At 68.9% G+C, this 115,343-nt stretch carries 89 protein-coding genes and 1 tRNA gene (2 of these 90 only partly in view); 42 read left to right on the forward strand and 48 right to left on the reverse strand.

Features of this window, described 5'->3' with window-relative positions; translation table 11 throughout:
• Positions 1-307, reverse strand: partial view of an AraC family transcriptional regulator gene (locus tag OU994_RS14900; protein ID WP_131146217.1) — the 5' portion only. It extends 638 nt beyond the left edge of the window; 307 of the gene's 945 nt are visible here — the first part of the coding sequence; the start codon lies at positions 305-307; its stop codon lies beyond the left edge, outside the window.
• A gap of 223 nt (positions 308-530) precedes the next feature.
• On the opposite strand from OU994_RS14900, the gene OU994_RS14905 reads away from it, so the two are divergent.
• A complete protein-coding gene (locus OU994_RS14905; protein ID WP_281611395.1) occupies positions 531-1,208 on the forward strand; it encodes an SDR family oxidoreductase in 678 nt (225 codons plus the stop codon).
• Positions 1,209-1,247: 39 nt separating this feature from the next.
• Here OU994_RS14905 and OU994_RS14910 read toward each other — a convergent pair whose 3' ends face one another.
• The 3 genes from OU994_RS14910 to OU994_RS14920 are packed head-to-tail and all read right to left on the reverse strand — an operon-like array spanning position 1,248 to position 5,084.
• Positions 1,248-2,522 carry a TCR/Tet family MFS transporter gene (locus OU994_RS14910; protein ID WP_281611396.1) on the reverse strand — a complete coding sequence of 425 codons (1,275 nt, stop codon included), beginning with the start codon at positions 2,520-2,522 and terminating at the stop codon, positions 1,248-1,250.
• Complete coding sequence (locus tag OU994_RS14915; protein ID WP_281611397.1) at positions 2,519-4,420, reverse strand: DUF3857 domain-containing transglutaminase family protein; 1,902 nt, start codon at positions 4,418-4,420, stop codon at positions 2,519-2,521. Before OU994_RS14915 ends, OU994_RS14910 begins: the two co-directional genes overlap by 4 nt.
• A gap of 4 nt (positions 4,421-4,424) precedes the next feature.
• Positions 4,425-5,084 carry an HD domain-containing protein gene (locus tag OU994_RS14920; protein WP_281611398.1) on the reverse strand — a complete coding sequence of 220 codons (660 nt, stop codon included), beginning with the start codon at positions 5,082-5,084 and terminating at the stop codon, positions 4,425-4,427.
• 182 nt (positions 5,085-5,266) lie between these two features.
• Between OU994_RS14920 and OU994_RS14925 the strand changes: the two genes are divergently transcribed.
• The gene (locus tag OU994_RS14925; RefSeq protein WP_281611399.1) at positions 5,267-5,743 is read left to right on the forward strand and encodes a chemotaxis protein CheW; all 477 of its coding nucleotides are present in this window, start codon (positions 5,267-5,269) and stop codon (positions 5,741-5,743) included.
• 11 nt (positions 5,744-5,754) lie between these two features.
• Positions 5,755-7,407 carry a methyl-accepting chemotaxis protein gene (locus tag OU994_RS14930; protein ID WP_281611400.1) on the forward strand — a complete coding sequence of 551 codons (1,653 nt, stop codon included), beginning with the start codon at positions 5,755-5,757 and terminating at the stop codon, positions 7,405-7,407.
• A 4-nt stretch (positions 7,408-7,411) separates the two neighbouring features.
• Here the strand turns inward: OU994_RS14930 and OU994_RS14935 are convergent, their stop codons facing one another.
• Positions 7,412-7,897 (reverse strand): reverse transcriptase-like protein, encoded by a 486-nt coding sequence (locus OU994_RS14935; protein WP_281611401.1) that lies wholly within the window; start codon positions 7,895-7,897, stop codon positions 7,412-7,414.
• 87 nt (positions 7,898-7,984) lie between these two features.
• On the reverse strand, positions 7,985-8,608 hold the full coding sequence (locus OU994_RS14940; RefSeq protein WP_281611402.1) for a hypothetical protein: 624 nt from the start codon (positions 8,606-8,608) through the stop codon (positions 7,985-7,987).
• Between the two features lie 212 nt (positions 8,609-8,820).
• On the opposite strand from OU994_RS14940, the gene OU994_RS14945 reads away from it, so the two are divergent.
• From OU994_RS14945 to OU994_RS14995, 11 genes are all read left to right on the forward strand, one after another.
• Positions 8,821-11,937, forward strand: a complete 3,117-nt coding sequence (locus OU994_RS14945) for a penicillin-binding transpeptidase domain-containing protein (RefSeq protein WP_281611403.1) — start codon at positions 8,821-8,823, stop codon at positions 11,935-11,937.
• An 83-nt stretch (positions 11,938-12,020) separates the two neighbouring features.
• Complete coding sequence (locus tag OU994_RS14950) at positions 12,021-12,149, forward strand: hypothetical protein (RefSeq protein WP_281611404.1); 129 nt, start codon at positions 12,021-12,023, stop codon at positions 12,147-12,149.
• 3 nt (positions 12,150-12,152) lie between these two features.
• Positions 12,153-13,253 carry a hypothetical protein gene (locus tag OU994_RS14955; RefSeq protein ID WP_281611405.1) on the forward strand — a complete coding sequence of 367 codons (1,101 nt, stop codon included), beginning with the start codon at positions 12,153-12,155 and terminating at the stop codon, positions 13,251-13,253.
• Positions 13,243-13,779, forward strand: coding sequence for a hypothetical protein (locus OU994_RS14960; RefSeq protein WP_281611406.1), 537 nt, complete (start codon positions 13,243-13,245; stop codon positions 13,777-13,779). The genes OU994_RS14955 and OU994_RS14960 overlap by 11 nt, the downstream gene beginning before the upstream one ends.
• Positions 13,776-14,858: a hypothetical protein gene (locus tag OU994_RS14965; RefSeq protein WP_281611407.1), complete on the forward strand. Its 1,083-nt coding sequence runs from the start codon at positions 13,776-13,778 to the stop codon at positions 14,856-14,858. The genes OU994_RS14960 and OU994_RS14965 overlap by 4 nt, the downstream gene beginning before the upstream one ends.
• Entirely contained in the window at positions 14,855-15,904 is a 1,050-nt protein-coding gene (locus OU994_RS14970) for a hypothetical protein (RefSeq protein ID WP_281611408.1), read from the forward strand. Before OU994_RS14965 ends, OU994_RS14970 begins: the two co-directional genes overlap by 4 nt.
• Positions 15,905-15,992: 88 nt before the next feature.
• The gene (locus OU994_RS14975; protein ID WP_281611409.1) at positions 15,993-18,275 is read left to right on the forward strand and encodes a hypothetical protein; all 2,283 of its coding nucleotides are present in this window, start codon (positions 15,993-15,995) and stop codon (positions 18,273-18,275) included.
• Between the two features lie 18 nt (positions 18,276-18,293).
• Complete coding sequence (locus OU994_RS14980; protein WP_281611410.1) at positions 18,294-20,636, forward strand: SUMF1/EgtB/PvdO family nonheme iron enzyme; 2,343 nt, start codon at positions 18,294-18,296, stop codon at positions 20,634-20,636.
• Between the two features lie 182 nt (positions 20,637-20,818).
• Positions 20,819-21,223 (forward strand): OsmC family protein, encoded by a 405-nt coding sequence (locus OU994_RS14985; RefSeq protein WP_281611411.1) that lies wholly within the window; start codon positions 20,819-20,821, stop codon positions 21,221-21,223.
• On the forward strand, positions 21,220-22,113 hold the full coding sequence (locus OU994_RS14990) for a pirin family protein (protein ID WP_281611412.1): 894 nt from the start codon (positions 21,220-21,222) through the stop codon (positions 22,111-22,113). Before OU994_RS14985 ends, OU994_RS14990 begins: the two co-directional genes overlap by 4 nt.
• Before the next feature lie 70 nt (positions 22,114-22,183).
• Complete coding sequence (locus OU994_RS14995; RefSeq protein ID WP_281611413.1) at positions 22,184-22,501, forward strand: YdhR family protein; 318 nt, start codon at positions 22,184-22,186, stop codon at positions 22,499-22,501.
• 63 nt (positions 22,502-22,564) lie between these two features.
• Here OU994_RS14995 and OU994_RS15000 read toward each other — a convergent pair whose 3' ends face one another.
• From OU994_RS15000 to OU994_RS15030, 7 genes are all read right to left on the reverse strand, one after another.
• Positions 22,565-24,229, reverse strand: coding sequence for an FHA domain-containing protein (locus OU994_RS15000; RefSeq protein ID WP_281611414.1), 1,665 nt, complete (start codon positions 24,227-24,229; stop codon positions 22,565-22,567).
• A 171-nt stretch (positions 24,230-24,400) separates the two neighbouring features.
• Complete coding sequence (locus OU994_RS15005; protein WP_281611415.1) at positions 24,401-24,808, reverse strand: SH3 domain-containing protein; 408 nt, start codon at positions 24,806-24,808, stop codon at positions 24,401-24,403.
• An 80-nt stretch (positions 24,809-24,888) separates the two neighbouring features.
• The gene (locus tag OU994_RS15010) at positions 24,889-26,403 is read right to left on the reverse strand and encodes a hypothetical protein (RefSeq protein ID WP_281611416.1); all 1,515 of its coding nucleotides are present in this window, start codon (positions 26,401-26,403) and stop codon (positions 24,889-24,891) included.
• 3 nt (positions 26,404-26,406) lie between these two features.
• Positions 26,407-28,758, reverse strand: coding sequence for an FtsW/RodA/SpoVE family cell cycle protein (locus OU994_RS15015; RefSeq protein ID WP_281611417.1), 2,352 nt, complete (start codon positions 28,756-28,758; stop codon positions 26,407-26,409).
• The gene (locus OU994_RS15020; RefSeq protein WP_281611418.1) at positions 28,755-29,747 is read right to left on the reverse strand and encodes a protein kinase; all 993 of its coding nucleotides are present in this window, start codon (positions 29,745-29,747) and stop codon (positions 28,755-28,757) included. The genes OU994_RS15015 and OU994_RS15020 overlap by 4 nt, the downstream gene beginning before the upstream one ends.
• A 125-nt stretch (positions 29,748-29,872) precedes the next feature.
• Positions 29,873-30,295 carry a glycine zipper 2TM domain-containing protein gene (locus tag OU994_RS15025; RefSeq protein WP_281611419.1) on the reverse strand — a complete coding sequence of 141 codons (423 nt, stop codon included), beginning with the start codon at positions 30,293-30,295 and terminating at the stop codon, positions 29,873-29,875.
• A 139-nt stretch (positions 30,296-30,434) separates the two neighbouring features.
• Complete coding sequence (locus OU994_RS15030) at positions 30,435-30,986, reverse strand: GNAT family N-acetyltransferase (protein WP_281611420.1); 552 nt, start codon at positions 30,984-30,986, stop codon at positions 30,435-30,437.
• A gap of 143 nt (positions 30,987-31,129) precedes the next feature.
• On the opposite strand from OU994_RS15030, the gene OU994_RS15035 reads away from it, so the two are divergent.
• Together OU994_RS15035 and trbK are read left to right on the forward strand one after the other, a co-directional pair.
• Complete coding sequence (locus tag OU994_RS15035; RefSeq protein ID WP_281611421.1) at positions 31,130-32,572, forward strand: M20/M25/M40 family metallo-hydrolase; 1,443 nt, start codon at positions 31,130-31,132, stop codon at positions 32,570-32,572.
• Positions 32,573-32,604: 32 nt separating this feature from the next.
• Entirely contained in the window at positions 32,605-32,865 is a 261-nt protein-coding gene (gene trbK / locus OU994_RS15040; protein WP_281611422.1) for an entry exclusion lipoprotein TrbK, read from the forward strand.
• Here the strand turns inward: trbK and OU994_RS15045 are convergent, their stop codons facing one another.
• Positions 32,866-33,735, reverse strand: coding sequence for an EamA family transporter (locus tag OU994_RS15045; RefSeq protein WP_307731911.1), 870 nt, complete (start codon positions 33,733-33,735; stop codon positions 32,866-32,868).
• 102 nt (positions 33,736-33,837) lie between these two features.
• On the opposite strand from OU994_RS15045, the gene OU994_RS15050 reads away from it, so the two are divergent.
• The 4 genes from OU994_RS15050 to OU994_RS15065 all read left to right on the forward strand — a co-directional run bounded on the left by OU994_RS15050 (position 33,838) and on the right by OU994_RS15065 (position 38,747).
• On the forward strand, positions 33,838-34,257 hold the full coding sequence (locus OU994_RS15050; RefSeq protein ID WP_281611423.1) for a hypothetical protein: 420 nt from the start codon (positions 33,838-33,840) through the stop codon (positions 34,255-34,257).
• 87 nt (positions 34,258-34,344) lie between these two features.
• The gene (locus OU994_RS15055; RefSeq protein ID WP_281611424.1) at positions 34,345-35,832 is read left to right on the forward strand and encodes a TolC family protein; all 1,488 of its coding nucleotides are present in this window, start codon (positions 34,345-34,347) and stop codon (positions 35,830-35,832) included.
• Complete coding sequence (locus OU994_RS15060) at positions 35,829-37,217, forward strand: multicopper oxidase family protein (protein WP_281611425.1); 1,389 nt, start codon at positions 35,829-35,831, stop codon at positions 37,215-37,217. Before OU994_RS15055 ends, OU994_RS15060 begins: the two co-directional genes overlap by 4 nt.
• A 255-nt stretch (positions 37,218-37,472) precedes the next feature.
• On the forward strand, positions 37,473-38,747 hold the full coding sequence (locus OU994_RS15065; protein WP_281611426.1) for a voltage-gated chloride channel family protein: 1,275 nt from the start codon (positions 37,473-37,475) through the stop codon (positions 38,745-38,747).
• Here the strand turns inward: OU994_RS15065 and OU994_RS15070 are convergent.
• Both OU994_RS15070 and OU994_RS15075 read right to left on the reverse strand, forming a co-directional pair.
• Positions 38,707-39,669: a DUF72 domain-containing protein gene (locus OU994_RS15070; RefSeq protein ID WP_281611427.1), complete on the reverse strand. Its 963-nt coding sequence runs from the start codon at positions 39,667-39,669 to the stop codon at positions 38,707-38,709. The genes OU994_RS15065 and OU994_RS15070 overlap by 41 nt on opposite strands.
• Positions 39,666-41,483, reverse strand: coding sequence for a GGDEF and EAL domain-containing protein (locus OU994_RS15075; protein WP_281611428.1), 1,818 nt, complete (start codon positions 41,481-41,483; stop codon positions 39,666-39,668). Before OU994_RS15075 ends, OU994_RS15070 begins: the two co-directional genes overlap by 4 nt.
• Before the next feature lie 264 nt (positions 41,484-41,747).
• Between OU994_RS15075 and OU994_RS15080 the strand changes: the two genes are divergently transcribed.
• On the forward strand, positions 41,748-42,314 hold the full coding sequence (locus OU994_RS15080; RefSeq protein WP_281611429.1) for a TMEM175 family protein: 567 nt from the start codon (positions 41,748-41,750) through the stop codon (positions 42,312-42,314).
• Between the two features lie 156 nt (positions 42,315-42,470).
• Here the strand turns inward: OU994_RS15080 and OU994_RS15085 are convergent, their stop codons facing one another.
• From OU994_RS15085 to OU994_RS15095, 3 genes are all read right to left on the reverse strand, one after another.
• Positions 42,471-43,163 (reverse strand): YoaK family protein, encoded by a 693-nt coding sequence (locus OU994_RS15085; protein WP_281611430.1) that lies wholly within the window; start codon positions 43,161-43,163, stop codon positions 42,471-42,473.
• Complete coding sequence (locus OU994_RS15090; RefSeq protein ID WP_373922619.1) at positions 43,163-43,984, reverse strand: alpha/beta fold hydrolase; 822 nt, start codon at positions 43,982-43,984, stop codon at positions 43,163-43,165. The genes OU994_RS15085 and OU994_RS15090 overlap by 1 nt, the downstream gene beginning before the upstream one ends.
• Before the next feature lie 175 nt (positions 43,985-44,159).
• On the reverse strand, positions 44,160-45,167 hold the full coding sequence (locus tag OU994_RS15095; protein ID WP_281611432.1) for a cation diffusion facilitator family transporter: 1,008 nt from the start codon (positions 45,165-45,167) through the stop codon (positions 44,160-44,162).
• A gap of 225 nt (positions 45,168-45,392) precedes the next feature.
• Between OU994_RS15095 and OU994_RS15100 the strand changes: the two genes are divergently transcribed.
• Positions 45,393-45,821, forward strand: coding sequence for a hypothetical protein (locus OU994_RS15100; protein ID WP_281611433.1), 429 nt, complete (start codon positions 45,393-45,395; stop codon positions 45,819-45,821).
• 57 nt (positions 45,822-45,878) lie between these two features.
• Here the strand turns inward: OU994_RS15100 and OU994_RS15105 are convergent, their stop codons facing one another.
• The 8 genes from OU994_RS15105 to fdnG all read right to left on the reverse strand — a co-directional run bounded on the left by OU994_RS15105 (position 45,879) and on the right by fdnG (position 57,210).
• On the reverse strand, positions 45,879-47,636 hold the full coding sequence (locus OU994_RS15105; RefSeq protein WP_281611434.1) for a von Willebrand factor type A domain-containing protein: 1,758 nt from the start codon (positions 47,634-47,636) through the stop codon (positions 45,879-45,881).
• Between the two features lie 168 nt (positions 47,637-47,804).
• Positions 47,805-47,900: transfer RNA gene (locus OU994_RS15110), tRNA-Sec, on the reverse strand.
• Positions 47,901-47,940: 40 nt separating this feature from the next.
• Positions 47,941-49,842: a selenocysteine-specific translation elongation factor gene (gene selB / locus OU994_RS15115; RefSeq protein WP_281611435.1), complete on the reverse strand. Its 1,902-nt coding sequence runs from the start codon at positions 49,840-49,842 to the stop codon at positions 47,941-47,943.
• Complete coding sequence (gene selA, locus OU994_RS15120) at positions 49,839-51,311, reverse strand: L-seryl-tRNA(Sec) selenium transferase (protein WP_281611436.1); 1,473 nt, start codon at positions 51,309-51,311, stop codon at positions 49,839-49,841. Before selA ends, selB begins: the two co-directional genes overlap by 4 nt.
• Positions 51,308-52,336, reverse strand: coding sequence for a formate dehydrogenase accessory protein FdhE (gene fdhE, locus OU994_RS15125; protein ID WP_281611437.1), 1,029 nt, complete (start codon positions 52,334-52,336; stop codon positions 51,308-51,310). The genes selA and fdhE overlap by 4 nt, the downstream gene beginning before the upstream one ends.
• Before the next feature lie 213 nt (positions 52,337-52,549).
• Positions 52,550-53,209 carry a formate dehydrogenase subunit gamma gene (locus OU994_RS15130; protein ID WP_281611438.1) on the reverse strand — a complete coding sequence of 220 codons (660 nt, stop codon included), beginning with the start codon at positions 53,207-53,209 and terminating at the stop codon, positions 52,550-52,552.
• The gene (fdxH, locus tag OU994_RS15135; RefSeq protein ID WP_281611439.1) at positions 53,196-54,119 is read right to left on the reverse strand and encodes a formate dehydrogenase subunit beta; all 924 of its coding nucleotides are present in this window, start codon (positions 54,117-54,119) and stop codon (positions 53,196-53,198) included. Before fdxH ends, OU994_RS15130 begins: the two co-directional genes overlap by 14 nt.
• Before the next feature lie 19 nt (positions 54,120-54,138).
• Positions 54,139-57,210 carry a formate dehydrogenase-N subunit alpha gene (fdnG, locus tag OU994_RS15140; protein WP_281611440.1) on the reverse strand — a complete coding sequence of 1,024 codons (3,072 nt, stop codon included), beginning with the start codon at positions 57,208-57,210 and terminating at the stop codon, positions 54,139-54,141.
• Between the two features lie 425 nt (positions 57,211-57,635).
• Between fdnG and fdhD the strand changes: the two genes are divergently transcribed.
• Positions 57,636-58,484 (forward strand): formate dehydrogenase accessory sulfurtransferase FdhD, encoded by an 849-nt coding sequence (fdhD, locus tag OU994_RS15145; protein ID WP_281611441.1) that lies wholly within the window; start codon positions 57,636-57,638, stop codon positions 58,482-58,484.
• Between the two features lie 199 nt (positions 58,485-58,683).
• Entirely contained in the window at positions 58,684-58,935 is a 252-nt protein-coding gene (locus tag OU994_RS15150) for a hypothetical protein (RefSeq protein WP_131146168.1), read from the forward strand.
• A gap of 122 nt (positions 58,936-59,057) precedes the next feature.
• On the opposite strand, the gene OU994_RS15155 is transcribed toward OU994_RS15150, so the two are convergent.
• Positions 59,058-59,186 carry a hypothetical protein gene (locus tag OU994_RS15155; RefSeq protein ID WP_281611442.1) on the reverse strand — a complete coding sequence of 43 codons (129 nt, stop codon included), beginning with the start codon at positions 59,184-59,186 and terminating at the stop codon, positions 59,058-59,060.
• A gap of 68 nt (positions 59,187-59,254) precedes the next feature.
• On the opposite strand from OU994_RS15155, the gene OU994_RS15160 reads away from it, so the two are divergent.
• Positions 59,255-61,705, forward strand: coding sequence for an ABC transporter permease (locus OU994_RS15160; RefSeq protein ID WP_281611443.1), 2,451 nt, complete (start codon positions 59,255-59,257; stop codon positions 61,703-61,705).
• Between the two features lie 44 nt (positions 61,706-61,749).
• On the opposite strand, the gene OU994_RS15165 is transcribed toward OU994_RS15160, so the two are convergent.
• The 3 genes from OU994_RS15165 to OU994_RS15175 all read right to left on the reverse strand — a co-directional run bounded on the left by OU994_RS15165 (position 61,750) and on the right by OU994_RS15175 (position 64,407).
• On the reverse strand, positions 61,750-62,112 hold the full coding sequence (locus tag OU994_RS15165) for a hypothetical protein (protein ID WP_281611444.1): 363 nt from the start codon (positions 62,110-62,112) through the stop codon (positions 61,750-61,752).
• Between the two features lie 212 nt (positions 62,113-62,324).
• Positions 62,325-63,278: an IS1595 family transposase gene (locus tag OU994_RS15170; protein WP_281611445.1), complete on the reverse strand. Its 954-nt coding sequence runs from the start codon at positions 63,276-63,278 to the stop codon at positions 62,325-62,327.
• A gap of 175 nt (positions 63,279-63,453) precedes the next feature.
• Positions 63,454-64,407, reverse strand: coding sequence for an IS1595 family transposase (locus tag OU994_RS15175; protein ID WP_281611445.1), 954 nt, complete (start codon positions 64,405-64,407; stop codon positions 63,454-63,456).
• 221 nt (positions 64,408-64,628) lie between these two features.
• Here OU994_RS15175 and OU994_RS15180 point away from each other — a divergent pair, with 221 nt between their 5' ends.
• Complete coding sequence (locus OU994_RS15180; RefSeq protein WP_281611446.1) at positions 64,629-65,642, forward strand: serine hydrolase; 1,014 nt, start codon at positions 64,629-64,631, stop codon at positions 65,640-65,642.
• A gap of 22 nt (positions 65,643-65,664) precedes the next feature.
• Here OU994_RS15180 and OU994_RS15185 read toward each other — a convergent pair whose 3' ends face one another.
• The 5 genes from OU994_RS15185 to OU994_RS15205 form a co-directional block, all read right to left on the reverse strand.
• Complete coding sequence (locus OU994_RS15185) at positions 65,665-66,162, reverse strand: GNAT family N-acetyltransferase (protein ID WP_281611447.1); 498 nt, start codon at positions 66,160-66,162, stop codon at positions 65,665-65,667.
• A 111-nt stretch (positions 66,163-66,273) separates the two neighbouring features.
• On the reverse strand, positions 66,274-66,774 hold the full coding sequence (locus OU994_RS15190; protein ID WP_281611448.1) for a GNAT family N-acetyltransferase: 501 nt from the start codon (positions 66,772-66,774) through the stop codon (positions 66,274-66,276).
• Positions 66,775-66,903: 129 nt separating this feature from the next.
• On the reverse strand, positions 66,904-68,859 hold the full coding sequence (locus tag OU994_RS15195; RefSeq protein ID WP_281611449.1) for an MHYT domain-containing protein: 1,956 nt from the start codon (positions 68,857-68,859) through the stop codon (positions 66,904-66,906).
• A 135-nt stretch (positions 68,860-68,994) separates the two neighbouring features.
• The gene (locus OU994_RS15200; RefSeq protein ID WP_281611450.1) at positions 68,995-70,656 is read right to left on the reverse strand and encodes a glycoside hydrolase family 43 protein; all 1,662 of its coding nucleotides are present in this window, start codon (positions 70,654-70,656) and stop codon (positions 68,995-68,997) included.
• Positions 70,653-71,927, reverse strand: coding sequence for an MFS transporter (locus OU994_RS15205; protein ID WP_131146162.1), 1,275 nt, complete (start codon positions 71,925-71,927; stop codon positions 70,653-70,655). The genes OU994_RS15200 and OU994_RS15205 overlap by 4 nt, the downstream gene beginning before the upstream one ends.
• A gap of 175 nt (positions 71,928-72,102) precedes the next feature.
• Between OU994_RS15205 and OU994_RS15210 the strand changes: the two genes are divergently transcribed.
• Entirely contained in the window at positions 72,103-72,792 is a 690-nt protein-coding gene (locus tag OU994_RS15210) for an SOS response-associated peptidase (protein WP_281611451.1), read from the forward strand.
• Between the two features lie 181 nt (positions 72,793-72,973).
• Here the strand turns inward: OU994_RS15210 and OU994_RS15215 are convergent, their stop codons facing one another.
• Positions 72,974-75,763 (reverse strand): bifunctional diguanylate cyclase/phosphodiesterase, encoded by a 2,790-nt coding sequence (locus OU994_RS15215; protein ID WP_281611452.1) that lies wholly within the window; start codon positions 75,761-75,763, stop codon positions 72,974-72,976.
• A 2-nt stretch (positions 75,764-75,765) separates the two neighbouring features.
• The gene (locus OU994_RS15220) at positions 75,766-76,626 is read right to left on the reverse strand and encodes a phosphate/phosphite/phosphonate ABC transporter substrate-binding protein (protein ID WP_281611453.1); all 861 of its coding nucleotides are present in this window, start codon (positions 76,624-76,626) and stop codon (positions 75,766-75,768) included.
• A gap of 291 nt (positions 76,627-76,917) precedes the next feature.
• Between OU994_RS15220 and OU994_RS15225 the strand changes: the two genes are divergently transcribed.
• Together OU994_RS15225 and OU994_RS15230 are read left to right on the forward strand one after the other, a co-directional pair.
• Complete coding sequence (locus tag OU994_RS15225; protein ID WP_281611454.1) at positions 76,918-77,259, forward strand: hypothetical protein; 342 nt, start codon at positions 76,918-76,920, stop codon at positions 77,257-77,259.
• 191 nt (positions 77,260-77,450) lie between these two features.
• Positions 77,451-78,404, forward strand: a complete 954-nt coding sequence (locus tag OU994_RS15230; protein WP_281611455.1) for a LysR family transcriptional regulator — start codon at positions 77,451-77,453, stop codon at positions 78,402-78,404.
• A gap of 66 nt (positions 78,405-78,470) precedes the next feature.
• Here OU994_RS15230 and OU994_RS15235 read toward each other — a convergent pair whose 3' ends face one another.
• Positions 78,471-79,760, reverse strand: a complete 1,290-nt coding sequence (locus tag OU994_RS15235; protein ID WP_281611456.1) for a YbfB/YjiJ family MFS transporter — start codon at positions 79,758-79,760, stop codon at positions 78,471-78,473.
• A 146-nt stretch (positions 79,761-79,906) separates the two neighbouring features.
• On the opposite strand from OU994_RS15235, the gene OU994_RS15240 reads away from it, so the two are divergent.
• Positions 79,907-80,611 carry a GntR family transcriptional regulator gene (locus OU994_RS15240; RefSeq protein WP_281611457.1) on the forward strand — a complete coding sequence of 235 codons (705 nt, stop codon included), beginning with the start codon at positions 79,907-79,909 and terminating at the stop codon, positions 80,609-80,611.
• Positions 80,612-80,613: 2 nt separating this feature from the next.
• Here OU994_RS15240 and OU994_RS15245 read toward each other — a convergent pair whose 3' ends face one another.
• Both OU994_RS15245 and OU994_RS31750 read right to left on the reverse strand, forming a co-directional pair.
• Positions 80,614-83,256 carry an ATP-binding protein gene (locus OU994_RS15245; protein WP_373922620.1) on the reverse strand — a complete coding sequence of 881 codons (2,643 nt, stop codon included), beginning with the start codon at positions 83,254-83,256 and terminating at the stop codon, positions 80,614-80,616.
• Positions 83,163-84,542: an MASE1 domain-containing protein gene (locus OU994_RS31750; RefSeq protein WP_373922598.1), complete on the reverse strand. Its 1,380-nt coding sequence runs from the start codon at positions 84,540-84,542 to the stop codon at positions 83,163-83,165. The genes OU994_RS15245 and OU994_RS31750 overlap by 94 nt, the downstream gene beginning before the upstream one ends.
• A 272-nt stretch (positions 84,543-84,814) precedes the next feature.
• Here OU994_RS31750 and OU994_RS15255 point away from each other — a divergent pair, with 272 nt between their 5' ends.
• The 3 genes from OU994_RS15255 (at position 84,815) to OU994_RS15265 (ending at position 89,749) form a co-directional block, all read left to right on the forward strand.
• Positions 84,815-86,482: a sensor domain-containing diguanylate cyclase gene (locus OU994_RS15255; protein WP_281611459.1), complete on the forward strand. Its 1,668-nt coding sequence runs from the start codon at positions 84,815-84,817 to the stop codon at positions 86,480-86,482.
• Between the two features lie 86 nt (positions 86,483-86,568).
• Positions 86,569-86,955 carry a DUF4406 domain-containing protein gene (locus tag OU994_RS15260; RefSeq protein ID WP_281611460.1) on the forward strand — a complete coding sequence of 129 codons (387 nt, stop codon included), beginning with the start codon at positions 86,569-86,571 and terminating at the stop codon, positions 86,953-86,955.
• Between the two features lie 100 nt (positions 86,956-87,055).
• A complete protein-coding gene (locus OU994_RS15265; protein ID WP_281611461.1) occupies positions 87,056-89,749 on the forward strand; it encodes a glycoside hydrolase family 3 C-terminal domain-containing protein in 2,694 nt (897 codons plus the stop codon).
• 36 nt (positions 89,750-89,785) lie between these two features.
• Here OU994_RS15265 and OU994_RS15270 read toward each other — a convergent pair whose 3' ends face one another.
• A complete protein-coding gene (locus tag OU994_RS15270) occupies positions 89,786-93,208 on the reverse strand; it encodes a sugar-binding domain-containing protein (protein WP_281611462.1) in 3,423 nt (1,140 codons plus the stop codon).
• Positions 93,209-93,520: 312 nt separating this feature from the next.
• Between OU994_RS15270 and OU994_RS15275 the strand changes: the two genes are divergently transcribed.
• The 4 genes from OU994_RS15275 to OU994_RS15290 are packed head-to-tail and all read left to right on the forward strand — an operon-like array spanning position 93,521 to position 98,575.
• On the forward strand, positions 93,521-95,512 hold the full coding sequence (locus tag OU994_RS15275) for a TonB-dependent siderophore receptor (protein ID WP_281611463.1): 1,992 nt from the start codon (positions 93,521-93,523) through the stop codon (positions 95,510-95,512).
• Positions 95,502-95,990: a YfiR family protein gene (locus tag OU994_RS15280; RefSeq protein ID WP_281611464.1), complete on the forward strand. Its 489-nt coding sequence runs from the start codon at positions 95,502-95,504 to the stop codon at positions 95,988-95,990. The genes OU994_RS15275 and OU994_RS15280 overlap by 11 nt, the downstream gene beginning before the upstream one ends.
• The gene (locus OU994_RS15285) at positions 95,987-97,873 is read left to right on the forward strand and encodes a bifunctional diguanylate cyclase/phosphodiesterase (RefSeq protein ID WP_281611465.1); all 1,887 of its coding nucleotides are present in this window, start codon (positions 95,987-95,989) and stop codon (positions 97,871-97,873) included. Before OU994_RS15280 ends, OU994_RS15285 begins: the two co-directional genes overlap by 4 nt.
• A gap of 48 nt (positions 97,874-97,921) precedes the next feature.
• Positions 97,922-98,575, forward strand: a complete 654-nt coding sequence (locus OU994_RS15290; RefSeq protein ID WP_281611466.1) for a MarR family winged helix-turn-helix transcriptional regulator — start codon at positions 97,922-97,924, stop codon at positions 98,573-98,575.
• Positions 98,576-98,708: 133 nt separating this feature from the next.
• Here the strand turns inward: OU994_RS15290 and OU994_RS15295 are convergent, their stop codons facing one another.
• On the reverse strand, positions 98,709-100,313 hold the full coding sequence (locus tag OU994_RS15295; protein ID WP_281611467.1) for a methyl-accepting chemotaxis protein: 1,605 nt from the start codon (positions 100,311-100,313) through the stop codon (positions 98,709-98,711).
• A 208-nt stretch (positions 100,314-100,521) separates the two neighbouring features.
• Here OU994_RS15295 and OU994_RS15300 point away from each other — a divergent pair, with 208 nt between their 5' ends.
• Complete coding sequence (locus OU994_RS15300; protein WP_281611468.1) at positions 100,522-101,463, forward strand: sugar kinase; 942 nt, start codon at positions 100,522-100,524, stop codon at positions 101,461-101,463.
• A 386-nt stretch (positions 101,464-101,849) separates the two neighbouring features.
• Here OU994_RS15300 and OU994_RS15305 read toward each other — a convergent pair whose 3' ends face one another.
• Positions 101,850-103,037 (reverse strand): diguanylate cyclase, encoded by a 1,188-nt coding sequence (locus tag OU994_RS15305; RefSeq protein WP_131146144.1) that lies wholly within the window; start codon positions 103,035-103,037, stop codon positions 101,850-101,852.
• A gap of 301 nt (positions 103,038-103,338) precedes the next feature.
• On the opposite strand from OU994_RS15305, the gene OU994_RS15310 reads away from it, so the two are divergent.
• A complete protein-coding gene (locus OU994_RS15310) occupies positions 103,339-103,983 on the forward strand; it encodes a hypothetical protein (protein ID WP_281611469.1) in 645 nt (214 codons plus the stop codon).
• Positions 103,984-104,219: 236 nt separating this feature from the next.
• On the opposite strand, the gene OU994_RS15315 is transcribed toward OU994_RS15310, so the two are convergent.
• Positions 104,220-107,246, reverse strand: a complete 3,027-nt coding sequence (locus tag OU994_RS15315; RefSeq protein WP_281611470.1) for a TonB-dependent receptor — start codon at positions 107,244-107,246, stop codon at positions 104,220-104,222.
• A gap of 198 nt (positions 107,247-107,444) precedes the next feature.
• Positions 107,445-107,675, reverse strand: coding sequence for a hypothetical protein (locus OU994_RS15320; protein WP_281611471.1), 231 nt, complete (start codon positions 107,673-107,675; stop codon positions 107,445-107,447).
• Positions 107,676-107,859: 184 nt separating this feature from the next.
• On the opposite strand from OU994_RS15320, the gene OU994_RS15325 reads away from it, so the two are divergent.
• Both OU994_RS15325 and yghU read left to right on the forward strand, forming a co-directional pair.
• Positions 107,860-109,086: an ROK family transcriptional regulator gene (locus tag OU994_RS15325; RefSeq protein ID WP_281611472.1), complete on the forward strand. Its 1,227-nt coding sequence runs from the start codon at positions 107,860-107,862 to the stop codon at positions 109,084-109,086.
• Between the two features lie 258 nt (positions 109,087-109,344).
• A complete protein-coding gene (gene yghU / locus OU994_RS15330; RefSeq protein WP_281611473.1) occupies positions 109,345-110,181 on the forward strand; it encodes a glutathione-dependent disulfide-bond oxidoreductase in 837 nt (278 codons plus the stop codon).
• Between the two features lie 78 nt (positions 110,182-110,259).
• Here yghU and OU994_RS15335 read toward each other — a convergent pair whose 3' ends face one another.
• Together OU994_RS15335 and OU994_RS15340 are read right to left on the reverse strand one after the other, a co-directional pair.
• On the reverse strand, positions 110,260-110,970 hold the full coding sequence (locus tag OU994_RS15335) for a PEP-CTERM sorting domain-containing protein (protein ID WP_281611474.1): 711 nt from the start codon (positions 110,968-110,970) through the stop codon (positions 110,260-110,262).
• A 90-nt stretch (positions 110,971-111,060) separates the two neighbouring features.
• Positions 111,061-114,771, reverse strand: a complete 3,711-nt coding sequence (locus OU994_RS15340) for an SdrD B-like domain-containing protein (protein ID WP_281611475.1) — start codon at positions 114,769-114,771, stop codon at positions 111,061-111,063.
• Positions 114,772-115,127: 356 nt separating this feature from the next.
• Between OU994_RS15340 and OU994_RS15345 the strand changes: the two genes are divergently transcribed.
• Positions 115,128-115,343 carry the start of a hypothetical protein gene (locus tag OU994_RS15345; protein ID WP_281611476.1) on the forward strand. 342 nt of this gene lie beyond the right edge of the window, so the window shows 216 of its 558 coding nt (coding positions 1-216); its start codon is at positions 115,128-115,130; its stop codon lies off the right edge, out of view.

A 115,343-nucleotide genomic window follows, 5' to 3' on the forward strand; every position in this document is an offset into this window, starting at 1 on the left:
GGATCGAGATCGCCAGCAGCGGTTCGGCGACGGTGGCATGCACCGTCTCGCCCTCGAATGGCAGCGGCACCGACAGCACCAGGAACTGCTGGGCGTGGTAGTCGAACGCTTCGCCGCCCAGGTAGCCGCGCTTGTGGCCCTGGCAGACGATGACGATGCATGGTTCGTACAGCGCCTTGCCGCGCGGGCGCACCGAGTTCGCGCGCATGAATTTCACGCCCGGCAGGCCGCACAGCGTGTAGCCCTCGTCCGGCGCGAGCACGCCCATCAGTTCCACCATCCGCGCCTGCCGTTCCGACACCATCATCGCCACCTCCGGTTGTTTTCGGCATCCATATTGTTTTCGGCATCCACATAGTTTTCAGCATCCATTATGCCGCTGGCGCGTGCGAAAAACAGCCCGGCTGGAGGATCAGGCAATGATTTGAAACCTTCGCGCAACCCGGCGCGGGCCCGCGCCCGTAGACTTCACACTGTTCCGGGTACTGTCCCTGGATACCATCGCAATCGACCATTGAAGGAGCGCAGGCATGGCCGAACACCATTTCATCCCCGTCACCACTGACCGCACCGGGGCGCCCACGCCGGACACGGAGGCCGCGCGGCAGGTCGTGCTGGTCACCGGCGCCACCGGCCGCATCGGCGCCGCCACCGCGCGCGAGCTGGCCGCGCAGGGCCACCATGTGGTGCTGGGCGCGCGGCGCATCGAGCGGCTGGTGCTGCTGGCCGCGGAGATCCGCGCCGCCGGCGGCAGCGTCGAGTGCCACGTGCTCGACGTCACCGACGCCGACGATGCGCAGACCTTCGCGCTGGCGGCATTCCACCGCCACGGCCGTGTCGACGCGCTGGTCAACGCCGCTGGCGTGGCGGCACCGTCGCGGCTGGACGCGCTGAAACTGCTGGAGTGGGACCGCATGCTCGACGTGAACGTGCGCGGCGCGCTGTACGCGATCGCGGCGGTGCTGCCGCTGATGCAGCGGGCCGGTGGCGGCCATGTCGTCAGCCTGGCATCCGGCGCCGGCATCGGCCCCGCGCAGGCCGTGCAGGGCGCGTCGGCGCGGGCGCTGCTGGCGATCGCCGAGGCGCTGCGGCAGGAAGAGCGCGATATCGAGGTGTCCGTCATCGCGCCGGACATGCCGGGCGGCGCGCAGGCCGTGGCCGAAGCCATCGGCACCGTGCTGGCGGGCGAGGCGCACGCCTGCGCGTAGGGAAAAATCAGCGCTTCGATAGCGCAGGGAAGCAGCCCGCTACAAAGTCTTGTGGTGGTCGCGGAACCAGCGCCACGCCACCACGATCGCCGCCAGCTGCATCGCCGCGCTGACGAAGAACGTCACGCCGATACGCCAGTCGGAAGGCGGCAGGTGGCTCACCTTGGCCAGCAGGAAGCCGCCGATCAGCGGCATGATGACGATGCCGACGCTGTTGATCGCGTGCAGTGATCCCATCAGTTCTCCCTGTTCCGTGGCGGGTGTCGCCTTCGAGATGATGCCCTGCAGCGCCGGCCCGGCGGCGAATGCCAGCAGGTTGCACAGGATCAGCACATACATCATCCAGCCCTGCGTGGCCAGGCCGTACAGCAGGTACGTCACGGCGCCGGAACCGAGCCCCAGCAGCGAAAGCCGCACTTCGCCGAAGCGCTTCATGAACACGCCCAGCAGGCCGGCCTGCACGATCACGGACGCCACGCCCACGCAGAACAGCGCGATGCCGTTCTGCGTGGTCGACCAGCCATAGCGGAACGTGGTGTACAGCACCCACGTCGTGTGCAGCATGGTTTGCGCCAGCGCCACCAGCGCGAACACGGTCACCAGCCCCCGCGTGGCGGGGCGTTGCCACAGCCTGGCCAGGCCACCCAGCGGGTTGAGCTTGTGCAAGGGGAACGGGCCGCGCCGTTCGGGCGGCAGCGATTCGGGCAGGAAGAACCAGCCATAGACGAAGTTCGCCGCCGACATGCCGGCCGCCACGTAGAACGGCAGGTGCAGGTCGATGCCGCCCAGGATGCCGCCCAGCATCGGCCCGGCAATGAAGCCCATGCCGAACGCGGCGCCGATCTTGCCGAAACTCCTGGCCCGGTTGTCCGGCGTCGACACGTCCGACGCGTAGGCCGAGGCGACCGACATGCTGGCGGCGGACATGCCGCCGATCACGCGCCCGGCCAGCAGCCAGCCCAGGCTGGGCGCCAGCGCCGTGACCAGGAAATTGAGCGACATGCCCACCATCGAATACAGCAGCACGGGGCGGCGGCCCACCTTGTCGCTGAACGCGCCCAGCATCGGCATGAACAGGAACTGCATCAGGCCGAACGTGGCGCCCATCACGCCGTACCACAGCGACTGCTGCTCGCGCGCGCCGACGAACTCGCCCACCAGCACGGGCAGCACGGGAATGATCAGGCCCACGCCCAGCATGTCGATGAAGACGCACAGCAGCGCGAAGTTGAGGTTCACCGGCTTGCCCGGCGCCGCGCCGGCCGCCGCGGAATCGGCCGCGGGCCCCGCGGCTGGCGTGGTGTCGTCCTTCATGGCGCCACCGTGGCCGCGGCCACGTCGGTATCGTTCAGCACGAACACCAGCCGGCCGTGCATGGCGCGGCTGATGCGGTTCATGGCCGGGCGCAGCGCCTGGTATTCCTGCGGCGTGCACCAGCCGCGCTGGTTGCCGGCCACCACGCGGCGCGCCAGGTGGTAGCGCATGCCGTCGCGCGAATAGGTGGCCTGGTAATCCAGGCCATCCTGGCGGATCGACAGGTTCTTCGGCACGTACAGCACCTGCATGGCGGCCGGCAGTTCGATGGTCATGCTGTCCTCCACGGCGAACGGTTCGCAGCGCGCGTCGTACCGGCGTTCGCGGTCGGTGAAGCGGCCGGCGAAACCGGCCAGCGGCACCGGGCCGTTCATCCCCGGCAGGAACGACAGCACGCCCGCTTCCGGCTGGCTGACATAGTTGCGGATCCGTTCCGTATAGCGCACGCCCAGCATGTCCGGGTGCGCCTGCGCCAGCGTCTCCACGCTGCCGTCGCCTTCGTAGCCGTTCGACGCCATCGTGCGCCGCACCCAGTCGGCCGTGCCGGCGGCGGCCACGCCGTCGATGAACTCGCGCACCGCCACCGCGCTGCGGCCATGCCCGACGATTTCTGTGACGCGCTCGGCCGAACCGTCCAGCGCCACCTTCAGCGCGACCTTGCGCTCGACCCGGAAGCTGTGCGGGTCCGGCAGCGGCGTGCGGCGCAACGCCGGCGCCAGCCGCGTGGCCAGTACCGGCTTGCCCGCGTCGTTGTCGGGCAGCAGGCCGAACGGCATGGCGTCGTCGGTGGCATCCATGAACAGGTCCAGCGCGGGCAGGTAGCTGATGGCGTGGTCGAACCACATCACGGGAATCTCCGGCAGCGTGAAGTTCTCGCCGTCGGCGCGCAGCAGCACGGGCGACGCGGCGATGCCCCGTGCCGCCAGCAGGGCCTCGAGCAGGGCTACGTGATCCTTGCAGTCGCCATAGCGGCGCTGCAGCACGGTGCCGGCGTCGTTGGGCACCCAGCCGCCGTCGCCGACATAGCTGGCCACGTAGCGCACGTTGGCGCGCACCCAGTCGTACAGCAGACGCGCCGCCTCGCGCTGGCCGGCGGCGCGGCCGGCCACGTCCTCGGCCAGCGCGCGGATCGCCGGCGTCACGGCCGATTTCGGCGCTGCGCCCCGTTCATAGGCGGCGGCGATGGCCTGCCAGTCGGCGAAGGTGGACAGCATCAGGTGCGGCGTGCGGCGCCAGCCGTTGGCGGCGTTCGGTTCCGGCGTGCCGGTGTCCATGCTGTGGTAGCGCCAGCGCAGCACACTGTCGGTGCTGGCCGCGGCGGCCGGCTGCTGCGCCAGGCCGTACTGGGCCACCTTCAGCGGCAGCGAGCTTGGATAGCGCACGGTGATCTCGCTGTCGTCGCGGATCACGTCGTCCTGCAGGAACATCACGTGCGACATGCCGCCCGGCAGTTCGGGCACCTTCTGCACCAGCCGGTAGCGCAGGCGGATGGCGTCGCCGGCGGCCAGCCGGGGGAACGTCACCTGCAGCAGGCGCTTGTCGGGAAACGATACGCCGCCCAGGATGCCGTCCTGTACCTGGATCGCGGAAGGATCGACCGGGATCGGTGCGCCGCTGGCGGGGATCGTTTCGGCAGCCAGCAGTTCCAGCGTCTGGCGGCGCGCATCCCAGTTCACGTATTGCTGGCCCAGCGAACCGGCGCCGGTGGCATCGACGGCACGCCAGGTGTAGTCGACCGTCTGTTCCATCGTGTGGTCGGCCCGGATCACGATGTCGGTGCGTTCGCGCAGCGCCCGCACGTGGCCTTCGCCATCGGCGTGCGCCGCCTGCGCGGCCAGGCAGAGCAGGGCGGCCAGGCCGGCCCGGACAGCCGCGGGGCGAAGGAGGGAAAAGATCATCGGATCAGGCCGGCGCCGACCATTCGGCGACGAAGTCGTCGCGAAACGCCGTCAGCGCGCGCAGCCGTTCCTCGCCGAGCCGGCGGCCGGCCGCCGTCTGCATCGTGCCGGGCAGCGTGGCCAGCTTGACGGCGATGTGGTCGAGCGAATAGGCCTTGTCGTCGAGCGCGCGGTGACCGGCGCCCGGGTCGGTGGGGTGCGCCAGCGCGGAGCCCATGCGGCCGGCGGTGTAGAACATGCGCGCCAGCCCGACGGCGCCCAGCGCGTCGAGCCGGTCGGCATCCTGCACGATCTTCGCTTCGATCGTGGTGGGCACCAGGCTGGCGGAAAAACTGTGCGTTTCAACCGCGTGCGCCACGCCCGGCAGCAGCCCGGCCGGAAAGTCCGCCGCGGCCAGCAGGCGCACCGCTTCCCTTGCCGCCTGGCGCGACGCCAGGTGCCGCTCCGGGTGGTTCTTCGGCAGGTTGACGATATCGTGCAGGTAGCACGCCGCCATCACCACCAGCGCATCGGCTTCGGGGTGATCGGGCAGCAGCAGGGTGGCGTTGCGCCAGACGCGGTGCAGGTGGCTGGTGTCGTGGGCGCCATCGTCTCCGGGGATGGCGGCCGCGAGCGCGGCCAGTTTCGGGTGCCAGCTGGCCAGCGGCGAAATCGTTGTTGTCATGTTCAGGTCAATGCGGCGGTCGCCACATTGTGCCACGAATGAAACGCTTTTACTGCAATTTGAACAATTTTCCGGGCGGTTCTGCGTTGTCGCACGGAATTTTTAATGCGTCAAATCTTGGCTTGCGGTAACATTTCGCATCGTTAGCCGTCGCCAATCAACAGGAAAAAACAGGAAAAACAATGACCGATACCGCCACCGCCACCAATCCTGCCGAATACCTCGCCTTCACCCTGGGCAGGGAAGAATACGGCATCGACATCCAGAAAGTCAGCGAGATCCGCAACTATGAAAACCCGACGCGGCTCGCCAGCGCACCGGACTTCGTCAAGGGCGTGATCAACCTGCGCGGCACCATCGTGCCGATCGTCGACATGCGCATCCGCTTTGCGCTGGGCACGCCGGAGTACGGCCCGTTCACCGTCGTCATCATCCTGAACATCGGCAACCGCACGGTCGGCATGGTGGTCGACGCGGTGTCCGACGTGACGACGCTGGCACCGGAGCAGATCAAGCCGGCGCCGGACCTGGGCTCCACGCTGAACACCGAGCATATCGTCGGCCTCGGTACCGTGGATGACCGGATGCTGATCCTCGTGGACATCGACCGCATGATGTCGAGCGAGGAAATGGGCCTCGTCGAACGCATGGCTGCCTGAGCGGAGAGGCCATGAATATCCTGCGCAACCTTCCCATCGGTAAACGCCTCGGACTGGGCTTTGCCGTCACGATCGCCCTGGCGATCGTCATCGCCGCCATCGCGCTGTGGCGGCTCAACGACGTGGCCCGCGCCACGCACGAGATGATGGCTTCGCCGCTGGCGAAGGAGCGCATGATCAGCGACTGGTACAGCAATATCGACAGTGCCATCCGCCGCACGTCGGCGATCGCCAAGTCCACCGACACGTCGCTGGCCGCCTACTTTGCCGACGAGAGCAAGCGTTCGTCGGCATCGTCGTCGGAGCTGCAGAAGAATATCGAGGTGCTGCTCGTCACGGACGAGGAAAAGGCGCTGTTCGCGAAGATCATGGCGCAGCGCAAGATCTACCTCAGCTCGCGCGACGAGGTCGCCAAACTGAAGGCGGCCGGGCAAGTGGACGAGGCGGCGCGCGTGTTCGATTCGGTGTTCGTGCCGGGCGCCGCCACCTACCAGCAACTGGTGAAGGACCTGCTCAAGCTCGAGCGCATCCGCATCGACCAGACGGCGGCCGATATCGCCGGCATCAATGAACGCAGCCGCACGCTGGTGATCGCCCTGGCGCTGGCCGCGCTGGCATTCGGTTCCGCCAGCGCCTGGTGGCTCACGGTGGGCATCACGCGCCCGCTGCGCCAGGCGGTCGACGCGGCGACACGGGTTGCTTCCGGCGACCTGACGGGCCGCATCGACGCCACCGGTAGCGACGAAACGGGCACGCTGCTGCGCGCGCTGGCCGACATGAACCAGTCGCTGTTCAACATCGTCACCGAGGTACGTGGCGGCACCGAGAACATCAAGGTCGCTTCCGCCGAGATCGCCACCGGCAACCACGACCTGTCGGCCCGCACCGAGCAGCAGGCGGGCGCGCTGGAAGAGACCGCGTCGACGATGGAACAACTGACGTCCACGGTGCGCACCAACGCCGACAACGCTCGCCAGGCCAACAGCATGGCCGCGGCCGCGGCCAGCGCCGCGGCCAAGGGCGGCGACGTGGTGCAGCAGGTGGTGGGGCGGATGAATTCGATCGATGCGTCGTCGAAGAAGATCGTCGACATCATCGGCACGATCGACGGGATCGCCTTCCAGACCAATATCCTGGCCCTGAACGCGGCGGTGGAGGCGGCCCGCGCGGGCGAACAGGGGCGCGGCTTCGCGGTGGTGGCCGGCGAGGTGCGCAACCTGGCGCAGCGCAGCGCCACGGCCGCGCGCGAAATCAAGGAACTGATCGGCGCCTCGGTCGCCGAAGTGGCGGAAGGCAGCCGGCTCGTCGCGCAGGCCGGCACCACGATGGACGAGATCACGGCCAGCGTGCGGCGCGTGTCCGACGTGATCGGCGAGATCGCCGCCGCCGGGGTCGAGCAGAGCACCGGCATCGAGGAAGTCAATGGTGCGATCGTGCAGATGGATGCGGTGACGCAGCAGAACGCCGCGCTCGTCGAGGAATCGGCCGCCGCCGCGGAATCGATGCAGCGGCAGGCCAGCGCGCTTGCCGAGGTGGTCGGCGTGTTCCGGACCGGCCAGGCGCCAGCCGTGGCGGCGCAGCCGAAGGCGGTCGCCCGGCCGGCACTGGCCGCGCGCAAGCCGGCGCCGGCGAAGACGTCCGGCAGCGACTGGGAAGAGTTCTAGGCCGTCAGCCGCCGGCCGCCGCGCGCTGCGACAGCGCGTCGGCGGCGCCATTGCGGTGGCGCGGCACCCAGCGCAGCGCCATTCCCTCCAGCCTTGCCATCAGCGCGACGGCGCGGGCGCGGTGTTCTTCCAGGCCCTTGGCGCCCGGCATCCCGCTCATCAGCACATCCTGCACCACCACCTGGCTGTCGCCATACACGGCCAGCTCGCATGCTCCCGCCGCCACGGCCGCTTCCAGCAGCGCGATCAGCGCCAGGTATTCGGCATCGCCGCTGGTCCCGGTGCCGGCCGGCCGGCTGATCTCGATCCGTTCGCCGGCTGGCCCCAGCAACAGTGCGCCGATGCCGATCCGGCCGGGGTTGGGCGTGGCCGAGCCGTCGAACCAGCCGCGCCATGCGGACGGGGAGGACGGCACCGGCCGGCGCGCCAGCCTTTCGGCGGCAGCGCGGGCCTGGGCCAGGGCGCGGGGAGTGGACGGCGTGGTGGTCATCGGCTTGCGGGAAAAAGCGGCGATTCTACCGTGGCGGGAGCGCCGGATAAAAAAATGCCATCCGGACGGATGGCATTTTTGTATTGATCAACGGCGATACGGATTTTCCGGCCGGTGATCGTAGCGGTTCGGCACGCCGTCGCCATCGCGGTCGCGGTCGTGGCGGTTCGGGATGCCATCGCGGTCCTGGTCGCGGCGCGTCGCGTGGCCGTAATAGGCCTGGCCGTGGCGATGGTCGCGGTCATGGCCGCGGTGGTAATCCCGATCGTAGCCGCGGTCCCGGTAGCCACGGTTGTAGTGATTGGGATCGCGGTCCGCCCAGTTCGGCTTGCCGTCGCCGTCGCGGTCGCGGTCGAAGCGGTTCGCCACGCCGTCGCGATCGAGGTCGCCGCGCGGGCCGTGGCGGTTCCAGCGCGCCTGCTCGTAGCGCCAGCCGCCGCCGTATTCCACCCAGCGCGGCGCCGCATACGCGTAGCCGGGGCGTTCCGCCAGCCACTGGCCGCTCACCCACACGTGGCGATGGCCATTCCAGTCCCAGTAGCCGGGCGCCCAGACATGACCGTGGCGCGGCGGCGGCTGCGCTTCCCAGCGCAGCGGCGGAGGCGCCGAGCCGATGACGATGCTGACCCCCTGCGCCATGGCCTGGGTCGGCGCGAACGCGGCGGCGCCGATGGCGATGGCGGCTGCTGCGATGAATGAAGTCTTGATCATGGTATTTCTCCGCGTGGTATTGGTGGTCTTTCCGGCGGAAGCGCCTGGCGCCCCGTTGAAAACACTATAGCGCGCGCGCTTTCCGCCACGAAAAGCGATTTCAGTTTCTTACAAATGGCGCAGGGTTTGCTACCGCATGTTTCGCCCATGTATCAGCGGTGTAACGGCGGGTGTCGCAGAGGTGTTTCCGCTTCCCTCCGCTAGCGGCAGGCATGGCCCAACTGTTAACCGAATTCGTCGAACGACGCCACCGTGCCTGGCGGCGCGGCAGGAACCTGGCCGGGCCGCGCACGGTGCCGTGGGTGCCGCTCGCCGCGGCGGCCTGCGTGCTGCTGGGGGGAGCGCTGCTGGGCGCGAATGTGCTGCGCCTGCGAGACGCCGCGCCGGCTGCCGCGGCCGATACCGATGCGCTGCGTGCGGCCCGGCTGCAGCCGGTCGTGCCGGGCGCCCGGTTCACCGTGGACGACACGCCGGGCGTGGCCATGCTGCCGCAGCCCGGCGGCGCCATCGCCGTGGCCAGCCGGATGCGGTCATCGACGCCGCAACGGATCGACCTGTGCCGCCAGATGGCCGACGCGGCAGGCCACTTGCTCCCGCTGCGGCTGGGCCAGCGCTTCGCCGATGTCGAAGCGGCGGTGCGCGGTGCCGGGGGCACGGCCGGGATGCGCGGTGCGCTGCTGGTGGCGGACGCGTCGCACGCGACGGCCGCGATGCCGCGGCTGCGCCTCGCCGGCCAGGCCGGCCTGCCGCTGCAGCTGACATGGAGCGGCGCGGCGGCGCGCTGGCTGGGCAACGGCGGCGAAGGCATCGTGCGCGGCGCGGCGGGCCGGGTAACATTGCGCGACGAAGGCTGGCTGGCATGGGAAGGCGGCGCCCTGCACCTGGTGCGCCGCCCGGCCGCCGCCTGCCCGCGGGCCGGTGAACTGGTGGCGCGCCTGTACCGGCCCGACGCCGCGCAGCGTGGCAGGGCCCAGGTCACCGCGTTCGCGGCGGGTGGCGCCAGTGCGACGGCATGGCTGGCGCCAGGCGAGCATGTGCTGGCCACGGCCGCGGCGCCCGCGCTGGAAGACGAAACCCTGTTCGCGGCCTTGCAGGAACGCGGCCTGGTGCGGCTGGCGGACGATGGCGCCATCGTGCTGGCACCGCGGGATTTGGCGGCATGGCGCGCCGCGCCGGCCCACCAGCGCGCGGCCGACCTGGGCGCCTGGCGCCACGTCCACGTCGACGACGCCGCCGCCGCACTGCTGCGCCGCCTGTACCGCCAGGCCGACGGCAGCTACGTGCGCCAGCAGGTGGCGCTGTACAACAGCGAGCGCGCGCTGCTGGCGTGGCGCGTACGGAGCGGCGATGCCTCGCGCTGGCATGCCGACGGCCCGGTGACGGCGGCCATGGCGCCGCAGGCGGCACGGCTGTTCGCCATGCTGCCGCAGGGCTGGCAACCCTGGACCCGCCTCGCGGCGCTGTCATCGACTGCCCCGGTTGGCCGCCTGTCGCTCGACCTGCCGCGTCCCGCCACGGGCGGCGAACCGCTGGCGCTGCTGCTGGCCGGGCGCGTGCTGCGGGTCGACGGCGCGACAATGGCCTCGCGCGCCGCGTGCGACGGGCGCGCCTGCACCGCGCCGGACGATGTCAGCCGGCTGGACCTGCGCGCGTTGCCCGGTGCGCGCCGCATCGTGCTGACCGTGGCGCCGCTCGATGCCCGCGCGCTGGAGCGGCCGGGCGAGCGCCAGTACCGGCACCTGCGCGTGGTGGCGAACCGGATCGTCTGGCAGCCCCTGGCTGCGCCGGCGACGCATGCGCTGTCCGGCCAGGGCGGCGGCCATGCCGCCGGTCCGGTACTGCTGGCGGACCGCAACGGCACGCCGCTATGGGCCGATGGCGCGGCCACGGCCGCCGCCGGCGGGGCCGGGCTGGCACCGCTGCTGGGCCTCGCACCCGAACACGATGCCGGCATCGCAGGCATGCTGGCGCGGCCCGATGCGGGCGGCACCCGTGCGCGCCTGTCGATCGACCTGCCGCTGCAGGCGCTGGCGCAGCGCGTGCTCGACTGCGTGGCGCTGCGGCGCGGCCGCTGGACGGGCGAGCGCTGCACCGGTGCCACCGCGCCGCCGCCGCAACGCCGGGCCGGTTTCGTCGTGCTCGATGCCGAGAATGGCGACATCCTGGCCGCGGCCGGCGCCGGCCAGCCTTCCGTGGATGCCGGCAACTGGCTCGAAGCGCGCGCGCTGGACCGCGCCAATCCGGCCGGCAGCCCGCTGCGCCTGCCGGCGCTGCAGCACGATGGCGGCGCCCACCACAGTCCCGGCTCCACCTTCAAGGTCATCAGCGCGCTGGGCCTGGAACTGGCCGCGCGCCGCGCAGGCGGGGAGGCGCGCCAGCTGGACGCGTTGCTGAGCGGGCTGCCATTGCCGGCCATCAACGCCCTGGCGCGCGAACGGGGCTTCGACTTCGCCACCGGCGCGCCCGCCTATCCGGCCAGCGCGCGCGGCGCCCACGTGACCAATTACCGCGAGCAGGGCATCGACGGCCGCGCGCGCGAAGGGCGGCTCGGCCTGGCGCAGGCATTGACGTACAGCCTGAATACCTGGTTCGCCTGGGCCGGCGAACTGTCCGACCGCACGCTGGGTGGCCGTGCCGAGGGCGGCATGCCCGATGCGCAGCCGCTCGAAGCGGGCGCGCTCGATGGCGCCCGCCCGATCCTGGCCGCGGCGCGCCGGCTCGGCTTCGACCGCCCGCTGCGGCTCGACGGCGGGCTGCTGCCGCCCGCGTTCCGGTGGAACGACTACGATGCGCTGCAAGCCACGCCCGCGCGCATCGATCCCGTGCACACCCGCCACGAGCTGCGCCAGATGAGCATCGGCCTGCGCATGCAGGCCACGCCGCTGCAGATGGCGCTGGCCGCCGCGGCGATCGGGCAGGGTGCCACCGTTGCGCCGCGCCTGCTGCTGGAACTCGATGGCCGGCCGGCCGCGAACCCCGCGCCGGAAAAACTGGACGTGCGCCTCGACCGCATCCGCGCCGGCATGAAAGGCGTGATCGATGCCGGCACGGCGGCGGGCGCGTTCCATGCCCTGCCGCGCGGCGTGCGGGCCGGCCTGCATGGCAAGACCGGCACCGCGCCGACCAGCGATAGCGGCGCCACCGTCTGGTTTACCGGCTGGCTGGAGCCGGGCAGCCTGCCGGGCCAGCGCCACCGGCTGGCGTTTGCCGTCCACGCCAGCCATTCGGAGGGCACCGGCGGCGACCATGCGGCGCCCGCCGTGGCGGCAGTGCTGGCCGCGCTGGCCGGCCAGGGGCGCGGCAATAACACTGAACAACAGGGTAAATGACGCGCACCACGCGCGAATGGGCGGCACCCGGCCATGGCATGATGCGGGCTGTCTTTACCATTTCCTTTCCTATTTCTAATCTCATGAGGCTGCCAGGAACGCGCTACCAGGAACCCGGCTGGGAAGCGGTGAGGAAGCTGCTCGGCCAGGTATCGCTCGCCGCCTACCGGCAGTGCGACCTGGCGCAACTGGCCGATCCGGCGCGGCAGTAGGCCATGCTGGACTGGTACACGGACGCCGTGGCGGCCGGCCTGCGCAGCGCCAGCCGGTCGCCGCGCGGCACCGTACCCGGCAACAGCTATGGCGACAGCGCCGGCGACCTGGCGCTGGCCCTGCTGTTCGAACTGCAGGCGCAGCCCGCGTACTTCGCCGCTTTTGCGACCGCGCTTGCCGCGGCCATCCCCGCCGGGCAGGCCGATGATGCGCCGGCGTGGCAGCACGCGGCCGGCGAGGGACTGTTGCGCAAGAAGGTCAACGACATGTTCGCCACGCTGCGCGACAAGGTCGACGCCGACCAATACCAGGCCGCCACCGGCCAGCCCTGCACGCCGAACCGCATCTACACGTACCGCATGCTGGACATGGCGTATGCGGCGATCGCCCAGGTGTTCGCCGGCTGGCCCGGCACCGCGCAGCAGGTGGCGGCGATCCTCGGACGGGAGGCGGAAGGCATGCCGATCGAGGTGCGGCGCATGAAGTCGATCGCGCAGTGCCAGGCGGCGTGGGTCATCAACTGGAGCGCGACCCTGGAACGCTTCACCGGCGCGCCCGGTCCCTTGCACACGAAGTCGAAGCGTTTCGCCAGCCTGCGCAACAGCGCGGACAAGATCGGCGCCATGCTGGCCGAGATCGGCGACTACGAGGAACTGTCCGCCAACCGCGACGACGATGGCTGGCGCCGGGACGGCGACGATGCCGCCGCCTGGCTGGACGAGCTCGATCGGGTCGCCGCCGCGGCCTGCCCGCACGGCGAGGCCGACCGCATCCTGGCGCCGATGGATGCGGACGACAATTCCGGGGACGAACAGGCGGCCGTTTCCACTGCCCCCGGCTATGATGGCATGCCTGGCCACGCGGCCGCGCTGGCGGCATTGAACGACGAAGCCATGCCGGTGCGGCTGGCGGTCTACCTGAAACTGCTGGGGCCCGCGGACGACAGCTATCCCGACGACTGGCGCGATGCCGGCACGGGCGAACTGCCGACACTGCAGCGGCTGGCGCTGCAGGGCGGCATGTCCGTGCCCACGCTGCGCAAGCGGCGCAACGCGGTACTCGAACGCCTCACCGGCCTGACTGGAGAACACCATGAACCTTGATGCCCGGCTGCGCGAGCGGCTGCTGCTGGCCCGCGCGGTCCCCGGCGACCGCCTGCTGCTGGCCGACGCCACGCTGCTGGCGGCGCTGGACGGCACGCGGCCCCTCAGCCCCGGCGAACTGGCCGCGCTGAACGGCTCGCCGGCTACCTTGCGCCGCTTCCGCCACCTGGCGCTGGCACGGCGGCGCGGCGCCTGGCAATCGTCCACCGGCATGCTGCGCGCGGCCGACAGCGGCGGCCCGACGGCGCTGGCGACCGACGACGGCCTGTGGACCCTGCACTTCCTCGACGGGGAGAGTGGCTGGCGGATCGTGCTGGTGCTCGACGCGGCGGCGCCGGTGGCCGCCGGCCTGCTGCGCGAGCGCACCTTGCTGCGCGTGAGCGACGGCGCCGGCGCGACCCTGCTGCAGGGCCGACTCGACGCCGATGGCGAATGCGAACAGGCCTGGCCCTTCGCCGCGCCGCCGGGCGAGCACCTGCAGCGCCATGGCGCCACGTTCGCCGTGACGGCACTGGCCGCGCCATGAACGAACGCCGCGAACCGTCGCTGGATGGGTACCCTGGCGACGATCGGGCCGAAGATCACGGCGCCGGCACGACGGTCGCGGCGCGTTGCGATACCTTGCCGGCGCCGCCAGGCGCGACCATCGTCGTGTTCGGCGCGGATGGCCAGGCGCGCCGGCCGGCGCCCTCCGCGGGCAAGGCGCCCCTTGCCGGCAAGGGGGAAATCGCATGGTGGTTCGTGGCCGGCCCCCACGGCGTGGCGCTGGTGCCGTTCGCCGCCGCGCCCGAACTGGGCCTGCGGCTGGCCTTCGTCATCGACACCGCCGACCCCCGGCTGGCGCGCCAGCGCTTCGACCTGTTCCTGTCCAGCGAAGTGGCGGGGCAGGCCGGCAGCCTGTCGCTGGTCGATCTCGCCGGACGCCTCGAAGCGGCGCTGCGTGCCGCGCTGGCGGGCGGTACGCTCGACCTGCCTCCCTGCACGTCGCTGGAGGAATGGCAGGCGTTTCGCGCCGGCCTGGACGAGCTGCTGTACATGCGGTTCGGGGTCACCGTCGACGATTGCGTGCCCGTCGAGCTGGACGACGTGGATTTCGCCGGGGTGCTGCGCCGCCGTGCCGCCGCGCTGGCGCCGACACCGGTCGAGGCGGCACCCTCCGCGGCTGTGGCGGCGTCCGCGGCGGAGCCGGCTGCGCCGGTGGCCGGTCCGGACGACGCCGCCGCGCTGCGCCGCCTGTTCCTGGAGCTGCCCGAAGCGTCGCGCGTGCTGCGGCTGCTGCCGGCGCCGGCGTTCGCGGCGCGGCAGGCGCAGCTCCAGCGGCTCGCGCTGGCCGCACTGGACGTGAACACGATGCCGGCGCTGGCGTGGGCGGCACCGGGCCGGCGCCGCGCCTTCGATGAGCAGCGCAACCTGGCCGCCGCGAGTGCGCAGGCCGTGCGCGCGCTCGATGAGCTGTGGAGTGCGCTGGCGCAGATGAAGGTGGCGGGAGGCGGCGACGATGAGCTGGACCGCATCCTCGCGAACTGCGAATGCCACCTGGCCGTGCGCCGCGGTAATGCCGGCGGCGCATCCATTCACACCGATTCCGCGAGCCCCCATCCATGATCCAGCCGGCATCGAACTCCCCCGCCATCTGCCGCACCATGCTGCGCGACGGCCGCGTGCTGTCGGTGGCCGCCACCGTGCGCCCGCGCGCCAACCGGGCCGATGTCAAGTGCGTGGCGCCGGGAGCGCCCGCGCTGGGCGAGCGGATCGCCGAAGTGGTGCGCCTGGCGCGCCTCACCGAAGCGCGCCTGGACAGCCGGCTGCAGCTGGTGCTCGGCTTCGACGCCGCCCCGCAGGACGGCGAGCGCAATTGGGAACTGGCGGCCGTGCTGGCGGACCGGATGGCGCGCGGCGCGTGGCAGCCGCCGCACGGCACGGCGGACCTGATCGCGCTCGGCTGGTCGGATGCCTGGCAGCTGGGCCGCGTCGATGGCTACGACGCGCCACCCGCGCTGCCGGAGGCGCATTCGGCCGGCACCGAACTGCTGCTCGGCGGTGCCGGCCTGCCGCACCTGGGCGCCTTGACCGGGCACGCCGACCCGGGCGCATCGGTGTCGTCGGTCCGCACCTGGTTCCCGCTGCACAGCGGCGGCATCAACGACACGCTGGCGTGGGTGGAAGTCAGCGTCAGCCCGCTGGCCGCTGCGGACGTCGATGCCGCTGGCGAGGAAGAGGACACGATCGCCGTGCCGGGTGTCGATGCCGCGGCGCAGCTGGCAGTGCGCCAGGCGCTGGCGGGAGCCCGCCATGGCGACGCCCGCGGCCTGGGGCGCTGGCGCACGGTCGTGCGGTTCAGCGAGCCGCGCTTCACCGGCACCTCGTACCAGTTCGCGCTGGTGATGGCCGACCGTCTGGCGCGGGGCCGCGAATTCGTGCCGCGCGGCCGGCTGATCGCCACCGGTACCTCGGCGGCCTGGCATGCCGGGCTGGTGGACACGGTGGCCGGTGGCGAAGCGAAACTGGCGCTGATCCTGGCCGAGGCGGCGGCCGGCGACCGGGTGCTGCTGCCGGGTGCGTGGCGCGATGCCATGCCGCCGGGTTGGCGCGAGGCGCTGCGGGCCAAGGGCGCGTCGTGCGCCTGCGTCGACCGTATCGGGATGATCTGATTGGGTTGACGAGGGCCATGGGAATCGACAATGGTGGCGTGCCTGTTAAAATCGGCGGGGGCGCATGGTGAAACTGGGAGGGACTGACATGTTCAAGATGTTCGGTATCGGCGGTGTCAAATGCCCGCGCTGTGGACAACGCAACGGGGCGGCCGGCTATTGCGAGGCATGCGGCCTGTCGCAGGGCGCGCCGCGCAGCGAGCCGGTGCTGCTGGATAACCGCTGGGTACCCGCCGCCGACGAACTGGCGGTGTACTTCGGCGTGCGCGAACTGTCGGGCATCTTCACGAAGACGCTGCGCGTGCCCCCCACCACCCGCGCCTACATCCTGCAGGGCACGACGGCCACCGAGGTGCCGCAGGGCGAACACGAGCTGGAAGGCTTTTTCCAGCGCCTCAACAACCTGCTGCGCGACCAGCACGCCGAAATCCTCATCACCCGCACGCTGCCGCTGCCGGTGACATTCGACCTGGCCGACCTGGAAACCGCCGAGCACCTGAAGGTCAGCGCCAGTTTCACTGTGGGTATCAAGGTGGAGCACGTGGCCGCGTTCGCCCAGCATTTCATGACGGCGCCGGGCACCGTCACGACGAAACACCTGCGCGAGCTGCTGCAGCAATCCGTGTGGCAGATCGCCGCCGAATTCATCGGCGCGCGGTCCATCCGCGAAATGCACGCCAACCCCGACCTGCGCCAGCAGCTCGACGAGCGGCTGCAATCGGCACTGAAGCTGCGCCTCGCGGAGTTCGGACTGGCCGCCGTTCAGGTGGAAACGCTGCAGCTGCGCCACGATAAATACGATGCCAACCGCGAACGCGTCGGCAGCCTGTGGCTGGTGGCCGACGAGCGCCACGTGCAGCTGGAACACGCCCGGCACCTCGACGAACTGTATGGCGAGGAAGAATGGCTGGCACTGGCGCGCGTGGAACAGCAGGCCCGCAACGATTACCGCCGCGCCGAGCTGCAGCAGGACGCGGCGATCGACAAGGCCGAGCTGTCGCTGCGCGAGAACGAGCGGATGCAGGCGATCCGGGCGCGCGAGATCGACCTGTATGCGCGCATCGTCGAATCGCGCACGCGCAAGGCGGCGGTCGAGCGGGGCGCCGGTGCCACGGCGGCCGAGCTGGAACATGAGCTAGCGAAGCTGGCAAGCCAGCAGGCGGGTGCCGCGGCGGACTGGGAACATGTGCGGCAGCTGGCGCAGTTCCGCATGCGTACCGAACTCGAGGTGGCCCAGCAGGAAGCGGTGGAACAGCGCGCGCTGGCCCGGCAGCGCTTCGCGCACCAGCTGCACGTGCAGCAGATCCGCAATCGCATGGACCAGGCGCTGGCGATCGAGGACGAAGCGGCGCGCCGCGCCGAGTCGCAGCGGCTGCAGCAGGCGCACCTGGCGGCCCAGCGCCGCGAAGCCGAGATCGAGGCGGAACACCACCGGGGCCGGCTGCAGGCGGCGGAGCTGGCCAACCTGGCGCGCCGGCGCGAGGCCGAGCGCATCCGCGACTGGGAAGAGGAGCTGCACGTGGCGAAGCGCCGCGACCTGTCGCGCGGCGAGGCCGTGAAGGACGCATCGTCGCAGGTGGAAGTAGCGGGCATCACGGCGCGGCTCGACGAGCTGCGGCGCAGCGGCGCCAGCGCCGAGTCGCTGGCCCAGCATGAGAGGCTGCTGCGCACCATCGAGGCGGACGGCATCGCCCAGCGCCAGGCCAGCGCCATCGCGCACGAAGCGGAAGAAAACCGCCTGGCCCTGAAGCTGCGCGAGCATGAGGCGCAGTGGCAGCAGGAGCTGCGCCGCATGGAACTGGAGCGCGAGGAACGCTACGCGCGGGCCCGCAGCGCCTATGAAACGCTGGTGGCGCAGCAAAACCATGCCGCCGAGCTGGCGCGCATCGAGATCGAGCGCATCGGCACGATCGGCAACCTGTCGGACACGGGCAAGGTGGCGCTGGCGCCGACCGCCAATGCGCAGGCGCTGGCCCAGCTGCTGAAAGTGCGCACCCAGTCGGAAATGGGGGCCGACCAGCTGCAGGCGCTGGCGCTGGTGGTGGGCGCGGAAAACAGCGTCACCCCGCTGGAGGCGATGCGCATGGCTCAGCAGGCCCTGGCCGACGAACGGATTCAGGCCGATGCCCGGCAGGACAAGGACCGCCAGCACCAGCTGGAGCTGCTGAAACTGCAGAACGCCACGAACGCCAATGCGCTGGCGTCGCAGATGCAGCTCGGCGTCGGCGTGGCGCAGGCCGGCGCGCCGGTGCATCACCATCACGCGCCGGCACAGCAGGGCGCCACCGCGTGCGTCAATGGCCACCCGATTCCGGCCGAGCGGTCGGATGCGAAATTCTGTGCGGAATGCGGCGTGCCGCTGCGGCGCTGAGGGAACGGCAGCGTATCGATGCAGACGGCAAGGGACAAGATCCGTGAATTGCGCGCCCTCCACGACGACGGGCTGCTGTCGGCGGACGAATTCGAGCGGCGCAAGAACGCGATCCTTGACGCCGAGTACACGCCCGGCGGCACGGCGCCGCCGCCGGCCCGGCAGGGCACCGAACTGGGGCTGATGGCCGGCCAGGAAATCGGTCCGCAGCACCGCCGCTACCGCCTGGAACGCCTGATCGGCATGGGTGGCATGGGCCAGGTGTGGCAAGCCACCGACCTGGCCACCCACGCCGAACTAGGGCACAGCGAGCAGGTGGCCGTCAAGATCCTGCCGCCGCAGCTGACGCAAAGCCCGGTACATGCCCGCCTGCTGGTCGAGGAAGCGACCCAGGCGCGCCGGCTGGCCCACGACAACATCGTGCGCGTCTACGAATGGGCGCAGGATCCGGCCACGGCGAGCTACTTCATCATCATGGAATGCCTCGACGGGCAAGACCTCGATGCGTGGCTGGCCAGCCACGGCCCGGTGCCGTTCGGCGAGGTGGAGCGCATCCTGCGGCCGGTGGCCAGCGCGCTGCAATACGCGTGGGAGCGGCACCGCCTGGTGCACCGCGACCTCAAGCCGGGCAATGTGTTCCTCACCGCGCAGGGCGACATCAAGCTGCTCGACTTCGGCATCGCCGCCCGCTCGCGCGACGCCACGGCCGGCCTGCCGCAGGTGCCCAACGCCGGCACGGCCGGGTATCGCGCGCCGGAGATCGGTACCGAACAGGGCCGGCCCGCGCCGGGGCTGGATGTCTACGCGGTGGCCGTGATGATCTACCAGATGCTGGCTGGCGCCATGCCGTTCGACGAAAGCCGTTCCGCCCAGGTGCAGGTGGCGCCCCCGCCGGGCCTCAATGACGCGCAATGGAACGTGCTGCAAAAGGGCTTCGCGTTCGACCACGAGGAACGCTTCGACAGCGTGACCGCGCTGCTCGACGCGCTGCGGCGTGCCGCCGGGCCGTCGCCGGAAGAGCTGGCGGCCCAGGCGGCAGCGGCGCAGCTGGCCGCGGAACGGCGCGAGCACGAACGCCAGCGCGCGCAGTTGAAGGAAGCCCAGGAGCGCCTGCATGCCGAACAGCGCGCGATGGAACAGGCGCGCGCCGCCGAGGCGGAAGCGCAGCGCCGGCAGGACCAGCAGCGCGATGTCGAGCTGGCGGCGCGGCGCCGCGCCGAGGCGCAGGCGGCCGCCGTGAAGAAGCTGCGCGAGGAACAGGCCCGCCGCGAGCTGGACAAGCAGCGCCGCCTGGAAGCGGAAGCGGCGGCGCAGGCGCGCAAGGAACAGCTGCGCCAGCAATTGCTGGCCCGGCGCGAAGCCGATGCGGCCAAGGCCCGCGCCATCGAGGAAGAGAAGCAGCGCAAGGCGGCGCTGCTGAAAGCGCAGGCCGCCTATAAGGCCGAACAGGAACGGGCGCGTCGCGACCAGGCGGCCCGCAACGCGGCCGAGCTGGCGGCGCTGATGCCCACCGCGGCCAGCCCGGTGGCCGATGCCAGCGGCGTGCTGCGCGACCGCTTCCTGGACGGTACCGCCGTCGGCCCGGACCTGGTCCTGATCCCCACCGGGCGCTTCCAGATGGGCGGCACCGAGCATGAGCACGCGCTGGCGCGCAAGGCCGGCTCGCAGCCTTCCTGGCTGGCGCGCGAGCTGCCCGCGCACTGGGTCGCCATCGAGCGCTCGTTCGCGCTGGGGCGCTATCCGGTCACGGTGGGCGAGTGGCGCCGCTTCGTGCGCGCCACGGCGTGGGAATCCCGGCTGGACGTCGACTGGAGCCGGCCCGGCTTCGAGCAGGACGACTGGCACCCTGTCGTCAATGTCAGCTGGCACGATGCCCAGCAGTACGTGCGCTGGCTGTCGGTGATGACCGGCGCCCTGTACCGCCTGCCCAGCGAGGCCGAGTGGGAATACGCGTGCCGCGCCGGCACCCGCACGGCGTTCGCGTTCGGCGACGAGATCGGTACCGACTATGCGAACTACGACGGCCACTTCACCTACGGCGACGGGGTGCGCGGCGAATTCCGCGGCGGCACCACCAAGGTCGGCAGTTTCCAGCCGAACGGCTGGGGCCTGTACGACATGCACGGCAACGTCTGGGAATGGACGCAGGACGAGGCGCACGACCATTACGAGGGCGCCCCGCTCGACGGCAGCGCCTGGGAAGACGGTAGTGCCTCCGGCGGCGACCCGGACCGGCGCATGGTGCGCGGCGGCGCCTGGCTGTATCCGCCCCGCTATGTGCGCTCGGCTGCGCGCAACGGCTTTTCCGCGCTGCTGTCCAACGACGTCGTGGGCTTCAGGGTGGCGCGCCGGCTGGGGTGAGGGCACCGGGTGATCGGAACAGCCGCATTTCTCCAGCGAGATCGCACTGCTGGACGACTTCGCGGCGGCCTGGCTGGAACCGGCGAAGACTCTCCATTCCGGGAGTAGGCACGCCCGGCAGACTTGTGTAAATTCCGTTAAGCTTGTGCCACCATGGCTTGACCACTTTGCAAGGAAACCCGATGCCCGTTACCGTCCGCCGCGATTCGACCCAGCCGATGCGCCATATCGTCCATGTGCGCAACCACCTGATCCCGGCGGACGTGTCGCCGGAAGAAGGCGGCGCCGATGCCGGCCCGTCGCCGCACGATCTGTATGACGCGGCGCTGTCGTCCTGCAAGGCCCTCACGGTGCTGTGGTACGCGAAGCGCAAGAACATCCCCGTCGACGACATCCATGTCACCACCACGCGCGACGACAGCGAAGAGCGGAAAGGCGTGTACCGCCTGGCCGTCACGCTGCACCTGGCCGGCGACCTGTCCGAGGCGCAGCGCGCCGAGCTGCTGTCCGTCGCGGAAAAGTGCCCGGTGCACAAGCTGATGACGGCCGTGACTACCGAAGTCAGCACCACGCTGGAGCCGGCATGAATATCGCGCACCTGATCAAGGGCCACGACAAGGACCTGGGCGGCGGCTTCATCGTGCGCCGCTACCTGCCATCGGTGATCAAGCAGGCGGTCGGCCCGTTCATCTTCTTCGACCACTTCGGCCCGCTGGATGTGCCGCTCGACGCCAACCACGACGTGCGGCCCCACCCGCACATCGGGCTGGCCACCGTCACGTACCTGTTCGAGGGCGCGATGGACCACCGCGACAGCATCGGCACGTACCAGCGCATCGAGCCCGGCGCGATCAACTGGATGACGGCCGGCCGCGGCATCGTGCATTCCGAGCGGGCGCCCGTCGACCTGAAAGGCCACCCGCACCGCATGCACGGCCTGCAGCTGTGGGCCGCGCTGCCGAAGGCGAACGAGGAAGACGAGCCGAATTTCTCGCACACGCCCGCGTCCAGCATTCCCGAGCTCACCGTCGATGGCGCCGCCGTGCGTGTGCTGATCGGCTCCGCCTTCGGCTGCACGTCGCCGGTACCGACCTACATGGAAACGCTGTACCTGGACGTGGTGCTGGCGCAGGGCGGCGAGCTGGTGCTGCATGCCTTGCCGGCCGAGGCGGCGATCTATCCGGTGCAGGGCAGCGTGGAAGTCGATGGCATCGCCGTCGCCGCGAACGCGATGGCGCTGCTCGACACGTCGACCGCGCCACGCGTCACGGCCACGGCCGATGCCCGCTTCGTCGTCATCGGCGGCGCGCCGCTGGACGGGCACCGCTTCATGTTCTGGAATTTCGTGTCGTCGTCGAAGGAGCGGCTGTCGCAGGCGGCGGAAGACTGGGAAGCGGACCGGTTCCCGCAGGTGCCCGGCGAAAGCGAACGGATACCGCTGCCGAACCGGCCGAAGCCGCAGGGCACTTACCTGTAGGGCATCCGCCGGCCGCGCATCGCCATCGACGATTCCTGCATCGACGATTCACCACCACCGGGAGGACCCGATGATCATCGCCATGACCGCATTCAAGTTGCCGCAACCGATCACCACGGCAGAGGCGCGCCGCGTCTTCCTGGGCACGGCGCCGACCTACCAGGGCGTGCCGGGGCTGTTCAAGAAGCACTACGTCTTGTCGGAGGATGGCGGCACCGCCGGCGGCGTTTACCTGTGGAACTCGCGCGAGGAAGCCGAAGCGCTGTACACGAACGCATGGCGCGCCTTCGTCGCCGAAAAATACGGTACCGAGCCCACGGTGACATTCTTCGACAGTCCGGTGACCGTCGATAATCTCGCGCACCAGGTGCTGGCCGACGAGGCGTGACGCCGCCGCCGCCGCCGCGGCTCTCGACAGGCAGCGCGGCCTTCCTTTACTACCTTGTCGTCTTCAGGCGGTATGCATGGCCCCGGCCACGGTGTCGCGCACGGCGTCGCCGGTGCGGATGATGTAGCTCTCGGGATAGGGATCGGCGGCGAAGCGGGTATGCCCCGGCACCCGGCTCAGCTTGTCGAGCTGGGCCTGCGGCCCCAGCGCGGTTTCCTTGCCGGTCAGGGCATCGAGGTGCCAGAAGCCGCCGTCGTGGTGGAACAGCAGCGGCAGCGCGGCGGCGACCGGCGCGGCCTGCATGCGGCGCAGCGGGTAGCCCGGATGCGTGTCCGGCGCCAGCACGATGAAGCATTCGGCGCGCGCGCCTTCGTCGATGCGGTGCAGGATCACACCGTGCGGCATCAGGGCCGTCACTTCCAGCACGACGATGCCCTTGATGCTGGCGGACAGTTCGATCCGCATGCCCAGGCGCAGCTGCACGGGCTTGTGCTTGCCGGGCCAGACACCGTCGAGCAGCAGGCCGTAGCGCGACACATCCTCGATTTCAAAGCCCAGCGTGCCGCGGCGGATCACGGCGTGGCGGCCGGACAGCCGGCGCGTCAGGCCGGCGGTATCGATGCCGTCCGGGCCGAAGTGGTTCAGCAGCACGTCCGCCTCGGGATCGACGATCTCCATCCGGCCGAACACGCATTCGCCCAGCGCGAACAGGCGCACATGGCGCTGCGCGCCCGCTTCCGGCGCCGCGTTGACGAAGGTCGCCGCACGGCTCGGGTGCGGGTGCGCCGGGCCCGCGTGGGGCATGTCGATCTCGATCAGGTCCTCGTCCCACGCGATGGTGGTGAAGCCCAGGTCCACCTTGCCGGAATTGCCATGCAGCGCGCCCAGGTCGAGGTGGGCGATGCCGGCATTGCGCGCGGTCACGTCGATATCCATGCTGGCGCCGCCCTGGGCGCTGACACGGGCGATCGACGCGTCGTCCGCCATCACGCGAACGTTCTTGTGGGTGGACAGGAAGATGCGGTGGATCTCGGTCAGCGTCGCGTCGGGGCGCGGCACCAGGATGACGAACGTGCACTCCCACTTGCGCACCGGGCCGCCCGCGTGCCGGCTCAGCACCTCGGCGTGGATCTGGTACTGGCCATGCTCGCGGTCGCGCGACGAGAACTCCGCGAACACGGGGCGCCAGTCGCCATCGATGGAGCGCACGAATTGCCGCTCCGGTGCGCCATCCTGCATCAGGTCCGACGACAGCCGCACCGCCAGCTGCGGCGCGCAGTCGGCGGGCATGCCGCGCAATTCCATCTTCAAGGTCTGGCGGCCGCCGGCCGCGCGCGGATCGAAGCCGCTGATGTGCAGCTGCGGGCGCACGCGGATCGGCGTAGCGTAGTTGCCAACTGGGCCGTTGCCAACAGTGCCGTGACCAACAGAGCCGTGACCAACTGCGCCGCGCGCCGCTTCCGGCGCGGCTTGCGGTGCCCGCGCATTGCGCATCGCGGCCAGCAGCTGGTAGCTCGACGCGCCATCCGGCGTGGTGCGGCCATCCTTGCCGCTCTCCGCGCTGGCTTCCGCGCTGTCTGCCGATGTGTCGTCCATGACCACCGTCGGCATGGCAACCATGCCACCCGCCACCGCGGCGGGCTGGCCGTGGCCACCCTCGCAGGTGTGCTGCCCCGGCGCGACCCAGAAGGTGCAATGCGGGTGATCGGGGTTACGGCAAGTATTCATGAAGGGCCACGGACGAGATAAGCATGACTGTACGCGCTTTCACCCGGGCTTGGCAACCCGCCGTAGCCCCGAACAGGGGTGCTTTTCGGCCCGTATTCCCGCGCTCCGTCCCCGCGCCGGGCCCTGCCCGTAGCGATCGCTCAACCTTGTCCGGTCGCCATCGTGGCCGCTTCAGGGCTCGGCGGCGCGGCGCAGCCACAGGCTGCTGGCCCAGCCCACCGCGCCGGCGGCCCTGTCGCCATAGCGGATCTGCCACCAGTCGCCCTCGTGGCGGCCGGTGGGCGTGACGACCGATCCGGCCGGCGCCACGGCCAGGCGCGCCGATCCGACCCCGGCGGCGTCGCGCACGTTCAGGTCGCGGTGCACCCGGTAACGCTGCCCCGGCACCGGCAACATCGCCGCGCCATGTTGCGTGGGCACGTCAGCTTGCAGGCTTCCGGCGGACGCTGGCGGCGGTGCGGCGGCAACCGCGTGCAGCAGCACGGCGCCGGCTGCCCAGGTACCGCCGCCCAGTATCGCCAGGCCGCGCGCGGTGGGCCGGCGCCACCAGTGCGCCGGCGTCAGGAACGCGGCCAGCACCAGCGTGGCGACGAGGCCGAGTGCATACGCGAGGGCGCCGTGATGTCGGCCAGATAATGAAATGACATGATCCGCTCCGCTCAGGCATCGAAGCGCAGCACGTAATGGCCGGCCACCACGTGGTGCCCCGGCGGCAGCATGAACGGCTCCGCCCCGTCGATCGCGCCCACGAAACCCAGCTCGGCATCGAGGTGGTACAGCGCCTGGGTGGCCGACTGCCGCGTGATCGACAGCCCGGCCGGGCTGGCATCGAAGGCGAACGCGCTGCGCGACAGGCCGATCCGGTCCGGGCTGGCGGGCGCCGCGGCATCGTCGCGCGCCAGCAGCCGGGGCGTGTCGAGCACGCGCAGCGTGGCCAGCGCCGGGCCGCCGCGGCCGAAACAGCCCTGCGTGACGGGCGCCGCCAACGGCACCGGCAGGGGAACCAGAGCGCAATACCGCTCCGCCATCTGCGACGGCGCGGCCAGCAAGCGGATGCTGCGCTCGCCGGACGGCGCGAAGGTGGCCGGCGCGCTGACCGGCTGCTGGCCGGCCGGGGTCACGGCATGCAGCGTATCGTTCGCGTCGACGACGAAGGTCAGCGCGCTGTCGCCGGTGGGGGCGATGGCGAGCGTCCGGTCGAACGGCACCGACAGCGACGCGGCGCCGGTATTGCGGTAGCGGCTCAGGCGGGGAAGGGCCAGCGCGGCCAAGGTCAGGCGCTGGCGTGCGCCGGGTGCAAACGTGGCGTCCGTGGCGCCCGCGCGCGCATCGGCCGCGCGTGCCGGTGGCTGCGGCAGCGCGGTGCCGTCGTCGACCACCGGCCGGGACGGCGTGCGGGGCTGCCACACGGCGGGCGGCTGCACGGCAGGCCGCATCGCGGGCTCGACGAGCGGCTGCAATGCCGGCCTGCCGCCGGCGCGCGCGATCTTCAACAGCAGGCGCCTGCCTTGCGTCTCGCCCGGCCGGGTGACGACGTAGCAGCCCTGCCGTTCGTCCAGCCGGCAATCCAGCGCGCCTTTCGGCCGCACCTGCAGGACCGGTTGCGCATCGGGGCCATCGTTGATCAGCAACAGCGTGCCTGCCGCGCCGAACGGCCATCCGGGAGCGCTGGCCTCGTCGATCACGGCCAGGCGCTGGTCCGGGTAGACCGGGCAGACGGGCTTCCACGCAGCCGCGTCGGTCGAGGCGCTGACCTGGAACAGCACTTTCTCGTCGGGCCCGGGCAGGTAGACGGCGTGGCCGAACCGCACCTCGATCTCGCCCGGCTGCAGGTCGTCGCCGCCGCTGACGTGGTAGCGCACCTGGTCGGTGCCGAGCAGGTCGCCGAAATCCTTCTGGTGCAGCGCGGCCAGCGTCTGCGCCAGGTCGCGGGCGCGGTTGCCGCGCGTGAGGTGGTAATCGTCGTCGACATCTTCCTGCGGCAGGCGCAGCGTCACATGCGTGAAGCAGCGGGTGGCGGCGTGGCCGCGCTGTTCGCGGGGGCAGCGTTCCAGCAGGTCGCGCAGCAGCGGGCGGCGGGCGAACAGCGCCAGCCCCGGCGCCTGCCAGATCGCCTCGGCATTGAACACGTCGGGCAGGCGGCCCAGGACTTCGTGTTGGACATAGATCGGCATGACTTACTCCTGTGATGAACCGGCATGGATCCCTAGCAGGGGGAGCAGGAAAAACAGCAGGTGGCTGCCGCCGGCGGACAGGAAACTCATCGGCTGTCCCATCACCGGCAGGATCGCCAGGTTGGTGCCCCACGACAGCAGCAGGTGGCCGGCCACGAAGGCCGCGCCGCCGCACAGCGCGAAGGCTTGCAGGCGGGCCAGCCACGCCTGCCGGAATCCGCCTGCCGCGGCGGCGGTACGGCAGTGGCGGGCGGCGGCATGCGCCAGGCCGGCGACCACCGCGGCCTGCGCGCACCACAGCAGCAGCGCCGCCAGCAGTCCGTGCCGGTGCAGCAGGAACGACGGCGCGAAGTCGTCCTGCACGGCCGGCAGCGCCATCACGGCGCCGCCCGGGTTGCCGAGCGAGGCCAGGCCAAGCCATCCATCGGCGCCCAGCCAGCCGCCGGCCGCGATGGCGGCGGCGCCGTCCCGCACCTGCTGCCCAGTATGGGGATGCCGTTCGGGTTCCAGCCAGACCTGGAAGCGGTCGCCATAGAACGTGGCCGGGAGGTGCGCCGGATCGCCGCTGCGCAAGGCCGTTACACCGGCGATGCCGGCCAGCGCCACGCAGCCCAGCAGGCCCGCCGCCAGCCAGCGCCGCGCGGCAAGCGCATAGGCGAAGGCCATCGCGCCGGCCCACAGCAGCAGCAGGATCAGCGGCGAATAATCGTCCACCTGCACCAGCGCGCAGCCCAGCAGCGCCAGGAACAGCAAGGCCGGCGCGATCAGCCTGAGCCAGCGCGCGCCATGGCCCGGCAGCTCGCGGTGGCCGGCGCGCCAGCCCATGCGCAGGGCCAGGCAGTGCGCCGTCAGCAAGGTGAGCACGAGCTTGGCCGCTTCCACCGGCTGCATGTCGAACACGCCCGTTTCATCGCCCCACAGCACCTGGGCGGCAAGCAGCAGCAATGCGGCGCCGGCTGCGCCGGCCAGCAGCCATTCGATGCGCCGCTGCGACATGGTCACCGGATACAGCCGCCACAGCGCGACCGTGCCGCTGCCGATGGCCAGCAGCGCGGCGGTTTTCCCGTGGTAGCGCAGCCAGCCCGTGTCCATGCCCGCCAGGCCCAGGTTCAGCTGGCACAGCAGGCCGGCGCCGACCAGCAGCAGCGCGGCGCCCGCGGCGGCGGGCAGGCGCCCCGTCGGCACGAACCACATGCCCAGCGCGGCGGCGGACAGCAGCAGCGAGCAGGCCGCGGAGGGCGGCTCGCCACCGCGTTGCAGCAGCAGGGCGGCACATCCCGCGGCCAGCACCAGCATGGCTGCGGGGCCGCGCAGCCTGCGCGCGAGCCCGGGAAACCGGCCGCGCCGGCGCCGCGCATGGGCGAGCGGTCCGAGGATATTGCCGCGCCGCGGGACGGCTTCCCGGCCTTGCACGGCGCCGGATACGGCCAGCGCCGCGGCGCCGGCCAGCAGCCACATTGCCGCGCCGCCTTGCCACAAGCTGCGCTGCCGCCATTCCCATGCCACCCCAGGCGGCAGGGTGTTCTCGGGCACGGCGTGCAGCGCCACCCGCCGCGCCGGCGCCATCGTCAGCGTGCCGCGCGCCACCGCGAGCTCGTAGCGGCTGCGGCCCACGGTCAGCGCATGCGCGCCGTCGAGGGAGCGCTGGTCGTCCCGCAGGCCGGCGTCGTCGCCTTGCACCGGGACCGCACCGGCGCTGGCCGACAGCACCAGCCCCTGGTCCTGGCGCGCAAGGCGGGCCGCGCCGCCGTCGACGCCGTCGATGCCGATGCGGTTCCCGCAATGCAGGTTGCCGCCGAAGAGCAGCGGCCGCGCGATCGCGAGCGCGCGTGGCGCCACGCGGTTCCACAGCGCCACGCCACGCTCCGGCCATGGCGCCCCGGGACAGTGCGCCTGCGCGGTGCCGTCGCGGAACACCGTGGCGCCATCGAAGTGCCAGCGCGCCGCGCCATCGTTGAAGGACAGGGTGCCCCGCACGCCCGGCGCTACCATGTATCGCCGGGGACCGATGGCGAAGCTGCGCAGCGTTGCCGGATCGACGGTGCCGAGACGTTCCTCGGTGCCGCCGCGCCGCAGCACGGGCCGGACCGGGCCATCGGCACGCAGGCGCCATGCGCCGTCCGGGCCCCGGCTGAAGACCAGTTGCGTCCCGGCCGCCCCCACGGCGCCAAGCTGGGCCGCCGTGAGCGTCACGCTGCCCGGCCGGTCGAGGGTGATCGCGATGGCGGCGGGCTGCCACGCCGCGGGTGCGCGCAGCAGCGCGAACACCTGCAGCGCGAACAGCATCGCCAGCAGCGCGAGAAGGGCGCGCCGGCCCGTTCCCATGCCGGTCTCCACGCTTGTGCATGCACTCATGCGCGGCCCTCCAGCGCGGCCGCGCGGCTGCGCACCAGGGCCACGCGGCCGCCCATGGCGGTGCGGACCGCGTCCAGCATCCGGATGATGTGCAGCGCGTTGCGGGGCCGTTCGCCCGGTTCGCGGGCCAGCAGCATCGCCAGCAAGTGGAGCGCCGGCACGCGGGCCAGCGGCGGCACCGCGCCGGCAAAGGCCGCCGCTTCGTCGTCGGCCAGCACGGGTGGCAACGGGCCGGCTTCGAGCATGGCCCGGGCGCCGCCGGACTGGTGCTCGCGGTAGGCGTCGCCGCACGCGGCGCACCAGCGCAGAGGCGTCCCCGTCACCAGGAAGTAGAACAGCGCACCGAGTGCGAAGTAGTCGCTGTGGCGGCCCGTGGCATAGCCGCCGCCCGGCGCGGGGAAGAACTGTTCCGGGGCCTGCCAGTTCGCCGTGCCGCAATAGCTGTGGGCCTGCGCCGCCGCCAGCAGCCGGTTGGTGCCGAAATCGGCCAGCTTCACGGTGCCGGCCGCCGCATCCACCAGTACGTTGGCGGGCTTCAGGTCCAGGTAGCGCCAGCCATGCTGGTGCACCTTGGCGAGCGCCCCGTTCAGCTGGCCGATCCAGTCCAGCACCTTGGCCAGCGAAGGCGGGTCGCCTTCGGCCCGGCGGCGCGCGACGTGGCGCCCGAGGTCGCCGCTCATCAGCTCCAGCGCCAGCACCGGCAGGCCGTCGTGCCAGCCGGTGTCGACCAGGCGCACGATGTGGCGGCCATCCCATGGCTGCAGCGCTTCGAGGAAGGCGATTTCATTGCACGCGCTGTCGATCCACCGTTCGCGCTGGGCCGGCTGTGCGCATCCCATGCGCTGGGCGTTGACGAACTTGAGCGCCACGTCCGGCAGGCCGGCCGGCGCGGCGGCGCGCCAGATCGTGCCGTACACGGAGGCGCCGACCTGTTCACGCAGGTGGTAGTGGCCCTTTCCGAGGGCGACGGTGGTGTCGCGAGCTGGCATGGTGTCGGTGGTGAGGTTTCACCGCCGGCTAGCGGGGGGAGGGGGAAAGGCGAACGGCGCCCTGAAAGCAGAATGCCAAAAGCAAAAAGCCCGGCAGTGCCGGGCTTCGTCATGCAATCCGAAGATCAGTCGTGATGGTGGTGGTGCTTGCGGTGGTGCTTGTAGTGGCCCTTGCCGTGGCCGCGGCCACGGTGGTCGACATGGTGGTATTCGTGCACCACGCGGCGTTCGACATAGACCGGCTGCTGGCGCACATAGCGGGCACGCGGCGCTTCGTAGTACACCGGCTGCGGCTGCGCATACACGTGGTGCGGACGGTAGTCGCGGTGATCGCGGTCGCGGGAGCTGATCGCATTGCCGACCAGGCCACCCACCACGCCACCGACCACGGTGCCGGTGGTGCCGTTGCCGGTCTGGCTGCCGATCGCGGCGCCGACCACCGCGCCGGCGGCGGTATTGAAGGCACGGTCGCCGGCGGCAAAGGCGGCGGAAGACGTCGTCACGGCGGCACCCAGCAGCACGACTCCAATGATGTTTTTGACCAGCATGATGTTTCCCCCTTATTTTTGCGCGGCGCCACCGGAATGATGGTTGCCGTTTGATTGAGGTCTACTTTAGCGGGACGGTTGGGAATTGCCAGCCAATACACAGATTATTACAAACGGACTCGAGCAGGTAACAGATCTGTTACAAGCCGGCAGGACCTGGCTGGCCCCGCAGGACTTCCCATTCGTGCCGCAGCAGGCTCATGACCGCGACATCCTGGTATCGGCCATTGATGAAGAATGCTTCGCGCAGCATGCCTTCGGCCGTGAAGCCGCATTTCTGCGCCACGCGCACGGAGGCGATGTTGCGCGGCGCGACCAGCACTTCCAGCCGGTGCCAGGTATGCACGCGGAACAGGTGGTCGGCCAGCATCCGCAGCGCTTCGGTGGTGTAGCCCTGGCCGGCGAGGGCGGCGTCGAACAGCCGGTAGCCGATCTCGCGGCTGGTCGGCGTGCGGCTCTTGAAGTGGGTGATGACGCCGACGATGTGCCGGTACTGGTCTTCCACGACGAACAGTTCGCTGTCCTCGGTCACGAAGCCATGCTGCAGGAATTCCCTGCGCATCGTCTCGGGCGACTTGAACTGGGTGGAAAAATAATCCCCGCGCGACGGCAGGTCGTTGACCAGCGCGATGAACGTGTTCAGGTCCGTGTTCAGCAGGTGCCGCACGGTGCAGAGTGGTCCCTTCAGCATGCGCCCATGCTATGCGATGGCCGCGGCGCGGTCAAACCGACGCCGGCCCGGTCATTGTTCGCGTCGTACGCTTATATGTTGCCTTGCAATATTGCCAAATGATATCTTCCTGCTTTCATCGAACTTTATCCCGGGAAGACCGCATGAACCTTCGCAAGCCAGTCCTGTCCGCCATTGCCGCCGGCCTGTTCGCCGCCGGCCTGGCCCACGCCGCGGGCACCGCCAGCAGCGCCAACGATGCCGCCACGCTGGCGCAGATCCGCGATGCCGCGATCGCCAGCGACTGGGCCTACCAGCGCCTGGAAGACATGACGGACCTGGCCGGCCCGCGCCTGTCCGGTTCGCCCGGCGCCGCGGCGGCCGTGCAGCAGGTCGCCGAGGCGATGCGCAAGCTCGGTGCCAAGGTGACGCTGCAGCCGGTCAAGGTGCCGCACTGGGTGCGCGGCGAGGAAAAGGGCCAGCTGGTCGAGTACACCGGCCGGCCGCAGGGCGTGGTGCAGAACGTCGTGCTGACGGCGCTGGGCGGTTCCGGCGCCACGCCGCCGCAAGGCTTGACGGCGCCCGTCATCATCGTGCGCGATTTCGACGAACTGCGCCGGCGCGCCAGTGAAGTGAAGGGCAAGATCGTCCTGTTCGAGGTGGCCTTCGACCAGGGCATGGCCGATGCGGGCCTGGGCGGCCCGGCCTATCGCCATGGTTCGGCGTTCCGCACGCGCGGCCCGGCGCTGGCCGCCGACCTGGGCGCGGCCGCCGCGCTGGTGCGCGCGGTGGGCGGGGCCGACTACCGGCTCACGCATACCGGCACCACGCGGCTGGCGGACGGCAAGCGCATTCCGGCGGCCTCGGTGACGGCCGAAGATGCGATGCTGATCGCGCGCCTGGGCAAGCGTGGCCCGGTGACGATGAAACTGGTGCTGACGCCGCAAACCCTGCCCGACGCGGACAGCTTCAACGTGATCGCCGACCTGCCGGGCACCGACAAGGCCGACGAAGTCGTCATCGTTTCCGGCCACCTCGATTCGTGGGACCTGGCCACCGGCGCGCACGACGACGCGACCGGCGTCACCGCCTCGATGGGCGTGCTGGAAACGCTGAAGAAGCTGAACCTGAAGCCGCGCCGCACGATCCGCATGATCGCCTGGATGAACGAGGAAAACGGCGGCCGGGGCGGCGATGCCTACCACCAGGCGCACAAGGCGGCGCTGGACAAGCAGTTCGCGGCGATCGAGAGCGATGGCGGCGTGGCCGGCCGCACCTTCGGCGTGCAGGCCGGCATCCGCCCGCAATATGAAAAGCTGTTCGCGCCGCTGCAGGCGGCGCTGGTGCCGATCGGCGCCGGCGTGCTGCAGCGCCGCGACGTGATCGGCGCCGGCGACCTGCATGCGATGGAGGCCGACGGCGTGCCGTCGTTCACGCCGCTGGTCGATTCGAGCGCGTACTTCAATTACCACCATACCCCCGCCGACACGTTCGACAAGGTCAATCCCGATTACCTGAAGCGGCACGTGGCCGTGATGTCGGCACTGACGTGGTACCTTGCCAACATGGACCAGCCGATCGGCCGGGCCCCGGAACAGTTCAATTGATGGCTGCTTACCCACCCCTCGAAGGAGTCGTGATGGAAAACGTGAAACCGGCCAGTGGCCTGTCCCCCCTGGCCCCGGGGTTGTCCCTGGGCCTGGCACTGAGCCTGTCGTTGCTCTTGGCTGGCTGCGGCAAGGTCGACCCGCAGCTGACGGCGCAGCAGATGACGATGACGGATGCTACCTGCGCGCCCGCCGAAGTGAGCAAGATCGCCGATACGGACGTGCGCAAGGCGTTCCAGGAGCGCTGCGACCGCCGCGAGCAGTTCAAGCCGGCCGCGCCGCCGGCCGGCTGATCAGGTTGACGTGAAGCGGCTGCTCATCGCCGCGCCTACGGAGGCGGCGATGATGGCTCCAATCGCTGCCCACTGATTTAGCGCCAGCCGTTCGCCCAGCAGCACGAGGCCCATCAGGGCACCGATGGCCGGCTCCGCGCTGAGCAGGATGCTGAAGGTATTGGCCGGCAGCCGGCGCAGCGCGATCATCTCCAGCGAATAGGGGATCGCGCTCGACACGATGGCCACGCCCAGGCCCAGCGCCAGCACATGCGGCTGCAGGATGGCCGCGCCGGCCTGGTAGAAGCCGAACGGCGCCGCCACCAGCACGCCGATCCACATGCCGCATGCCGACGCGGCCGGCCCGTGCCGCATGCCGGCCCGCTTGCCGGCCAGGATGTACACCGCCCAGCAGGCACCGGCGCACAGCGCCAGCGCGATGCCGCGCCAGTCGAGCGCCGCCGCCGAGCGGTCCCACGGCAGCAGCAGCGCCAGTCCGCCGACGGCGAGCAGGATCCACAGGAAATCCATGCGCCGGCGCGACGTGAACACGGCCACCGCCAGCGGGCCGGTAAACTCGACGGCGATCGCCACGCCGAGCGGCACGTAGGCCAGCGACGAATAGAATGTCAGGTTCATCACGCCCAGCGAGACGCCGTACAGCGCCAGCGGGCTCCATTCGCCCTCCAGCCGGATGCGCCACGGCTTGAACACGGCGGACAGGATCAGCGCCGCGAACGAGAGCCGGAGCGCCGTCGCGCCGGCCGGCCCGATCAGCGGAAACAGCTGCTTGGCGAGCGAGGCGCCGGCCGTCAGGGACACCAGCGCCAGCAGCAGGGCGGCGAAGGGAAGGGCGTTGGAGGCCGGGGCCTGGCTGGAAGCTGTCTGCATGAACGTGAGGTTGTGCGCGGGCCGGCGTGCGCGGTTCGGGAAGTGCGACAGTATAGCCGCCAGCCATGAAAATCGCGGCCGTCCGTGCTACCATGGCGCCCCATGAAAGGCTTGCTCCGTACATTGCTGCTGTGGTTCCTGCTGGCCGGCGTGCCCTTGCAGGGCTTTGCCTCGGCCACGATGCTGCTGTGCGGCGCGCAGCCTGCCGCCGCCGCGGGCGCGCACCACGCGAAGCCTGCGCAGGCGCATCACGACCATGCGGCCATGCTCGCCGCGCAGCATGGCGATGGTGCGCCCCACCACGCGGGCGCCCACCACGATGCCGATGCTTCCTTGGCGGAACATGCCGGCCACGCGCAATGCGCCAGCGCCGGCGCCTGCTGCACCGGGGCGCCGCTGGCACCGGCGTTGCCCGCCGCGCCGCCTTTGCAGGATGGCCGCTGCGCCACCGTTCCCTTCGTTCCCGCGGCGCCCGCCGCCGTCGACCTGGCCGGCCTCGAACGGCCGCCGAAATCCGCCTGATCCAACGCAGTCCGTAGAACCGGCCCCCAGGCCGGTCCCGACCCCCGACGCGCGGGTCGCTCACGCACGATCATGCAAGAGGTAACAATGACATCGACACCGATGGCGACGGCCCTGGCCGTCCCGATCCTGGCGCTGGCCCTGTCCGGCTGCGCCACTTTTTCCCCCGACGGCGGCATGGATGCCGTCAACCGGGCCACGCAGGCAAAGGCTGGTGCGGCCACCACCTTGCTGCGCACTGAACACGACCGCAAGGCGCTGGCGGAACAGCTTAAACCGATGCTGGCGCAGCCGCTCGGCGCCGACGATGCGGTGCGCATCGCGCTGCTCAACAACCGCGCCCTGCAGGCCACCTACTGGGAGCTGGGCATCGCGGAAGCAGACCTGGTACAGGCCGGCCGGCTGCAGAATCCCGCCTTCGGCTACCAGCACAAGCGCGGCGGCGGCAGCACGTCGATCGAGCGCTCGCTGGCGGTGAACCTGGCCAGCCTGCTCACGGCGCCGCTGGCGGTGCGCATGGAACGGGGCAGGTTCGAACAGGCGCAGTTGCGCGTGACGGCCGAAACACTGAAGACGGCGGCCGAGACGCGGCGCGCGTATTACGAAGCGGTGGGCGCGGCCCAGGCCGTCGAGTATGCGAAACAGGTGGCCGGCGCCGCCGATGCCAGCGCCGAGCTGGCGCAGCGCATGCGCAAGGCCGGCAACTGGAGCGCCTTCGACCAGGCGCGCGAGGCGGCTTTCCACGCGGAGGCGATGGCCGATGTCGCGCGGGCGTCGAGCGCGGCCAGTGCGGCGCGCGAACGGCTGACCCGGCTGCTGGGGCTGGCCGGCACGGAAGGCGGCTACCGGCTGCCCGAGCGCCTGCCGGAGTTGCCGGCGGCGGCGCCGGAACTGGCCGATGTCGAGCAGGCGGCGCTGCGCGAGCGCCTCGACGTGCGGGCGGCGGCGAAGGAGGCGGAGCATACCGCCGCATCGCTGGGCCTGACCCGCGCCACCCGCTTCATCAACGTGCTGGAACTGGGCGCGGTGCGCGAGCGGGAAGGCGGCGAGCCGGTGCAGCGCGGCTACGAGGTGACGCTGGAAATCCCCCTGTTCGACTGGGGCACCGCGCGCACGCGGCGGGCCGAGGCGGTGTACATGCAGGCCGTGAACCGGGTGGCCGAAACCGCCGTGAATGCCCGCAGCGAAGCGCGCGAAGCCTACTTCGCCTGGCGCACCGCGTACGAGCTGGCCAGGCACTACCGGGACGTGGTGATCCCGCTCAGGAAGCAGCTGTCCGACGAGACACTGCTGCGCTACAACGGCATGCTGCTCAGCACCTTCGAGTTGCTGGCCGATGCGCGCGAGCAGCGCGTGGCGGTGGCTGCCGCCATCGACGCGTTGAAGGAGTACTGGATCGCCGACGCCGGCCTGGAAGCCGCGCTGGGCGGCCGCCCGCACGGCACCGCGGCCGCGCCCGTAGGCATGGGAGACAAGCCAGGCGAGGCAAACCAGCAGAACGAGGCAAGCCAGCCAAACCAGACCAACGAGGCCAGCGAGCCGACACAGCACAACGCACACGGAGCACACCCATGACCGCATCGTCCAACTCGCGCCGCACCTTCCTGGCCGGCGCCACTACGCTGCTGGGCGCCGGCATGGTGAGCCGCGCCGGTGCCGCATCGCTGCCGGAAGCGCCGGTACACGCGTCGGCCGCCACCGCCGCGCCGCTGGTACCGCCGAACGGCCGGCCGTACAACCCCGTCGTCACGCTCAATGGCTGGAGCCTGCCCTGGCGCATGAAGGACGGCGTCAAGGAATTCCACCTCGTCGCCGAACCCGTGGTGCGCGAGGTGGCCCCCGGCATGACGGCCAACCTGTGGGGCTACAACGGGCAAAGCCCCGGGCCGACGATCGAGGTGGTGGAGGGCGACCGCGTGCGCATCTTCGTCACCAACAAGCTGCCCGAGCACACCAGCGTGCACTGGCACGGCCAGATCCTGCCGAACGGCATGGATGGCGTGAGCGGCGTGACGCAGCCATCGATCCAGCCCGGCAAGACCTTTGTCTACGAATTCGTGGCGAAACATGCCGGCACCTTCATGTACCACCCCCATGCCGATGAAATGGTGCAGATGGCGATGGGCATGATGGGCTTCTGGGTCACGCACCCGAAGGATATCCGCCAGCACGCGGTCGACCGCGACTTCGTGTTCCTGCTGGGTGCCTACGACATCGAACCGGGCAGCTACACCCCGCAGGTCAATACGATGCTGGACTTCAACCTGTGGACCTTCAACAGCCGCGTGTTCCCGGCGATCGATCCGATGGTGGTGCGCCAGGGCGACCGCGTGCGCATCCGCGCCGGCAACCTGACGATGACGAACCACCCGATCCACCTGCATGGCCACACGTTCCAGGTGACCGGCACCGATGGCGGCTGGGTCAGGCCGTCGGCCCGCTGGCCGGAAGTCACCACCGACATCGCCGTCGGCCAGATGCGGGCGATCGAGTTCGTCGCCGACAACCCGGGCGACTGGGCGTTCCACTGCCACAAGTCGCACCACACGATGAACGCGATGGGCCACGACGTGCCCACGCTGATCGGCGTCGACCACCGCGGCGTGGCAGAGAAGATCAACAATCTCGTGCCCGGCTACATGGTGATGGGCGACAAGGGCGGTTCGATGGGCAGCATGCGCATGGCGCTGCCGGAAAACACGCTGCCGATGATGACCGGCACCGGCCAGTTCGGCGAGATCGAGATGGGCGGCATGTTCACCCTCGTCAAGGTACGCGAAGGCCAGGCGCGCGGCGACTATCGCGATCCCGGACATTACCGGCACCCGAAAGGCAGTGTGGCCTACGAGTGGACCGGCGAGCTGCCGCCCGCGCCGCAGGCCCCCGGCATGGCGCCGCTCGCGCCGGCGCAGGGCAAGCCGGTGGATGTCAAGCGCGGGGGAGGGCATGAGCATCATTGACTCCTGACCGAGTTTCGGCGCGGGCTGTCGCAGCTGGCGGGCAAACGCGCAGGCAATCACTTGCCGGGGGAGATAGATCCGAATGCCGTTAGGTTAAGCGTTACCCGACGCAAATGAAAGCGTATGCATTCACCCCAACAGCGAAGGGCTGGGGTCAGACCCGGCGGGTCTGACCCCGGAATTTGCACTTGGGGTAGGCTCACCCATGCAGCGGTAGGGATAGACCCCGGTGCTCGTCCGCCATCGCCGGCGCGCATGCTATATTCCCCCCCGATGAAAGCCCACCTCGACTCCTTCGTCCTCGCCCTCCGCTACCTCCTCAAATGGTCCCTGGTTTCACTGCTGATCGCCGTCCTGGCGGGCAGCGCCTCGGCCCTGTTCCTGTTCTCCCTCGACGCCGCGACCGCGTATCGCGAGCGGCAGCCGTGGATCATCTGGCTGCTGCCGCTGGCGGGCTTCGCGGTCGGCTGGGTCTACCTGCGCTGGGGCCGCGAGGTGGAGGCGGGCAACAACCTGCTGATCGACGAGATCCACGATCCGAAGCGGGTGGTGCCGCTGCGCATGGCGCCGCTGGTGCTGGGCGGCACCGTCATCTCGCACCTGTTCGGCGCATCGGTCGGGCGCGAAGGCACCGCGGTGCAGCTGGGCGGCTCGCTGGCCGACCAGCTGACCAACGTGGCGAAGCTGGGTCCCGGCGAGCGCCGCATCCTGCTGATGGCCGGCATCAGCGCCGGTTTCGCTTCCGTGTTCGGCACGCCGCTGGCCGGCGCCATCTTCGGGCTGGAGGTGCTGGTGATCGGCCGCATGCGCTATGACGCGATCTTTCCCTGCATGGCGGCGGCGATCCTGGCCGACCAGGTAGGCCTGGCCTGGGGCGTGCATCACACGCACTACGCGGTGGCCGCCGTGCCGCCAATCACGGCATGGACCATCGCCGCGATCGTTGCCGCCGGTGTCGCCTTCGGCCTGGCCGGCATGCTGTTCGCCGGCGCCACGCATGCGCTGTCGGCCTTCATGAAACGCCACGTGGCATATGCGCCATTGCGGCCGCTGATCGGCGGCGCGGTGGTCGCCGTCGCGGTATGGGCCGTGGGCACGCAGCGCTACGTGGGCCTTGGCATACCTGTGATCGTCGAAGCGTTCGCGCATCCGCTGCCGATCTGGGATGCGCTGGGCAAGCTGGCGTTCACCGTGGCGTCGCTGGGCACCGGCTTCAAGGGCGGCGAAGTCACGCCGCTGTTCTACATCGGCGCCACGCTGGGCAATGCGCTGGCGCCGCTGCTGGAGCTGCCGTTCCCGCTGCTGGCCGGGGTGGGCTTCGTCGCCGTGTTCGCCGGGGCGGCCAACACTCCATTGGCATCCACGGTGATGGCCCTGGAACTGTTCGGGCCCGCCATCGGTCCGTATGCGGCGCTGGGTTGCGTGGTCGCCTACCTGTGTTCCGGGCACGCCGGCATCTACAAGGCGCAGCGCGGCGCCAAGCCGCCGTTCAGCGCAGGCCGCGATCCACATCGGGACGCGGATCGATGAGCGCCGGCAGCGCCGCATCGGCGTCCAGCCGCGCCAGCAGGCGGCGCGCATCGAAGGGCGCGTGCACCTTGATGTCGTTGTCGAAGTAGCAGTAGATATCGCGGCCCGCGCGCTTCGGCGGTGCCGCCGCCGTGATCAGCCGCGCGTCGCCGGGCTGCCCGCCGGTACTCCACGCCCGGATTTTCCGCGCCCAGCCATCCAGCGCTTCGTCGGTGTACCCGCCCGCGTACAGCTCCTTTTCGCCATGCAGGCGCAGGTACATGAAGTCCGCCGTCACATCCTCGTAGCCGGGCCACTTGCCAGCCGTATCGGCCACCACCAGTGCCACCTTGTACTGGCGCAGCAGCTTCACGAATGCTGCATCGGCGAAGCTTTCGTGGCGGATTTCCAGCGCGTGGCGCAGCTTGCGCTTGCGGTCGATCTCCAGGAACGCGCGGCCTTCCATGCGCGGCTCGTGCCGCCGCGCCATCTCCAGCGCGGCGGCGGTATCGTGGGGAAGGGCGGCCAGGAAAGCTTCGATCACGCCGGCATCGAACTGGAAATTCGGCGGCAACTGCCAGAGGAAGGGCCCCAGCTTGTCGCGCAATGCCAGCACGCCGGAGGCGAACACATTGCTCAGCGAAGGGGCGGGATCGCGCAGCCGGCGCATGTGCGTGATGAAGCGGTTGCCCTTGTGGGCGAACACGAACCCTTCCGGGGTGGCGTCGTACCACTCCTGGTAGCTTTTCGGCCGCTGCAGCGAATAGAACGAACCGTTGATCTCGATGGAGGGCAGCATGCGCGAGGCGAAGTCGAGTTCGCGCGCCTGCGCCAGGTCGGCCGGATAAAACACCTTGCGCCACGGTTCGTAGCGCCAGCCGGAAATGCCGATGCGCAGTTGTGCCCGCGATCCTGCCCCTGCTTGCTTCACTCGTTCACTCATGCGCCCACGAACAGTTCGCGCACGTCGCCGCCCTCGGCCGCGTGCCGGGCGCGCTGGCCCCAGGCGCGCAGCAGCTGTTCCACGCCCTGCGGCGGCAGCGCGGAACAGAAGTACCAGCCCTGCACGCAATAGGCATGCTGGTGGCGCAGCCAGTCCAGGTCCACCTGGCGCTCCAGGCCTTCGCACAGCAGTTCCGCATCCGAGACCTCGGCCACGCCCTGGATCAGCCGGAACAGGCTGGCCGTCACGGCGCTGTCGGCCACGCCATGCACGAAGCGGCGGTCCACCTTCAGCCGGTCGAACGGCAGCGTGCCGATCGCATCCAGGTTGGAATAGCCGATACCGAAGTCGTCGATGGCGATGCGCAGGCCGAGCCGGCGCAGCGCGGCCACCCGTTCGCCCAGCGCTTCCGGCGCTTCCAGCAGCTGGCTTTCCGTGACTTCCACTTCCAGCAGCGCGCCGGGCAGGCCGTGCTTGTTCAGCAGCGCCTTGACGGCATCCGGCAGCCCCGGATGCAGCAGCGTGGAGCGGGAGAAATTGAGCGACACGGGCACTTGCGGCAAGCCGGCATCCATCCACCCGCGCATGTCGCGGCAGACCTGGCCGATCACCAGCATGTCCAGCGCATGGCTGTTGCCGGAACTTTCCGCCAGCGGCACGAAAGTCGACGGCGGCACCGCGCCGCGTTGCGGATGTTCCCAGCGCACCAGCGCTTCCAGGCCGATCAGCTTCTGCTTGGCGAAGTTGACCTGTGGCTGGTAGTGCATCGACAGCCTGCCGGTACCGGGCTGTCCTTCCAGCACGCCGAGCAGGTCGTGCAGGAACCACGAGCGTTCGCGCAGTTCGCTGCCATATTCGCGCACCACGGAAAAGCCGGCCACGTCGCCGATGCTGGCCGCCGCCGTCTCGGCCATGTCGAGCAGCGCGGCGGCCGCCACCGGCGTCGGCAGGGATTCGCGCACGATGCCGATGCGCGCATGCAGCGCCTGCGTGCGGTCCGACGGCAAGGTGACGGGAACGTCGATCGCGTGGCACAGCGCCTGCAAGCGGTCCGGCCCGGCATGGTCGAGCAGCGCGAAGGCGAAGCGGTCGCCGCCCAGGTGGCCGAGCAGGCTGTCCTGCCCGGCCCAGCCGACGATGCGCGCGGCGATCTCGGCCAGCGTGGCATCGCCGGCGCCGCGGCCATGGACTGCGTTGTTCTGGTGGAAACCCGTGAGGTCGACATAGCCGACCGCCAGTTCGCGGCGTCCGGCCTCGCCCTTGGCGTGCTGCAGGTGCTGCACGAACGCGGCGCGGTTGTACATGCCGGTAACGGCGTCGCAGTAGCGCAGCTCCAGCGTGTCCGCGACCAGCCGCGCCAGCCCCTGCAGCATGGTGCGCTGCGCGGCTTCGAGCCGGCCGGGCGCGCGCCACATCACCCACAGTGTGCCGAGCTGGTAGCCGCGGTTGCCGTACAGCGCCACGCCGGCATAGTGGCGGCAGTGCGGCGGCTCGCGCACCACTGGCTTGGCCGCCGACCAGTCGTGGGCCAGCGCATCCTCCACCTCGAAGAAGTCGCTTTCCGACGCCACCAGTTCGCTGCAGAACGATGCGCCGCGCTCGACCTCGCGCAGCGTGATCCCCACTGTCACCGGCAGCCAGATGTGCGAGCGGTAGACCAGGCTGATGCCGCCGATGTCGGCCCCCATGGTCTGTACGGCCAGCTCCACGATGAAACGCAGCTGCGGATCGGGCTTGTCCAGCGCGAGCGCATAGCGCGACAGCTCCCGCACCCTGCGCTGCTCCGACTCGTCCCGTTCGATCCGCACGTCCATGACAAAAGGCTCCTTCCCGGTCAGTCCCAAGCTTACGGAGGTTTCGCCAGTGATGCAACCGGCGTCCGGCAGAGTGTGGCGGCTCTGCCTTCAGGGCGATGCCATGCACCGGCATGGCGCACTAAGATGGCGGGTCAAGCACATGGAGGAAGCATGCAAGAAGGCAGCAAGCAAGAAGGCAGCAAGCAAGAAGGCGGTAAGCACGAAGCCAGCCAACAGGAATCCGCGAGAGCCGGCGCCGCGGAAGCAGGGACCCGCAGGGAAATGGGCAAGTCGAGGATGGAAGCGTTCAGCGACGGCGTGATCGCCATCATCATCACCATCATGGTGCTCGAGCTGAAGGTGCCGCACGAAGCCACGCTGGAAGCGCTGTTGCCCCTGTGGCCCCTGTTCTTCGCCTATGTGCTGAGCTTTGTCTACGTGGGCATCTACTGGAACAACCACCACCACCTGCTGCAGCTGGCGCAGAAAGTCGACGGCCGCGCGCTGTGGGCCAACCTGCACCTGCTGTTCTGGCTGTCGCTGGTGCCGTTCATGACAAACTGGCTGGGCGAGCAGCACATGGCGGCCTTGCCGATGGCGCTGTACGGCGTGGTGCTGCTGATGAGCGCCATCGCCTACGACCTGCTGGTGCGCAGCCTGGTGCGGCTGCACGGCCCGCAATCGGCGCTGGCCCATGCGATCGGCCGCGATACCAAGGGATGGGTGTCGATCGTGCTCTACGCGGTGGGCGTGCCGCTGTCGCTGTGGCAGCCGCTGGTGGGCGCGGCATTCTACGTGGGGCTGGCGCTGGTGTGGATCCGGCCGGATCCGCGGGTGGAAAGAATGTAGGGCAGGCGATGAAGCGGCCGCCGATGGGATGCCCGCTATCCCGCCTGCAGTCGTCGCGCGTATGTCCGGTGGAGAAAACCGGTGCCGCACACTTTTTCCGGAAGAATCACCCGAAAAAAATGTGCGGCACCGATGCCTCGACCGCCGCGGTGGAAGCTAGACGTGCGCCGGCTTGGCCACCTGCCACGGGAACAGTAGCAGCACCGCGACAGCGGCGATCGGCGCCAGCAGGCACCAGAAGCCGAAGTGCACGTAGCCGGCGCCGCCGGCGATGCAGCCGAGCGCGAAGGCCAGCACGGGCCACACGAAGCGCACGAACTTTTCCTTCGCGGCCGGGGTGGCATGGCCGGTGGCCAGGTCGGTCATGTCGATCAGCAGTTCCGTCACGTTGCCGGTCATGACCGTGGTCGGTGCGATGCGCGCGAACTGCAGCTTGCCGGCGGCATTGTGCACGCCCATCGCGGCGGCGCCGAGCATGCCGGTGAGCAGCACCAGCGGGGCATCCGGGCTGGTGATCGGCACGGCCAGCAGCGCCGTCGCCATGAACGCGACCAGCAATACCAGTTGCATCGACAGCATGGAGCGGATCGGCACCACGCCGCGCCGCTCGCACCGGTTGCCGAGCAGGCGCGTGGCCACCACGCCCAGCGCGAAGGCCGGGAAGGCCAGGCACTTGAGCAGCAGCGTGGTGTGCTCGGGATGCGTCAGCGTTGCGCCGATCAGCACGAAGTTCCCCGTCACGTGCGCCGTGAACAGGCCGTACAGGGCCACGAAGCCGGCCGTGTCGACATAGCCGGCCAGCCCGCCGAGGCAGATGCCGAGGAACAGGTCGCTGGGGGGAACCCGCATCAGGACTTCAGGAAGGCCAGCAGGTCCGCGTTCAGGCGGTCCTTGTGGGTGGTCGGCAGGCCGTGCGGCGCACCTTCGTACACTTCGAGGCGGCCCTGCGGCAGGATCTCGACGGCGCGGCGCGCGGTGGCGGCGAGCGGCACGATCTGGTCGTCGTCGCCGTGGATCACCAGCGTCGGGATGGTCATCTTCTTCAGGTCTTCCGTGAAGTCCGTTTCCGAGAACTGCTTGATGCACGCGTACGCGGCGCGGATGCTGCACTGCATGCCCTGCAGCCAGAAGGTGTCGCGCACGCCCTGGGAATCCTTGGCGCCGTCGCGGTTGTAGCCGTAGAACGGCGTGGTCAGGTCCTTGAAGAATTGCGCGCGGTCGGCTTTCACGCCAGCGCGGATGCCGTCGAACACCTCCATCGGCACGCCGTTCGGATTGTCCGGGCCGACCAGCATGCGCGGCGTGACGGCGCCCACCAGCACGGCGCGCTTGACGCGGCCGGTGCCGTGGCGGCCGATGTAGCGGGCGACTTCGCCGCCGCCAGTGGAGTGGCCGACCAGGGTGGCGCCCTGCAGGTCCAGTGCGTCGATCACGGCGGCCAGGTCGTCGGCGTAGTGATCCATGTCGTTGCCGTGCCAGGGCTTGCTGGACAGGCCATGGCCGCGGCGGTCGTGGGCGATCACGCGGTAGCCGTGTTCGGCCAGGAACAGCATCTGGTCTTCCCATGCGTCGCCCTGCAGCGGCCAGCCGTGGCTGAACACGACGGCCGGGCCGTCGCCCCAGTCGGTGTAGCGGATGATGGTGCCGTCGCGGGTGGTCACGGTATTGATGGTGCGTTGCGTTGTCATGGTGTTCCTTTCTGAACGTTGTTGCGGTGCAGGCATTGTCCCTGCTGGGCGCCGCGCGGACCACTGCACTAAGGGAGAGGGGAGGGCGCCACGGCCGGGGGTTATGGCGCGGCCGGGCGGCTGCCGGAACGGTGGCCGCTGCCGTCCGGCGTCCCGGTCACCGCATCGCGGCGCGCAATGCCGATGCTTCGAAATACACGTGGCGGATGACAGGGTGCTCGACGGCGATGGCCGCTTCCAGCCGGGCGATGGCCTGTTCCACCTCGTCGATCGGCATGCCGCGGCGGAACTGGACGGAGGCGGCCAGCAGCACTTCCTCGGGCCCCATCTGCATGGTGCGCAGGCTGGCCACGCTGTCCAGCGCGGGCTCGCGCCGGAACAGCGCGTACAGGGCGGCCAGCTGGTCGCGGTCGATGCTTTCGCCCACCAGCAGGGCGCCCGATTCGCGGGCCAGCATGAACGCCGCCCCGACCAGCAGCATGCCGATCAGGATCGACGCGGCGGGATCGAAGTAGGGATTGTCGAAGTACTGGCCCAGCGCGATGCCGGCCGCCGCGATGGCGATGCCCAGCAGCGCGGCCGTGTCCTCGATGAAGACCGTGAAGACCGACGCATCCTTGCTGGCGCGAACCGCCTGCCACAGCGTGGTGCCCGCCTTGCGCACGGCGTTCAGGGCCTTGCGCGAGACGTTCCAGCTGTAGCCTTCGAACACGGCGGCCACGCCCAGCACGACGTAGTTCCACAGCGGGTCTTCCAGCGGCGGCGGGGCCTGCAGGGCCGCCACGCCGTGGTAGATCGACAGCCCGCCGCCCAGCGAAAACACCGACAGGGCGACGATCAGCGCCCAGAAGTACAGCGATTTGCCATAGCCGAAAGGGTGCCTGCGGTCGGCCGGACGGGTGCTGCGGCGCTCGCCGAGCAGCAACAGGAACTCGTTGCCCGTGTCCACGGCCGAGTGGATGCCTTCGGCCACCATCGCGGCGCTGCCCGTGATGCCGGCCACGATGAACTTGGCGGTGGCGATGCCGAGGTTGGCGACGATGGCGGCGTAGATGACTTTCTGCGAGCCCGTGCGCGACGCCTGGGTTGCCTGTCCCGCCTGGGCTGTTGCTGCGGGCGCGCCGGTTCCGGCGGCTGTGTCGTTGCGGTGCGTGGTGTCTGTCATGGGCGTTCTCCGGTCAAGCCATGCAGGATGGCGAGACGGTGCCAGCCCGTCTGTTCGGCCGCGCACGCGTGTCCAGGGTGCGCGCGCACTGGCGCGCGGGTCGGGAGCCGACTTGCGCACGCGGCCTTCTCCTACAGGTTATTGCTGAGCAGGATGGCAGAATGAAAACTGTCATTCCGGCATCTTGCCGGAGCATTGCAGGGCGCTACGCCCGAGGAGACCATCATGCATATCCACCTGATCGCGGCAGTCGCCGCCCTGGCATTCACGGGCGCCGCTTCGGCGCAGAGCCATTCCGTCAGCAACATGGCCAATCCGCCCCAGACCCAGTCGGACAACAAGGCCGCGACCGAAGCCACGCCCGGCAAGACGGCGACGGCGCAGCGCAACTCCAGCAAGCAGGCGGACAAGAACGCCGGCCAGGCACGCAATGCGCCCACAGCGCGGCAAGCCGGCAAGGTCGACACCAGCGGCGGCTCGATGACCGGCGAGCGCGTCGGCGCCGGTTCCAGCGCCACGGCCACCACGGGGATCGGTGCCGGCAACGGCGACCGCGGCGCCGAGGGAGCGATGGAGATCAAGCCGTCGGAAGCCTACGTGAATCCGGTCGAGCGCCGCGCGCTGGACGAGGCGCCGAAGAGCGGCAAGAAGTAAAGGTCGGCAGGCCGGCCCCCGGCAGTTCCGCGTCCCGGCGAGCCGGCGGTTGAGGGATCAGCGGGCGATGGCGGCGTGCGGACGCGGCGCGCCATGGCTCGCTTGCGGGCCCACCTTGTCCAGCGTGTCGGCCATCTGCACCAGCCGCACGAATTCGGCCCGGTAGCCATCCGGGTCTGCGCCCCGCGCCCCGTTGGCCAGCGCGGCGATGTCCGGATACGCCATGCCGGCCAGTTGCGGTTCGCCGCGCAGCTTCTGCCCGAACGCCGCCACGGCGATGGCGAAGCGCTGGTCGTCCGGGGCGGCGTCGAGCGTGGCGCGCGCCGTGGCCCGCACCGGGTGATCGAGCTGCCGGCTGGCGGATTCGCCCGGCAGCTTGTAGCGCAGCTTCACGAAGCACAGTTCATCGCTGCCGGCCTTCCGTTCCGGCGCGGCCGCCTTGCGCGTGCCGTTGCCGGCATAGCGCGGCGGATCGACCAGCTTCGCCGCGGCGGCCGCCGGCGTGATCTCGTAGATCGCCGTCACGGTGTGGCCGGCACCGATGTCGCCGGCATCCACCTTGTCATCCTTGAAGTCCTGCCGGTCCAGCATCCGCGTTTCATACCCGACCAGGCGATACGCGGCAACGTGCGCGGGATTGAACTCGACCTGCAGCTTGACGTCGTTGGCGATCGGGAACATGGTCGAGCCCAGTTCCTGGCCCAGCGCCTTGCGCGCTTCCAGCAGCGAATCGATGTAGGCCGCGTTGCCATTGCCGGCCTGGGCCAGCCGCTGCATCAGCGCGTCGTTCAGGTTGCCTTCGCCGACGCCGAGGATCGACAGGTAGACGCCGCTCTTGCGCTGGCCGGCGATGAATTGCTCCAGTTGCCGCGGGTCGCTCATGCCGAGGTTGAAGTCGCCGTCGGTGGCCAGGATCACGCGGTTCACGGCCTTCGGGTCGAAATGGCGCTTGGCCAGGTCATAGGCGCGCTGCAGTCCAGCGCCGCCGGCCGTGCCGCCGCCGCCCTGCAAGGCGGCGATGGCGTCGGCGATCCTGCCCTTGTCCTTGCCGGCGGTCGGTTCCAGCGCCACGCCCGTGCCGTTGGCGTAGGTGACGATGGCCACGGTGTCGTCGTCGCGCAACTGCTGGGCGAACAGGCGGAACGCCTGCTTCAGCAGCGGCAGCCGGTCGGCCGGCTCCATCGAGCCCGACACGTCCACCAGCAGCACCACATTGGCGCGCGGCCGGGCTTCGGCGGCGATATCGTAGCCGCGCACGGCGATGTGCACCAGCTGGTTGCCGGCCTGCCAGGGGCTCGGCACGACGCCGGTGCCGATCGCGAATGGCCGGGCCGGATCGCGCGGCGCGGCATACCGGTAGGGGAAGTAATTGACCATCTCTTCGACCCGCACCGCGTCGGCCGGCGGCAGGGTGCCGGCGGCCAGCAGGCGGCGCACGAATGCATACGAGGCGGTGTCCACGTCGGCGCTGAAGGTCGACACCGGCTGCTCGCTGACCAGCACGGCCTTGTTGGCGTCCTTGCCGGGGAACTTGTTGGCGCCTTGCGGCACGACCACGGGCGGCAGGTAGTAGGCGCCGGGCATCTGCATGGGGCGCCGCAGGGCCGTGATGTTGGCCCTGCTGCCGGCCACCGCGACCGACGGTGACGGCGCGGCCGGCGGGGCCGGTGGCACTGGCGCGGCCGGCACCTGCGGTGAAGCCTGATCCTGTGCGGCCTGCTCCTGCGCGGGCTGCTGTTGGACCGAACCGCTGCTGCATGCCGCCAGCAGGGCGGCGATGGCCAGCGGCGGGACCAGGTGGAAGGGCGCTTTCATGGGATGCCTCGCAAGGTGTGGAATCCCGCTAACATGCCGAAATGGCATCGCCCCGTCAACTGCCGTTACATATGGCAACTGAGATGGCAACTGAGATGGCAACCGAGATGGCAACCGGGATGGCAACCGGGATGAAAGCGCACCGCGGCTGGGGCAGTCGCAGGAAGATGGCGGAAGGCAGAAAGAGTCGAACTTACAGAGGAACGGCTGACGCCCCTCACCGGGTTTGAAGCCCGGCCCCATCACCGGATGAGAATGCCTTCCTCGTGTCGCAGACCGGCGCCAGGCCCGCTCAGTGCCGGCATCATGCAGGGTCGGGCCAGCACGCATTGGGCCGCACCAGGTGGCTGTTGCGGACGCGGCGAGTATAGCCGACGCGGTCGAAAAACTCCAACACCTGGATGGCCCGCTTGCGGCCCAGGCCCGTGGCGTCGCGGAACGTGGCCGCCTGCGTGTCCGGTAGCGTGGCGACGATGTGCGCCAGCGCCGCCAGCGCGCGCGGATGGTAGAACAGGTCCGGTACCACCTGGGACAATTGCCCGGCCCGGGCCAGCTTGCGCAGCAGGCGCCGCACCTCGTCCTCGGCCACCCGGAATTCCTTCCCCAGGTCGCGCACCCAGGGCGGATCGAAGCGGCCCCGTTCCAGCGCGGCCAGCAGCGGTGCCGCCAGGGCTTCTTCTTCCGGCGTCAGCGCCACGCTGTGCTCCGGCAGGTGCAGGCTGTGGCCGCGCTGCGCGACGGTGCCGGCGGCCAGCATGCGTGCCACCAGTGCCTGCCACAGCGCATCCTCGGCATCGGGCTGCGCCATCCGTTTCAGGCGCCACAGCTCGGGGCCGGCATCGTCCGGCTGCCGGGCGTGGAAGGCGGCCAGCGCGTCGCGCACGGAGCCTTCCAGCCGCTCCAGCGCGGCCCGGGCGATCCACAGCTCGTCGCCGCCACCCAGCGGCAGGCGCAGGCAGCCTTCGGGCGGCGCAAGCGCATCGGCGGGCAGCTGGGTCAGGCGCACCAGCGCGGCGGTGCGCACGCCCAGCGGGCTGTGCGCCAGCAGGTCGGCCACGTCGCCACTGTCCACGTAGGCCTGCAGCGCATCGAGCCATGCCAGCCGCGCCGGACTGCGGCGCTTGCGGGCCGCGCCGAACGGATCGAGCACGGTGCCGCCGCCGATGGTCTGCGTGGCCTGCGCGTTGCGCACCACGAAGCGGTCTCCCGGCACCGCGTGCACCGGCACGTCGAACACCAGTTGCACGCGCGCCGGCTGTCCCGGCTGGACGATGTCCTCGTCGAGCGGCACCACGTGCGCGGTGTGGTGCGCGGCGCCCAGGTGCACGTGCACCGGCGACCACGCCTTCAGCACGGCGCTTTTCGCACCGCCCGCCAGGAGCAGGCGCGCGTCGATGCGTTCCGAGCACGCCTGCAGCGCGGGGGCGACGGCCCACGTGCCCCGCTCGATGGCGTCCCTGGCCACGCCGGCCAGGTTCAGCGCCAGCCGCTGCCCGCCATGCCCCTCCGCGGCGCTGCGGCTTTGCGCATGGATGCCGCGTACGCGCGCTGTCTGGCCGCCGGGCGCGAGCACCAGCGTGTCGCCGACCGCCACGCGGCCGGCCAGCGCGGTGCCCGTGATGACCGTGCCCTGGCCGGCCAGCGTGAAGACACGGTCGATACCGAGGCGGAACAGCCGCCGGTCGTCGCGCGCGGGCAGCGTGCGCGCCGCGTCGGCCAGGTGGGCGAGCAGGGCGGCCACGCCGGGATCGCCCGGCTGCGTGGCGGCGGTACGGAACACGGGGGCGCCGGCCAGCGGCGTATCGGCCAGCAGCGCGGCGATGTCCGCCTCGACGGCGGCGATGCGACGCTCGTCGGCGCGGTCCGTCTTCGTCAGCGCCACGGAACCGCGCTGCACGCCCAGCAGCCGCAGGATGGCCAGGTGCTCGACGGTCTGCGGCATCACGCCATCGTCCGCGGCCACCACCAGCAGCGCATGGTCGATGCCCGTCACGCCGGAGGCCATGGTGCGGATGAATTTCTCGTGGCCCGGCACGTCGATCACGCCGAGGATGTCGCCACCCGGCAGCGGCAGGTAGGCGTAGCCCAGTTCGATCGAGATGCCGCGCGCCTTTTCCTCCTTCAGGCGATCGGTGTCGACACCCGTCAGCGCGCGCGTCAGCGTGGTCTTGCCATGGTCGATATGGCCTGCGGTTCCGACGATCATGCGCCCGGCCCCCGCGCCGGTGCCAGGTGCGCCAGCTGCCGTTCGAACTCCTCGACCTGCGGCGCCTCCAGGCAGCGCAGGTCGAGCCACAGGGTATCGCCGGCGATGCGGCCGACCACTGGCACGGGCAAGCCGCGCAGCCTGCGTTCCAGCACGCCGAGCGGATCGCCGCGCCGGGGCTGGCCCGCGATGGCGGCGGCGCGCAGCGCCAGGCCGAAGCTGGGCAGCACGTCGACGGGCAGGGCGCCGCTGCCGATCTGGCTCGCCATCGGCTCGGGCGACACGGCATAGGCATCGCCGAGCGCCTGCTGCATGGGGCCGCACAGGCGTTCGGCCAGCGCCCGCATCGCGCTGGCGGGGCGGGTCAGCAAGCGCAGCGTGGTCAGGCGCTCCGGCAGCAGGTCCGGCGCGTGGTACAGCGCCAGCACGGGTTCCAGCGCCGCCAGCGTGAGCTTGCCGACGCGCAGCGCGCGCTTCAGCGGGTTGGCCTTGATGGCCTCGACCAGGTCGCGGCGCCCGGCGATGATGCCGCACTGGGGGCCACCCAGCAGCTTGTCGCCACTGAAGGTGACGAGGTCGGCGCCGCCGTCGATGGTTTCGCGCACCGTGGTTTCATGGGGCAGGCCATACTTGTCCAGGTCGACCAGCGTGCCGCTGCCCAGGTCCACGACCACCGGGATGTTGCGCTCGCACGCCAGCGGCGCCAGCTCCGGCAACCTGACTTCGCTGGTGAAACCGGTGATCGCGTAATTGCTGGCGTGGACCTTCATCAGCAGCGCCGTGGCGGCGTTGATGCCGTCCGCGTAATCGCGCAGGTGCGTGCGGTTGGTGGCGCCCACCTCGCGCAGCGTGGCGCCGGCGCGCGTCATCACGTCGGGAATGCGGAAGGCGCCGCCGATTTCCACCAGCTCGCCGCGCGACACGATCACTTCGCGGCCGCTGGCCAGCGTGTTCAGCATCAGCAGCACGGCGGCGGCATTGTTGTTGACGATGGTGACGGCTTCGGCGCCCGTCAGTTTCAGCAGGTGCTGCTCGACCAGCGTATCGCGGTCGCCCCGCTTGCCTGTTTCCAGGTCCCATTCCAGGTTCATCGGCCAGCGCAGCGCGTCGGCCACGGCCTGCACGGCCACGTCCGGCAACAGTGCGCGGCCCAGGTTGGTGTGCAGCACCGTGCCGCTGAGATTGAACAGGCGGCGCAGCGCCGGCCGGTTGGCCGCCGCGAGCCGTGCGGCCAGCGCGGCCAGCACGGCATCTTCCGATGTGTCCACCGCGCCGCCGCCCAGCAGCGCGGTGCGCAGGCCGGCCAGCACTTCGCGCAGCGCGGCAACGGTCTGTTCCCGGCCATACCGCGCCACCAGCGGCTGGCAGGCGGGGGCGGCCAGCAGCAGGTGCACGGCCGGCAGGCGTACCGCCGGCTTCGGTTCCGCCGCCGGCTGTGCCGGATCGCGTTCCCCGACGGCTTCCGTCATTCCGGAGAGCCCAGCCGCAGCAGGGGATTGCCGCTGGCGCGTGCATAGCCCAGCTCGGAAACCAGCACGTCCAGCACCAGGCTGGCGAGATCGTCGGCCAGCGGGTCCACGTTGTAGTCGTGTTCCTGGTTGAAGATCTTGCGGTAGCCATGGCATTCGTCGCACGTTTCGGCGCGCGCCACGCGGGTGGGATCGTTGGCCTTGTTCAGCATCTTGCCTTCCCGCGCCGCCGCCACGTTCTCGGCGACCGGATCGGCGTTCGCGTCGGTCAAGCCCTGGTAAGCCACCTTTGCATTGGCTTCGCAGCACGAGCACTTGACGCGCACCATATGCCATTCGCTGGCGCAGATCGCGCAATGCAGGTAGCGATAACCCTGCGACTGGCCGCCGATGCGGATCACGCTGGCCACCGGGTGCGAACCGCACACGGGGCACAGCGTGCCGGTCACCAGCGGCTGGGCCCAGCGCTCGTCGAGCTGCGCGGCCATCACGCTCCAGGTCACCTGCAGCGCGGCCGCCACGAACGGCGCCTGGGCGGCATCGATGCCTTCGGCGAATTCGCCCAGCACGGCATCGGCCGCGCCTTCCAGTTGCGCTTCGTCCAGCGCACGCAGGCCGGCCAGTGCCGCCGCCAGCTGCGGTTGCCCGGCGGCCTTCGCGTCCAGCCTGTCGAGCAGGGCGTTGAAGACCGTGCGCCACTGTTCCGGGCGCTGGCCCGTCACCGGCAGCGGCGGCATGTTGTGTTCATGCGCCGTGCGCATCCCGTCTTGCGATGGCAGCGGCACGCCGGCCGGCAGCAGGGTCTTCACGACGTCCGCCTGCGCCTGCACGAGCTCGGCCATCACGTTGACATAGCTGGCCAGCGCCTCGTCGACGGGGATACCCTTGATGTTGTTTTGCGCCAGCTGGCGCAGCCGTTCCGCGCGCGCCGCGTACAGTTCGCCCGGCCGCGGCAGCAGCAGGCGGGGGATGGCGGTGTGGTCGAGCGATTCGATCTCGCCCGGTTCTAGCAGTCGCTGTACCAAGATAACTCCAATATTTCGGGTTTGGTATTGCAAAGGGCCACTGTGCAAAGAGCAACCCCAAACGCAAACCCCGGGGTCAGACCCGGCGGGTCTGACCCCGGCCCTTGCCGTTGGGTGAAAGACATCCGACGGTGTTCTGACAAGTAATAAAAAAGCCGGGCCACGCGGGCCCGGCCAATTTTAGACGAATACGAACAAGCGTGCAGTTCGCCGTCAGTGCTTGCGCTTGCGCATCTCGTCCTCGAACCAGCGCGGGTGGTGCTTGCGCGCCCAGCCGTAAGTGACGGTGCCGCGGATCATGGCGCCCATCGAGCCCTTGATCCAGATGCCGGCGTACACGTGCACGATGATCGAGATGATGATCACGAACGCGAAGAACGCATGCAGCAGCGAGGCCACGCGGATCACGTCGACCGCGAACAGGTGCGAGAACCAGGCGCGCCACATCACGATGCCGGTCAGCAGCAGGCCCACCATCGACACGATCAGCACCCAGAACAGCAGCTTCTGGCCGGCGTTGTACTTGCCGATGCGGGGCAGTTTCTCCTCGCGGTTGGCCAGCACGTCGTCCATCTGCTTCAGCCACTGGCGGTCCGTGGCGTCCAGGAAGTTGTGGTGCCAGAAGCGCAGCACCAGCACCAGGAACGACACGAACATCACGATGCCGATGAACGGGTGCAGGATCCGCGTCCACTGGCCGCCGCCGAGGAACACCGCCATCCAAGACATCGCCGGGTGGAACAGGGCGAGGCCGGAGACCGCCAGCAGCACGAACGAAATCGCCGTGATCCAGTGGTTGGTCCGTTCGTTCGGCTTGTACCGTTCGATGACCGGGTTGCCGTCCTTGTCCGTCACGATCTTATCGTTTGTCATGGCGCTCCTCCGCGATCCGCTTGGCGTCGTGCAATGCTTCCTCTTCTTCCTTGCGGCTGACCTCGTTCGGCCCCACGCGGGTGTAGTGGAAGAAGCCCGCGAGCGCCGCCGCCGCCATGCCGGCCAGGGCCAGCGGCTTCGTCAAACCCTTCCACGCGCCCACGACGGGGCTGATGGAAGGGTTGTTGCGCAAGCCGCTGTACAGCGCCGGGCGGTCGGCGTGGTGCAGCACGTACATCACGTGCGTGCCGCCCACGCCGGCCGGGTCGTACAGGCCGGCGTTCTGGTAGCCGCGCGACTTCAGGTCCTCGATCCGCTCGGCCGCGTGCGTCTTCATGTCTTCCTTCGTGCCGAAGACGATCGCGCCGGTCGGGCAGGTTTTCACGCATGCCGGTTCCTGGCCCACGCCCACGCGGTCCGAGCACAGCGTGCACTTGTACGCGCGGTTGTCCTTCTTCGAGATGCGCGGCACGTCGAACGGGCAGCCGGTCACGCAATAGCCGCAGCCGATGCAGTTTTCCTGGTGGAAGTCGACGATGCCGTTGGTGTACTGCACGATCGCGCCAGGCGCCGGGCACGCTTTCAGGCAGCCCGGTTCCTCGCAGTGCATGCAGCCGTCCTTGCGGATCAGCCACTCCAGGTTGCCGTCGTTGTTCTCGTGTTCCGCGAATTTCATCACGGTCCACGATTGCGGCGTCAGGTCGATCGGGTTGTCGTACACGCCGGTGGTTTCACCCACTTCATCCCGCAGGTCGTTCCATTCCGAGCACGCGGTCTGGCAGGCCTTGCAGCCGATGCATTTCGATACGTCGATCAGCTTGGCGACCGTGCCGGTGACCGGGTCGCGGGCAACCGGCGGCTGCACCGTGGTGGCCGAGATGCGTTTGATGTCCAAAGATTGTAATGCCATGATCTTTCCTTATCCCCGCTTAAGCTTTCTCGACCTTCACCAGGAACGACTTGAATTCCGGTGTCTGCGAATTGCCATCGCCCACGACGGGAGTCAGCGTGTTGGTGAGATAGCCCGGCTTCGTCAATCCCTTGAAGCCGAAGTGCAGCGGGATGCCGACCGTGTGCGTGACCTTGCCGTCGATGGTCAGTGCCTTGATCCGCTTGGTGACGACCGCTTTCGCCGTGATCACGCCGCGTTTCGACGACACCTTCACCTTCTGGCCCGCCACCACGCCGATTTCCTTCGCCAGCGCTTCGCCGATTTCCACGAACTGTTCCGGCTGCGCGATCGCGTTGAGGCGGGCGTGCTTGGTCCAGAAGTGGAAGTGCTCCGTCAGGCGATAGGTCGTCGCCACGTGCGGGAACTCCTTGTGGGTGCCCATCTGCGCACGGTCGCCCGGGAACACGCGCGCGCCGGGGTTCGACGTCGCCTTCGGGTTCTTCGGGTGCATCGGGTTGTAGCCCAGCGGGTTCTCGAACGGCTCGTAGTGCTCGGGGAACGGACCTTCGTTCATCTGGCCGCGGGCGAAGAAACGCGCCACGCCTTCGGCATTCATGATGAACGGGTTCATGCCGTTGGCCGGGTCTTCGTCCAGCTTGAAGTCCGGCACGTCGGCACCGCTCCACGTGGCGCCGTTCCAGCCCACCAGTTTCCGGGTCGGGTCGAACGGCTTGCCCTGCGTGTCGCACGAGGCGCGGTTGTAGAGCACGCGGCGGTTGGCCGGCCATGCCCACGCCCAGCCCAGCGTATTGCCGATGCCGGTCGGGTCGGAATTGTCGCGGCGGCCCATCTGGTTGCCCGCGGCCGTCCAGCTGCCGGCGAAGATCCAGCAGCCCGAAGCCGTGGAACCGTCATCCTTCAGCTGCGAGAAGGACGCCAGCTGCTCGCCTTTCTTCAGCAGGACCCTGGTCGGGTCCTTCGGATCGGTGATCTCCTTGAGCGCCTTGCCGTTGAATTCCATCGCCAGTTCTTCCGGCGTCGGATGGGCGGGCTGCGCGTACGGCCAGGTCAGGTTCAGGATCGGGTCGGGGAACTTGCCGCCCTCGGTCTGGTACATCTTGCGCAGGCGCAGGAACAGGCCGGACATGATCTCGATGTCGCCCTTGGCCTGGCCCGGCGGTTCGGCGCCTTGCCAGTGCCACTGCAGCACCCGCGACGAACTGACCAGCGAACCGCGTTCCTCGGCGAAGATCGCCGTCGGCAGGCGGAACACTTCCGTCTGGATCCTGGTCGGGTCGACGTCGTGGAATTCGCCATGCGGCTTCCAGAATTCGCCCGTCTCGATGGCCAGCGGATCCATGATGACGAGGTACTTCAGCTTGGCGAGCGCCTCGGTGACCTTCTGCTTGTTCGGCGCGGACGCCAGCACGTTGAAGCCCTGGCAGAAGTAGCCGGTCATCTTGCCCTGGTGCATCAGCTCGATCGTCTGCAGCAGGTCGTACGGCTTGTCCAGCTTCGGCAGGTAGTCGAAGGCCCAGTTGTTTTCCTCGGTGGCGGCATCGCCCCACCAGGTCTTCATGAAGCTGACGTGGAACTTCTTGTAGTTGCTCCAGTAGCTCAGCTGGTTCGGCCGCAGCGGCTTCGGTGCCCGCGCATCGATATAGGCGTTGAAATCCTGTTCCTTGTCGAACGGCAGCGTCATGTAGCCCGGCAGCAGGTTCGACATCAGGCCCAGGTCGGTCAAGCCCTGGATGTTCGAGTGGCCGCGCAGCGCGTTCATGCCGCCCCCGGCGATACCGATATTGCCCAGCAACAGCTGGACCATTGCGCCCATGCGGATGGTCTGCGCGCCGGTGGAGTGGTGCGTCCAGCCCAGTGCGTACAGGATCGTGCCGGCGCGGCCGGGCACGGCCGTGGACGCGAGCGTCTCGGCAACCTTGTGGAACTGTTCGGGCGACACGCCGCACACCTTCTGCACCATCTCGGGCGTATAGCGGGCGTAGTGCTTCTTCATCAGCTGGTACACGCAGCGCGGGTGCTGCATGGTCGGGTCGACCTTGGCGTAGCCGTCCTCGCCGATCTCGTAGTTCCAGCTCGACTTGTCCGAATACTTGCCGGCGGTGGCGTCGTAACCGGAATAGATGCCATCCTCGAACGCGAAGTCTTCGCGCACGATGAAGGACATGTCCGTGTAGTTGCGGACATATTCGTGCTGGATCTTGTCGTTCGTGATCAGGTAATTGGCGATCGCGCCCAGGAACACGATGTCCGTGCCGGTACGCGTGGCAACATAGTAGTCCGCCACGGACGCGGTACGGGTAAACCTCGGGTCCACCACCACCAGCTTGGCCTTGTTATGTGCCTTGGCTTCGGTAACCCATTTAAAACCACAAGGATGCGCTTCGGCGGCATTACCGCCCATAACCAGAATCACGTCGGCATTTTTAATGTCGACCCAGTGATTCGTCATCGCACCACGGCCAAACGTCGGGGCAAGACCTGCCACCGTCGGACCGTGTCAAACACGCGCCTGGTTATCGAATGCGAGCATCCCGAGACTGCGCACAGTCTTGTGGGTGAGGTAGCCGACTTCGTTGCTGGCGGCCGAGGCGGCCAGGAAGCCGGTGGTCAGCCAGCGGTTGACGGTCACGCCGTCCGCGTTCTTCTCGATGAAGTTCGCGTCGCGGTCTTCCTTCATCAGCTTGGCGATGCGGTCGAGCGCGTCGTTCCACGAGATCTTCTGCCATTCGGTGCCGCCCGGCGCCCGGTATTCCGGCTCCTTCAGGCGGTTCGGCGAGTGGATGAAGTCGATCAGGCTGGCGCCTTTCGGGCACAGGGTGCCGCGGTTGACCGGGTGGTCGGCGTCGCCTTCGATGTGGATGATGCTGGCGGCGGCGTTCTTCGAGCCATCGCCCAGGCCGTACATCAGCAGGCCGCAGCCCACGGAACAATACGGGCAGGTATTGCGGGTTTCGGTCGTGCGCGCCAGCTTGTACTGCCGGACTTCGGCCATGGCCGTAGCCGGCATGAAGCCGAGCGCCGCGATACTCGAACCCGCGATGGTTGCGCCAGTAACCTTCAGGAACTGGCGCCTTGACATCTGGTTCATGGAATCCTCTGTAAGGAGTTTATTTGCTTCGCGAAATGATGTTATCACTGCGAAGCGGGTATTTTCGCAGTGAAACTCAACGGGACAAGCCATGAAACGAAGAACTACGTGTTATTACTTATCAAGGCAATGCCAAATACTTGACGAATAAGCTTTAAATTAGTCAAAAAACAAAGAGATTTATATAAAATAAGAAGCATTCTCATTCAAGGATTGGTGCAAGCCGCTTACCTTCATTCGCGTGCCATTCCTGTCCGATTTACTTCTGGTTCATCTCCAGCTGCACAATGTATTTCCTGAAACCGGGGTCTGACCCCGGTGCCGGGAAATGTTTCTGGCGGTGATGCACCGCCGGCCACCGCTCTCCGCCGGCGGCGCGGGCTTATGGCATCATGTGTGCCTCGTTCCACGACAGCGCCACAACCATGGTCGACCATTCCGCCCCCACGTGTCCCACCGCCTTCGGGCAGGAACCGCCTCCCCCGACAGAGCGGCGCACCGTGCTGCGCGTGCGCGACGGCACGGCGGAGGAGGCCGAGGACATGCTGGCCGACGAAGTGCCCGTCGCGCTCGTCTACAACGGCATCTCCCATGCGGTGATGATGGCGACCCCGGCCGACCTGGAAGATTTCGCGCTCGGCTTTTCGCTGACGGAAGCGCTGATCGACCACCCCGGCGAGTGCTACGGCATCGACATCGAAGCCGGTCCGGCCGGCGTGGCCGTGCAGCTGGACATCGCCAGCCGGGCATTCGTCGCGCTCAAGGAGCGGCGCCGTTCGCTGGCGGGGCGCACCGGCTGCGGCCTGTGCGGCGTGGACAGCCTGGACCAGGTGTACCGCACCTTGCCGCAACCGGCGGGCGCGGCGATGCTGGCCGGCGGTGCCGTGCGTGCCGCGCTGGCGGCCTTGCCGGAGCGGCAGGCCCTGAACCGGCTCACGGGCGCGACGCATGCGGCGGCCTGGTCCGATCCCGAAGGCCGGCTCGCAGTGGTCCGCGAAGACGTGGGCCGCCACAACGCGCTCGACAAGGTGGTGGGCGCGCTGGCCCGCGATCCTGCGCTGCGCACGAAAGGCGGCTTCGTCGTCGTCACCAGCCGGGTCAGCGTGGAGATGGTGCAGAAGGCCGCGATGGCCAGTGCGGCCGGCATCGTCGGCGTCTCCGCCCCGACGGCCGCGGCGGTACGGATGGCTGCCGGGGCAGGGCTGGTGCTGCTGGCATTCGCCCGCGGCGACCGCTTCACGTGCTACGCCGGCCGGGAACGGCTGGCACCCTGACCGCCGGCTCAACCCGCTTGCACGACCGGCCCGGCAAGCGGTCGGATCGACGCACCCGGTCGCTCCCGCACCGCGAAACGCCTGGCGGCGGCTTCCTGCCGTGCCCGCACGCAAGGGGCGCAGGCTGACAAGCATGTGGGATGTACGCTGACGCGGCGGCGCAGCGACTCTTGGTTAAATGGTGGCGAGGAATCCCATCATGGAAAAACACCACACCAGCGGCCCTGCGCCGCACTACACGCTAGGTCTCGAGAAAGTCGAGATCGATGACGTGCTCGATGCCTGCGGGGTGGTCGGCGCGGTATTGAAAGCCGTCGCGCCGGACTTGAACACCCGTTCCGCGGCGCGCTTGCTGGCCGAAGCCACGCGTCTCGAATACCACAACGAACCGCTGACACGCTCCATCCTCGTCGAGGTGGCGCGCGCGCTGCAGCGCCGCGAGACGCAGTAGGCAGCCAGTGGCGGGGCAGCCGGCAGCCGGCGGCACGCGATCGGCCGCGGCTATCCGGCATCGATATGCGGCATCGATATGCGGCAAGACGTCCCGCGGTCGCGGTCCCGGTTCACTGTCAGTCAGCCACTGTCCACCATTTGCCGGGTGCCCTGTCCGGAACCGGACAGCAGGGTGACCGGTTCCGGCCGCCGGGCGCGCTCCGGCACGCGGGTGCGCGCCGCGCCCGCCATGGCACGCAAGTTGCACAAGGCTCATCATTTCATTGGTACAGTGAAGGGATGGAGACAATGATGGCAACCTGCATGCGGTGCGGCCGATGAGCGCGCGCCTGGCTGGACAATTCTTGCGCACGGGGTGGCGCACCCTGGCGGCCAACCCGTGGCAAAGCCTGGTCGCGGTGGGTGGCCTCGCGCTCGGCCTCGCCGTGTTCGCACTGCTGAGCGGCTTCGTGCGCCACGCCTGGAGCGTCAACGCCCACTTGCCCGATGGCTTGTACATCGTCAAGCAGCGTGACAATACCGCGCCGCAGGCCCCGTGGTTCGACCAGGCGCCGATGGCGCTGGCGCGCACCGCGGCGGCGCTGCCCGGCGTGGCGGGCGCCGCGGTGCTGGTGCCGCTGCGTCCCGAGATGAAAGGGCTGGCCGCGCGCGCTGGCGGCCGGCTGGTGCCCCTGCAGGGCCTGACCGTCCTGCCGGGCTTTGCCGGCATGATGGGCTTGCGCGCCGTGAATGGCGACGTGGAAGCGGCGCTGGCGCGGCCGGACGGCATCGTGCTGACCCGCGCCGCCGCCCTGCGCCTGTTCGACACGGCCGATGCCGTCGGCCGCATGCTCCGCGCGGAAGGGCAGGTGCTGCGGGTGGCGGCCGTGCTGGAACCCCAGGAAGGCCCGACCACGCTGCCGTTCGATGCGCTGACCGGTGTCGCCAGCGCCATCGTCGAGCCGGCGATCCGCGAAGAGATGCTGACGGGGCGGCAGGGCTGGCCCGGCAAGGTGCTGCTGCGGCTGCGCCCCGGCACATCGCCGGAGTCGGTCGCCGCCGCGTTGCAGGCCGCCGTGGACCACCTGCCCGGCATGCAGCGGCACGCGCCGGACGTGCTGGCCCGGCTGGCCGGCCGCAAGCCGCTGGAACTGGCGCTGGCCTCCCTGCGCGACGCGTATTTCGACCATGAACTGGGCAGCAACTTCCTGTGGAGCGCCGGCAAGCGTGCCAACCCGGCGCTGGTGGCCGGCCTGGGCGCGGTGGCCCTGCTGATCCTGGCGCTGGCCGGTGCCAATTACGTCAACCTCGCCGCCGTGCGGGTACTGCGCCGGCAGCGCGAACTGGCCGTGCGCAAGGTGCTCGGTGCACGGGCCCGCGACATCGCGGCGCAATGCGCGGCCGAAGCCGTGACGGTGACGCTGGCCGCCACCGTGCTGGGCCTGCTGCTGGCGTGGCTGGCGCAGCCCGCCTTCGCGGCGCTGGCCGGGCGCGAACTGCCCGGCATGCTGTCCGCGGGCCACGTGGCGGCCATGCTGGCGACCGGCATCGTGCTCGGTTGCGCGGCCGCCGTCTATCCCGCCTGGCTGGCCGTGCGCGTGCGGCCCGACCGCGTTTTGTCGGGCAAGCCGGATACCGAATCGTCCGGCGCGGCGCGCACGCGGCGCGTGCTCACCGTGCTGCAACTGGCGGTGGCGATGGGCGTGGCCGGCGTGGCGCTGGCGATCGCGTGGCAGACGCGCTTTGCGGCGCAGGCGGCGCCCGGTTTCGATCCGGGTCCGCTGACGCTGGTCGACGTGCCGGAGCAGGTGCGCTTTTCGGAGAAGGCGCGCGGCCTGATGGCGGCGCTGGCGGCGCAGCCCGGCATCGATGGGGTGGCCGTGTCGCTCGACGCGGTGGGCCGCAGCGAGGACACCATCGGCCGCACGTTCCAGCGGCCGGGCGGGCAGGGCGCCGCGCTCGACGTGCGCTGGGTCGGCAACAACTTCTTCACGCTGTACGGCATCCGCGCGGCGGCCGGCCGGCTGTTCGATCCGCGCCTGGACCGCGACGACGATCCGGCGCCACTGGTACTCAATGCCGAAGCGGCACGCCTGCTGGGCTTCCGCGAACCGGCCCAGGCGCTGGGCCAGACGGTGTTGTTCCGCGACTGGGACGGCAAGACGGCGCCGCGCCGCGTGATCGGCATCGCGCCGCCCTTGCGCTTCCAGTCATTGCGCGAACAGCCGCGGCCCATCGCCTTCGAACTGTCCACCGCCGGCGCCACGCTGACCGTGCGTTCGTCGCTGCCGCCGGCGGAAGTGGATGCGATGGCGCGCCGCCTGTGGCCCCGCGCCTTCCCGGACGCGCTGCCGCGCATCCACCGCGCCGGCGATATCCTCGCCCTCAACTATGCGGACGACGCGCGCCTGGCGCGGCTGCTGGCCATCGCCGCCGGCGTGGCGCTGGCGCTGGCCGCCGCCGGGTGCTATACGCTGTCGGCCCACACGGTGCAGCGCCGGGCCAAGGAAATCGTGCTGCGCAAGCTGCATGGCGCCACCGGCGGCGCGGTCGGCCTGCTGGTGCTGCGCGAAACGGGCACGCTGGCCCTGCTGGGCGCCTTCGCCGGGTTGCCGGTGGCGGCGCTGGTCATCGAGCGCTACCTGGCCGGTTATGTCGAGCGGGCGCCGGCCGGGCAGTGGGCCTTGCCGTGCGCGCTGGCGGCCACCGCGCTGGTGGCGCTGGCCGCCGCGGCGCGGCATGCGTGGCTGGCGATGCGGGTGGCGCCCGCGCAGGCGCTAAGGGGATAGTCGAGCGCTGCAGCCGCCCGATTTATCCGCCAGGAAGCGATTACCTAGCGCAACGGCAGGCCAGTATTGCTGTCGATGCGCGTCGGTCCAAGATGGACGGAAATTGCGGTTGGCCCGACGTCCTTGCCTATTTCCAGCTGCGCCATCCGGCCCAGGACTGCGGCCAGGTCCTGGCTCGTCGCGCCGCCGTCGAATTGCATTTCAAGATCCACAGTGACACCCCCGGCGCTGTCACTTGTCACGGATACCATGTTGACGGCCCGGGGCAGCGTGACCAGCGTGCGTTCGAGCGGACTTGTCAGCGTTTCCTCGACGCGTCCAGCAGGACTGCCGCTCACCACATACTGGACCAGGACCACGAGTGCCGGCGGCTGCCCGGCGACAGCCATCTCCATGGTCGCCAGCATTGCCATGGCCAGGGGTATGTTTCGTGTTGACTGCAAGAGGATCTCCTTTTTGTTCCGCGGACCGGTGTGCTTCCGGGCGATTGTTGCCGCCCAGTGTACGACAGCATGTGCCCCTTTGCGGACCTTTCACATTGGCGCTGTTCGCGTTGAGTAGCTTTGCCGTTGAGCACGAAACTTCTTCGCATGCCGAGCGCGACAGAAGAGCTGATCAGCTAGTCTGACGCCACGGCAATGTGCAACCATTGCCGCGGTGCCGTCAGCTCGGCGGCATCTAGGACACGTAGCCAGCCGGTGTAATTGGCCAGGTAGCGGCTGGCAACGCCATTGAATCGCCGCAGCCATGTCTTGAAGCAGCTGTGCCATCCGTTGACACCCTGGATATGCAGTGCGCCGCGGGCCCGGATGCCGGCACGCACATTGATCGCTTCGTGCGTGATGCCGACCTGCTTCGCAAATGCCTGGTATGCCTTGGCAGCGTCGGTCACGAGCAGCACATCGGGCGCCAGCACAGGCTTCAGGTGCTTTATCAGCTGGCTGGCGCTGACCGGACCGCGGCCGGTGACGAAGTCACACGTTTGCCGGTTGCGATCGCGGGCAACAAGGATGCAGTCCAGCTCGCCGCTGATGCCGCGCCGGCGGGCCTTGCCGCCGCGCTTTCGGGGTGGGCGGTCCAGGTGTCGCGAGCCCTTCCGTGATTCCAATATATAAGTTTCATCGGCCTCGACGATGCCGGACAACTGAGGACGGGGCGCGCGGAGCACAGCGGCGATGAAACGGTGACGCCATCGAAAGCTGGTCGACTTGGCCACCGCCACGCGCTTGGCCGCCGGACGCACCGGGATCGACTCGATCAGGCATTGCAGGTAGTGCAGCCACTTGTCGCGCAGGCGCAGACGGGCAAGCGGTGTGCCGGTCAAGGCGTTGAAGCTGCGCCGGCAGGGCACGCAGCGATAGCGCTGCAAGCCACTGGCCTGTCCGCAACGGTGAGACCGCTGGCATCCGCAATGCGGACACGGTGGCTTTCCCGCGGCTTCCTCGATCAGGCGAAGACACTGCCCTGGTTGCTCGACGTTGGCCAGAAAGCCCCGCAGCAAAGCGACCTGATCTTCTGAAAGCTGTTGCTGGATTAACGCTTCGATCAATACCTGAACATCCGCTGCACCCATGTTGCCTCCTGATATATATGAAGTAGCTCAACAGGAGGTAAGATCATCATTCCGGCAGGATGTTCCCATAATTACCGCTCACAGCGCCTTCACATTGGCGCTGTTCGCGTTGAGTAGCTTTGCCGTTGAGCACGAAACTTCTTCGCATGCCGAGCGCGGCAGAAGAGCTGATCAGCTAGTCTGACGCCACGGCAATGTGCAACCATTGCCGCGGTGCCGTCAGCTCGGCGGCATCTAGGACACGTAGCCAGCCGGTGTAATTGGCCAGGTAGCGGCTGGCAACGCCATTGAATCGCCGCAGCCATGTCTTGAAGCAGCTGTGCCATCCGTTGACACCCTGGATATGCAGTGCGCCGCGGGCCCGGATGCCGGCACGCACATTGATCGCTTCGTGCGTGATGCCGACCTGCTTCGCAAATGCCTGGTATGCCTTGGCAGCGTCGGTCACGAGCAGCACATCGGGCGCCAGCACAGGCTTCAGGTGCTTTATCAGCTGGCTGGCGCTGACCGGACCGCGGCCGGTGACGAAGTCACACGTTTGCCGGTTGCGATCGCGGGCAACAAGGATGCAGTCCAGCTCGCCGCTGATGCCGCGCCGGCGGGCCTTGCCGCCGCGCTTTCGGGGTGGGCGGTCCAGGTGTCGCGAGCCCTTCCGTGATTCCAATATATAAGTTTCATCGGCCTCGACGATGCCGGACAACTGAGGACGGGGCGCGCGGAGCACAGCGGCGATGAAACGGTGACGCCATCGAAAGCTGGTCGACTTGGCCACCGCCACGCGCTTGGCCGCCGGACGCACCGGGATCGACTCGATCAGGCATTGCAGGTAGTGCAGCCACTTGTCGCGCAGGCGCAGACGGGCAAGCGGTGTGCCGGTCAAGGCGTTGAAGCTGCGCCGGCAGGGCACGCAGCGATAGCGCTGCAAGCCACTGGCCTGTCCGCAACGGTGAGACCGCTGGCATCCGCAATGCGGACACGGTGGCTTTCCCGCGGCTTCCTCGATCAGGCGAAGACACTGCCCTGGTTGCTCGACGTTGGCCAGAAAGCCCCGCAGCAAAGCGACCTGATCTTCTGAAAGCTGTTGCTGGATTAACGCTTCGATCAATACCTGAACATCCGCTGCACCCATGTTGCCTCCTGATATATATGAAGTAGCTCAACAGGAGGTAAGATCATCATTCCGGCAGGAAGTTCCCATAGTTACCGCTCACAGCGCCTTCACATTCGCCGGCAAGTTCACGGACGTGCAGTCGGCGAGGTCAGACGATTGCCCGCGATGTTTTTCTCGAAATCATGGCCGCGCCGGCGGGTACAATCCCGGCTGTCTTCGAACAAGGAAACCACATAGCCGTGCAAGCACTCAGAAACTATTACCGGGAATTGGAGGCGCTCCTGCCGCCAGAGGGACCGGGCTTCAGCGCCGCGGTCCTCCGCGACGGGGAAACGGTATTCGAACGCCATCACGGCCTGGCTTCGCTGGAGCTGAAAGTGCCATTGTCGCGCGACTCGGCGTATTACCTGGCATCGGAATCGAAGCAATTCACGGCTGCGTGCGTCATGTCCCTGGTGCGTGCAGGCACGATCGGCCTCGATGACGACGTTGGTGCGCACTTGCCCGAGCTAAGGAATTTCGAGCAGGCTTTTCCGCTGCGAAGCCTGTTGAATCACAGCAGCGGAATTCCCGATTATTTCCAGTTCCTGCAGTGCCAGCTGGGGCGGCACGAAGCCGACTACTTCAACAACGCCACCATCCTCAAACTGATTTCCTGCATGGAGACAGTGGAATGTCCCGCGCAGACCGAATACCGCTACAGCAACAGCAACTATATCTTGCTGGCTGCCCTGGTCGAGCGCCTGAGCGGCAAGTCCCTCAAGGACTACGCGACACATGCACTGTTCAAGCCGCTCGGCATTCAGGCGCTGAATTACGATGACGACCGTTTTGATGTCATTGAGCATCGCGTGTTCAGCTATGAACAGGACCCGGCGCGCCTGTCGCGATACAGGCAGTACCTGGGGAATGCGAACACTGTTGGCGATGGCGGCCTGTATGGCAGCACCGCCGCGCTGCTGCGATGGGAACGGGAATGGCACCGCCAGTGGGCCGATAATGCAAGTCTCCTGCATGCAATGCTGCAGCCGTCTCCGTTCCTGGATGGCACCGTGCCTGGTTACCGGTTTGGGCTGGAAATGACGCAAAGGTCTGGTCAGGACGTCGTGTATCACGGCGGGAGCCTTTGGGGTTTCCGCACCTTGATCGTCAGATTCCCCGAGACCCGTACTTCGGTCATCCATCTGGCCAATTGCCAGCATGCCGGGCCGGACATGAGCCGTATTATCTCCGCCGCCCTGGGCCGGGAGTAGATTCATCAGCCTCATTCACTGACTATCGCCGTCCTGCACGGGTGTCGACAGAGAAAACCGGACCGTGCCAGTCGTCGTTGGCAAGCCCGGCCTTATTGTGCTGGTCCGGCCAGAGCTTATCCAGTAGCTTTGCCCAAAAGCGCAGGGCAGCTCCATTCTGTTCGAGAACCCGAATTTCCCAGCGAGCGGGAGTCTGGTCCATGATGGCCTGCGCGGCCAGCCCGCCTATCCCCCGCCCTCGATATTTTCTGACGATAAAGAACTCGACGATGGCACGTGTGTTTCCCTGTACATATACCTCATCATTGGTCAGCGCAAAGCCTGCCCACTTGCCGTCGACAGCAACGACATATGCCGCCCAGTCCGGCTTGATCCAGAAGCAGTCGAGATCGTGGTAACCATATCGGCCATGCTCATCCAGCTCGGTCCCGTCGATCTCGGAGAAGTCGTGCTGATAGAGCTCCATTAAATTCCCGACGATCAGGCGTTCTTCCAGGCGTGCAGGTCGGGTTTCGATCATCGGGGATATATCAGGAGAGTAATGGAAAGAAGCATGTGATGTCCGGCGCAGCGTCCGGGCCTTCGTCATCTTCGTCGACCGCGCCGTGATGGCGGCGACAGGAGGCGTGGCTCAGCACTTCGCCAGCGCCCGCTCCCTAATTTCCGCCGGTGCCCGATCCATCAGCGCCAGGGAGTAAAAGCGATCTCCGCCACTTCCCGGCAGCGGGTCGGCCCCCCGCTTCCACCCGAACGACTCATACAGATGAATCGCGGCATCCATGCCGCCGCAAGTTTCCAGTTGCAGCTCGGAGAAGTCCCGTCTGGCTGCCTCGGCGATGGCCTCGGAGAGCAGGGCGCGCCCGACGCCGCGCCCCTGCATGCTCGCATCGACATGGAAGCCGAACAGCTTGGCGCAAGCGGCGCCGCGGCGCTGGATCACCAGGCAGCCCGCGACCTTGCCGGCAATTTCCGCCACCAGTTCGATGTCGTTCGGCGAGCCGGGCTGGCCGATGACGCCGATGGCGGCGTCCAGCGTCTCGAAATCCGCCACGAGGCCGAATGACGCCAGGGATTTGCGCACGACAGCTCTGGCATCGAAGTTATCGGTGGGACGTGCCTTGCGGATGTACATGACGAGACTGGGGTTTGCTCAAACGACAGTTCTATGCGGAAATGCCGTCGCTCGTCGACCCTCCACCGACCGGGAAGGTCCGCGTCATTCACCCTGCCCGTCAGAGCTTCCCCGTTGAACCTGGTCCCGTTACGCCTTCTCCCGCTGCCCCAGCAATTCGGCGGCGGCATGCACCAGCGTGGCCGGCCCCACGGGTTTCGGCAGATGGTCGGTATAGCCGGCCCGCAGCGCCCGTTCCCGCTCGCGGCTGCCGGCCATCGCGGTCAGCGCCAGGGCCGGCAGCGCGCGGCAATTCGGCAGCGCGCGCACCTTGCGCAGCAGTTCGAAGCCATCCATGCCGGGCATGCTGATGTCGCTGATCAGCAGGGCGGGGCGCACGCTGGCCACCAGGTTCAGCGCGCCGATGCCGCTGCCGGCCGTGTAGACGCGCGCGTTGGCGGCCACCAGGGCACGCTTCAGCACATCCAGCGAATCGGGCTGGTCGTCCACGGCGACGATCACCGCGCCGCCCAGGTCCACCGCCTGCGCCGGCGCCGCATCGTTCCCGGCCGTGCGTGGTGCCGCGAAGGTGGACAGCGGCAGCGAGACCGTGAATGCCGCGCCGCGGCCGGTGCCGGCGCTGTCGGCGCGGATCGTGCCGCCCTGCAGTTCCACCAGCTGGCGCGCGATCGACAGGCCCAGCCCGATGCCGCCATGCAGCCGCGTGGTCGACGCGTCGGCCTGGCGGAAGCGGTCGAACACGTGGGGCAGGAACACCGGATCGATGCCGGCGCCCGTATCGGCCACGCGGATCATGGCGTGGCCGGGCTGCTCGGCGGCGCCGGCCAGCGTGACGGTGATGCGGCCGCCCGGCTCGGTGAACTTGACGGCGTTCGACAGCAGGTTGCCCATCACCTGCTGCATGCGCGCCGCGTCGGCCAGTACGGGGCCGGCCTGGCGGTCGATGTCGGTGGTCACCACGATGCGGCGCGCCAGCGCCATCGGCCGGATCGCATCCACCGAGGCGGCCACGAATTCGGCCGGCCAGATGGGCGCCGGTTCCATCTGCACCTTGCCGGACACGATGCCGCTCATGTCGAGCAGGTCGTCGATCATCTGCACCTGGGCGCGGGCGTTGCGTTCGATGGCCGCCAGGCCGCGCTGCAGCGTGGCTTCGTCCTTGCCGCCCTGCTGGAGCAGCTGGGCCCAGCCCAGCACCGCGTTCAGCGGCGTGCGCAGTTCGTGCGACAGCGTGGCGAGGAATTCATCCTTCAGGTGCGACAGCCGCTCCACCTGCAGGCGCGCCTCGTGTTCATCCAGGAATTGCGAGCGGCGTTCCTCGGCGGTGGCCAGCGATGCCGCGAGCACGTGGGTGCGCGCCTCCAGGCGGGCATCGTAGACGGCGACGATCAGCGCGATGGTGAGGATGCCGGCCGTGCCGATGGCGACCAGCACCGCCAGGTTCACGCCATCGACGCCTTCGCTGGCGGCCAGGCACACGCTGCCGGCCGGGAAACTGGCGGCCGCCATGCCCGTGTAGTGCATGCCGGCGATGGCCAGCCCCATCACGATGGCGGCGGCGGCCTGGATCAGGCTGGCCCGCGGCGTGCGCTGGCGCAGCCGGTAGGCGATCCACAGGGAGCCGGCGGCGGCGCCGATGGCCAGCGCCACGGACGCCACGAACGCCAGCGGATCCCAGACGATACCGGGCGCCATGCGCATGGCGGCCATGCCGGTGTAGTGCATGCCGTTGATGCCCAGGCCCATCAGCAGCGCGGCCAGGCCGAGGCGGCGCGCCGAGACGACGCGGTGGCGCAGCTGCCACAGCGCCAGCCCGGTCACCACGACCGGGAGCAACAGCGACAGGCCGGTGATGCCCAGGTCGTAGCCGAGCGGGATCGGCAGCCGGAAGGCCAGCATGCCGATGAAATGCATGGCCCAGATGCCGGTGCCGAGCGCCAGCGCGCCGCCGGCCGTCCATCCGGCCGCGACGATGCCTTGCGAACTGCGCACGCGGTCGGCCAGGCTCAACCCCGTGTAAGCCGCGAAGATCGCCACCGTGATGGAGACGGCGACGAGGATGGGATGGTAGTAACCGCTGAGCATGATTCCGTTGTGCCGATGGGCTGTCGTCACTATACCGGAGTCGGCGAAACAATGAGGACACGAAACGCATTACCGGGTGGCACGCCAGCCACGGTCGCGGCGGGGCTTCCTGCCGCGCCGCGCCGCGTCGGAAAATCAGGCAGGGGAAGGCAGTGCCTTCGCATCGGCGCAGTATGCCCGGCCGCGGTACGCGAACCAGTCGAAATCGGCGTGCAGGCGCGCGCCGGACATGTCCTGGCAAGCCATGCCGACGAAGGCGCCGGTGAAGTTCGGCTGCCCGGGGGCGTTGGCTTCGTCGGACAGGATGCTGGCATCGAACTGCTGCGGCAGCCATTGCCAGGCGGCGTCCGGCCCGTCGTCCGCCGCGCGCCAGCCGAACAGCAGCCGTTCCTCATCCACCTCCACGCGCAGCTCCACCGGCCCGCTTGCCGGCAGCGGCACGGGCAAGGTAAAGGCATCGGTCTGCACATGGTTGGGCAGGCTGCTCATCACGCGCAGGTGCCGGCCGACCGTGTCGTCGTGGGTGATGTACAGGTAGTGGAACTTGGCGGCGTTGTAGTAGCACACCAGGCCGGCCTGCTGCTGGTAATGCTCCGGCGCGAAGTCGACGACTGTCGCCGCGCTGAAGCAGTGCGACTGCTGGCGCCGCGCCACCAGCGCCTGGCGGAACGTGCTGCCCAGGCTCTCGCGGCCATGCAGGCGCAGGTGGCCCGGCCGGGCCTCCAGGGAAAACAGCTCGTCGGGCCACGGCGAACGCAGCCACTGGAAATCGATTGGCAGGACGGCGCCATCGAAGTCTTCGCGCACCGGCGCCGGCGCGAAACGGTGCTCCGGCAGCGCCGGCGCGGGCGCTTGCAGTGCCGGCATCGCGCTGCCGTCGGCCGTGCGCAGCCAGCCATCGTCGCCCCACGCCATCGGCTGGATGGCGGTCTCGCGGCCCAGCGTGCACGTGCCGCGGTTGCGCAACGGGCGGCCGCACAGGTAGACCATGTAGGTCTGGCCGTCCGGGGTCTCGACCAGGTCCGCGTGGCCGGCACGCTGCAGCGCAGCATCGGGCCGCTGGCGCGAGGTGAGGATGGTCACGTCCGGATGCAGTTCATACGGCCCCAGCAGGTCGCGCGAGCGCGCCATCGTCACCCCGTGGTGCCAGCCGGTGCCACCCTCGGCGGTGAGCAGGTAGTAGTAACCGTCGCGCTGGTACAGGTGCGGTGCCTCGGTCAGGCCATGGGCGGTGCCCGGGAAGATATTGGTGCGGCGGCCGACCAGGCGGCCTTCGGCCACCGAATATTCCTGCGCCACGATGCCGTTGAAGCGGTTGCCGCCCGGGCGGTGGTCCCACAACTGGTTCAGCAGGTACTTGCGGCCGTCCGCGTCGTGGAACAGGGAAGGGTCGAAGCCGCTGCTGTTCAGGTACACGGGATCGGACCACGGGCCGTCGATGGCCGGGCTGGTGACCAGGTAGTTGTGGAAGTCGCGCAGCGAGGCGCTGCCCGTGGCGCCGCCGGTGGAGGTGCGGCCGTAGCGCTTGACGTCCGTGTAGATCAGCCAGAACAGGCCATCGGCGTACGTCAGGCACGGCGCCCACACGCCGCAGGAATCGGGCGCCCCCAGCATGTTCAGCTGGCTGGCGCGCGTCAGCGGGCGGCTCAGCAGGCGCCAGTTGACCAGGTCGCGCGAATGGTGGATCTGCACGCCCGGATACCATTCGAAGGTGGAGGTGGCGATATAGTAATCGTCGCCCACCCGCACGATCGACGGGTCGGGGTTGAAGCCGGGGAGTATCGGGTTCTGGATCATGCTTTGAGGGGATTCATGGGTTGCGGCGCGGGTTCGCGCACGAGGATCCATAGCAGGGCGGCGGCGACCAGGTCGAGCACGGCCAGGCTGACGAAGAACGGCGTATAGCCGACGCTGGCCATCAGGCCGCCGATCAGCAGGGAAAAGATCAGCAGGCCCAGGTTGCCGAAGGTGCCGCACATGCCGGCCACGGTGGCCACCTCGTTGCGCTTGAACAGGTCCGACGACATCGTGATGACGGTGACGGACAGGGTCTGGTGCGCGAAGCCGGCAAGGCTCAGCAGGGCGATCGCGGCATACGGGCTTTCCACGTAGCCCACGAAGGCCACGCCCATCATCATGCAGGCGCCCACCGTGAAGGCGCCGCGGCGCGCATTGATCAGGCGTACGCCGCGCTTTTGCAGCCACAGCACGACAATCGGCCCGAACATGCAGCCCAGGTCCGCGGCCAGGAACGGCAGCCAGGCGAACATGGCGATCTGCGCCAGGTCGAAGCCGCGCACCGTGGTCAGGTACAGCGGCACCCAGAACGCCAGCGTGCCCCAGGCCGGATCGGCCAGGAAGCGGGGCAGCGCGATGCCCCAGAAATTGCGCCGCTTGAGGATGCTGCCGACCGACGGCCGCTTGCCGTCGCCCTGCAAGTGCTGTTCCTGGCCGGCGGCGATGTGTTCCGCCTCGGCGGCCGACATGCGGCGATGGCGCGCCGGCGCGTCGTACAGCAGCAGCCAGGCCGCCACCCACACGAGGCCCAGCGCACCGGTGATCACGAACGCGGATTGCCAGTTGTAGTGCAGGATCGCCCATACCACCAGCGGCGGCGCCAGCATCGAGCCGAACGAGGCGCCGATGTTGTAGATGCCGCCCGCGAGGCCGCGCTCCTTCGCCGGGAACCATTCGGACACGGCCTTCATGCCGGCCGGGTTGGCCGATCCTTCGGCCAGGCCCAGCAGGCCGCGCAGGAAGGCCAGCGCCTGCCAGTTGGTGGCCATGCCGTGCGCCATGCAGATCAGCGACCAGGCGGTGGCGAACATCGCATAGCCGTATTTCAGGCCGATCACGTCCAGCACATAGCCGCACAGCGGCTGCAGCATGATGGCACCCTGGAACGCCGCCGTGATGTACGAATACTCCTGGGTGGTGATGTTCAGCTCGGTAAGCAGCGTGGGCGCGGCCACGGCCAGCGTGCTGCGCGTCAGGTAGTTGATGATGGCGCCGAGCATGACCAGTCCGATCATCCACCAGCGCAGTCCCCTAATTTTTTTAGTGTGCATGTTTGCGCAATCATGTCGAAGGAATGCCACAATAACATGGCTCGGCGTCATTTTGGGCGCCCATCTGGTTGCGCTATCGATGATGCATGGCACCATTTTCCATGAGTCCTGCTACCATGCGCGCGGCCTGGTGCAACGGGATGAACCGGCCGGGAAAGGAGAAAGGACGAGCGGCATGTGCGTGAATTATGTGACGGTGAAGCGGGACAGCCTGGCGCGCTTCGCCGCGCTGGACGAGAAAAATGCGCAGATAGTGCCGTTCGACCCGCGCGGCGAATGGGAGCACGAAGTGTGGCAGGACTACGCGGCGCCGATCATCGTCGCCGCGCCGGAGGGGCGCCGCTGCCTGGTCGCCAGTTACGGCATGGTGCCGCAGCACCGCCTGGCGCCGGGCAGCCGCGCCTATTCGACGATGAATGCCCGCAGCGAAACCGTGGCCGAACTGGCCAGCTACCGCGACGCGTGGGCGCGCAGCCGCTTTTGCCTGGTGCCGATGGAACGCTGGTTCGAGCCGAACTACGAAAGCGGCCGCCACCAGCGCTGGTCGATCGGCCGCGCCGACGGCGCGCCGCTGGCGGTCGCCGGCCTGTGGCGCGCCTGGGAGGAACCGGACGGGCGGCGCGTCTGCTCGTTCACGCAGCTGACCGTCAACGCCGACGCGCACCCGCTGCTGTCGCGCTTCCACCGGCCGGGCGATGAAAAGCGCGCCCTGGTGCCGCTGGAGCCCGCGCTGTGGGATACCTGGCTGCGCTGCCGCGATCCCGAGGCCGCGCGCCGCATGCTGGTGCTGCCGGAGGATGACTTGCTGGCGGCCGGGCCGGAGCCGGCGGCCGGCACCACTGATCCGCAGCCGGAATTGTTCTGAGTGTTTCGAAGCTTTGCCGGGACTTCGGCTCGTTACTCCAACGGCGGGAAGCTGGGGCCGGCCCCGGTCTGCTTGAATAAGCCAAACCCAAGTGCAGAATCAGGGGTCAGACCCGGCGGGTCTGACCCCTGCATTTCGCCCTTGGGGTAGCTGCCGGCGCTATTGGCATGCCAACTGCACCTCACGCCACCGTCCGCTCCCGCAACTCTCCGGCGAAGATCGCCAGGCACTCGTTGGCCGGCAGCGGCTCGCCGTACAGGTAGCCCTGGATCTCGTCGCAGCCGTTGGCGCGCAGCGATGCCAGCTGGGCGGCGTCCTCGACACCCTCGGCGATCACCCGCAGGCCCAGGCTGTGCGCCAGCGCGATCACGGCGCGCGTGATGGCCAGGTCTTCGCTGTCGGCGGGCAGGTCGCGCACGAAGGCGCGGTCGATCTTCAGCGCGTCGAGCGGGAAGCGCTTCAGGTACGACAGGCTGGAATAGCCGGTGCCGAAATCGTCGATCGACAGGCCGATGCCGGCCGCCTTCAGCCGCCGCAGCACGCCTTCCGAGGCGGCCGGGTCGCTCATCAGCATGGATTCGGTCAGCTCGAACTCGAGGGCGGAAGGGGAAATGCCGGCGTTCCGCGCGGCCGCCAGGATCACGTCCACCAGGTCGTCCTGCTGGAACTGGCGGGCCGACAGGTTGACCGCCACCGGCACCGCCGGCATGCCGGCATCGCGCCAGGCACGCACCTGCGCGCAGACCGACTGGATCACCCAGGTGCCGACCGGCAGGATCAGCCCGGTGTCTTCCAGCACCGGCACGAATTCGGCGGGCTGCACCGGGCCGGCCGCGTCGTTCCAGCGCAGCAGCGCCTCGAAGCCCGTGAGCCGGCCCGACGCGACATCCTGCTTGGGCTGGTAGGCAAGCTTGAATTCGCTGGCGTCGAGCGCGCTCCGCAGGCCCGTTTCCAGCGCCAGGCGCCGCGCCACGCGGGCATTCATCTCGCTGCGGAAGCGGCAGCCGCGCGCGCGGCCGTGCTGCTTGGCGGCGTACATCGCGGTATCGGCATTGCGCACCAGCTCGTCGGCGGCGCGGCCGTCGCGCGGCGCGCAGGCCACGCCGATGCTGGCGCCGATGAATACCTGCTGGCCATCCAGCGTAAACGGGCGGTGCAGGCTGTCCACCAGCGCTTCGGCACACGCGTCGGCGGCGTCGTCCGGGAAGCCGGGCGGGCAGATGACGGCGAATTCGTCGCCGCCCAGGCGCGCCACGAACGCGCGCGGCGGCAGCGCCGCCTGCAGCCGGTGCGACGCTTCCACCAGCAGCGCGTCGCCGGCGGCGTGGCCCAGCGTGTCGTTGACGTTCTTGAAGTGGTCCAGGTCGATCACCAGCAGCTGCACCGCGCCGGCTTCGGCGATGGTCGCTGCCAGCCGCTCGCCGAAGGCGGCGCGGTTGGGCAGCGATGTCAGCGGGTCGTGCGTGGCCAGGTAGTGCAGCCGCACGCTGCTGTCGTGGCGTTCCACGGCGTTGGCGAACGTGCCGGCGAGGTTGTCGAGGAAATAGCGGTCATGGTCGGTGAAGCCTTCCTCGGCGGGGCCCTGCACGGCCAGCACGCCGCGCGCATCGCCCCAGCGCAGCGCCACCTCGGCGCGGTTGCCGGCGTTGCCATCGGCACGGTCGCCGCCAAGACCCGTGCCGTTACCGCTCGCCGCGCGCGCCGGGTGCAGCGGCGGCCAGACCGCCACGCAGCGCGAGCCCGTGTCGGCATGCTGCACCAGCGTCGCGCATTCGGCCTGCAGGCCCACGGCGGCGGCGCGCACCAGCAGGCGGCACAGCGTGTCGTAGTCCGATTCCACCAGCGCGCAGCGGGCGAACGCGGCGGCCTGCTCATGCTTGCAGGCGTGGGCCAGCGCCAGCTGTTCGCTGCGCCGGCGATCGGTGATGTCGATCTCGATGCAGATGTACTTCTCGACGTTGCGCGCGGCGTCGAAGATCGGCACCACCGTGCGCCGGTGCCAGCGCGGCCGCCGGGCGCGGTCCAGCAGGCGCACTTCGCAGGTTAGGGTGGACGCGCCATGGCGGCCCTGGCGGCGCGGTTCCAGCAGTTCGCCGATATGGTCGATCGGCATCATCAGCAATTCGTCGCGGCGGTAGCCGGAAGCGGTCACGTAGCGGTCGTTGGCGGCCACGATGCGGCCGGACGGATCGAGCTCGCAGACGCTGCACGCTTCGTCGAGCGCGCTCTTGTGCTGGATCAGCGAGTCGATCAGCGTATCGATGCGCTGGTCGAAGCGGCTGCGGATGCTGTGCGTGATGCGGTCCACCGCGCGCATCGCCTGCTCGATTTCCAGCGGCGCGTCGCCGCTGCGGGCGGCCGCTTCGGCGACGCCGGCCGACAGGTCTTCCTCGGAGCGCTGCAGCCGCGTCAGCTGGCGCAGCCAGCGCCGCAGCAGGCGGTGCATGGCGAACAGCGACAGCAGTACGCAGCAGGCCGCCAGCAGGGCGGCGTCGCGGATCATGTGCCATAGCCGTTCGGCGATGGCGGCTTCGTCGAAGGTCAGCCGCATCACGCCGTAGTCGCGCCCACCCACGCTGATCGGCCGGTTGACGTCGTACAGCTGGCCGGCCACCATGGCGACGATGAAGGCGGGCGGCGCGCCTTCTTCGCGCGGCGGGGCGGCGATGCGCAGCGTGTGGCCGCTCACGTCGATGAACGCGGCGGCGCGGAACGGCGAATAGTGCAGCGTCTTGGCCAGGGTGCGCTGGACGGTGTCGTAGTCGCCGATGACGACACCGTCCTCGACGGCCTGCGACGCCACCTCGGCCAGCATGCCGGCGGTGTCCTGCACGTCTTCGATCTCGCGCACGAACTGCAGCCGGTAGTAGGTGCCCAGCCCCAGCACGATGAAGCACAGCAGCGTGGCGCTGTACAGCGCGAGCATGCGGCCCCACAGTGTGCGTGGGGTCAGGTGGCGCAGGGGAGCCATCGTCAGCGCAGGCCGGCCGGCAGGCGGCCATGGTAATCGCGGTAGCTGTCGTAGTCCGCGTCGGTGGCCGGTACGAAGGCGATCGGCGCCGTCCTGACCAGCGCGGCGGCATCGGCCAGCACGCGGCGCCCGCGCGGATCGTCCGCCATGCCGGTGAAGGCGCGCGCCACCGCGTCCGCCGTGGCGGCCGGCACGCGGGGCGACACCATCAGCGCCAGGTCATTGAACGGTGCCGATTGCCACAGCACGCGCAGCGCTTTGCCGGACCGGGCGACGAACGACTCGGCCAGCTGCGAATTGGCGCCCACGGCGCGCGCCTTGCCGCTGACCAGCTGGGCAAATGCGCCATCCATATTGCCACCGAAGACCACGTTGACGGGGATATCGCGCCGTACCAGCTCGGCGTAGCTGAACTGGTAGGACACTGCCGCCTCGGGGCCCGGGAACGCAATGTCGGCACCGGCCAGTTCCCTCAGGTCGCGCACCGGCGATGTGGCCAGCGTGACGATCTGCGAGCGCACCGGCGTGCCGGTGCGGCGGGCCAGCACGCGCCAGCCCATGCTCGCGCGCTCCGATGCGAACAGATGGTTGGTGAAGGCGAAGTCGACTTCCTGGGCCAGTACGAAGCTGGTGGTATCGGCCGAGGTACGCCCGAGCTTCAGGCGCAGCGTCACGCCGCTGGTCCGCGAGATGTATTCCATGATCGGGTTCCAGTAGCCGGCCGTGATCTGCACATTGTGCTGGTTCACGGGCGAGAACTGGTAGACCGCCTCGCTTCCGGCGGCGGTGGCTTGGGCGGCATGCGCAATGCTTGCGGCAGCTGCGCAGGCGGCAAACAGGCCGGCGGTTCGGATCAGGGTCATCCAGGCTCCATGGAGGGGGCGTCGACGGACGCCAGCAGAACCGCCCAGTGGCCGGTCGGCCGGCGGCGGACGGCATTTTAGCGCAAAAAGATAGCGTCTGAGCAATGACCAACAATTAATAAGTTAAAAACCCGGCAATCTTTCCGGCTTTGCAGCGAGCACGCTGTTGGTTTTTTTGAATGTGTAAACCTTTTATATCGTTACTGCATTACCCCTGTTTTTTCGTCATCGGCCTGTTGATTTGCGTTGCTTCGCCTGCATATCGAACGGGTAGCGATTGACAAGGAGAAAATGATGGAACCCCTACTCAACAATAGTGGCGCCGATCACGACATCGGTCCATACAACCCCGGCCGCCTGCTCGACACCTTGGCCGAGCGGCTCAACGCCAAGAACGACGCGGCACTGTCGCGCGCGCTGGAAGTGGCGCCGCCGGTGCTCAGCAAGATCCGCCACGGCCGGCTGCCGGTCGGCGCGACGATCCTGTTGCGCATGCACGAAGCCAGCGGCATTCCGATCCGCAAATTGCGCGACCGGATGGGCGACGGCCGCGGCCGCATGCGCATGAGCCCCAAGGAATTCCGCACGAAGACGGCGCAGCAGCCGGGCGACGAGCATCAGCTGGGCAGCTGAGCCGGCACGCGGCAGGTCCGCACCGGCGGGCTACCTAGCGCCGCGGGTCGTGCGGCAGGGTTGAACGGCAGGGTGTCGAACGGCGTAATCCGGCGGAAGCCATGCCGGAAGAGGGAGCTTGTCCCCGCCGGTCGGGGGCGGCGGCACCGGGCGCATTGCCCGGCGGGTGCGTGCGCGTCTACAATCGGCCGATGAGGAATCGGGCGATCAAAACGGGCGAGCTGCGGCAATTCCATTACTTCCTGACGCTGGCGCAGGAACTGCATTTCGGCCGTGCGGCCGAGCTGTGCTTCATTACCCAGCCGGCGCTGAGCCAGCAGATCGCCCGGCTCGAGGAATCGGTCGGCGTGCGGCTGTTCGAGCGCGGCCAGCGCGCCGTCGCGCTGACGCCGGCGGGCAAAATCTTCCGCGATGGCGTGCAGGGCGTATTCCGGCTGATCGAGGAGAGCACGCGCGGCGCCCGCGCGGCTGGCGGCCTGCATGACATGCGCGTGTCGATCGGCCTGGTCGAATATGCGAGCGTGCCGATGCTGCCCGCCGCGCTGAAGCGGCTGCGCGCCCTGTACCCGGACATCAGGACGGCGCGCCACGAGATGGATGCCGCGGCCCAGGTCGAGGCATTGCAGCGCGGCCGCATCGACCTGGGCATCGCGGTCATCCTCGACGATCCGGCGCAGTGGCTGCCCGCGGATGGCACCGTGAGCGCCGAGCCGCTGCTGCTGGCGGGCTGGAAACTGCTGGTGCGGGACGATCACCCGCTGGCCGCGGCCGGGGGCGGGCAGGTCAGCCTGGAGCGGCTGGCCCGGGAGCGCGTGGTGATGTTCGCCCGGGCCGTCAACCCGTCCGTCTACGACCGCGTGCTGGCCACCTGCCGCGACGCGGGCGCCGCGCCGGACATCGTGTATGAAACCAGCCAGGTGCAGACCGGCGTGCAACTGGCGCGCGAGGGACTGGGCGGCATGCTGGCCACCGCGTTCGCCTTGCCCGAGCCGCTGCCCGGCATGGTGGCGCTGCCAGTGCCGGAACTCGCGCCACTGGCCATGCACGCGTTCTGGCGAAGCGGCGAAACGCAGCCGGCGGTGCTGGACTTCCTGGCGATCACGGTCGAGGAAGCGCGCCGGTGCGCGGTGGCGGGGCAGCGCTGAAGCGATCGGCGCCGCAGTGATCAGTGTTGAAGTGATCGGCGTTGAACCGATCCGCGCCAGCGAAGGTCAGCGCCGCCGTGCGCTGGCCGCCTCCAGCAGCAGCGCGGCACCGAACGCCAGCGCGGAGGCGACGAAGACCACATGGTGCCGGCCGCCGCTGTGTGCGAACAGGAACGAGAACGCATAGCCGGCCAGTGCCTGGAACAGCGCGAACATCGTGGTCGAATGGCCCCAGGCCGCATGCTGGGCGTGGCTGTCGCCCGGCAGCAGTTCATGCAGGCGGCCGATCATCAGCGTGACGACGCCCGGCGTGAACGCGCCCAGCAGGGCGCTGGCCACGGCCAGCGCGGCCGGGTGGTCCATAAAGGCCAGCGCCAGCGCGGCCGCGCCGGACAGTGCCAGGCCGCCCCGCAAGGCCCTGCCGAAACCGATGCGGTCCGCGACCAGCCCATACAGCACGGGGCCGGACAGCGCGCCAGCGCCGTACACGATCCAGTACAGCGCGCCCGCCCCGGTGCCCCGCGCCAGGCCGCGCGCCACGTAATCGACGAGGAACACGGCGGCGCCCAGCAGGCCGACCGCCACCGCGGCATAGGCGGCGTACAGCAGCCGCACGGCCGCCGGCATGGGCACCTTCGCGCCGCCGGTGGCGGCCACCGGCGCATGCGCCGGCCAGGCACGCCACGTCAAGCCGGTCAGCAGGGCCGACAGTGCGGCCAGGCCGAGCCAGGTGGCGGCCAGGCCGTAACGGGAAAACTGCGTCATCAGCAGCGGCACCAGCGTGCCGGATGCCACGATCCCGGCGCCGATGCCCATGAAGATGGCGCCGCTGGCCAGGCCGCGCCGGGCCGGCGCCACCATCGGCAGGATCGTTTGCGCCACCAGCACCATCACCACCGCGCCGGCGAAGCCCGACGCCAGCCGCCACGTGAAATACCACGCCAGCGAGACGGGCCATGCGCACGCCGCGAACGACAGCGCGGCCAGCGCCATCATCCACCGCAGCATGGCGCGGTGGGAAAAGCGTGCGCCGAGGCGCCGGCCGGACAGCGCGCCGGCGAAATAGCCGGCGAAATTCGCCGCGCCCAGGTAGACGACGTCGCTGGCGCCGAACCAGTGCGCCTCGATCAGCGGCGGGATCAGCGGCGTGTAGGCGAAGCGGGCCAGGCCGATCGCCACCAGGCTGGCGGACAGCCCGGCGAAGATGGCGACCGGGGCCGGCAGCGCGTCCGGTACGGCCGGGGTGGTGGCATCGGCGGCATCGGCGGGTTCCGTGGCCGAGGCTGAAGTGGTTGATGTGGTTGACGAAGCTGACGAGGCTGGCGAGGCTGGCGAGGCTGGTGATCGGGTGGTCATGGCGACTCCTTTCGTTGCCACCATCGTAGGAGGCATCCGCCGGGAAGGCCAATCGGATCGGCTGCGGCACCGATAAGCCCGGGCTTATCGGTGCCGCGAGGCCCGCTTCCCGGTACAATCCGGGCGGGGCACATTACGATGACGACATGAGCGAACACACCTTACCTGGCACTTTCCGGCTCGACCGGTCCCGCAGCGCGGCACTGCAGGTGTATGAACACCTGCGCGAACTGATCGTAACCCTGGCGCTGCCGCCCGGCGCCGTGCTGTCCCGCAACGAGCTGGCCGGGTATTTCGACGTGTCGGTCACCCCCGTGCGCGATGCGCTGGCGCGGCTGGACGACGAAAAGCTGGTCGAGGTCTTTCCCCAGCACGCCACGCGGGTGCGCGCGGTCGACCTGTCGTCGGCCCGCGAAGCGCATTTCCTGCGGCTGTCGGTGGAGCTGGAACTGGTGCATGGCCTGGCCCGGCGGCGCGATCCGCAACTGGCGGCCCGGCTGCTCGAACTGGTCGACCGGCAGCGCGCCTGCCTGGAGCGGGGCGACCTGGCCAGCTTCACGGCGGTGGACATGGAATTCCACCGCACGCTGTACGACGCCGCGCTGCTGACCGGCTTGTGGGAACGGCTGCGCGACGGCAGCGGTAACCTGGACCGGCTGCGCCGGCTGCACCTGCCGCTGAACAACAAGGCCCAGTCGATCCTCGAACAGCACGCCGAGATCGCCCGCGCCATCGGCGACGGCGATGCCGCGCGCGCCCAGTCGTGGGTGCGCAAGCACCTGTCCGGCACGCTGTCGGAACTGGACGCGCTGCGCGAGCGGTATCCGGACTTCGTGCTGCCGGTGCACTGACGTCAGCCGCGCCGATACCTGCGCAGCGTGTCCACCAGTTCCCCCTCGTCGATCGGCTTGGCGATGAACGCATCCATGCCCGCCGCGCCGCAGGCATCGCGTTCTTCCTGCGTGACGCCGGCGGTCATCGCCACCACCGGCACCGCCAGCCGCAGCCTGTCGCGGATCTCGCGCGTGGCGGCCAGCCCGTCCAGTACGGGCATCTGCACGTCCATCAGCACGATGTCGAAGCCGGCCGGGTCCTGTTCCAGCCGGGCCAGCGCCGCGGCGCCATCGCCGGCCACGGTGACGGCCGCGCCGGCGTAGTCGAGCAGGGCCACGGCCACTGTCTGGTTGATGGGATTGTCCTCGGCCAGCAGCACGCGCATGCCGGCCAGCGGCGCGACGCCATCGTCCGCCACCGGCAGCGGCGCCGGTTCGGGCCGCGAGCGCGCCTCCAGTAGCGCGGCATGCAGCGCCGCGCGGGTGGCCGGCGCATGCACGACCGCGACGGGGAAGGGCACCGCCGTATCGCCGGCCGGCACGTCGAAGCCGGCCAGGATGCGGATCAGCGCGAAGCCGGGCGGCAGCTGCGCACGCCGCGCGGCCAGCGCGGCGATCACCTGGGCGCCATCGATGCCGGGGCCGACGATGGCCAGGTCCCAGGGCAATGCGCCCGGCACCGCCAGCAGCAGGCCCACGCGCGCCGGATCGTGGGCGATGTGCAGGTGCCAGCCCCAGCGTGCCGTGGCATTGGCCAGCGCCGACACCGTCCGCGTTTCCGGCTCGCACAGCAGCACGGACAGCGCCTGGTGCTCGGGCGCCACGGCGTAGCGGTCCGGCGCGGCGGCTTCGTGGCCTGGCACCATCAGCGGCACTGTCAGCGTGAACGTCCTGCCGCCGCCGGGCATGCTGGCCACCTCCAGCGTGCCGCCCATCAGGCTGGCCAGGCTGCGCGCGATCGTCAGGCCGAGGCCGGTGCCGCCGAAACGCCGCGTGGTCGACGCATCGGCCTGGGCAAACGCGGAAAACAGCCGCTTCTGCTGCTCCGGGTCGATGCCGATGCCGGTGTCGGCGACGTCCACCCTCAGCGCCGGCGCGCCCTCCAGCGCGGCGCGTACGAAGCGGCATTCGACGGCGCCGTGGGTGGTGAATTTCAGGGCGTTGCCGATCAGGTTCGTCAGGATCTGCTCCAGCCGCAGCGCATCGGCCACGATCGTGGGCGGCAGGGCCGGCGCCACGTCGACCAGCACGCGCAGCCGGCCGCCGCCGTTGACGGCCATCAGGCGGGCGCACGCCAGGGCCACGTCGTCCAGGGCCACCGCTTCCGGGTGCAGGTCGACCTTGCCGGCCTCGATCTTGGAAAAGTCGAGGATATCGTTCAGCACCGCCAGCAGCGTTTCGCCGGAGCTGCGGATCATCCGCAGCAGGTCGCGCTGTTCCTTGTCCAGCGCGCCGCGTTCCAGCAGGGCGGCGATGCCCAGCACGCCATTCATCGGCGTGCGCAGTTCATGGCTCATGTTGGCCACGAAGGCGCTCTTGGCCCGGCTGGCGCTCTGCGCGATCGCCACCGCCTGCCGCAATTGTTCCTCGGCCTCGCGCGCGGCCGTCACGTCGCGCACGATGCAGGCGAACCCGGTCGGCACGCCGTCGCGCCGCACGGCCGTCAGTTGCAGTTCCCCCGTGAAGCGGGTGCCGTCCTTGCGCACCAGTTCCGTGACGGCGGTGGCGCTGTCGCCGGCCGCCGCCTCGGCCAGCAGCGCGCGGCCCCGTTCCGGGTCGGCCCACAGGTCGAGTGCGCGGCCGATCGCCTCGCCGTCCGCGTGGCCGAACAGGTTGGCGGCGCCGTCGTTCCACGCCTCCACGCGGCCGGCGGCATCGAGGAAGATGATGGCGTGGCTGCGCACGCTGGCCGTGAACAGGCGGAAGCGTTCCTCGCTCTGGCGCACCGCGCGCTGCTGCAGTTGCAGCTCGCGGGTGATCTGCTGGGCGATCTGCAGCGCCCGCGCGCGCGTCGAGGCAAGGCCGCGCACGATACTGAACAGCAGGAAGCTGATCAGCGCGCCCAGGCCCAGCGTCAGCAGCGGGCCCTGCCGGTCGATGCCGGATTCGAAGCGGGTACTGGCGGTGAACTCCAGCTGCCAGCGGTGCCCGGCCTCGTCGATCGCCAGCGTGCGCATGGCCGCCAGCGGTTTCACGTAGCGCGATGCCTGCGCGCTGGCGTCGCCACCGTTGCCGGTGTCGTTGCCAGGACTGGCGCTGCGATAGATTTCCCGTCCCCGCGATGCCGCATGCAGGTCGGTGATGCGCAGCGCGAAGGCATCGTGCCTGCCGAGCAGGCTGTCGACCATGTCGCGTACCCGGAACGGGCTATAGATGAAGCCGCGCAGCGCCGCCTCGCGGTCCGCGGCCGATCCGGTCGGCGCGCCGCGGTGGTACAGCGGCATGAACATCAGGAAGCCATGCCGTTCGTCCTTGCCGATGTCATGCACCAGCCCGATGGTGCCCGTGCTGCCGATCCCGGCGCTCGCGACGGCCCCCTCCAGCGCGTGCTGGCGGTTGATCTCGGACATCATGTCGTAGCCGATGGGGCGCTCGTTAGGCACGTTGGGCGGCGCCAGGTACGTGACGGCGGCCACCGGCCAGCGCACCGGTTCCGGCCAGATGCGGTAGGCCGCGCGGCGCGAGCGCTGTCGCTCCAGGTGCGCGGCGGCCTCGCCGGGGAGCGCAGCCACGCGGCGAATCCCAGGCCCAGCGTGCCGGGAAATGCCCGTTCCACGTCGAAATTGGCCACATAGGCATTCCACTCCGCTTCGGTAACGTCGTCCGACCCTTCGAAGAAGGCCTTGCCGGCCATCAGCATGCGGCGGTAGTTGGCCATCCGGTAGTCCATCTGCTGCCATGTGAGGTCGATGATCGCGTCGAAGCGCTCGCGGGTGCGGAACTCGGCCTGCCGGCCGACCGCATTCCAGGCGGCGGCCGTGATGCCCAGGCACAGCGCAAGGGTGCCGACCGGCCAGCGCCCCGGCCGCGTATCCGTCGCGGGGCGGTGGTGGCCGGCGGCGGTATTGGTGACGAGCATGGTCGCCATGCCCAGCAATGCCAGGTAGATGTCCAGGCCGAGCAGCGAATGGAACTGGTCGCGGGTGGCGAATGGCCCGGCGCCACCCAGCGTGGCCGCGATCGCCCCGGCTGCGGCGATCGCGGCGGCGGCGGAACCGCCGGGTGCGCCGAACAGGTAGGCCGCACCGATCGCCGGCGCCAGCAGCAGCCACGGCGCCAGCGCCTGCCATGGCGGCGGCGCCAGCCGGTACAGGACCAGGGTGGCCAGCGCCATCGTTCCCAGCAGCAGGGCCAGCCAGCACGCCGCACGGGGCGGCCGCAGCGTGCGCAAGGCGTGGCGCAAGGTCCAGGCCGACAGCAGCGGCGTCACCAGCAGGATCGCCATGACATTGCCCAGCCACCACAGCGTGACGACCGGGAACACCCCGCTCCAGGCGATCCGCCCGAGAAGGGCGTGCACGCAACCGCCGGGCGCCGCGCCGATCATCGCCGCCACCGCCGCGACCAGCGCGTAGCCGTAGATCACCAGGGGGCTGTTGCGCCGCAGGGCACGCGAGCCGCGCCGGATCAGCCAGGCACCCGCGGCCGCGGCCAGCGTATTGCCGGCGGCGATGCCGAGCGCCGCGGCGACATGCAGCGCGCCGGACCCCGGGCCATCGGCCAGCAGGTACAGGTTGACGAGGAAGGCGCCGGCCGCCACGCCGGGCAGGATGGGCCACCCGAAGCGCAGTACGGCGGCCAGTGCGATGCCGGTGGGCAGCCACACAGGGCTGTTGTTCCCCGTGGGGACGGAGACGAGGATGCAAACGGCTGCCCCAGCCAGGTACGCGAGCGTGCACAGCACGATCCTGCCGGCGTGGGCCATGAGCGGTCCGGAACGCTTCTCCATGCGGTGTCTGTCTCCTCCCGGTGTTGCCTGCATGATGCCTGAGTTGGTTCAACGCTGCATTTCATGGTTGTGCGGCATATCCATGAGCTGCCTTGATCGTTATATTCGTTGTAACTCGGCAACATCACGGGTTCGTTCGAGCATCCGGAGCCGTACCACCGCTATAATTACCCAGTTGCAATTCCGCGCCCATGCCACGCGCGCCTTGCCGTCCTGGCCCAATTCCCCGCCGGATCACCGATCGTCGCGTCTTCGTGCGCCAGGGAGTTGCCGTGTTCTCGGCCGCCTCACACTTCACCAGCTTCAGGTTCAAGGTCTCCGCCCTGGTGGCCTCGATGGTGCTCATCGCCGCCATCGGCGTGTGCGGCATCTCGCTGCTGATCGCGGAATCGCAGATCCAGCGCATGATCGCGCGCCAGGAAATCTCCGCCCTGTCCGGCGCCGCCGCCTACCTGGACAACGACCTGCGTACCAAGCAGAACGTGCTGCGCAGCATTGCCGAGGAAGCGCTGTCGCGCAACCTGGGTGCGCGCGACGTGCAGGCCTTGCTGGAATCGCATCCGGGCCTGCGGGATGAATTCGTCAACATCGTCGCCTTCGATGCGCGCGGCGACCTGGTGTCCAGCCTGAAGAACCGGCGCGACAAGATGATCAATGTCAGTGCGCGGCCTTACTTCCAGGAGGCGCTGCGCACCCGCGACAGCGTGATCTCGGCGCCGTTCCGCAGTGTGCTGTCGGGTCGCCCGGTGGTCTCGGTGGCACAGCCGCTGTCCGATGCGCGCGGGAATGTCTTCGCGGTGCTGGTCGGCGGCCTGGACCTGCTGCGCCCGGCCTTTGCCGCCCAGGTCGAGGCGCTGCGCACCCGCGAGCAGGGTTACCTGTTCATCATCGCCAACGACGGCACGGTGATCCACCACCCCCGCAAGGAACTGATCCTGACGCAGCCTTTGGCCGACGAGATGCCGGCCGTCGCCGCCCCGCTGGCCGGCCCGGAAGGCTGGCGCGCCGACATCCTCGACGGCAAGGAGCCATCGCTGGTGGCGTGGAAGCGCCTGCGCCATGCCGACTGGACCGTGGCCGTGTCGTATCCGCTGCGCGACGCGTTCGCACCGATGGCGTCGGTGTGGTTCAACGCGCTGGGCGCGGCCGGCCTGTTCACGGCCATGGCCGGCGTCTTCGGCTGGGGCCTCGTCAAGGTGCTGATGGAACCGCTGGAAGCGCTGCAGGGCGTGGTCGAATCGATCGATGCGGGCGCCACCGACATCAGCGCGTTCAATGTCGACCACGCCGATGAGTTCGGCGTGCTGAGCCGGGCGCTGTACCGGCTGTCGCGCAGCCGCAAGCAGGCCGCGGACGACCTGCACCGGCTGGCCACGACCGATGTGCTGACGGGCACCCACAACCGCCGCATGTTCGACCAGTTCCTGCCGGCGGCGCTGGCGCGTGCGCGCCGCTCCGGCGAGTCGGTGGCGGTGGCCTTCCTCGATATCGACCGCTTCAAGAGCATCAACGACGGCCATGGCCATGCCACCGGCGACGCCGTGCTGGTGGAGTTCGCGCGCCGGCTGCAGGGCGCGGTGCGCTGCACCGATACCGTGGCACGCCTGGCGGGCGACGAATTCGTGGTGGTCTACGAACAGGTGCGCGGCGCCGGCGAGGCGCACCAGCTGGGCGGCAGGATCCTGGCGGCGATGGAAGCGCCGTTCCAGGTCGGCGACACCGCGCTCCACGTGACGGCCAGCGTGGGCATCGCCATCACGAGCATGCCGACGAACGCCGACGCGATCATGCAGTCGGCCGACTATGCGCTGTACGGCGTGAAGGCGGCCGGCCGCAACGGCTATGCGGTCAACGTGTTCGGCGCGGAAAAGCTCGCCAGTGTACGGGGTCACGAGGAATTCGTTTCACGGGAAGTCGTGCAGGAGCGTGCAAAAGCGTAGCATGGCGCAGGAAAACGTGTAAAAACGTGCAGGATCGTGATAAAGCGTGTAATATCGTGCTTCCCTGATCCAATGGAGAGTACGACATGAAACCGATGACGATCCTGATTGCCGGCCCCTACCGCAGCGGTACCGAGGGCGACCTGCAGCGCATTGCGCGCAACCTCCACGCGCTCGAGCAGGCGGCGTGGCATGTCTATGAAAAGGGCCATGTGCCGCTGATCGGCGAGTGGCTGGCGCTGCCGCTGGCGCAGCATGCCGGGCATGGGCGGGTCGCCGAGTACGTGCCGTCGGACTTCCTGTACGGCGTGGCGCGGCGGGTGATCGCGCAATGCGATGCCGTCTACCGGATTCCCGGTGCCTCGCGCGGCGCCGATGGCGATGTGCGGCAGGCGCGCGAACTGGGATTGCCCGTGTACGCCAGCGTGGACGAGGTACCGGCGGCCGAGGGCGCAGCGGTGACGGAGGCGTAAAAACGTCGGGCCGTTGGCGATTTTCACATTGCGGCGGCACCTGATGGCCTGCAGAATTGCGGCAACCCGGCAATTCAACGACAGACCGTACAGGAGACCCATGCAGCTCGCCGCCAGTTCCTTCACCAGCACCGTTCACCTGATCCGCGCCATGCCGTTCGCCGTGGCGCTGGCCTTTGCGCCGGGACTTGCCGCGGCCGACGCCGCGCCCGCATATCGCGACGCCGCCCTGGCGCCCGAAGCGCGCGCCAGGGACCTGGTTGCGCGCATGACGCTGCAGGAAAAGGCCGAGCAGATGCAAAATGCCGCGCCGGCCATCGAGCGGCTCGGCCTGAAGCGCTATGACTGGTGGAACGAAGTGCTGCACGGCGTGGCCCGGGCCGGCCATGCCACCGTGTTCCCGCAGGCGATCGGCCTGGCGGCGACCTGGGATACCGCGCTGACCGAGCGCCTGGCCGATGCCATCGCGCTGGAAGGGCGGGCCAACTTCAACGCCGCGCTGCGCCGCGATGCGGGCGGCACGGCGCGCTACTTCGGCGTCAATTACTGGACCCCCAACATCAACATCTACCGCGACCCGCGCTGGGGCCGCGGCCAGGAAACCTACGGTGAAGACCCGCACCTGGCCGGCCAGCTGGGCATGGCGTTCATCCGCGGCATCCAGGGCAATGACCCGAAGCTGTACAAGGGCGTCGCCACGCCGAAGCATTTCGTGGTGCACTCCGGGCCCGAGCCCGAGCGCCACAGCTTCAATGTCGACGTGTCGCCGTTCGACCTGGAAGACACCTACCTGCCGGCGTTCCGCAATGCGATCGTCGATGCGAAGGCGTATTCGCTGATGTGCGCGTATAACGCGGTGGACGGCATCCCGATGTGCGCCCACCCGCTGCAGAACCGGCTGGTGCGCAAGGACTGGGGCTTCCAGGGCTTCATCGTGTCGGACTGCGACTCGGTGAGCGACCTGGTGACCGGCCACAAGACGTCGCCCGACATTCCCCACGCGGCGGCCACCGCCGTGAAGGCGGGGACCGACCTGGTCTGCGGCCGGAGCTACCTGGGCCTGCCGGACGCGGTGGCCCGCGGGCTGATCACCGAAGCGGAAATCGACACCTCGCTGGTGCGCCTGCTGGCCGCGCGCATCCGCATGGGGCTCCTCGACGGCAGCGCCTGGGACCGGGTGCCGTACAGCGCGATCAACTCGCCCGGCCACCGCGCACTGGCGCAGCAGGCCGCCGAGGAAGCCATCGTCCTGCTGAAGAACGGCGGCAACGTGCTGCCGCTGGCCGCCGGGGCCCGCATCGCCGTGATCGGGCCGAACGCGGCGCTGCTGCAAAGCCTGGAAGGCAACTACAACGGCACCATCGTGCATCCCACGCTGCCCGTCGACGCGCTGCGCAAGGCGTTCGGCGCCGCGCGCGTGACGTATGCTGCCGGCGCGCCGCTGATCGACGGCAAGCGCATGCCGATCCCGGAAACGTTCCTGAAAGTGGCGGCGGACAGCGGCCAGCACGGCCTGCGGGGCGAATACTTCGACAACCTGGAATTCGCCGGCAAGCCGAAGATGACGCGCATCGACCCTGTCATCAACTTCAATTTCGAACACAGCGCCCCGCAGGGCTTTGAACCACGAAAGTTCTCGGTGCGCTGGACCGGCGTGCTGGTGCCGCCCAAGCCGGGCCAGTACGAGCTGGGCTTCCGCATGATCGTGCCGCGCGACCGGCCGCTGCCGAACATCAAGGTATGGATCGACGATGAGCTGGTGGTCTCGCCGGAAAAGGCCGGCATCGGCGGCGGCAACACGGCCGAGTGCGTGGCAGGCAATTGCCAGCAGCGCATGGAGAAGATCCACTTCACGTTCGACGATACCCGGCCGCGCCGCGTGCGCATCGATTACGCGCGCACCGAGAACGATCGCCACAGCGCGCTGGAGTGGGTGGCGCCGCGCGATGCACTGGTGGACGGCGCGGTGGCCGCGGCCCGGGCGAGCGACGTCGCGGTGGCGCTGGTAGGCCTGTCGCCCGACCTGGAAGGCGAGGAAATGAAGGTGGACTTCCCCGGCTTCCGGGGCGGCGACCGCCTCACGCTGGCACTGCCGGACGCACAGCGGCGCATGCTGGAAGCCGTGAAGGCCACCGGCAAGCCGCTGGTGGTGGTCTACCTGACGGGCGGCCCGATCTCCGATCCATGGGTGGAGGCGAACGCCGACGCCATCGTGCACGCCTGGTATCCGGGCGAGGGCGGCGGCGCGGCCATCGCCCGCGTGCTGGCCGGCCAGGTCAGCCCCGCCGGGCGCCTGCCGTACACGATCGTGCGCTCGGAAGCGGACCTGCCGCCGTTCGCCGATTACTCGATGCGGAACCGCACGTACCGCTACTTCAACGGGCCGGTGCTGCATCCGTTCGGCCATGGCCTCAGCTACACCAGCTTCCGCTATGCCGCGCCGAAGCTGTCGGCCACGCGCGTCAAGGCGGGGCAGGCGGTCAAGGCCACCGTCACGGTGCGCAATACGGGCAAGCGCGACAGCGACGAGGTGGTGCAGCTCTACCTGGCCAGGCCGGGCGACCGCGCCAATCCCGTGCTGGCCGGCTTCCGCCGCGTCCACGTGAAAGCCGGCGGCAGCCGGACGGTGACGGTGGAGCTCGATGCCCGGGCGCAGTCGCAGGTCGATGCCAAGGGGGGCCGCTTTGTCCGCGCCGGCGAGTACACCGTGTACGCCGGCGGCGGCCAGCCGAAGTTCGCGCAAGTGACGCAGGCCACACTGCGCGTCGATGGCGAGTTCGCGTTGCCGAAGTAAGGGGAGCGGCGCCCGGGCTGGGCGCCACCGCGGACTTTACCGCCCGGATGCCGCTCCCGGGCGAGTCTCGCGCTTGTCACCGGTGCCCGGCCGGGCCGGCCGCCGGTCATCCATCCCCGCTTCGTCGACATCAGTGGAGGTCGAGCGCGAGCGCTGGTACTGCAGCTCGCCGGTTTCGTCGGGCAGGGCGGGACCCGTGTAGGACACCGCCACGTCGGCCAGCGCGCTGGCGCGGTCGGCGCCGAAGCCGGCCAGCGCGGTCAGCTTCAGCCAGCGCGCGGTGACGTTGTCGAAGCGGATCGACTGCGGCTCGAAGGTGGAGCCCAGCGTGGCACGGCGCACGTCGCGCCACTGGCGGCCGTCGTCGCTGACCTGCACCAGCCATTCGCGCACATCGCCCTCGTGGTCGCGGTGGTTCTGGCGCGGCATCAGCACCAGGCCGTCGAACGGCACGGCGGCCGGGAAGGCGATCGTCAGCGCCGGCTGCGGGCGCGCGCCGTTGCCCGCTCCGTCGCCCTTGCCCTTGCCTTTGTCTTCGATCTTCCCCGACTCCAGCGCATAGGTGTTCGGATCGCCGTCGATCGTCTTGTCCGCATCGTTCCAGCCGCTGGCGGTGGCGCCCAGCTTCTTCATCACGCGGGTGTCGAACAGCGAAGCGCGCAGCGCATCGGGGCTGACGTCGGTGGCCGGCGCGAACGCCTCGCTGGCCATGTAGTCGAGCACGGACTTGCGCAACTGCCGCGCCACCACACGCGCGGCTGGCCCGACGCCGACATCGCTGTCCAGGTCCGCGGTGGAGACCATCAGGCGGCCGGCGCCCACGCGCGCCTCGAACAGCAGCCCCAGCTTGTAGTTGCGGTTCCAGTCGTCGATCGGCTGCACGATCGGTTGCAGGCCGCGCGGCAGCCGCGCCAGGTTCATGGCGCGCGCCGGCGCCGCCACCTCGGCCCACTGCCAGTCGTAGTGGTCGTCGGTGGGGAAGCCCGCCAGGGCAGGGTGGGCCTTGTCGATCCACAGCCCGAGCATGCGGCTCCAGCCGGGATTCATCAGGCGGTTCCAGAATACCGGCACATCCGCCAGCGGCGGCGAAGTCCAGTCGAGGTCCGCCTTGCGCGGCAGGTACAGTACCTTGCCGCCGGCCGCCAGCCGCGCTTCGGCTTCCGGCCACGCCCGGGTGACCAGCACGTCGGCCGGCGCATCGGTCGCGACCTCGTGCGGATAGACCCAGAAATTCCAGTCGTTCTCGATGTGCGTACCTGCGAGGCCGACCACGAGGCGGTATCGGGCCGGTGCCGGCAGGCCCGCCAGCGGCAGCGCGATGCGGCCCAGCCGGGCATTGCGGCCGACGGCCAGGTCGGTCGTCGCGAAGCCGCCGCCGGCCACGGTCTTGCCGGCGCCGTCGACCACCTTCCACCAGGGGCGCGCGCCACGCAGCGCGGCCTTGCCGTAGTGGGCGATGTCGACCGGCACGTCCAGCGTATCGGCGCTGGTCAGCGTCTGGCGCGTGACGCGGGCCAGCGGCACCGTTTCACCGTTGAAGCGGCGGAATGCCTGCGCGGAAGCATAGCCCTTCGATTCCCAGAACGTATCGAGCAGGCCGACCAGCGCCGTGCCCTGGCCCAGGTAATCGTGCAGGTCGAGCAGCTGGTAGCCGCTCATGCCGGGGGTGCGCAGGATGGCTTCGATCTCTTCCTTGTAGCAGGCCAGCTGCCAGCGTCCGGAAGCCAGCGCGAATTCGCGGTTCTTTTCCAGCACGCCGCGCGCCCTGGCCGATTCGCGGAAGATCTCGTAATTGCCGGGCCGCAGGTAGCCGGTGAACTTGTCGATGACCGAATAATCCGGGTAGGCCACCCACTGGCCGTTCTCGTGGGACAGCACCGGCACGCCGATGCCCTCCAGCGAGGCCGAATAATCGCGGCCGAACCAGCCGGTCTTGTTGCGCAGCGGTTTCGGGCCGATGCGCTGGATCGCCAGGTAGTCGGTCCCCTTGTCGACGTCCGGCACCGCGGCTTCCGTGTGGCCCGTGCCGTTGGTGTAGAGCCGGCGCGGGTCGGCCTGCCGGTAGTGGGCGATCCACTTGTCGAACGCCGCCTTCCAGTTGCCTTTCGGTTCGTTGCTGGGGCTGAACAGCAGGAACGACGGGTGGTTGCCGTAGGCGCGAATCATCCGCTCGGTTTCCTCGTACAGCATGGCTTCCATCGGCGTGCCGGGCGATACGGCATTCCACATGCCCGGCTCCGGCTGCAGGTAGATGCCCACCTCGTCGGCGGCCTGGAATGCCGCCTCGGGCGGATTGAACGAGTGGAAGCGCACGTGGTTGATGCCCCACTGCTTGTTGATGGTGAAGATCTTCTTCCAGTAGGCGACATCGGTCGGCGGGTAGCCGGTCAGCGGGAAGTCGCCGCCGTGGTGGGTGCCGCGCATGAACGTGGGCCGGCCGTTCACCAGCATCCGGCTGCCTTCCGCGCGGATCTGCACGAATCCGAACTTCACGTCGCGCGCGTCGCCGGCCTGCGGGCCGTCCAGCTTCAGCTTCAGCGTGTGCAATACGGGGTTCCATTCGTCCCAGGTCGCGGCATCGCGCGGGTAGCGCACCGTGAATTCGGCGCTGCCGCCATCGGCGGTCCAGGTGACGGCAATGCGCCGGCCGTTGGCCCGCACCGTGCCGCTGCCGGCTTGCCCGCCGCGATTGTCGATCTTGAGCCGCACGCGCGCGGTGCGTGCCGCCACGTCCGGGAAGACCTGCGCATCGTCGATCCACACGGGCGACGTGGCGCGCAGTTCCACCTTGCCGACGATGCCGTTCCAGCTCATGCCCAGCGAATCGGACACGCTGTGCGAATCGGGCCGGTAGTTCATCAGCATCCGGCTGTCCACCCGCACGGTGATCCGGTGCGGCCCCGGCGCCAGCAGGCCCAGGTCGTATTCATGTCCGGCGACCAGGCTGCGGTTGCTGCCGATCTCGCGCTCGTCCAGCCATAGCGTGGAGCCCCAGCGCGGGCGTTCCAGGTGCAGCACCACGCGCTTGCCGCGCCAGGCGGCCGGCACATCGATGTCGCGCTGGTACCAGGCCGCGCCCAGGTAGTGGCGCGGCGGCTGGGACAGGAACGGCACCTTCACCTTGCCGGGCGCGGTATGGGCCTTGTACTCCTCGCGCAGGTGCCAGTCCTTGTCGTACAGCGACAGCACCCACGGCGTGCCGGTGGAAATCTCGTCGCCGTAGCCCTGCGCATTCAGGATGCCAGGCAGCGCGATCCTGTCCGTGAATCTGTCAGGCACCGCGCCTCCGTACCAGCGCGCGGCAACGCCTTCGTCGTGGCGGTCGAGGGCAAAGCGCCAGGTGCCGGCCAGGTCGCGCTTGTCGGCCGCGCTGGTGGCGGGCGCCGGGCCGAGCGCGAGCAGCATGGCGGCGACAAGGGGGAAGACGTGGTGAGAGGTCTTGAGCAGCGGGTGTGTCATGGCAAATGTGTCATCGGCGGCGTGGTCAGCAACACCCCGCATTATCGCGTGCCGTCCCGCGCGGGCCGCGTCGCACTGTCAAGCGGTCAACAAGATGAGCAGGAGGACAATGAATCGCAATGAATCGCAATGAATCGCAATAATCCGGCTGGCTTGCTGTTGTGTATCCGCACAAAGCGTTATATTTCCCTTAAGAAACAGCACATTGTTAAATGGACGGCGGTAATATGTTGCCTTGCATAAAGAATTTATTTCTCCAGAATTTCCATCCTTCCGATCACGGCACGCCGCCCCGGCGAGACCATTACAAAAATGCCCCGTTCATTCCTGCGCCGACCACTTGTCCTAGTCCTGGCCCTGCAAGCCGCCTTCGCCCACGCGGGCGGGCTGGACGAACCGTCCGGCGACCTGGCCGCCATGCCGCTGGAAAGCCTGATGGGCGTCACCATGGTGACGTCCGCCTCCCGCTTCGCGCAGCGCGTCAGCGATGCGCCGTCCGCCGTTTCCGTGCTGACGTCGCAGGATGTGCGCGAACACGGCTGGCGCACGCTGGCCGAGGCACTGGGCAGCCTGCCCGGCCTGTACATCTCGGATGACCGCAATTACTCGTACATCGGTGCGCGCGGCTTCCAGCGGCCGGGCGACTACAACAGCCGCTACCTTCTGCTGATCGACGGCGTGCGCGTCAATGACAGCGTGTACGACCAGGCGTCGATCGGCACCGAAGGCCTGCTGGACATGGACCTGGTGGAACGCATCGAATACGTGCCCGGCCCCGGCGCGGCAGTGTACGGCTCGAACACCGTCTTCGGGGTGATCAACGTGGTGACCAAGTCCGGCAGCGCGCTGGCCGGTCCGCAGGCCGCGCTGGCGGCCGGCAGCAAGGGCGAACGCCGCGGCCGCGCCAGCTGGGGCTACCACGCGCAGGACGGCACCGACGTGCTGCTGTCCGTCAGCGGATTCAAGCGCGACGGCGGCGACCTGTATGCCGGCGAATTCGATACGCCCGAGCAGAACAACGGCGTCGCCGCCGGCCTCGACTACGACCGCTCGCGCAGCGCCTTCGTCAAGGCCTCGCGCGGCCCGCTGTCGTTCAGCGCCGGGCACGTGACACGCACCAAGGGCATCCCCACCGCATCGTTCGGTGCCGTGTACAACACGCCGGACTACACGCGCGACGCGCAGAGTTTCGCCAGCGTGGGCTACACGGCGCCGCTGTCGGACGACCTGTCGCTGTCGGCCCGGCTGGACTGGGGCCGCATCGACTACGTGGGCGTGGGCCTGTATCCGGATGAGGAAGGCAATCCACGCATGAATGTCGACGGCGCCCATGGCGCCTGGTACGGTTTCAATGCGACCGGCACCTACACCGGCCTGGCAAACCACAAGCTGCTGGTGGGCATCGACCTGCAGCGCAACACCCGACGCGACCAGTACAACTACGATCTCGATCCCGTCGAGGTGGCGATGGATGACCGCCGCGCCGACAGCCGCGCCGGCATCTTCGTCGAGGATGAAGTGCACCTTTCACGGGACCTCATCCTCAACGCCGGCGTGCGCTACGATCGCGACACCACCACGGGCAGCCGTGTCAACCCGCGCGCGGCACTGATCTGGCATCCCGGTTCGAAGGATACGCTGAAGCTGATCTACGGCACCGCGTACCGTTCGCCGAATGCCTATGAACTGTATTACGAGGTCGAGGTCTTCGCGGTGGCCAATCCGTCGTTGCGCGCCGAGCAGATCGCCACGAGCGAACTGGTATGGGAACGCCAGCCGGACGCGTACAGCAAGCTGGCGCTGGCGGCCTTCCATTACCGGATCACCGACCTGATCACGGAAACGCTGCGCCCGGACGGCATCCTGATGTTCGACAATACCGAGCGTGCCACGGCCGACGGTGTCGAACTGTCCGGCGAACGCCTGTTCGCGGGCGGCACGCGCCTGCGCGGCAGCTATACGTACCAGCATGCCGCGGACGAGAAGGGCGACTGGATCGTCAATTCGCCGCGCCACCTGCTCAAGCTGAACGCCACCTGGGCGCTGCCGGGCGGCAGGCTGCGCCTGGGCACGGAAGGCCAGTGCACGTCGCGCCGCCTCACCGAGAACGCCAGCACGGGCGGCTTCTGCACATGGAACTTCACGCTCGGCCCGGCCACCCGCACCGGCAAGTTCGACTGGTCGGTCAGCCTGTACAACGCGGCGGGGCGCCGCGGCGCGGATCCGGCCGGCCCCGCCTTCGTGCAGGAAGCCATCCACCGCGAGGGCCGCACGGTGCTCGTCAAGACGGGTTATGCGTTCTGAATGGATCGCCGCCGCCGCCGTGCTTGCGCTGCTCGTCGCCGCGCCGCGCGGTCACGCCCAGACGGATGACGCCGTGCTGAAGGCCGCCTATATCTACAACATCGCGCAGTTCACCACCTGGCCCGCGAACGCGGGCGCCCGGCCGTTGAACGTGTGCGTGAACAACGGCCACCCGCTGTGGGAAAGCCTGCGCGCCCTGCACGGCAAGCCGGTGGGCGAGCGGAAGGTGGCGGTCGTGGTCCCGGCGGCGGGTACCGCGTGCGACGTGGCCGTGCTGCGTGCCGGCGCGGCGCGCCCGGCCGCCGAGGGCACTGGCATGCTGGCGATCGTCGACGAGCCGGCAAACGGCTATGCGGGCGCGGTGGCACTGGTCGAGGAAGACCAGCACCTGCGCTTCGACATCGATACGAAGGAAGCCGCGCGCGCCGGGCTGCGCTTCAGTTCGCGCTTGTTGCGCCTGGCAAGGAACGTCCGATGAAACTGCTTCCCTCCCGCAGCGCGCCGAACGGGCGCATGCCGATCGCCGCCACGCTGCGCAGCGGCCAGCTGGTCGCGGCCGTGGCGGCGCTGGTGATCGCCGGCGCCGTGCTGATCGCCTACCAGCTGCTCGAGATCCGCCAGGCGATGATGGATGGCGCCCGCGTGCAGGTCGCCATCGTGGCCGACAGCGTGACCGCGCCGCTGATGTTCGGCGACCGCGAGGTGGCGCAGGAAACGCTGCGCGCCTTCCGCTACGCGCAGGGCCTGAAGGCGGTCGGCATCTACGACAGGCAAGGCCGCCACTTCGCTGAATTCTCCTATCCGGACAGCCGGCTGCCGCCGGGGCTGGCGGCGGCCCGCGTGGCGCGCGACGATGGCATCGTGGTCACCGAGACGGTGCGCTACCGGGGCCAGGTGGTCGGCCACACGGTGCTGCACGTGGGGACGGAACGGCTGCGGGGTGCGATGCTGCGCTACGTGGGGCTGCTGGCGGTGGCATCGCTGGGCGCCATGCTGGTGGTGGCCACGCTGGGCCGCGCCACGCGGGCCCGGGTGGCCGCCGCCGAGCGTGAGCTCGACTACATGGCGCACACCGACCACGTGACGCAGCTGCCGAACCGCCACGCCACCTACGCGCACCTGGAAAGGGCGCTCGCGGAAGCCGGCGCGGACGGCACGGAGCTGGCGCTGCTCCTGGTGGACCTCGACAACTTCAAGACGGTCAACGATACGGCGGGCCATGCCGCCGGCGACGAACTGCTCAAGAAGGTGGCCGACGCGCTGACCGGCGCGGTCCGCACGACCGACCTGGTGGGCCGCATCGGCGGCGACGAATTCGCCATCATCGTCGCCCCGGTCCCGGGCCGCGCCACCGCGCTGGGCATCGCCGACAAGGTGACGCAGGCGCTGCGCCATCCGATCTCGGTGACCGGTGGCGAGTTCTTCGCCACCGCCAGCGTCGGGGTGTGCATGTATCCGGTCGATGCCTCCACCCTGAGCGACCTGGTGAGCAGCGCCGATACGGCGCTGTCCCACCCCAAGCAATCGGGCCGCAACCGGCTGGACGAATTCGTGCCGGCGATGACGGCGGCCACCCAGCGCCGCGTCGTGCTCGAACGCGAGTTGCGCCGTGCCATCGACGCCGGCCAGCTGGCCGTGCACTACCAGCCGCAGTTCGATTGCGCCAGCGGGGAACTGGTCGGCGTGGAGGCACTGCTGCGCTGGCGGCATCCGGAGCATGGCCAGATCTCGCCGGCCGAGTTCATTCCGATCGCCGAGGAAAGCGGCCTGATCGTCCAGATTGGCAGCTGGGTGCTGCAGCGCGCGTGCGCCGAGGTGGCCGGCTGGCAGCGCGCCGGCGCGCCGGCGCTGACCCTGGCCGTGAACATGTCGGCACGGCAGCTGCGCGAACCGGGCTTCATCGAGGACGTGACGCGCGCGCTGGCCGAGAGTGGCCTGGCGCCGGGCCGTCTGGAACTGGAACTGACGGAAAGCGTGCTGATGGAAGACGTGTCGGGCGCCATCGCCTTCATGCAGGGCGTGCGCGCGCTCGGCGTGCGGCTGGCGATCGACGACTTCGGCACCGGCTATTCGTCGCTGGCCTACCTGCAGACCTTCCCGATCAACCAGCTCAAGGTGGACCGCAGCTTCGTGCAGCTGCTGCCACAGCGTGGCGAGACCATCATCCTGGCCGTGCTGGCGCTGGCGCGCGGCTTCGGGCTGACCGTGGTGGCCGAGGGCGTGGAGGAACAGCGCCAGCTCGACTGGCTGCGCCATGCCGGCTGCGACGTGGTGCAGGGCTACCTGCTGGGCGCGCCGATGGCGGCCGACGTTCTCGCGGCCCGCTACCTGAAGCTCGACGCCGCGTGTATCGCCGCGTAACTATTAGGACTCCTTGACAATTGCCTTCGGGCTGGCTATCCTGCGGGCATGGATATCACGCCTGAAACTCCGTGGGATGCGACGCCGGACCTGTCGGCACGCATCGTGACCGCGATCGCCCGGCTCGCCAGCGTGCTGCGCGCCGGCATGTGGGCCGCGTCCACCGCGGAACAGCTCAATCCCGCGCAGGCCGACATCGTGCAGCTGCTGCACCGCCGCGCCCGCGGCATGCGCCTTTCCTGGCTGGCCCAGCAACTGTCCATTTCCACCCCCAGCGCCAGCGATTCGGTGGCGGCCCTGGTGGCGAAAGGCTATGTGAGCAAGACCCGCGCCGCGGACGATGGCCGCGCCACGGCGCTCCTGCTGACGCCGGAAGGCGAACGGCTGGCCGAGCGGCTGGAAGGCGCGCTGGGCTTCGCCGACGACGCCGTCTCGGCCCTGCCGCACGCGCTGCAGGTCGCCTTGCTGACGGGCCTGTTCAAGACCATCGCCGAACTGCAGAAGACCGAACGCTTCCCCGAACTGCGCGCCTGCCTGTCGTGCCGGCATTTCGAACCGAACAAGTTCCCCGGCGCCGCCGCCCCCCATCACTGCGCCCTGGTCGGTGCACCGCTGCCGATCGCCTTCCTGCGCATCGACTGCGCCGAACACGAACCCGCCGACGCCACCGCCGCCCAGCGGAACTGGCAGACGTTCGCGTAGGGCAGAAAAGGTCAGTCCACCCCAGGTGCAAATTCCGGGGTCAGACCCGGCGGGTCTGACCCCAGCCCTTCGCTGTTGGGGTGAATGCATGCGCTTCCAATGTGTTGGTTAGCGCATAAACTAGCTCCCCCATTTAACCCGCCAACAACCGCTGCCCCTCCCGCCGGCCACCGGCCACCCCGTGCGCTCCATCATCCGCCACCCTGAACACCGCCACGGCCTGCGCCAGCCGCGCCGCCTCGTCCTTCATCGACTCCGACGCGGCGGCGGCCTGTTCGACCAGCGCGGCATTCTGCTGGGTCACGGCATCCATCTCCACCACGGCGCGGTTGATCTGCTCGATGCCGGCCGACTGCTCGCTGCTGGCCGACGTGATCTCGGCCATGATGTCGGTGACCCGCTGCACGCTGTCGACGATCTCCTGCATCGTCGCGCCGGCTTCGCCGACCAGCTGGGTACCGGCCGCGACCTTGTCGGTGGAGGCGCCGATCAGCTCCTTGATTTCCCTGGCCGCGGCGGCCGAGCGCTGCGCCAGCGTCCGCACTTCGGAGGCGACCACGGCGAAGCCGCGCCCCTGTTCGCCGGCGCGGGCGGCTTCCACCGCGGCGTTGAGCGCCAGGATATTGGTCTGGAAGGCGATGCCGTCGATGACGCTGGTAATGTCGCCGATCTGGCTGGCCGAGGCGCGGATGTCGTCCATCGTGCCGACCACGCGGGCAATCACGTCGCCGCCGCGCGCCGCCACGGCCGACGCGGCGCCGGCCAGCGTGTTGGCCTGCCGCGCGTTGTCGGCGTTCTGCTTCACGGTCGACGCCAGCTGCTCCATCGACGACGCGGTTTCTTCCAGCGAGCTGGCCTGCTGTTCGGTGCGCGCCGACAGGTCCTGGCTGCCCGTCGCCACTTCCGCCGCCGCGGTGGCGATGATGTCGGTACCGCGCCGCACCGTCGTCACGGTGGTGGCCAGGCTTTCGTTCATGCGGCGCAGCGCGCGCAGCAGCTCGCCCATTTCATCCCGGGTCGCGGCGTCGATGCGGCTGGTGAGGTCGCCGGCCGCCACGGTATTGGCCACGTCGAGCGCTTGCGCGACCGGGCGGGTGATCGAGCGCGTGATCCACCAGGCGACGACGGCGGCCAGCAGGACGGCGCCGATGCCCAGGCCCCACATCAGGTTGCGGGTGCTGGCATAGGTTTCCGCGGCTTCCCTGGCGGCAGTCTCGCTGAGCTGCTTCTGCAGCGCGGCCTGTTCGCTGACGAGGCCTTTCAGGCGTACCAGCAGGGGGCGCATCTCATTGGCGAGATAGGCCTGCGCCACCTCGCCGGCGCCGCTGCCGACATGGCCGAACAGCGTTTCCTGGGCCGCCACATAGCGCTCGGTTTCCGCGCGCATCTGCCCCAGCAGCTCGCGCGCCCTGGGATTCTGCAGCGTGGCGTCGAGTTCGCGCAGGATCTCGTTCACTGCCTGGCGCGAAGCGACCACCTCGGCCCGCTGGCGCTGCCGGTCCGCCGGATCCGCGTTCAGCATCATGTTGCGCAACGCGATCGCGATATCGTTGATCTCGGCCTGGATGCGCCCGGTGGCGTCGATCTTCGGCATGCGGTTGTTGACGATCTCGTGGGTGCCGTCGTTGATCCGGCCCAGCATGGCGTTCGACAGCTGGACCATGGCGACCAGCATGATGCACACGATGCCGAAACCGATGGCGAGCCGTTTGCCGATCCCCAGATTCGCTAGATTCATCGTTCGTCTCCCTGGCAATGAAAGCGCGGCCGCGTCCATTGCGCGGCCCAGCGCCAACATTTATACCCGACCGTGCAAGCCACCGGCGCACGGCCGGGCTGCCGCGCCGCAGCAAAAAGCTATGCACGAATGCGGGAAGGTGATAGCTTTACCGGCAATTTTTATCTCGTGCCAATCCACGCCAACCCACGCCAATCCACGCCAGCCGATGACGACGCCGACCCCTGCAAGCCGCCTTGCCGCCCCCCTTCCAGACTCCGATTCCGCACGCGCCTTCGATCTCGTCGGCCTGGGCGAGTGCATGGTCGAGTTCAACGCCACCGAACCGCTGGCCAGCGCCGAGCGGTTCAGCAAGGCATATGGCGGCGATGTCCTCAACGCGCTGGTGGCCGCTTCCCGGCAGGGCGCGCGCACGGCGTTCGTCAGCCGCGTCGGCGACGATCCGTTCGGCACCGGCCTGCGCGCGGCCTGGCAAGGGGAGGGCATCGACATCGGCCATGCGCCGCTGGTACCCGGCGAAAACGGCGTCTACTTCATCTCGCTCGATGCGCGCGGCGAACGGTCGTTCACGTACCGCCGCGCGGGCAGCGCCGCCGCGCAGCTGTCGGCGGCCGATATCGATGCGGCCTTCATCGCCTCCGCCCGATGCATCCTGCTGTCCGGGATCACCCAGGCCATCTCTCCGGGCGCCCGCGCCGCCACGCTGGCCGCGGCCCGCTGCGCGCGCGAGCACGGCGTGCTGGTCGCCTACGACCCGAATTACCGCCCGCGGCTGTGGGGCGGCGAGACGGCCGCCCGCGCCGCCTGCGCGGAGCTGCTGCCCTTCGTCGATATCCTGCTCCCGAGCCTGCCGGCCGATGCCGCCATCCTGCCCGGCGCGCCCCACGAACTGGTGGAACATGCGGTGGTCAAGCAGGGCGAAGAGGGCTGTGAAGTGTGGCTGCGCGGGCAGCGCACCGTGGTGCCGGCGGTTCGCGCCAGCGTAGTGGATACCACCGGCGCCGGCGACGCGTGGAACGGCGCCTATCTCGCCGCCGTGCTGCGCGGCGAAGCGCCCGCCGCCGCGGCCGCCCTCGCCAACCGTGTCGCCGCCGCCAAGCTCGCGCACCGCGGCGCCATCCCGCCGCGCGAGGTGGGCGCTGGCAGGTGAGGCCGCCTTGGAAGCGATGCCGGATGTCGAGCGAAATCAGATGTCGAAAGAACGCCAGCGTCGCAGGGGGCAGCAGCAGGGGGCAGTCTCCGAGGAGCGAAATAAATCCACCCCAAGTGCAGACTCCGGGGTCAGGGTGGAGTGCTGGCATGCATGCCAGCACCGTTGCGCAGGCGCGAAGCATGCTTCGCGAAACCCCTGCTTCACCCCGCCGGGGCGTAGTCGGGGTTTCAAGGAGCATCGCTCCTTGCCGACGTAGCGATACTGGCCTGCAAGCCAGTATTCCTCCCTGACCCCAGCCCTTCGCCGTTGGGGTGAATGTATGCGCCTTCAATGTCTCGGGAGAAGCTCGGTTTAGCGGCAATTGAGCCAGTCCCTGGTGCCCCTCAAGCAATCGACCACGCCCGATCACTGGTCACCGACACCCCCCGCACGCAATTGCGTCCGCCCCGCTTGGCGGCATACAGCTGTTCATCGGCGGCCTCCAGCAGCACCGATGGCGTGTCCGGCGCGTCCGGGTCGAGCGCCGGCACGGAGGCGATGCCGAAGCTGGCGGTGGCGGTGACGAAGCGGCCCAGTTCCACGGCGCTGCCTGTGCTGCCGAAGGCATGGCGGATCCGTTCGGCCAGCGTGCGGGCGCCTTCGAGGTCCGTTTCGGGCAGCACCATCAGGAATTCCTCGCCGCCGTAGCGCACCACGCTGTCGACGGTTTCCCGCGTCATCGCCAGCAGCAGGCCGCCGAATTCATGCAGCACATGGTCGCCGGCCGCGTGGCCGTGCGTGTCGTTGATCTGCTTGAAGTGGTCGATGTCGCACAGGATCACCGAGAGGGCGTTGCCGTAGCGGCGCGCACGCGCCAGTTCCGCGTCCAGCAAGCCTTTCTGCAGCACGCGGCGGTTGTAGCAGCCCGTCAGCGGGTCGCGGTCGGCCAGCTGCTGCAGCAGGATGGCGGAGCGGAATTCCTCGCGCTGGGCCAGGTGGAAGCGGCGCGCGCCGATGAAGCCGAGCGCATTGCCCAGGATAAGCAGCAGCACCAGCGCCACCATGTCGTCCATCTTCAGGAAACCCTGCGTCATCAGCATCGCGCAGAACACCACGCTGGACCCGGCGGCGATCCACGCGGCGTAGACAAAGCGGTTCGGGATGTTGATGTAGATGGCCATCAGGATCAGCGCCTGCGACATCACGTTCCAGGCGGTGGCGGCGGGCTGGTACCAGCACAGCACCATGAACACCGCCATGCCGACCACTTCGACCGCGCTGGCGGCCAGCACGGCTACCCGTACCGATTCGGGCCGGCGCAGGATCGCCACGCAGCCGCCGGCGGCCACCAGCGCCACCAGCACGCGCAGCGCGATCATCGCCCAGGCGGTCGGGCCGGGGCCGAGCGTGGCCACGTCGGTGGCGCCGAACGCCACGTAGAAGGCGGCGCAGAACAGCAGGCTGACCTTCAGCTGGGCGGAACGCTCGGGCAGGTGGTGGCGGTTGAAGCGGTCTTCCACGGCCGCGTCGGCAAACTCCGCGCGCTGGCGGTCGATCTCGAGGCGGGGGTGGGACAGGTCGTGATGCGGCACGGGGTCTTTCTGGCGTTGACGAATTCGCACGGAACATGCGCTACGCCGCAAGATTGTACATTAAATTTCTGATAAGTATCACTTTAATAGCGGCTTTGCCCTTGCGGCGAGGAATACTTTTGCCTGGCGAGCTCGCGGCAAGGGGTTCGGGAGCAAGCGGGGACCGGCAATTCCGTGAGTATTGGAGAGATTTCCTGCGGGAATCATCTTGTAGAATCCGGGCCTGCGTTGCTTCCGTATGCGTGCCTTCGATGACATTTGCCTTGCCCGGCCCGGTTTTCGCTCCAGTCAGGAGAGCCCGATGACGCCCGCTCGCGCGCGTTTCGCCGGCTGGCTTCGTCGCACATGGCATGGCGACCCGGACAGCGATTCCGAAGAGGGATTCAGGCATCAAAAAGCCTGTCTGGTTTCCATTGCCGCCGTGATGGTTGGCGTGCCGGTCGGTTTGCTCGGGGCAGGCCGGACGTACGAGGTTGTCAGCAAGCTGATCTATGGGGCGGATGTGTCAGGAGCCTTGCTCGGCCTGGCAGTACGGCCGGTTGCCCTCGCCGACTGGCTGGTCGTCGCGACCATGCAAGCCGCCTTCCTGGCATGGCAGATCGCAGCCTATCGGCTTCGCGCCTTGCTGCTGCTGTTACCCGGCGCGCTCGCGGCACTCCTGATTCCGGCGTATGTGCTGCTCAATTCTTATATGAGCTCTGTCGTGCACTGCCCTTGCATGCCCTTCGCGTGGTCCGGCTGGTTCGACTTTGCCATTGCCGCGGGCATCCTGGTCCTGGCCAGCTGGCTGTTCGGCAGGCTTGGCGCCTTCCTGGTCCGTCCGCCGCCCTTGCCCTTGATGGCTGCCCGGCTGGCGGCATTTGCATGGACCAATGGCGGGCTGATTCTTCTGTGTTCTCAGCTGGCGTACCTGTATGGCCGTTTCGGGAGCGGCGTCTTCAGGTAACCCCTGTCTCGCGAACCGGGCAGCACACGTAGCAACCGGTGGCACTCCAGTCATTGGCCAGGACCTTGATTCACACCAGGTGAGTGGCACGGATCGGCCTGATGCGCGGCGCCGGTGCGTTCGGCTAGCAATCGGCGGGCTTGCGGCGGGGGGGGGCACAAAAAAAAAGGCTGCCCGAAGGCAGCCTTGTCCGGTAACGCGGGACGCCGGTTCCGGCGCCCCGCGATCGCGGTGGATCAGAACTTGTAGCGTGCGCCCAGCATGTAGCGCGGGCCGCCCTGCGTAACGGTCAGCACCATGTCCTTGGTACGGCCATGCACGCGCTGCGTTTCGTCGTTCAGGTTGATGCCTTCGAACTGCAGGGTCAGGTTCTTGGTCAGGTTGTAGCCGATCGACAGGTCGACCTGGCCATACGGTTCCACGTACTGCGGATTCGAACCTGCCTGGTCGGTGACCGCGGACAGGAACTCGTCGCGCCAGTTGTACGCGGCACGGATCGACCACTTGTCGTTCTCGAAGATACCGATCACGTTGGCCGAGTCGGACAGGCCGACCAGTGCGAACTGGTTGCCCGCGCCCGCGTTGTTGAACGCCAGGTTCGACTTCACGTACGTGTAGTTGGCCTGGACGCCGAAGCCGCTGGTGCCGAACATGTGCTGCCAGTTGACTTCCGCGCCCTTCACGTTGGCCGACTTCTCGTTGACGTACGAGGTGATCTGGTATTGCACCGCCGGGTTGCCGGCAATCCCCGAGATCGTGCCCGTTTCGTTGCCCAGCGCGTTCGGCGCGCCGCGCACCACGCCCGCCTGGCCGTTGAAGTTGCGGAAGATGTAGTTGCGGATGCAGGTGGTGTCGGTGTTGATGCAGCCCGACGCCAGCGCCGCGTTCCAGTAGGCGCCGCCCACCGGCGTCGTCACGTTCGGCGACGTTTCCATGTTCACGCTCTGGCCCGCGTAGTTCGACAGCGACTTGTGGAACAGGCCCAGCGAGACCGTGCTTTGCGGCGAGTAGTACCACTCGGCCGACAGGTCCAGGTTCTTCGACTTGACCGGTTCCAGCGCCGGGTTGCCGCGCGTGCCGGTACCGTAGTTGATGTTGCCGGTCGGGCTGATGTTGGTGCCGCCCTGGATCTGGTCGTAGCGCGGCCGGCCGATCGTATGGCCATAGCTGGCGCGGACCTTGAAGTCGTCACGCACGTTCATGTCCCAGTCCAGGCTCGGCAGGAAGTGGTGGTACTTGCCCGTCATGCTCGTGAACTCCTTGCCGGAGAAGACGAACGGCAGTTCGTTCTGCGCCACCCAGTTCACGCCGGACACGGTCTGCGACAGTGCGGTCGACAGCACGTCGGTCTTTTCGTAGCGCACGCCGATGCCGGTGTGCATCGGCATCGCCGTATCCCACTCGGTGTTCAGCTGGAAGTACAGCGCGCGGCTCTTTTCCGTGGTGCGGCGGTCGTAGTCGGGACTGGCCAGGCTTGGCAGGTACAGGGCCGGCTTGCCGGTCGCATCCGACACGCGCTGGCGCATCGCGGCGAAGTCGAACAGGTGGATCTGCTGGAACAGGGCCGGGTTGTCGTGGCCGCCCAGCTTGTCGAAGTACTGGCTCAGCGAATCAGGCCGGAACATCGATTGCGGGTAGTCGGCCGGCGAAGTGGCGCCGCCCCACGAATCGCTCTGCACCTGCTGGAACGCCGAACGGTTCTTCACGTTGGTCAGCTGCAGGCCGAAGTTCAGTTCCGAGGTGTCCCACAGCTTCAGGCGGCCGCCGGCCTGGGCCTGGTCGATCTCCATGCGCTGGTAGCCTTCCTGGAACCACGAACCGGACACCTGCATCGGCGCGCGGTTGAAGTCGGCGCCTTCGATCGACAGAACCGGCATCTCGTTCTCGAAGTTCACGCGCGTGTTGCCGCGGCTGAAGCTGACCGTGGCCAGGTCGTTGTTCGAGCCGAACGGGCTGTCCTTCTGCGAGACCGCGGTGGAGTGGTGCGCATCGAACGTCAAACGCAGGTCAGGCGTGGCGCGCCATTGCGTATTGAAGCCGATCGACTTGTTCTCGGACTTGGTGGCGAAGTCGCCGCCATTCATGCTGATGTCCTGGTTGCTCACGTTCTCCTGGTAGAAGATCGGCGACGCCACCGGGCCATCGGTCCAGCTGGACACGGAAGGACCGTGGTTGAACCAGGCCGACAGCTCGTGGTACTTGGTCTGCACCTTGTTCAGCGAGTAGGTGTAGTCCAGCGTGGTGGTCAGGTCCTTGTTCGGGCGGAACTGGAACGTCAGCTGGCCGTTGGTGCGCTGGCGCTGCGAGCCGCGCATGAAGTACGAGATATTCTGCGGCACGGAATACACGTCGCTGCCGTCCGGGCGGTTCGTGATGTTCTCCGAGCCGGGTGCGCCAGGCAGCGGGATCACGCCCGTCACGCCGGTCTGCGTGGCGGTGTACGGGCCCTTCCAGCCATTGGTGATCTGCGCCTGGTTCACGCCCAGGTTGCGCTCCTGGTAGCTGGCGCTGACCGACACGCCGAACTTGCCGTCGCCCCAGGTGGTGCTGTAGATGCCCGACACTTCAGGCGTGTACGAGCGCTTCGCCGCGTCTTCCTGCGGCAGGTTGTCGTTCGACGTGTCGTAGACCACCTTGCCGCCGATGCTGGCCATGTTGCCCAGTTCGAGCGGACGCGCGGTCATGATGTTCAGCGTGGCGCCGATGCCGCCCGGCGGCGTATCGGCGCGCGAGCTCTTGTACACCTGGATCTGCGACACGGCTTCCGAAGCGAGGTTCGAGAAGTCGAAGGCGCGGCCGGCCAGGTCGCCCAGGTTGGAGGTCGGCATCTGGCGGCCGTTCAGCAGCACCATGTTCAGGTCGGGACCGACGCCGCGCACGGTGACTTGCGAGCCTTCGCCGCGGTTGCGGTCGATCGACACGCCGGAAATGCGCTGCAGCGATTCGGCCAGGTTGGTATCGGGGAACTTGCCGATGTCGTCGGCGACGATGCCGTCGACGATACCGTCGGAATTGCGCTTCAGGTTCAGCGTCGACTGCATCGAGGCGCGGATGCCCTTGACGACGACGGTGGCTGGTGCGGTCGGATCGGCGACGCTGCCGGCGGCTTCCTGGGCCGACGGTCCTGCGGCGGCCTGGGCTAATGCCGGGGCCGCCTGGGTGGCATCCTGCGCGAACGCCGGTGCCATCAGCGTGGCGCAAGCCCCGGCGACGGCGATGGCGATCAGGCGGTGGTGGGTATTGGGTGTTGCGTTGAGTTCCATGGAACCCTTCTTCTTGCTGTACAGCACGGTGTCTCCTCTCTGATGTGGAACGCCACGCCCGTGGGCAGGGGGAGGCGGCGTCATTGGTCTTGCCAAACTCACACGTCCCGTCGTTCCGATTCCGCGGGACTTTCGCCACACCGCATGCTGTCTGCGCAACATTGCTGGTACGACGTAATTTATGCAAGAGTAAGAAAATCAGGGCAATTGGTCAATCGCGCGAACAAATAAAAATTGGTCCGGAATCAGTAAAAAACCCTGTAACAGCAAGGATTTACGTTCCGCGCGGGGATTACATACCTTACGTAACAGTACGGAAAACGGTTTCCAAGAAATCGTTTTCATAGCAAAATCAACGACTTCTGGAAACGTGTCCAGATCGGTGTCGATTTTGCTGCCGAGCATCGTCGTCCGCCGAATTGCTTGCATTTGTGCTTTCACCTTGTTGCAAAATGCTCACACGAACCAGCGAAAAGCCGCTCCGGCCTGGAAACGTGTCCACCAGGCGTCGGGAACCGTCCGGATTGCGCAGCGCATTGAGCGGGCTTTTTTTGGCAGGAGCCTTCCCGCTGTTGCATAATCCGCCCACCGCAATCGACCCAGACCCGCCGCCATGCCCGTTACCGGTGACCAGCAACTCCTGAAACAACTGAACCGGATGGCGCTGGTGCGCCAGGTGAGCGCGCAACCGGGCCTGTCGCGCGCGGCATTGTCCGATGAGTTGCGGTTGACGAAATCCACCGTCAGCCAGCTGGTGCGCGAGCTGATGGATGAAGGCTGGCTCACCGAGAGCGCCCTGCTGGTGACGGGCGAAGTAGGGCGCCGCGCCACGCCGCTGCACCTGGATCCCGACCGGCTGGCGCTGATCGGCGCCGAGGTGGGCGTCGACGAGGCACGGGTGCTGGCCACCAACCTGCTGGGCGAAGTGCTCGATGCGCGGGTGATCGACTACGACGACGCGCATGACCCGGCTTCCTGCATCCGCCTGGCGGCCCAGGCGATGGTGCGGCAGGCGCGCCGCCTGGCGCGGCCGTCCACAGCGGGCGGCGCGCGGCAGGTGCTGGGCGTGGGCATCGGCCTGCACGGTGCCGTCGATGAAAACACGGGCGTGCTGCGCCACGCGCCCCACCTGGGGTGGCGCAATGTCGACGTGCGCAGCCAGGTCGAGGCCCACTTCGCCGGCACCGTGCTGCAGGGCCGGCCCCTGTACATGCAGAACGAGGCCAATGTCGCGGCGCTGGCCGAATTCGAGTTCTCCCGCGAGACGGCCGGCGACCCGCTGATCTACCTGTCGATCAGCTATGGCGTGGGCGCCGGCATCATCGTCAGCGACCGGCTGCTGACGGGCATGAACGGTTTCGGCGGCGAAGTGGGCCATGCGATCCTGCAGGCCGACGGCCCGCGCTGCAGTTGCGGGCGCCGCGGCTGCGCCGACGCGCTGATCGGCCTGGCAGCGCTGCTGGGCGACGAACGGCCCAGCTACGCGGCGCTGGACCGGCTGTACAAGCGGGTCGCCGATGGCGTGCCGTCGACCTGCGCCACGGTCGACGCGGCCGGGCGCCAGCTGGGCATCCTGCTGAACAACCTGTGGGCCGGGTTCGACCCGATGGCGATCGTGATCGGCGGCCCGGCGCTGCGCCTGGGCGACGCGCTGACCGGGCCGGCGCGGCAGGTGCTGGCCGGTTATGCGGAGGCGGCCATGCTGGCGCCGCCGGAGATCCGTACCTCGCACTTCGGCACCGATGCCGTGGCCGTCGGCGCCGCGGCGCTGGCGCGCTACCGGCTCACCCGGCCGCTCGACCTGCAGACCCTGGAGCGGCGCTCGGAACGGGCGGCGTAGGAAAAAATCCGGCGCCGCGCTTATGCCGTTAAGTCAAGCATCAGCCGGCACATTGAAAGCGCATGCATTCACCCCAACAGCGAAGGGCTGGGGTCAGACCCGCCGGGTCTGACCCCGGAATCTGCACTTGGGTGGGCTTAACGTAACGGCATTCGGGGCGCTGTGCGCGTTTTTCGCAACCATGCCAAACTAGCTGTCCGAGGCCGCGCGCGCACCTGTCACCGGCGCGGCCATGACCCGTAGAGGAGCGAAAAACGCATGAGTGAAACCCCGAAATACGTGCCCCCGGCCGTGTGGACGCCGCCCGCGGCGTCCGGCGGCACCTTTGCCAGCATCAACCGCCCGGTGGCCGGCGCCACCCACGACCGCGAACTGCCGGTCGGCAGCCACCCGCTGCAACTGTATTCACTGGGCACGCCGAACGGCCAGAAGGTCACCATCCTGCTGGAAGAATTGCTGGCGCTGGGCCACGAGGGCGCCGAATACGACGCCTGGCTGGTGCGTATCGGCGATGGCGAACAGTTCGGCAGCGGCTTCGTGGACATCAAACCGAACTCCAAGATCCCGGCGCTGTTGGACCGCGGCGGCGACGCGCCGCTGCGCGTCTTCGAGTCCGGCTCGATCCTGGTCTACCTGGCCGACAAGTTCGGCGCCTTCCTGCCGCGCGACACGCGGGCCCGCACGGAAACGCTGAACTGGCTGTTCTGGCAGATGGGCTCGGCGCCGTTCGTCGGCGGCGGCTTCGGCCACTTCTTCGCGTATGCGCCGGAAAAGCTGCAGTACCCGATCGACCGCTACGCGATGGAAACGAAGCGCCAGCTCGACGTGCTGGACCGCCAGCTGGCCGTCCACCGTTACGTCGCCGGCGACGACTACACGATCGCCGACATGGCGATCTGGCCGTGGTACGGCTTGCTCGTGCTGGGCGAGCTGTATGGCGCCGGCGAGTTCCTGTCGGTGCACGAGTACACCAGCGTGCGGCGCTGGGCGGAGGAGGTGGCGGCCCGCCCGGCGGTGGCGCGCGGCCGGCGTGTCAACCGGCTGCAGGGCGAGCGGCATGTTCCGGAGCGGCACGCGGCTGCGGATCTCGACTGAGGCCTGGCCAGTAACGAAAAACGGGCGCCGCGGCGCCCGTTTTTTCATGTCCCGCGGCGGGGAGGCAGCGCTCGGCGCTTAACGCTTGGCGCGGCGGCGCGAGGTCAGGCCGATCAGCGCCAGGCCCAGGCCCATCATGGCAACCGTGGTGGGTTCCGGCACGGCCGAAACGGTGGCCGACACGAAGTCCTGGTTGGCGCCGCGGTAGACCGTGTAGTCGTACTTGGTGATGTAGTCCTTGCCCGAGGCGACGTCGGCGAGCATGGCGTTGGCACGTGCCACGACCGTGCCGGCACCGGCATACAGTCCGGTCGTGTCGGCGTTGCTGCCGCCTTCCAGGACCGCCAGCTTGCCATTCTGGGTGACGCTCAGGGTGCCGTCGTCGTTGTACAGCTCCCACAGGGCCAGCTGGAAGCTCAGGCTTTCCTTGCCGCCGCCGGCGGCGCTGGCCGAACCGTAGAACAGGCCGTACAGGCGGTCGATGCTGGCACCGTTCCTGTCGAAGCTGAAGTCGCCGAACTCGGTGTAGCTCTGCTTGCTGGTCTTCATGTCGACGCCCGGCTCGATGCACAGCGCGAGGAAATGTTCGCCTTCCTTGGTGGAGACGTCCCAGGTTTGCAGGTTGACGCGGCCTGCCGTGCCGTTCCAGTTCTGCGTGTAGTAGGTCGTCTGCTTGGCGTTGGTCTTGATCATGGCTTCGACGGGCGTGCCGATCAGGGCGGCGGAAGCCGGCGACAGCATGGCGGCGCCCAGGGCCAGGGCGGACAGTTTCAGAGCGATGTTCTTCATGTTGTTTTCCAGTTTATTGTTGTGTTTATTGTTGGGTTAGCGCCGGCACTGCCGGCGCAACGTTTCATCTGTCAGTGTCGAGCGCCGCTATCAGGCGAAGGCGATGGGCTGCCCGACCAGTTCGGCCATGTTGGCCGCGTCGATGCCGGCAGCTGCCGCATCGGCTGCCGCGACGTTGAAGTACACGTCCGTCATCGACACTTCCTGGCCGTTGACGACCGCGCTGCTGCGCTCCAGGTGCAGGTTGCCATTGGCATCCAGGAACGGCAGTTCTTCGAAGGCCACGGCCAGCGACGTCACGCCGGCCTGCGCCAGCGAAATCAGCTCGCCGCCGTCGGTGATGCCGTTGCTGTTGGCGTCCTGCCACAGCGTCAGCGCCGCGAACTGCGCGTCGCCCGCCGTTACGAAGCCGTCGCCGTTGCTGTCGAACGACGCCAGCTTGGCGAAGCCGCTGCCCTTGCTGGCGCCGCCGAACAACTCGGCGATGCCGTCGATGCTGCCGTTGCCGTTCGCGTCGATCGCCAGGAAGGCGTCGCCGGCGGACAGCCAGCCCGACTGGATCGCGGTGCCGGTGCCCAGCAGGTCGAAGCTGCCGGTGAAGTCGGCGCGGGCGATCGTGTGGATGCCATTGCCGTCCAGGTCGATGGCGATCGGCGTGATCGCCGCATCCCAGCTCATGTCGTTCTCGCCGGAGTACAGGAACGTGGCATCGGTTTGCGTCAGGCCGACCTTGCTGGTGGCGTCGCCCTTGACGTCGCTGTCGACATGGTCGTTGGAACCGGTGTTCTTCGCGCCCCACTTCCAGTCGTTCATTGCGTAGGTCAGGCCCTTCGCGTCGGTGAACTTGACGTCGGTCTTGTCGAACTTGAGGTAGTAGCTGCCCGGATCGAGGTTGCTGAACAGGTAGCTGCCCTTGCTGTCGGTGGTGGTGGTCGACAGCAGCTTGTTGCTGGTGGCGTCGAACAGCATGACCTTGATCTTGCCGATGCCTTCCTCGCCGCGGTCCTGCACGCCGTTGTGGTTCGCATCGCGCCACACCTTGTCGCCGATGCTGGCCTTGCGGTACAGGCCCGCGTCCACGTCGGTCTTCTGCTGGCCGGCGGCCAGCTTGAACACGCCGCTCGACGCGATGGTCGACGAGCCGGCGAGGTTGGCGAAATCGGAGTCGGTGGCATCCGAACCCACGTTGGCCTTGGTCGTATGGTAACCACCGGGGCGCGTCACTTCCACGCTGTAGGAACCGGCGGCCAGCTTGTTGAACGCATAGCTGCCGTCGGCCGCGGTGACCGTGGTCGCCTTCAGCTTGTGGTTCGCGTCGTACAGCTTGACGGTCACGCCGCCGATGCCGCACTCGTTCTTGTCCTGCACGCCATCGAAATCGCTGTCTTCCCACACGGTGCTGCGGATGCTGGTCTGCGTCAGGCCGGCATCGAGCGATTTCACCGCCTGGCCCGCGCCGACCGTGACGCTGCCCAGGTAACCCTTGGCATCGGCATTGCTGTCGTAGCCGGCGTCGGTGGCGTACTGCTTGGTGATGCCGTAGCCATCCGGCGTCTTCATGCTGACGCTGTAGGTACCGGCGGCCACGTTGAAGTTGTAGTAGCCGTTCGAATCGGTCGTGGTGGTGGCCACCACGTCGCCCTTGGCGTTCTTCAGCGTCATCAGCACGTTGCCCACGCCGCATTCGCCACTGTCCTGGATGCCATCGGCATCGGTGTCCAGCCAGACCCGGTTGCCGATCGAGGCCATCTGCGCGACACCGGCATCGATGCTCGTGTTGTTCTCGCCGGAAGCCAGCGTCACCTGCTGCGACAGGCCCTTGGCATCGATGTCCGAGTCGAGCGCATCGTTGCCGCCGGCATTCTGCTTCGTGACCGTGTAGCCGGCGGGCAGGGCCGACGTGTCGAACTGCACGCTGTAGGTGCCCGGCTTCAGGCCGGTGAAGGCGTAGCTGCCGCTGGCGTTCGTGACGGTGCTGGACAGGGCCTTGCCGGCCGCGTCGAGCAGCGTGACTTTCGCGCCCTGGATACCGCTTTCGCCCGCGTCCTGGATGCCGTCGCCGTCGCAGTCATACCAGACCTTGTTGCCCAGCGATGCGCCGCGGTACAGGCCTGCGTCGGCCGGATCGACCGTGGCGTTGGCCTTGACGGCGAACGTCGCGGAAGCGCCGGCGGCGTTGACGTCGCTGTCGATGGCATCGTTGGCGCCGACATTCTGGCCCGTGAACGCGTAGCCGGCCGGCTTGGCCACCTGTACCGAATAGTTGCCGACCGCGGTCGTGAACGCGTAGTTGCCTTGCTCATCGGTCGTGGTGGTGGCCACGGTGTTGCCCCTGGCGTCGACCAGCGACACGCTGGCGCCGGCGATGCCGGTCTCGCCGCTGTCGCGCACGCCGTTGGCGTTGGCATCTTCCCACACGGTGCTGGCGATGCTGCCCAGCTGCAGGTTGGCCGGTGCCTCGAACACGGCGTCCTGGCCGGACGACAGCGTCACTTGCGCGGTACTGCCATTGCCGGAGGCGAACGTCACGCCTTCCGGCAGGGTGGCGGCATCGAACTGCAGGCTGTAGGTGCCCGGCTTCAGGTCGCCGAACTTGTAGTGGCCGCCCGCGTCGGTGGAGGCGGTGGCGACCACCTTGCCGTCCGCGTCGAGCAGGGATACGGCCACGTTGGCGATGCCGCTTTCGTCCGCGTCGAGCTTGCCGTCGCCATCGGTGTCGTTCCACACGGTGCTGGACACGCTGGCGTAGCGGTACAGGCCCGCATCGGCGCTGTCGTAGACATCGCCCTTGGCCACGGCGATGGCGTCGGTCAGGCCGCTGGCATCGATGTCGCTGTCGACCGCGCCATCGCTGCCCACGCCCTTGTCGGTGGCCACGTAGCCCTTCGGCGCGGTGACGGCCACGATGTAGCTGCCGGCGCCGATCTCGAACTTGTACTGGCCGTCGGCGTCGGTGGTGGTGGTCTGGATCACGTTGCCGTCGGCATCGCGCAGCGCCACGGTCGCGTTGGCGATGCCCGCTTCGCCGGCGTCCTGCAGGCCGTTGCCGTTATTGTCTTCCCACACCGTGTCGCCGATCGTTGCCAGCGTGGGCGCGCCCGTTCCCGGACCGGCCGGCATCGGCACCTTGAACGACAGGTAGTTGGTGTCGACGCTGGTGTCCTGCGCGCCGGTGCCCGTGGTGCCGCCGTTGTCGCGCACATGGAAGCCCATTTCGACGATGCCGCCGGTGGTGTCGCTCGGTACGAAGGTCAGCTTGCCGGCCGCGATATCGGCGGCGGCAATTTCGCTGCCCGCCGCGACGGCATCGCCATTCAGCAGGATCGTGCCGGCTGCCGGCAGCGATTCGATGATCACCGACTGGAAGCCATGGCCTTCGACGGCATCGGCGAAGCCGAAATCGGCGGCGGCCAGCACGACCGGGGTGCGGTCGACCAGGTCGAAATCGCGGTCGGCGCCGGTCGGCGCATCGTTGACGGGATCGATCACCACGCGCAATTCGACCGACACGTAGTTGCCGTACTCGCCGTCTTCCACCAGGAACTGGTAAGTGGCGAACTGGCCGTTGTAGTCCTTTTGCCAGGCGCCCGGGCGGATGTACAGGTGTTCGCCATCGGCCAGGCCCAGCAGGGGCGTATCGCCCTGGATGTACTCGCCGTTCGGCAGCTGCGTTTCAAAACCTTCGACAGTCAGTGCCGCGTCGGTCACGTACCCGGCTTGCGCCATGATGTCGCGCAGCGACAGGGTGGCGGACGTGTCTTCATCGACGTGGACGGTGGTGGTCAGTGCTAAATCGCTCATGCGGTGTGTCAGCTCCAATGTCCGGCCCCGCGCAGGTGGAGGCGGTAGCGGACGGGGTTGCCCTGGGACGCGGTACAGGTATTGGGTACAGCCTCTGCCGGGAGGTATAGCACGATCGGCCGTTTTGATGCCTATCAGCTATTTGTGTTGTTCATTGTATAGCATTTTGCGCTATTCGGTAACCATAGTAAATAAATGTTTAGTAGTTGTAATGGAAGTTTCATTCGTTATATTAAAAACTGTTGTAATTCGGGCGTCCTGGACAAGAACCGCCCATGATCCGGTGCTGTCTTGACGGAAAGTCATCGGCCAGTCATCATGCGAGCCCTGTCCACTCGTCCTGGTTGAACCACCACATGGCACTGCTTACCGTTACCGAAGCCGCCCGCCTGGCGCGCCGCAGCCGCGCTTCCATCTACCGCGACATCGAGAAGGGCCGGCTGGACAAGGTATTCACGGCCGACGGCGCGCTGAAGATCGATTCGGCCGCGCTGGCGCGTGCCTACGGGGAGATCGGCCGCCGCGAAGAACCGGGGGCACCGGGCGCATCGCCGGCCGCGACCGACAAGGCG

The organism is Pseudoduganella sp. SL102 (assembly GCF_027856995.1).
Lineage (GTDB): Bacteria > Pseudomonadota > Gammaproteobacteria > Burkholderiales > Burkholderiaceae_D > Rugamonas > Rugamonas albidiflava.

Coding starts and splice junctions, on each gene's coding strand:
- OU994_RS15055 (WP_281611424.1), top strand. CDS start 34,345: ATGACATCGACACCGATGGCGACGGCCCTGGCCGTCCCGATCCTGGCG.
- OU994_RS15270 (WP_281611462.1), bottom strand. CDS start 93,208: ATGACACACCCGCTGCTCAAGACCTCTCACCACGTCTTCCCCCTTGTC.
- OU994_RS15225 (WP_281611454.1), top strand. CDS start 76,918: ATGATGGAACCCCTACTCAACAATAGTGGCGCCGATCACGACATCGGT.
- OU994_RS15085 (WP_281611430.1), bottom strand. CDS start 43,163: ATGCGGGTTCCCCCCAGCGACCTGTTCCTCGGCATCTGCCTCGGCGGG.
- OU994_RS15070 (WP_281611427.1), bottom strand. CDS start 39,669: ATGAGTGAACGAGTGAAGCAAGCAGGGGCAGGATCGCGGGCACAACTG.
- OU994_RS14975 (WP_281611409.1), top strand. CDS start 15,993: ATGTTCAAGATGTTCGGTATCGGCGGTGTCAAATGCCCGCGCTGTGGA.
- OU994_RS15195 (WP_281611449.1), bottom strand. CDS start 68,859: ATGCTCAGCGGTTACTACCATCCCATCCTCGTCGCCGTCTCCATCACG.
- OU994_RS14905 (WP_281611395.1), top strand. CDS start 531: ATGGCCGAACACCATTTCATCCCCGTCACCACTGACCGCACCGGGGCG.
- selA (WP_281611436.1), bottom strand. CDS start 51,311: ATGACGGAAGCCGTCGGGGAACGCGATCCGGCACAGCCGGCGGCGGAA.
- OU994_RS15340 (WP_281611475.1), bottom strand. CDS start 114,771: ATGAGCGATTTAGCACTGACCACCACCGTCCACGTCGATGAAGACACG.
- OU994_RS15210 (WP_281611451.1), top strand. CDS start 72,103: ATGTGCGTGAATTATGTGACGGTGAAGCGGGACAGCCTGGCGCGCTTC.
- OU994_RS15335 (WP_281611474.1), bottom strand. CDS start 110,970: ATGAAGAACATCGCTCTGAAACTGTCCGCCCTGGCCCTGGGCGCCGCC.
- OU994_RS15215 (WP_281611452.1), bottom strand. CDS start 75,763: ATGGCTCCCCTGCGCCACCTGACCCCACGCACACTGTGGGGCCGCATG.
- OU994_RS15300 (WP_281611468.1), top strand. CDS start 100,522: ATGACGACGCCGACCCCTGCAAGCCGCCTTGCCGCCCCCCTTCCAGAC.
- OU994_RS14935 (WP_281611401.1), bottom strand. CDS start 7,897: ATGACCACCACGCCGTCCACTCCCCGCGCCCTGGCCCAGGCCCGCGCT.
- OU994_RS14990 (WP_281611412.1), top strand. CDS start 21,220: ATGAATATCGCGCACCTGATCAAGGGCCACGACAAGGACCTGGGCGGC.
- OU994_RS15035 (WP_281611421.1), top strand. CDS start 31,130: ATGAACCTTCGCAAGCCAGTCCTGTCCGCCATTGCCGCCGGCCTGTTC.
- OU994_RS15185 (WP_281611447.1), bottom strand. CDS start 66,162: ATGATCGAAACCCGACCTGCACGCCTGGAAGAACGCCTGATCGTCGGG.
- yghU (WP_281611473.1), top strand. CDS start 109,345: ATGAGTGAAACCCCGAAATACGTGCCCCCGGCCGTGTGGACGCCGCCC.
- OU994_RS15030 (WP_281611420.1), bottom strand. CDS start 30,986: ATGCTGAAGGGACCACTCTGCACCGTGCGGCACCTGCTGAACACGGAC.
- OU994_RS14945 (WP_281611403.1), top strand. CDS start 8,821: ATGGCCCAACTGTTAACCGAATTCGTCGAACGACGCCACCGTGCCTGG.
- OU994_RS15295 (WP_281611467.1), bottom strand. CDS start 100,313: ATGAATCTAGCGAATCTGGGGATCGGCAAACGGCTCGCCATCGGTTTC.
- OU994_RS15315 (WP_281611470.1), bottom strand. CDS start 107,246: ATGGAACTCAACGCAACACCCAATACCCACCACCGCCTGATCGCCATC.
- OU994_RS15235 (WP_281611456.1), bottom strand. CDS start 79,760: ATGACCACCCGATCACCAGCCTCGCCAGCCTCGCCAGCCTCGTCAGCT.
- OU994_RS15130 (WP_281611438.1), bottom strand. CDS start 53,209: ATGACAAACGATAAGATCGTGACGGACAAGGACGGCAACCCGGTCATC.
- OU994_RS15000 (WP_281611414.1), bottom strand. CDS start 24,229: ATGAATACTTGCCGTAACCCCGATCACCCGCATTGCACCTTCTGGGTC.
- OU994_RS15075 (WP_281611428.1), bottom strand. CDS start 41,483: ATGGACGTGCGGATCGAACGGGACGAGTCGGAGCAGCGCAGGGTGCGG.
- OU994_RS14930 (WP_281611400.1), top strand. CDS start 5,755: ATGAATATCCTGCGCAACCTTCCCATCGGTAAACGCCTCGGACTGGGC.
- OU994_RS14940 (WP_281611402.1), bottom strand. CDS start 8,608: ATGATCAAGACTTCATTCATCGCAGCAGCCGCCATCGCCATCGGCGCC.
- OU994_RS15265 (WP_281611461.1), top strand. CDS start 87,056: ATGCAGCTCGCCGCCAGTTCCTTCACCAGCACCGTTCACCTGATCCGC.
- OU994_RS14965 (WP_281611407.1), top strand. CDS start 13,776: ATGAACGAACGCCGCGAACCGTCGCTGGATGGGTACCCTGGCGACGAT.
- selB (WP_281611435.1), bottom strand. CDS start 49,842: ATGATCGTCGGAACCGCAGGCCATATCGACCATGGCAAGACCACGCTG.
- OU994_RS15230 (WP_281611455.1), top strand. CDS start 77,451: ATGAGGAATCGGGCGATCAAAACGGGCGAGCTGCGGCAATTCCATTAC.
- OU994_RS15320 (WP_281611471.1), bottom strand. CDS start 107,675: ATGCAAGCAATTCGGCGGACGACGATGCTCGGCAGCAAAATCGACACC.
- OU994_RS15010 (WP_281611416.1), bottom strand. CDS start 26,403: ATGCCGATCTATGTCCAACACGAAGTCCTGGGCCGCCTGCCCGACGTG.
- OU994_RS14910 (WP_281611396.1), bottom strand. CDS start 2,522: ATGAAGGACGACACCACGCCAGCCGCGGGGCCCGCGGCCGATTCCGCG.
- OU994_RS15050 (WP_281611423.1), top strand. CDS start 33,838: ATGAAAGGCTTGCTCCGTACATTGCTGCTGTGGTTCCTGCTGGCCGGC.
- OU994_RS15290 (WP_281611466.1), top strand. CDS start 97,922: ATGGATATCACGCCTGAAACTCCGTGGGATGCGACGCCGGACCTGTCG.
- OU994_RS15200 (WP_281611450.1), bottom strand. CDS start 70,656: ATGATCCAGAACCCGATACTCCCCGGCTTCAACCCCGACCCGTCGATC.
- OU994_RS15020 (WP_281611418.1), bottom strand. CDS start 29,747: ATGCCAGCTCGCGACACCACCGTCGCCCTCGGAAAGGGCCACTACCAC.
- OU994_RS15190 (WP_281611448.1), bottom strand. CDS start 66,774: ATGTACATCCGCAAGGCACGTCCCACCGATAACTTCGATGCCAGAGCT.
- fdxH (WP_281611439.1), bottom strand. CDS start 54,119: ATGGCATTACAATCTTTGGACATCAAACGCATCTCGGCCACCACGGTG.
- OU994_RS31750 (WP_373922598.1), bottom strand. CDS start 84,542: ATGGAGAAGCGTTCCGGACCGCTCATGGCCCACGCCGGCAGGATCGTG.
- OU994_RS15325 (WP_281611472.1), top strand. CDS start 107,860: ATGCCCGTTACCGGTGACCAGCAACTCCTGAAACAACTGAACCGGATG.
- OU994_RS15170 (WP_281611445.1), bottom strand. CDS start 63,278: ATGGGTGCAGCGGATGTTCAGGTATTGATCGAAGCGTTAATCCAGCAA.
- OU994_RS14960 (WP_281611406.1), top strand. CDS start 13,243: ATGAACCTTGATGCCCGGCTGCGCGAGCGGCTGCTGCTGGCCCGCGCG.
- OU994_RS14920 (WP_281611398.1), bottom strand. CDS start 5,084: ATGACAACAACGATTTCGCCGCTGGCCAGCTGGCACCCGAAACTGGCC.
- OU994_RS15095 (WP_281611432.1), bottom strand. CDS start 45,167: ATGACAGACACCACGCACCGCAACGACACAGCCGCCGGAACCGGCGCG.
- OU994_RS15220 (WP_281611453.1), bottom strand. CDS start 76,626: ATGACCCTGATCCGAACCGCCGGCCTGTTTGCCGCCTGCGCAGCTGCC.
- OU994_RS15165 (WP_281611444.1), bottom strand. CDS start 62,112: ATGCTGGCGACCATGGAGATGGCTGTCGCCGGGCAGCCGCCGGCACTC.
- OU994_RS15065 (WP_281611426.1), top strand. CDS start 37,473: ATGCTATATTCCCCCCCGATGAAAGCCCACCTCGACTCCTTCGTCCTC.
- OU994_RS14925 (WP_281611399.1), top strand. CDS start 5,267: ATGACCGATACCGCCACCGCCACCAATCCTGCCGAATACCTCGCCTTC.
- OU994_RS15060 (WP_281611425.1), top strand. CDS start 35,829: ATGACCGCATCGTCCAACTCGCGCCGCACCTTCCTGGCCGGCGCCACT.
- OU994_RS15285 (WP_281611465.1), top strand. CDS start 95,987: ATGAAACTGCTTCCCTCCCGCAGCGCGCCGAACGGGCGCATGCCGATC.
- OU994_RS15045 (WP_307731911.1), bottom strand. CDS start 33,735: ATGCAGACAGCTTCCAGCCAGGCCCCGGCCTCCAACGCCCTTCCCTTC.
- OU994_RS14985 (WP_281611411.1), top strand. CDS start 20,819: ATGCCCGTTACCGTCCGCCGCGATTCGACCCAGCCGATGCGCCATATC.
- OU994_RS14980 (WP_281611410.1), top strand. CDS start 18,294: ATGCAGACGGCAAGGGACAAGATCCGTGAATTGCGCGCCCTCCACGAC.
- OU994_RS14970 (WP_281611408.1), top strand. CDS start 14,855: ATGATCCAGCCGGCATCGAACTCCCCCGCCATCTGCCGCACCATGCTG.
- fdhD (WP_281611441.1), top strand. CDS start 57,636: ATGGTCGACCATTCCGCCCCCACGTGTCCCACCGCCTTCGGGCAGGAA.
- OU994_RS15175 (WP_281611445.1), bottom strand. CDS start 64,407: ATGGGTGCAGCGGATGTTCAGGTATTGATCGAAGCGTTAATCCAGCAA.
- OU994_RS15205 (WP_131146162.1), bottom strand. CDS start 71,927: ATGCACACTAAAAAAATTAGGGGACTGCGCTGGTGGATGATCGGACTG.
- OU994_RS15105 (WP_281611434.1), bottom strand. CDS start 47,636: ATGAAAGCGCCCTTCCACCTGGTCCCGCCGCTGGCCATCGCCGCCCTG.
- OU994_RS15100 (WP_281611433.1), top strand. CDS start 45,393: ATGCATATCCACCTGATCGCGGCAGTCGCCGCCCTGGCATTCACGGGC.
- OU994_RS15260 (WP_281611460.1), top strand. CDS start 86,569: ATGAAACCGATGACGATCCTGATTGCCGGCCCCTACCGCAGCGGTACC.
- OU994_RS14915 (WP_281611397.1), bottom strand. CDS start 4,420: ATGATCTTTTCCCTCCTTCGCCCCGCGGCTGTCCGGGCCGGCCTGGCC.
- OU994_RS14995 (WP_281611413.1), top strand. CDS start 22,184: ATGATCATCGCCATGACCGCATTCAAGTTGCCGCAACCGATCACCACG.
- OU994_RS15160 (WP_281611443.1), top strand. CDS start 59,255: ATGAGCGCGCGCCTGGCTGGACAATTCTTGCGCACGGGGTGGCGCACC.
- OU994_RS14950 (WP_281611404.1), top strand. CDS start 12,021: ATGAGGCTGCCAGGAACGCGCTACCAGGAACCCGGCTGGGAAGCGGTG.
- OU994_RS15025 (WP_281611419.1), bottom strand. CDS start 30,295: ATGCTGGTCAAAAACATCATTGGAGTCGTGCTGCTGGGTGCCGCCGTG.
- OU994_RS15240 (WP_281611457.1), top strand. CDS start 79,907: ATGAGCGAACACACCTTACCTGGCACTTTCCGGCTCGACCGGTCCCGC.
- OU994_RS15310 (WP_281611469.1), top strand. CDS start 103,339: ATGACGCCCGCTCGCGCGCGTTTCGCCGGCTGGCTTCGTCGCACATGG.
- trbK (WP_281611422.1), top strand. CDS start 32,605: ATGGAAAACGTGAAACCGGCCAGTGGCCTGTCCCCCCTGGCCCCGGGG.
- OU994_RS14955 (WP_281611405.1), top strand. CDS start 12,153: ATGCTGGACTGGTACACGGACGCCGTGGCGGCCGGCCTGCGCAGCGCC.
- OU994_RS15275 (WP_281611463.1), top strand. CDS start 93,521: ATGCCCCGTTCATTCCTGCGCCGACCACTTGTCCTAGTCCTGGCCCTG.
- OU994_RS15280 (WP_281611464.1), top strand. CDS start 95,502: ATGCGTTCTGAATGGATCGCCGCCGCCGCCGTGCTTGCGCTGCTCGTC.
- OU994_RS15080 (WP_281611429.1), top strand. CDS start 41,748: ATGGGCAAGTCGAGGATGGAAGCGTTCAGCGACGGCGTGATCGCCATC.
- OU994_RS15015 (WP_281611417.1), bottom strand. CDS start 28,758: ATGAGTGCATGCACAAGCGTGGAGACCGGCATGGGAACGGGCCGGCGC.
- OU994_RS15150 (WP_131146168.1), top strand. CDS start 58,684: ATGGAAAAACACCACACCAGCGGCCCTGCGCCGCACTACACGCTAGGT.